Genomic DNA, 115,343 nt, shown 5'->3' on the forward strand with positions numbered 1-115,343 from the left:
TGGTGGACAGTCGGCAGGTGGCGTGTCATTACGCGGAGCAGTTTGTGGATGGGGCTGCCTAAAGCCCCCCCTGAATTGAAAGACAAACGGTAGGAGCTGGCTTGTCGGGCCGCCGCATCGCGACGATTCGACAGGCTCGCGCCAGTGGAGTGTGATGCCTATCGAGTTTGTGGTCGGTCATGACACGCGGGCCATCCGCAACAACCTCAGAAACTCGCCTTCACCGACACCATGAAGTTACGCGGATCGCCGTAGTAGTTACCGAAGGTCTCGGTGCCGATGGTCGAGTAGTAGCGCTTGTCGAACAGGTTGTTGCCGTTCAAGGCCAGCGACCAGGTGTCGTCGATCCGGTAGCCGATGCGACCATTCCATACCGCATAACCCGACTGGGTAATCTTCTCACCGCTCGATGGCGAGACCCGGAAGTTGTCGCTCTGCGCATTGACCCCGGCCCCCAGGGTGAAACGCTCCAGCGCACCGTCCAACTGGTAATCGCCCCACAGTCGCAGCATGTGTCGCGGCACGTAGGTGTTGAAGGCCGCGCCGTTGAGGCTGTCGTCGATGTCGTCGAGGGTCTTGGTCTGGGTGTAGGTGTAGCCGGCGAGCAGTTGCAGGCGTTCGATGACTTCACCGCTGACCTCAGCTTCAAAGCCCTGGGCGCGGACCTTGCCGGCGTTGACGTAGCAATAGCCGTCGGATGACGGGCAGGACGAGTTGTAGTCAGTCTGCGCCTGATCCTTCTGAATCGTGCGGAACAGATTGAACGAGCCATTCAGGCGCCCTTCGTACCAAGCGCCCTTGATCCCCAGTTCGTAACTCTGACCCACCAGCGGCTTGAGCGCCGAGCCGCCTTCGGAGCGGTAATTGCCCTGCGGGGTGAAGATGTCCGAGTAGCTGGCATAGGCCGTGAGGTTCTCGTTCAGGTCCAGCAGCACCCCGGCAAAGGGCGTGACCTGCCCGGTCTCTTTGGTGCTGGCGTGTTCCGAGGTGCCGCTGTTGATGAAGTCATAGTCGGTGTCCGAGCTGTACCAGCTCACGCGAGTACCGCCAACCAGGGTCAGCGGATCCGCCAGCTTCAAGCGCAGGATCGAGTACACACCCTTCTGTTTGGTCAACGAATTGACCGGTCCACCGCGCGACGAGTTATCGATGAAGTAGCTGTCGTCCGGCTCAGGAATATGTTTGTTCGGGTTGAACACATTCTGCCGCTGCGGCAGGAAGGCCACCGAGTAGAAGTCGTCTTTCTTGCCGCGACTGGCGTTGGCGCCCACCACCAGCTCGTGCTGGCGGCCAAAGGCATCGAACTTGCCATCGACGTAAGCATCGAGACCGTAATCGACCTGATCGTAGTCGTACATGCTGCCGAGCATGCCGGTGGTACCGACGCCCGGCGACACCGCACCGGAAGCGAAGGCATATTTGATGTCCTGGGTGTTCTTTGTGTAAACGCTGGCGACTTTCAGCGCCCAGTTGTCGTTGAGCTGATGGGCAAGATCACTGAACACCGTGGTGCGCTGGCTGCGCCAGGTGTTCCAGGACGGATCGAGACAGGTCGAGCGGCCGAGTTTCAAGTCGCTGCCATCCTTGTAGCGCGGCAGGCCGCCCCAGCACGGATTGGCATCCACGTCTTCATAGGCAACGCCCAGGCCGAGGGTGGTGTCGGCATTCAGGTCGAAGTCGAGGGCGCCGTAATACACCTGGTCCTTGCGGCTGGCGTCGTCGACAAAGTAATGCCGGCTCTGTTCGGCAACCACCGCCCGGCCGCGAATCGTCCCGGCGTCATTCAGCGGGCCGCCGGTGTCGACCTGGCCACGGTAGTTGTCCCAACTGCCACCGGACAAAGTGATCTCGGTACTCGGCGTCGCCTGCCCGCGTTTGCGCACAAAGTTGACGCCACCGGCCGTGCCGCCCGCGCCTTTCATCATGCCGGCGGCGCCGCGGAGGATTTCCACCCGGTCGTAATAAGCCATGTCGCCACTGAAGCTGTCGGCCTGAACGTAGAGGTTGCCCATGTCCAGGGGCACGCCGTCGTACTGATACTGGCCGGACATGCGGAAGCCACGGGAATAGAAGTATTTGCCGCCCATGGTCGAGTCGTAGACGGTGATGCCCGGGGTCTTCTCCATGACTTGATCGATGGTATTGAGGTTCTGGTCGTCGAGCATCTTGCGGGTCATCACCGTGACCGATTGCGGCGTCTCCTTGAGCGAGTGCTGCCCCTTGCCGATGGTCACCGCGCCTGTGGTGTAGGAACCGCTGTCCTCGGTGGTCGCCCCGAGCATCTGCCCATTAATGTTGGTGGCGCCCAGTTCCAGTGCCGAACCGAAAGTCGGCACCGCACGCAGTACATAGGTGCCATTGGCCTGGGGTTCGGCCTGCAGGCCGCTGCCAGCGAGAATCCGCGCAAAGCCTTCACTGACGCCGTAGCTGCCTTTGAGTCCGGCCGAGTTCATGCCGTCGGTTTGCCGCGCATCGAAGGAAATCGCCGCGCCAGCCGCGCTGGCGAAACGGCTGAGGACTTCCGTCAGACTGCCGGCGCCGATATTAAACGACTGCACCGCGCTTTGCTGTGGCGCGGCCACGGCTGCCGTTGCGCAAACACCACTGACCGCTAGTGCCAATACGCCGACCTTCACCGCCAATGCCAGACGCGCCGATTTGAACACCGATGACATGCTTACCCTCCCCCCAGAAACGCTGAATAAAAACTCATTGAGGGATGAGCCGGACGGCGTACATGAATAGTGCAAAACGCGGAAAGAAAATTTTGATCAGAGCACAGCGCTGCTGGCCGGCGCCGAGACAGTGACCCAATAACGGCTGAAGCGCCTGACCTGCAGCGAGAACCCGCTCTCCAGCGCCGACAGCGCCAGGTCGGTGTCATCGATGGGAAAGGCGCCAGAGACTTTCAACTGGGCAATCGCCGGATCACAGCGCACAACACCCGGACGATAGCGCGACAGCTCGGCGAGCAGTTCACCCAGCGGCCGATTGATCGCGATGATGCTGCCCTGTTGCCAGGCCCCGACCGAGGCATCGTTGCGGCGTACCGCACCCACAGCACCTTGACTGAAACCAAGGGAATGCCCGGCTTCCAGACGCACCGATGAGCCCCCACCAAAAGCGGTGACCTGCACCGCCTTTTCCAGCACCGCCACTTCACCCCCTGCCTCCCCGGCCCGGACGATAAAACGCGTGCCCAGCGCCAGCACTTCGGCGTGTCGGGTCAGGACCTTGAACGGCCGCTGCAACGAATCGCCCGCGGTGCTCACCAGAATCTCGCCGTGTAGCAGCTGCAGCAGCCGTTGCCGGCCATCAAAACGCAGGTTCACCGAGGTATCGGTGTTGAGCAGCAACGAGCTGCCATCGGCCAGACGAAACTGCCGGCGCTCGCCGACCCCGGTGCGATAATCCGCCAACAGTTGCTGCGACGCGTCGCTGCGCCACCCCAGCCAGCCCAGCGAACCGGCCGACCCCAGCAACAGCACACTGCGCAATACCTGCCGCCGCGAGCGCTCGACGCCGCGCAACGCCGGCGCCGCCAGGTTGCCCGGCACACTCGCCATTTGCTCACCCACCGCCGCCATCCGCTGCCAGGCCTGGCGATGCGCCGGATCCGCCTGCAGCCACTCATTCCAACCGGCACGGTCAGCGTCGCTGGCGATGCCGGATTGCAGGCGCGCATACCACTGGGCTGCTGCACTGATCGCCGTGCGTTCGACCGGCGACAGGCTCATGCCAGTTCCAGCTGGATCTGCATCAGGCAGCAATGTTCCATGGCCTTGGCCATGTAGTTGTTGACGCTGCGCACGCTGATATTCAGGCGCTCGGCGATCTGCGGGTAGGTCAACCCGTCGAACTGCGACAGGATAAACGTCTGTCTGACCTTCGCCCCCAAGCCTTGCAACATGCGGTCAATCTGCAGCAGCGCCTGCAACAGAATTGCCTGCTCTTCAAGGGACGGCTGCTCGATCTGCGGCACATTGGCCAATGCCTCGAGCCAGGCCTGCTCCAGCGAACGGCGACGGAACAGATCCACCAACAAGCCCTTGGCAACCCTCGACAGGTACGGCCGCGGCTCGCGGATCTCCAGCGCGTTACGCGCCTTGATCACCCGCACGAAAGTGTCCTGCGCCAGATCCGCCGCATCGCACGAATTGCCCAGACGCTTGCGCAGCCAACCCTTGAGCCAGCCGTGATGGTCGCAATACAGATCATTGACGGCGCTGTGCAGCGCTGAAGGGTTGGCAGACATGGGAATGGAAGGATTCGTGATTGATAATGACTCTTATTGTCATGCGCATAAGGATCGATTTGCAAGCGTCGAATCGCAGCCCCCCAGCAACGCGTAGAATGCCCCGCCTCTATCATCGATAAGGAAATCGCCATGCTTGCCGACAAGGCCTGCGCCGTCGTGCTGTCCTGCGAATCGCCGCCACGGATCCTCCTGTTCCGCCATCCCCAGGCCGGGGTGCAACTGGTGAAAGGCGGCATTGAAGCGGGGGAAACGGCGCAGCAAGCGGCGCTGCGTGAACTGTGGGAAGAGGCCGGCCTGCGCGCCGCCGCCATCAAGGACAATCTGGGCTGTTGGCAATCCGGGCACCACGGGCAGGTCTGGTCGTTTCACCTGTGTCAGGTCGATGCCCCACTGCCGGAGCACTGGGCGCATCAGACCCTCGATGACCATGGCCACCGGTTCGAGTTCTTCTGGGCGCCGCTTGACCCTTTGCCGGATGACGATTGCCACCCGGTGTTTTGCAGAGCGCTGGTGTTTTTGCGTGAAGAGCTGAAAGCACGAGGACACATCTGAGCCACCCCTTCGTGCTCACAACATCCACGATAAATCCAGATACCTGGCATCGCGCTTTACGATGCCTGATAGCGAAGGATGCGATTGGCGCGGCTGCCACCAGGGTCGTTAAGGTTATTGGCACTGCGCTGACGCCCGTACCTGCAGCGCACTCATAACAATAACGACGAGGTAGGCACAGATGATTGAGTCGGTAGGTTTGGGAGTCAAAGGCAAGCGCGTGGCGGTGATCGGTGCCGGCCCTGGCGGTATCGCGGCGGGTGTGGCGCTGCATCAGGCGGGTTTTTCGGTGAAGGTGTTCGAGCGTCACCCGCAACTGCGGCCGCTGGGTGGCGCAATCATCCTCAATGCCACCGGCATCGTCATCCTGCGCAGCCTCGGGGTGCAGGTCGACGATATTTTTGCCGCCGGCCTGCCGGAGTTTCGTCGCCACGATGGTCGGGTGAGGGTCAACTTTGACATCGACATGGAGCTGTTGAAACAGGCCGGCGTCACCGGTTGGCAGTCCGGCATGATGCGCAGCGAGCTCTACGAACGACTGCTGGCGGCAGCACCAGCCGATATGGTCGCGCCCAACCACAGCTTCAGTCATTACCAGGAACACGCCGACGGTGTGACCGTACACTTTGCCGAAGGCCAGGCCTATGAAGCCGACCTGCTGATCGGCGCTGACGGTGTGCAATCGAGCGTACGCGAGCAGTTGTGGGGCGCCTCGGAACTCAAGCACCTGGGCATCGCCGTCTGGCTCGGCTGGTGCGAACTGGACGGGCCCGAGCGCAAGAAAATCGTCATCCAGCACAATCACTCCTACCAGATGGGCTACGCCCCGCTGCGCTATCAGGACAAGGATTGCTTCGAATGGTGGTTCGTCGAAAAGTGCGATGAAAACCAGCCCGAACCCAAAGACCCGGCCGCCTACGTGCGCGAGCGGATCAAGGGCTTCTCCTACCCGGTGCCGCAGATCCTCGACGCCACCGACACCTCGCACAACCTGTTCCGCTGGGTGGTGAAATACCGCGACCCGCTCAAGCAATGGTCAAAAGGCCGCGTCACCATCATGGGCGACGCCGCCCACCCCACCTCACCCTACGCCGCCTACGGCGCCGGCATGGCCATCGAAGACGGCTACTTCCTGGCCAAATACCTGCGCGGACGCGACCTCAGCGATCCCCAGGCACTGGCAGCCGGCTTGCGGCGCTACGACCAGCAACGGGTCGACTACACCAACCAGACCACCGCCTTCGCGCGCTTCCTCGGGCGGCTGTATCACGGCGTGCCGGCACCCTTGAATCGACTGCGGGACTTCTTCCTCGATCACTCCCGCCTGCCGGAGAAGATGATCAGCAAGGGCGTGACCAAAGAGGCGCAGGCGCTGTTGCGGGCGGTGCTGAATCCGCTGGATTGAGCATGCCGGGGCAGTCCCACCACTGCCCCGTACTCCTGCGGCTCAGGGTGCAATCCGATAAGTCGACTGCACCAGGCCCGACGGGAAACTTCGGCTGGAGACCATTTGCAAATCAACATCCTGCGCCAGGCTGCCGAACAACGGCCGGCCCGACCCGAGCAGCAGGCACCTCTTACTCATGTTTTGCCCGAACACAAAATTTCTGACACCCCCACGCAGGAAGGGTCTGGGTATCGACGAACGCCTTCCAGGTTTTCACTCCAGAACACGATCCAGCCCCATTGGCACGATTGTTTAGTCCAGCAATAACCCAAGGTTCACAAATGCCGATTTAACCCACATTCGAGCGGTGGGAGTATCCGGAACCATGATTCCGCACCAGCGCTTGATCCGTCGCCCGCTCCAGCCTTCCTTCCCGAAGGTGCGAGCCCGTCCCTGCGTAAATCCCCTCTTCCCCATCATTCTGGCCTTCTGGGCGCTATGGCATTGCAGTCATGCGCGCCCACCCGATGTGGCTCTCGCATCGATCTGAATCCGTTGGCCCACTCACGGCCGACTTCAATCCGCTGACAACTTGTCTGCCGCTGCCGGCAGGCGGCTGATCCCTGGCGCAGCCGTGCAGGTCTGTCTGCACCCCACTTCAGGCAGTGCGCCGCCCCACGCCTGATCAGCATTCATAAAAGGAATCGATTACATGACTGTCGCCCTACACAGTGCCATCGGCACTGCCCAACGCAGCGCCTCCTATTACACGGCCAGTCTGAATGACCCCGTCCAGTACCCGACCTTACAAGGCCAGGTCAGCGTCGACGTGGTGATTATCGGTGGCGGCTTCACCGGTGTCGCCAGCGCCGTAGAGCTGGCCGAACGCGGGCTCAAGGTGGCGATTGTCGAAACCAACCGTATTGGCTGGGGTGCCAGCGGACGCAATGGCGGCCAGGTCACCGGCAGCCTTTCGGGCGACGAGGCCATGCGCCAACAGATGCGCAGCCGTCTGGGCGATGAGGTCGACGATTTCATCTGGCACCTGCGCTGGCGCGGCCATGAAATCATCGAGCAACGGGTGAAAAAGTACGCAATTGACTGCGACCTCAAGCGCGGTCATCTGCATACCGCGATGAAACCCTCGCACATGAACGAACTGCGAGCCTTTCACGATGAAGCACAACGACGTGGAATGGGCGATCAGGTCACTCTCCTTGATCAGGCCGGCGTGCGCCAGCATCTGGACAGCGAGCTGTATCAAGGCGCCCTGAAAAATACGCGCAACCTGCACCTGCATCCACTCAATCTCTGCCTGGGTGAGGCTCGCGCCGCCCATAGCCTGGGCGCATTGATCTTTGAGAACTCCGAGGTCCTGGAGATCGTCCATGGCGACCGACCTGCCGTTGTCACGGCCCAGGGCCGGATCGACGCGCGCCAGGTTCTGCTGGCCGGCGACGTCTACCACAAGCTCGAGCGCAAACAGCTCAAGGGCAAGATCTTCCCGGCCATGGGCGGAATTGTCACCACCGCGCCGCTGGGCGAATTGGCCCGCAAGATCAACCCGCACGACCTGGCCGTTTACGATTGTCGGTTTGTCCTCGATTACTACCGCCTGACCGGTGATGGTCGCTTGCTGTTTGGCGGCGGAGCCAACTATTCCGGACGCGACTCACGAGACATCGCCGCGGAACTGCGCCCGTGCATCGAACGTACTTTCCCGGCGCTGAAGGGCGTGGACATCGAGTTCCAATGGAGTTGCGCGATGGGCATTGTGATGAATCGCATTCCACAGTTGGGCAAGGTTTCGGACAACGTCTGGTATTGCCAGGGCTATTCGGGGCATGGCGTCGCGACCAGCCATATCATGGGCGAGATCATGGCTGAGGCGTTGACGGGCACCTTGGCGAAATTCGACACCTTTGCCGGCTGCAAGCACATCAAGGTGCCGCTGGGCGATGTGTTCGGCAATCCGATGCTGGCGGTGGGGATGTGGTACTACCAGATGCTGGAGAAGCTTCGCTAATGGCGATCCCTGATCGCCTCATTACCAGGCAAGACTTACTCCGCATAAAAGGTCACTGTATCCGAGTTTATTGTGGGATCTGTGTCTGCCAGTCGGCCCCGTCGCTCGCTAGCATGGACGCTATACCGATCAGCACCAAAAAGGGCTCGACATGCTCGACACTGCGGCGATGCTCACCGTTTTCTGGGTTTATCTGGCCGGCGTAGTGATTCCGGGGCCGAACTTCGTCGCCGTGGTTCACAAGGCAGTCGCCGCGACACGCACCGAGGCACTGGCCCTGGTGGCCGGTATCGTGACCGTCAATCTGCTCTGGTCTGCCTGTGCGATCGCGGGCCTGGGCCTGGTGTTTGCAGCCTTGCCATGGGCGGCACTGGTAGTGAAGATCATGGGCGCGGCGTACCTGATGTGGTTTGGCCTACGCCTGATCGTTAACGCCGGCAAGCAACCCGCCTTGCGCCCCTGCGAGGGTCCGGCGGGCAGCGTCCGGAAATCGTTCTTTCAGGGGATCGTCACCAATATTGGCAATCCCAAATCCATGGCCTTCTACGCCGCCGTCTTTTCAGCCGCCGCCCCCACCCACCCCTCGCTCAGCACCTTCGTCTCGATGCTGGCGGTGGTGGTGGTGGTTTCGCTGACCTGGTATGGACTGGTTGCGCTGGCGTTGTCGCAACCGAGGATTTCCTCGGCGTATCAAAAGGCGCGGAAAGCGATTGATCGCCTGTGTGGTGGGTTGATTCTGGGGTTGGGAGTGCGGCAATTGAGCTGAGTGGTGAGACGATTGCGGGAGGTGGGGAAATTGCGCTGTTGATTCTAAGCTGGCCTTCACGAAGGGCAGCAATCGGCCAGAAGCAGTCGTTCAACAATATGATGGTCAAGCTGAAATCCAACCGCCCAATGCAACTAATTCTACCCATATAAGCCGCGACAGTTTTTCTGTTACAGCAAGCGTCCTATCATTCGCCCAGAGCACAATTCCAAAGGCGCGCATAGTGCCCAATACGGTGTTGAGCGTCGAATCTCCCTTGTTCACCGTCTAGGGCTGTGTATGTCGTTGCATTTGCACTGGGCATTGAGCGATCGTCTAGATTTAATAATGTACCCCCCACACGAAGGAACGCTCCCATGCCCATTTTCCGCTCAATCACCGCCGGCATTACCTGCCTCGCCCTGATCTGTGGCTCTCTGCCTGCAATGGCTGATCCTGGCAATAGCAAGGGCCAGGGAAATGGCAAAGGGAACCAGTCGCATAACCAGGATCATGGCGGTAAAGGAAAAAAGTCAGGTGAGGGTGATTGGCACGGTGGCCCGAGTATCAATCATTCGAGCGTCCAGGGGATAGTCGATGGTTACCGAAATTACTGGAGTCCGGGGCCTGCGTTGCCGCCAGGGATTCAGAAGAACCTCGCTCGCGGCAAGCCGCTCCCGCCTGGTATCGCCAAGAAGCTCGATGGTCGTTTGGTCGGCAGGTTGCCGCACTATGACGGGTACGAGTGGCAGCAAGTTGGGACGGATTTGATTCTAGTGGCGCTGGCGACCGGGCTTATTTATGAAGTCCTGAATGGCGCATTTGATTAGCTGTAAAACGAATTGATTTCCAAATACGGGAAGCATGGCTTCCGCCCGTCGCCAGACCTGAACTCTCGGGCCGCAGGCGCGTCTTAAAGCCTGCGATATCAATCCCTTATGGAAGCAATCATGCTTTTAAAAAACAAGAGCCTCGTCGCTGTCATGTCCTGCGCCCTGATGCTGGCCGCAGCTCCACTTCTTCCTGCTGATCTCTCGCTCATCAGTTCTGCTGCCGCAAAAGAAGGTGGTGGTGGACACGGTGGCGGTAATGGCGGTGGAAACGGTGGGGGCAATGGTGCAGGTGTGGGTGGCGGTCGTGCAGGTTCGGACCACGCGGGCAATACCTCCAGCAGCGGCCATGGCAAGGGGCTGGCCAGCGATCATGCCGGCAAGGCGACCCGTAACCATGGGACCAGCGGAAACCACTTCGGCAGCGAGCGCAACGATGACAACGGTCACGGCGTCGCAACCTCGGGCGTAGCTCACTCCAAAGACACCCGCGGAATCGACAAGGCCCGGGCGATCTCGGATACCACGCCAGGCGATCACAACACCAAGGGACTGAGCAAAGTAGGATCGCACAAATCTCATTGAGCCCATCACCGAAGTGACAGGCTTGAGCCCTGATAAAAGCCGCAGTAATGCGGTTTTTTTCGTCTTAAGATCGGTCACTGGACTTTTGGCACTTCGAATCCACGAAGGCGGTGGGGCCATTCGCCGACGACATCGGGCTGCGCGGGTTTGTGGTTGAGTTGTGAGGGCCATTTCTGGCCTACCTGTAATGACCGCTTCTGGCCGTTTTCTGCCCATCGCGCGAGGCAGAAAACGCCGCACCCCCGCCCTTCACGCCTGCTGCATAAAAGCCAGCCGCACCGCAAACCCTATCAGCAACCCACCAAACAACCACTGCTGCACCCGCTGCGCCGTAGGATTGCGCCGCACCCACCGGCCGACCCAGGTTCCCGCGAGCGCGTAGCTGCTGTCGAACACTAACCCTACCGCCACCAAAATCACGCCGAGCAGCGCAAACTGCGTCATCACTGGCGCCGCGCCAGGGGTGATGAACTGCGGCAGAAGCACCGAGCAGAACAGCAACGCCTTGGGGTTGAGCAGGTTGGTCAACATGCCCCTTTGAATCGCCGATTTCCAGGGCGCTTTGTGCTGGGTCTGGACACCGTCCGCTGACAAGACGAACGTGTTGCTCTTGAATAAATGCAGGCCCATCCACAGCAAATAGCCCGCCCCCGCAATACGCACCACATCGAAGGTCCACGGCGCCACTTTGAACAAGGTCGCCAGGCCCATCGCGGCCAGCGCCACATGACAGCTACGAGCGATGGCAAGCCCCAGGGCCGTTGCCAATGCCACCGACCGCCCCTGTGAGGCGCCGGTTTGCAGGAGCAGAATCATGTCGGGGCCTGGCAGCAAGTAGATCATTGCCAGCGCCAGCAAATACAAGCCTGGGTTTTCCATTGTTCTGTACTCCATAGGGGTGAGTGACGAACAAAAGTCTAAGCCTGATACCCAGGGCAGGTGGTTGCGGATTCGACCCCGGGAAAGCCTGTAGTTGGTATATCCTGCCAATATTTGACAATGAGCAGCCCGACCATGCCAAAAACCAAACTTGACGCCTTTGACCGCCGCATTCTGGCCGCGCTTCAGCGCGACGGTCGTTTGACCAATGTGCAGTTGGCGGACGAAATCGGGCTGTCCGCTTCACCCTGTCTGCGCCGGGTGCGTCAACTGGAAGAGGCGGGGGTGATCAAGGGGTATCGGGCCAGTCTCGATCCTGATGAGGTCGGGCTTGGATTGACGGTGTTCGTCGGCATCAAGGTCGAGCGTCATCACGAAACAGAGGCCGAGCGTTTCCGCGAGGCGGTGTCGGCGCTACCGGAAGTCATCTCGGCCTTTCTGGTATCGGGCGAGTCGGATTTCCTGCTGCATGTGGTGGTGCCTGATTTGCGAGGCTATGAGCGTTTTCTTACCGGGACTTTGCTCAAGTTGCCTGGGGTGAGTGATATCCGGAGCAACTTCGCGATACAGACGGTCAAGGCGCAAAGCGCGTTGCCACTGGGTCATTTGCCGGATTGAGTCTCGGCGTGGGAGCAGCCCGGGCGGCGCTCCGCTGCTCGGGATGGGGGCGGCATATCCAGCATGTGCATTGCCTGACACGCCGTCTTCGCGAGCAGGCTCGCTCCTACAGTTTGGATTGGTGGCGGACGCAGATTATGCATCCACCGCCAATCCCCTGTAGGACCGAGCCTGCTCGGGATGGGGCCGGTACATCCGGCATATGCATTGCCTGACACGCCGTCTTCGCGAGCAGGCTCGCTCCTACAGTTTGGATTGGTGGCGGACGCAGATTATGCATCCACCGCCAATCCCCTGTAGGACCGAGCCTGCTCGGGAAGAGGCCGGTACATCCGGCATGTGTATCGCCTGACACACAGTATTCGCGAGCAGGCTCGCTCCCACAGTTTGGATTGGTGGCGGACGCAGATTATGCATCCACCGCCAATCCCCTATGGGCACAAGCCTCAACCACGCCCTTCCCCTCGCCCACAGTCATCTCTCCCCCCAACCCAACCCCATTCCTCACCGCCAGCACCTGCGCCATCACACTCACCGCAATCTCCGCCGGGGTCTTGCTGCCGATAAAAATCCCGATCGGCCCCCGCAGCCGCTGCAACGACTCCTGCGTCTCGCCAAAATGCTCGATCAACCGCTCCCGCCTTAGCTGGCTATTGCGCCGCGAGCCAATCGCGCCGATGTAGAACGCCGGCCCATGCAGCGCCTCGAGCAAGGCGAGGTCGTCGAGTTTGGGGTCGTGGCTCAGGGCGATGATGCAGGTGCGCTGGTCGACGGCGTAGTCGCGGACGACGTCGTCGGGCATGCCGATGAGGGGTTCGACGCCGTTGATGGCCCAGGCCTCGATGTACTCGGGGCGCGGGTCGCAGATCGAGACTTTGAAGCCGTTGAACAAGGCCATGGTGGCCAGGTATTCGGCCAGTGCGCCGGCGCCAATCAGCAGCATGCGATAGCCCGGGCCCAGGGTGTTGAGCATGCGCTGGCCGTCGAAGCTGAAGGCTTGGGGGGTTGTGGTGGGATTGAGGGTGACCTGGTTGTTGGTCAATGTCAGGCGGCGCTGCACCAGTTGGCCGGCGTCGAGGGCGTAGAGCAGTTGCTCCAGCGAGTGCCAGGACGGGTTGAATTCGAGGACCAGTTCCAGGGTGCCGCCGCAGGGCAAGCCGAAGCGATGAGCTTCGTCAGCGCTGACGCCGTAGCGCACCACTTCGGGCAAGCCGCCCTGCATCCCCAGCCCGCCATGGGCGCTGGTGTAGCGGTGGATCAGGTCGTCTTCGATGCAGCCGCCGGACACGCTGCCGACCACGCGCCCGTCGTTACGCAGGGCCATCATCGACCCCACCGGGCGCGGCGATGAGCCCCAGGTACGCGCCACGGTTGCCAGCAGCACGCGCTCGCCAGCGGCGAGCCAATCCCGCGCAGTGCGCAGGACCAGCAGGTCGATGCTTTCCATCAGGCTCTCCTCTGGCGCAAGGGCGCGCCGTGGCTGATCAGGTGAAGGTGTGGCGGCTCATGGGCAGGCTGCGGATGCGCTGACCGGTGAGTGCCGCCACCGCATTGGCCACCGCCGGGGCCACCGCCGGCAGCGGCGGTTCGCCGATGCCACCCATTTTTTCGCCGCTCTCGACCACCCGCACATGCACCCGTGCCATCCGCGCCGGCGGCAGAATCGGATAGCGGTCGAAGTTGCGCGCCCGCGGTTGGCCATCGACCCACACCGCCTCCTCCACAAGGGTCTGCGACAACCCCAGCGCCACGGCGCCGTTGACCTGCGCCTCGACAATCGCCGGGTTGACGATGCTGCCCGGGTCGATGGCCTGCCAGATGTCGTGCACCTTGACTTGGCCGTTCTCGATCGAAACTTCGGCGATCACCGCCGCCTGCGAGCCGAACGGCGACGCCATGGCCACGCCACGTGCACGCTTACTGCCGTCCTCGGCGGTGAACGGACCGCGCTTCCAGCCACCCGACAACTCCCCCACCGCCTGCAACAAGGTAGTCAGACGCGGGTTATCGCGCAGCAGGTGCAGGCGCAGCTCAAAGGGGTCCTTGCCGCCCTTGTCGGCCAGTTCGTCGAGGAACGACTCGTAGAAAAAGTCGTTGAGGGAGTTGCCCACCGAACGCCAGTAGCCAAGCATCGCCGGGCCTTTGACGTAGAGCTGAGCAATGCGCTTGTTGGCAATGGCGTATGACTTGCCCGACAAACCTTCAAGGGCCGAAGGATCGAGCTTTTCGCCCTGCTTGCCGGCAATGGCTTCAGTCGGCCCTTCAGTGGTGCTGATGGCTTCGATCGCCACCGGCCAACCGTCGTTGCCCAGCGCGCCGCGAAAATGCACGGCAGCCACAGGGCGCAGCACGTCGCGCAAAAACTCTTCCTCGCGACTCCAGATCAGCTTGACCGGACGCCCCACTGCCTTCGCCAGGGCGATCGCCTGGGGATAGGGACTGGCGCTGTCGTAGAGAAAATGCCGGCCGAAGAAGCCACCCAACAGCGGCGAATGCACGGTGATTTGCGCCGGATCAAGTCCGGTGCGCTTGGCGATATCGGCGCGGAACATATCGGGCGCCTGGTTCGGCAGCCAGACTTCCAGGCTGCCGTCCGGGTTGAAGCGTGCCAGCGCCGACGGCGGTTCCAACTGGGCGTGGTTGAGGTACTGATTGTGGTAAGTGGCTTCGACCCGGGCCTTGGCGCTGGCCAGGCTGGCAGCCACGTCACCTTCGTTTTCGTCATCGCGTGCCGAGCCTTTTGCGGCGGCCAATTGCGTCAGGTAAGCGTCACTGGAAAAATCCGCCGGCATCGGCCGCACTTTGCTGTCGGCGGTGGGCTCCTGCCAGTCGACCTGCATCGCCTCCACCGCGCGCCTCGCGTGCCACCAACGCTCGGCGACCACCGCCACCGCACCCGGAAGGCGGTGCACGGAATGCACGCCTTTCATGGCCTTCACTTGCTCTTCATTGCGCAGTTGACCCACGGTCATGCCCAGGCGGGGCGCATGTTGCACCGCAGCGTGGAGCATACCGTCGACCTTCTGATCGATACTGTAGAGCGCCTTGCCCGTGGACTTGTCGTAGGCATCGATGCGCTTGACCGGCTTGCCGATCCAACGGAACTGGCTGGGGTCGCGCAGTTGCACGCTGTCGACATCCGGTACCGGCAGGTCCATCGCTCGCTCGGCCAGTTCGCCGTAGGCCAATGAGCGACCCGACGCGGCGTGCAGCACCTTACCGGGCTCGGTGGTCAGCTCACTCAGCGGCACTTGCAGCTGTTGCGCGCCGGCCTGCAGCAGCATGGCCCGGGCCAGCGCGCCGAGGCGGCGCATCACCGGATAGCTCATGCGCACCGACATGCTGCCGCCAGTGATACGCATGCCGTTGGCCATGACCACGTAGGCTTCGCCGGGCGGTGCGGCTTCGACCAGGAAGCTCGCCGGGTCGACGTCCAGTTCTTCGCCGACAATCTGCGCCATCGCCGTGAAGATGCCCTGCCCGCCCTCCATGAACGGGCACAGCAGACGCACGCTGCTGTCCGGGCGAATTTCCAGAAACGCCGGGACCCGGGTGCCCCGTTCAACGCTGGCCGCCACTGCAGCCTGCACGCGGACCGAGCCCAGCGGCAGGCCGAAGCCGAGCACCAGGGCGCCGATGGCGGTGCCGGTGAGGAAACGCCGACGGGACAGATTGACCGGGTCGGTCAGCGACAACGCAACGTCTGCCAGAGCAGGATCGATTCGCACGCTCATCAGACAGTCCCCTTGCCGGCCAGCTCATGCACCGCGGCATGAATCGCGTTGTAGGTGCCGCAGCGGCACAGGTTGACCATTGCCGCCTCGATCTGCGCATCGCTGGGAGTGGGGTTCTGTTTGAGCAGCGCGGTGGCGGCCATGACTTGCCCGGACTGGCAGTAGCCGCACTGGGCGACCTGTTGCTCGACCCAGGTGGCGACCACTCGCTTGCCCACGGCATCGCTCTCGATCGCCTCAATGGTGGTCACCTCGCGGCCGACCACACCGGCCACCGGCATCATGCACGAGCGCACCACGGCGCCGTCCACCAGCACCGAACAGGCGCCACATTGCGCCAGACCGCAGCCGTACTTGGTGCCGGTCATGCCGAGGTCATCGCGGATCACCCACAGCAAAGGCGTGTCGGCGTCGGCATCGACCTGGTAGGTCTTCTGGTTGATTCGTAGTTCCATGGCTCACCCGCGTGATCATCGGTTGAAGGGCATTGTGATGGGCAGCGAGGCCAGTCACTGGTTGAAATTCAGGTGGTTCGCTCAGGCCTCGAGCGGTTGGCCGCGCAGTTGCGCCATGTCGCGACTGGGTGCCGTGCCGAACAGGCGACCGTATTCGCGGCTGAACTGCGACGGGCTCTCGTAGCCAACGGCAAACGCCGCCCGCGAAACGTCCAGATGGTCCACCAGCATCAGCCGCCGCGCCTCGTTCAGGCGCAACCATTTCTGATACTGCAGCGGGCTCATGGCGGTCAGTTGGCGGAAATGATGGTGAAAGGTCGGCGTACTCATCTGCACCCGGGCCGCCAGCTCATCGATACGCAAGCCCTCGGCGTAATTGATCTTGAGCCAGTCGATCGCCTTGGCGATGCGATAGCCCTGGCCATCGACCGCGGTGATCTGGCGCAGCCGCGGCCCCTGGTTGCTGTTGAGCAGCCGGTAGTGGATTTCCCGCAGGATCAGTGGTGCGAGAACCTCGATCGCTTCGGGTTCGTCGAGCAGGCTCAGCAGACGATCCAGTGCGCCTTCCAGCGACGGCGCCAACTGGCCGATGCCGACACTGGTGCCCGTGGGCCGAGCGCGCGTGGCCTGCAGCCTGCCCTTGGCAATCACCTCGGCGAGCATGCTGACATCCAGCTTCAGCACCAGGCCGACACAGGGCTGCTCGGGGCTGGCGACCAGCACTTCGGAGTTGGCCGGCAGGTCCAGCGAGGTCACCAGAAACCGCGAACAATCGTAGCTGTGGCCTTCGCCGCCGATCCACAGACGTTTCTCCCCACGCCCCACCAGTATCAGGCTCGGCTCGATCATGCACACCACGGGTGGCGCTGGCTGGTCGCGGCGAAACAGCGACAGCCCGGGGATCGCCGTGGCGAAGTCACCCGGCACGCTCACGCGCGGGTCGATGTTCAGTGCCAGGGGCGATTCCTGGCGACGTTGGCTGTGGATCATGGCGGCTTGCTCCTGTTGAACGGACTCTAGCTCGCGGTCGCGGCGTTTCCTATCCGCTGCCCTTTATGTCCATAGGAATAGGCAAGGATTCAAGCGGATTGCACTAGGACCGGCGCCACTTGACCCCGAGAATGTGTCGAACTGTTACAGGAGAGCCCCTATGCAAGTCTTCGCTTATGGCGCCCACGCGGCGGATAAACCCCTCGAACCCCTGCGCATCACCCGCCGTGCCCCCGGCGTCGACGATGTGCAGATCGAGATCGCTTACTGCGGTATCTGTCACTCCGACCTGCACCAGGTGCGCGCCGAGTGGGAGGGCACGCAGTTTCCCTGTGTACCCGGCCACGAAATCGTCGGCCGTGTGACCGCCACCGGCGCCCATGTCAGCGCTTTTGCACCGGGTGACTTGGTGGGTGTCGGCTGCATTGTCGACAGTTGCAAGCATTGCGAAGAGTGCGACGCCGGTCTGGAGAACTATTGCGACGGCATGATCGGCACCTACAACTTTCCGACGGCGGATGCACCCGGCTGGACCCTCGGCGGTTACTCGCAGTCGATCGTGGTCAATCAGCGCTACGTCCTGCGGATCCGCCATGCCGAGGATCAACTGGCGGCGGTGGCTCCGCTGCTGTGTGCCGGGATCACCACCTGGTCGCCGTTGCGCCACTGGAACGCCGGGCCCGGCAAGAAGGTCGGCGTGGTCGGTATCGGTGGTTTGGGTCACATGGGCATCAAGCTCGCCCACGCCTTGGGCGCCCATGTCGTGGCGTTCACCACCTCCGAGTCCAAGCGCGAGGCCGCGAAAAGCCTGGGGGCCGATGAGGTGGTGGTGTCCAGCGATGCGCAGCAGATGGCCGCGCACCTGAAGAGTTTCGACCTGATCATCAACTCCGTCGCCGCCCCACACGACCTCGACGCCTTTCTGGTGCTGCTCAAACGCGACGGCGCCATGACCCTGGTCGGCGCCCCGGCCACACCCCACGCCGCGCCCAACGTGTTCAACCTGATCATGAAGCGCCGCACCCTCGCCGGCTCGATGATCGGCGGCATCCCGCAAACCCAGGAAATGCTCGATTTCTGCGCAGAGCACGGCATCGTTTCGGACATCGAGCTGATCCGGGCGGAGCAGATCAATGAAGCGTATGAGCGGATGCTCAAGGGGGATGTGAAGTATCGGTTTGTGATTGATAACGGGACGTTGGGGGGGTAGCGGGTTTTATTAACGGGTGTGGTCGATCACAGAATCTGCTGCCACTGCAAAACCCTGTTGAATGTGTCGGCCCCATCGCTAGCGGGCTAGCTCCCACAGGTTTTGTGGTCGATCACAAGGTCTGCATCCGACGCAATCCCCTGTAGGAGCCAGCCTGCTGGCGATAGCAGTGTCTCAGTCAGCACAATGCTGGATGGGCCGACTACCGGGCATCGACGCGGATAGATAAACCAACGAAACCACCTAGGCTTACAGTGCGAACATCGCGATTCACCAAGAATTGTCAGCACCCTGGTCGGGAGATTCCCATGTTCAAGTCAGCGTATCTGAGTCCGCTCGCTGTACTCGCCGTCGCCATCTGTCTTGGCGGTGCTTCCTGCCAAGACCCCAAGGACCAGGACAACTCTGCGAACAATCCAGCGCTCAACGGTGGCCCCAATCGGACCGGGGCCGGGATGGTGCCGCGCGTGCAAATCCAGCCAAGGATGAACAGAGCTCAGTAACGCGCAAAACGCGCTTGATCGGTCACAGTGCCTCTTTGCCCTGGTTCTTGAGCGTCTGCGTGGCCTCTTCCTTCGCTGCCTGGGCTTGCATGATCAATTGGTAGGCGATGTAGTACTTGTAGATATTACTGACGTAAGTAACGGTCTCTGCACCGATCCTCTCGGCAGTAATGTATTCCACGTTGTGGAACCACACGTTCGGATCAAGCCCGCGGCTGGCGGCCTCCTTGCGAAGTCTGGAAATTCTGCCTGCCCCCGCGTTGTAGGAAGCGAAGGCGAACAAGGCCTTGTCCAGGCGGGTCATGGGTTCATTGCCGTAATACTGGTCGATCATCCAGCGCATGTACTTGATCCCGGCATTGATGTTCGGCTCAACTTCCGCGATGTTGCCGACATTGAGTTCCCTGCCGGTGGCGGGCATCACCTGCATGACCCCAATGGCCCCCACCTTGCTCCTGGCGGCCTGATTCAGTTGCGACTCCTGATAACCCTGAGCGGCCATCAATAACCAGTCGACATCATATTTATCGCCGTACTGCTGGAAGTACTGAACCAGTGCGCTGAATTTCTTGCGTTCGGCCTCGGAAACAGAAGCCTTCACATATTTTTCGTTCTTGAAATAACGCGTCAGAATCATGTTGCCCAAGGTGGTCCCTTGGCCGTGACCGGCAATGAAGACGTTGGCAGCGGCCTGCAACTGCGGACTGCCCTTGCGAATGGCCCAGGCAATCTCGCCGCCAGTGCGCACGGCGACGTCGTCATGCACCTTGATCTGCGGGAAGACCTTCTTCCAGAAATCCGCCTTGTGTTTATCCACGACAATCAGAGGAATCATCCCGGCGTTGAGCATCTCGATCAGGTCCTCGTCCTCCAGGGTCTCTGGTGCCTCCTTGAGAATGACCGCCGGTTTGTTCTCGCCGGCGAAACGCTGGTTGAGGGTCATCAGGCTCTGGTAGTAACTGGAGGATTTTCGAACGAACACCACCTGCCCCGCCAAGTCGTCCACGCTGGAAACGGTCGGCGAGCTGGGCCCGGAGACCACCACTTCACTGACGTTGCGATAGAGGGGTGAGGTAAAATCCACCAACTGCTGGCGTTGCTCCGTCACAGTCAGGTTGGACGCTGCAATGTCGCCTTTGCCGGCAGCCAGCGCCGGCAGCAGCTCATCGCGGGCGACGGGAATGAACACCACCCGCACCTTCAGCGCCTTGTGCTTGAGCTTCTTGTCCTTGGCCAGTTGCTTGTTCAGATCCTCCTCGAACACACGAAAAAAATCGTAGGTCGTGCCGCGCTGAACCCCTCGGTCAACAAAGTAAAAAGTCTTGCTGTAGACCGTCAGCACTCGAATGAGCTGCCGATCGATCATTGCGTCGAGATCGCCGGTCCACGGAATCATCGCACTGTCGATCGGAACGCTCAGTTGTTCACGCGGTGCGGCCTCAGTTGCGGCATGAGTCAAGCCAGCGCACAGACTGAGCACGAGCGCCGCAAGGGTGAGGATGATCGATGCAGGGCGTGCAGGTGAATGCAGCGGACGGTGTTCCGGCAGATCGCGCGCGCCCAACATGGTCAGTGCTCCACAGGTTGTTTTGGTCTGACTGGTTGCTCCCGCTTTTGGTACATCCGTGCCCGCACTCTGCATTCGCCAGTGCACCTGAAAGTTTAGTTCAGACTTGAGCTTTCGAGCGCGGCTGATGGGCTTTGCAAACCGCATGCGCGGCAAGGGAGGATGAGTTCTGTATGCTGCCGTTCTGTAATCTCGGCATTCATGGAGCGTTGTGACGATGGCACGGATAGGCTTGATACTGACCCCCGGTTTTGCGGACTGGGAATACGCATTCATCGCAGGAACCGCAGCGCCCTTCTACGGGATAGATCTCAGGTTTTTCACCCCCGAACCCGGGCAGCTGTGCTCGCAAGGTGGACTGACCGTCATCGTTCAAAGCAGTCTGCAGGACTGTCTTGATTGGCAACCGGAGGTGGTCGTGGTGGTTGGCGGATTTGCCTGGGAGGGTCCGGCAGCGCCGGATTTACGAGACTTCCTGCAAACCAGTCGTGCCGGTGGCGCGACCCTTGCCGGTATCTGCGGCGGGACCCTGGCATTGGCGCGGGCCGGGCTGCTCGATACCGTTTCCCATACCTCGAACAGCGCTGAGTTCCTGCAACAGCATGCCGAAGGGTATGCAGGCCACGGCCTTTATCAAAGCAGCGCGGTAGCCGTGTCAGCAGAGCGCATCATCACGGCGCCAGGTACTGCACCGGTCAGCTTCACCTGTGCGGTGTTCGAAGCGGCCGGGCTCGCTGCAGAGAGCGTTTCGCAGTTCAGATCGATGTTGGCGGCGGAGCATGGGATCGGCGCTTAGCACCGTCCCCTGAGGGAGCGAGCTTGCTGCGGGCGGCGCATCGCCGCAACAGATCGCAAGCTCCCATTCCCGGGTAACCTCCGTCAAAACTCCAACCGCACCTCTCTGGACGGCGAATTACCAAAATAAGCCGTGTAGCACTTGCTGAAATGGCTCGGCGAGACGAACCCGCACGCCACCGCGACCTGGACGATGGACAGCCGGGAATGCTGCAGCAACCGCCGCGCTTCGGTGACCCGAAGTTCGAGGTAATAACGCAACGGCGTAGTCCCCAATTGCGACCGGAACAGCCGCTCGATCTGCCGCCGGGACAGCTTGACCAGACTCGACATTTGTCCCAGATCCAGCGGCTCCTCCAGATTCGCCTCCATCAGTTTGACGATCTCGCGCAACGGCGCCGCCATCTTGACGTGCAGCGTCGGGTTCAGCCGTCGATACTTCGAGGCTTCAAACGCTAGGATATCGCTGATGCCTTCCACAAGGCCCGCGCCGTGGGCCTGGCCGATCCATTCCAGCACCATGTGAAACGCCCCGCCGGGGCTGGCCGCGGTGTAACGATCGCGATCGACCATGAAGCTTTCGCTGGTGACCTGGCTGTGTTGCGCAGCCTCCGCCAGCGCTGGCCGATGTTCCGGGTGAATGGCACAGCGGTAGGCGTCCAGCAGACCCGCTTCCCCGATGAACCAGGCACCGTTCCACAGGCCGGCGAGCGCCACGCCCTTGTCGGCCACTTTCTTCAACAAAGTGCGCAACTGCGCATCGGCGCGCAGTGGCGTGCGCAGGCCACCGCAGACGACCAACAACTTCAAATCCGCCAGCGGATAGGTCGCAAGATCGTGGTCCGGGCGGATGATGATACCCAGGTCGCTTATCACTTCCTGGCCATCGAGGGTAAAGGTACAGGTGCTGTAAAGATCCGCCCGCAACAGGTTGGCGGTCACCAGCGCATCGAGTGCGTTGGTGAAAGACGGCAGGGAGAAGTGATCGAGCAGGATAAAACCCACCGCCGCACGTGAAGCAGGCGCCGGATTGCCATCCTTGAGATAGCGGAGATTCTTGCCCTTGATGGTTCCGCAAAAATTGCGTTGTTCTATCACTGAAAACCCACTCCGCTCGAACCAGCACGAGGATCGCCCCAACCAATGAGGTTGAGGCGATCCTTGCATCACAACATTCAAATGTCTATCAGGATGCGTCGATCCAGATGGTCTTCAGCTCGGTGTATTGGTCGTGGGCCCAGATGGACTTGTCCCGACCACCGAAGCCGGATTCCTTGTACCCGCCGAACGGCGTGGACGCATCGCCCTCACCGAAACAGTTGACGGTGACGATGCCGGCGCGAATGCCGCGAGAGAGCTTCAAGGCGTTGCGCAGGTTGCCGGTGTAGGCCGACGCGGCGAGGCCGTAGGCGGTGTCGTTGGCCAGTTCGATCGCTTCGTCCAGGGTACTGAAGGTTGTCACGCTCAGCACCGGGCCGAAGATTTCTTCCTGGAACAAGCGGTTGTCGCGCCCTACTCCGTCGACGATGGTCGGCTGCACAAAGATCTCCCCGGCAGTGTTCCCACCGGCGAGCACCTCGAGTTTCTCCTGCTTGGCATGTTCGATGTAAGAGCGCACTTTTTCAAAGTGAGCCTTGCTGATCATCGACCCCAGACGGTTTTGCGGGTCGAGTGGATCACCCATTTGCCAATCGGCCAGGTGCACCTGAACGCGCTGCAACAACGCGTCCTTGATATCCTTGTGAACGATCAGGCGCGACGACGCCGAGCAGTTTTCGCCCATGTTCCAGAAGGCACCGTTGACCACGTGCTGGGCGACTTGATTGATGTCTTCGACATCATCCATCACCACTGCCGGATTCTTGCCGCCGCACTCCAGCACGATGCGCTTGAGGTTCGATTCACTGGAGTATTTGAGAAACAGCCGCCCGGTGTCGGTCGAGCCGGTGAAGCTGACCATCGACACATGCGCGTGCCGGCCCAATGGTTCGCCCGCCTCCTTGCCACCGCCAGGCACTACGTTGAACACGCCCGCCGGGACTCCCGCCTGATAGGCCAACTCGACCACGCGCAGCGTACTCAAGGTGGTTTCCTTGGCCGGTTTGACCACGATCGAACAACCGGCGGCCAGAGACGGGCCGATTTTCCAGGCGAGCATCAGCAGCGGGAAGTTCCATGGCAGGACCAGGCCGACTACGCCGATGGGCTCGCGCACGACCATGGTGACCGCGCCAGAGCCTGTCGGCGCAGTCGAATCATAAACCTTGTCGATCAGCTCGGCATGCCAGCGCAACGTATGGATGGTCTCCGGAACGTCGACGTTCTGGCATTCACGAATGGGTTTGCCGCTGTCCAGGCTTTCGAGCACCGCCAGTTCATGGGCGTTGTCTTCCAGCAGTTGCGCGAACCGTAGCAACACGGACTTGCGTGCAACAGGCGCCAGCCCATGCCAGCGCGCGTCGTCAAAAGCGGCCTTGGCTGCCGCGACGGCCACGTCGACATCCCGCGAATCGCAGGCAGCAATCTCGGCCAGCACATCACCGGTGGCCGGGTTGGTCGTGGTGAAGGTGTTGCCCGATTGCGCAGCGCGAAACTGGCCGTCGATAAAGGCCTGAGTGCGAAACTCGAGCTTGCCGGCCAGGTCGCGATAGGCCTCTTTGGTCAATAAATCTGCCATTTCAAACCTCCCCGACGATAGCGCCGACGTTCTGTTTCAGGGTCTGGATCACCTCTTTCAACGCCTGCTTCTCGGACGCTTCGAGCGGTTGCAAGGGCGCACGCACGCCACCGGTGCGCAGTCCGTTCAACTCACTGCCGTGTTTGATCGACTGGACGAACTTGCCGCTTTCGAGGAAGTCCATCAGCGGCAACATGGCCGACATGATGCGACGCCCCTTGGCGAAGTCTTTTTCAATCACGCAGGCTTCGTAGAGCGCCACGTGTTCACGCGGGATGAAGTTGGAACCGGCGCAAACCCAGCTGCGGGCGCCCCAGGCGAAGAACTCCAGGGCCTGATCGTCCCAACCGCAGGAGATCTGAATCTGGGGATGGGAATGCGCCAGCCGATGCAGACGGCTCATCTCCCCCGAGCTTTCCTTGATCGCGACGATGTTCTTGCACTGGGCCACCGCAGCGAAGAACTCGTCGCCCATGGCCACGCCCATGCGTGCCGGATAGTTGTAGAGCATGATCGGCAGCCCGGCGGCCTGATCCACGGCCAGCACATGAGAGGCGATTTCCTTCTGGGTCGGCAAGGCGTAAGGCGGCGATCCCACCAGCAGCGCATCGGCTTCGATCTCCTTGGCCTTTTCGGCGAAGTACACAGAGTCTTCGGTGCGGATACCGCCAGTACCGACGACCAGCGGCAGGCGCCCGTTGATCACATCCTTCGCGCGCTTGGCCAGCTCGACGCGCTCGGTCGCGGTCTGCGCGTAATACTCACCGGTAGAACCACCAATGACGATGCCGTGGACCCTGGACTCGATCAGGTACTCCAGCACCTCGGCGAAGGCCGGGTGATCGATCTGCCCATCCGCAGTCAGTGGCGTGATCGCAGGGGTAAAAATGCCGTCGAAGTTCATGAGGTTGTCTCCAGTGGTTTGCAGGTTGGTTGCCCTCGACTGTCATCAGTCGGGTTGGAAAAACGGTTAATTCAGCGATGCAGCCTGTTGCAGATTCAGCGACCGGGTTTCAGGCGCCAGGACCCAGGACAGCAGCAGCCCGACCAGGGTGACGCCCGCAGCGGCATACATCGTTTCGGCGATCCCCAAAGTGCTCAGGGAAATCGGCACCAGATACGTGCCGGCAGCAGCGCCGACGCGTGACAGCGAGGTGCCCATCCCCACGGCAAAGGCGCGAATTTCCGTGGGGAACAATTCGTTGGGGTACACCAGCGTCAGCACTTGGGCGCCGCCAATGAACAGCGCGTAGGCAATGAAGAAGAACAGCACCAGGCCACTTGGACCGGCGTGACCGATGGCCAGACCAAGCAGCGCTAGGCCGGAACACAGGAAGCTGTAGATCAGCAGATTGCGCCGCCCCACCCGATTGATGATTCGTGTAGAGATCACGCAGCCGATGACGAAGAACAGGGTAATGGCGATCGAGCCCAGCGATGCCCAGTCACCTTGCAGGTTCAGGGCGGCCAATACCCTTGGCGCAAAGGCGTAGACGGCGAACAACGGGACCACCGAACAGGTCCAGAACACCACCACGAACAGCATGCGTTTGCCGTAGCCGGAATGCAGCAGATGGGCGATGCTGACTTTCCCGCCGCTGGACTGTTCCGGCAGGTTCTGCAGGGAAAAGTCCGTACCGTAGACCTGCTTGATAATAGCGTCTGCCTCGGCGGGGCGGCCCTTGCTCAGCAACCAGCGGGGCGATTCCGGCGTACCAATACGCACGAGAAACAGCAGCGCACCGATGATCGAAGCGCTGGCCAATACCAGACGCCAGGCGTCCGCTCCGCAGAGCTTGAACATAAGTTCGCCGACGATATAGGCCATGGCAGCACCGGTGAACCACATGATGGTCAGCATCGCCAGGCGTGGGCCACGGTATTTGCGCGGCAGGAACTCCACCAACAGCGAGGTGGCCACCGGGTATTCAATGCCCACCGCCACGCCGAGCAAGAGCCGCAGGAAAAACAGGGCAATGGCCGAGTCGACCCAGTATTGGGCCAGGGAGGCGACGATGAAGATGCTGGGGCCAGCGAACAACAGGCGTTTGCGCCCCAGAATGTCGGTGAGCCAACCGCCGAGGAAGCCGCCGAAAAAGATCCCGATGAGCGCCGAAGCGGCAATCATGCCCTCCCAGAAATCATCCAGGGCCAGGGACTTGGACATGTGTATCAGCGCGACGCCGATGATGCTGAGGACGTAGCCATCGACAAAGGAACCACCCGCCGCGCGAACCGTCAGCAGACGATGAAAGCGGTTGAGCGGGACATCCTCAATTGAAACACCAACGTTGTTCATTTCTTATCCTTGTATTCGACATCGGAAAGCGCATCGCACTTGCAAGTGGGTGTCCGGATGAGGTGACTCAGCTTTCTCTGCCAGCGCGGAATTGCCCCCACTTGAGGTTCATGTTCACCCCCAGCGAAAGAAAAGGTTCGGGCGGATTACTGTTCGGCCCTGGTGCGTGCAACAGAAACTCGATCAGCCCGCTGCGGTCGCCCGCGAGCCAGTCGGCAAGCAGTTTCCCAGTCACTGTTCCGCGCGTTACACCCAGGCCATTGCAACCCAGGGCGCCGTAGACATTGGGCGCCAACTCACCGAAGAAACCGTTGTGGTTACGCGACATGGCCAGTGCTCCGCCCCAGGTGTATTCGAAATTCACACTAGGGAGCATCGGGAAGCGTTGATCGAACGAGGCTTTATGGCGACGGACAAAACGCTCGTTGTATTTGCTGTTGCTGCGCCCGTCCGGGTTGAAGCTGAAACTATTTCTGATCAGCAGGCGGTTATCCGGGGTGCGCCTGACGGTGGTACCGAACGGATCTGCCGGAATGGCGCCCCAGTACGGCTTACCCCCCAGACGTGCCTGTTCTTCTTCACTCAGCGGGCGAGTGATGCTGGCGTAGGTGTAGATGGGCAACATGCGCCCCTGGAGGAAGCCGAAGCGCATGCCGAACGAGTTATTGGCCAAAATCAGCTTGTCGGCACTGATACTGCCGTTGGCGTGCTTGAGCAGCGTTTTCGCGCCGTACTCCACTTGCAGAATCGGTGTGCGCTCATACAGCTTGACGTTGTCCGGCAGGCTGTCAGCCAGCCCTTTCACCAGCGCCGATGGCTGAATCAGAATCGCGCCAGGGGTGTACAACGCCTTGCGATAAAAGTGCGTGCCCAGATACCCGGGCAACTCTTCGGCGTCGATCATCTGATAAGGCTGTTCGAGTTTATCCAGCCCTCGTCGGTACGCCTCGAGCACCGCGATGCCGCGATCTTCCACGGCCGCCTGGTACTTGCCGCAGGCTTTCATCTGGCAATCAATGTCGAACTGACTGACCAGCTCACGCAAGATCGACTGCCCGGCCAGATTGAGCTTGAGGCTGGTGCGGGCGAGGTTGATATCGCCGATGTAGTCGTCGGCACCGATGTCATGGGGCAAATCGATGGCAAAGCCGGCGTTGCGCCCGGATGGACCCAGGCCCACTTCCTGTGCCTCGACCAATACCACTTCGTCATCAGGAAAATTAAGCGCCAGTTGGCGCGCAGCGGCCAGTCCGGTGAACCCCGCGCCAATAATCACCCAGCGCGCGCTGGTATGTCCCTGGTGCGCTGGCTGCGGTATGCGCGGGCGGCTCAGGTGAAACCAGCCACAACTTTTATCATCGGCGGGTAACGAAGTAACTTTCATAGTCTTGGACCGCTTATTATTGAATTGCTTTAATTGAAACCCACTGCCGATCGCCCACTCGACGCCCTGCCAGGCAACTTCATGCCCACCATTGATTACTTCCAAACAAGTCGTGGTGTCAGTACGTGTCGACGTCCGTCAACAGTTCGTGGCAATTGCATATCTCCCGGCACTGGCAGCGTCATCACAATAATAATTATCGCGATAGGTCATGGGCGGCAGGCCAAACAGATCCTTGAAGCGTTTATAGAAATGCGGGTAACTGACAAATCCGGTGGCCAATGCAACATCGGTCAACGAGCGATCGCTTTGCACAATAAGTTGTCGTGCCCGGGTCAGACGCAACTCCAGATAGTAGCGATTGGGCGCGGCATTCAAATAGCGTGCGAAGCGTCGTTCAAGTTGCCGCCGTGAGACACCGACCTGACTGGCGATCTCTTCGATTTCCATCGGCGCCTCGATATGGTTTTCCATCAGGTTCAGCGCGATGTTAAGCGGCCGCGGAATCGCCTTCGCCACCAGGGCGACCCCCGCCTCGCGGTGTTGCGCGGCCTTGGGTTGGTGCACGCGCCTGATTTCCCCGGTCAGCCCGGCATCGCCCCGAGCACCCAGCTCCTGCATGATCGCCAGGGTCATGTCGAGTGCCGAGGCTGCGCTGGAGCAGGTGCCACGGCGCTGTTCGAAGACAAAATCCGCAGCGGTGATTTTCACCTGAGGAAAATACTCGTACATCAACGCGCAACTATCGGCGTGGCACGCACTGTCCTGACGATCGAGCAAACCGGCGTCCGCCAGGTAGAACGCGGCATTCCAGACGCCGGCGACGATACCCTTGCCAGTGGCGGTCTTTTTCAATACCCGACGCAGTAAAGGATTGGCGAACAGCCTGACACGCTGCCCTCCTACGACAATCACCGCGTCGCAGTTAAACTGCTCCGGCACCAGCCGTTCCGAAGAAAGCGCGACGCCGATATCACTTTCAACCAGACCGCCTTGCAGCGAGTAAGTGGAAACCTTGTAAATCGTCTGGCTGCTGATCAAGTTGCCGGTGGCCAGGGCATCCATTGCCGTTGAAAGCGTGGTCAGTGAAAAGTGATCAAGCAGAATGAATGCAACCTGCACTACTTTTTCATGACCTATTGAATCTGTAGTTTGCCGAAATCCGCTGTTCTGGAACTTCAACGTGCTTTGGAAGGTACCCATTATTTTCCACCTGATCACAATCACTTGAAACGTTGGCAAGCCATATTTAGTTTTTGGCGGCAGCCCGCGCGTCAGCCAGCCATTTGTCATACTCGCTCTGGTGAGCCTTGATCCATTCGGCGGCATGTCGCTTGATGTCGGCGAGGGACTTTTCACCCTTCTGCATGCGCAGATTCTGCGCACTTTCGTCGTCGGTGGTGATCTGGTATTCGGAGAGGAACTTGACCGCTACCGGGTTCTTCTCGGCGAATTCCTTGTTCACCACGGCGTTGATGGTATCCACCGGAAAGCCGAGGTTTTTCCCTTGATAGAAGGTGTCCTTGCTTTCCTTGCCATCCGGCAATGAGGTGAAGGGCACCGGCAGCCAGACCACGTCACGCCCTTCAACCAGCACGCTGGCGATCCACTGCGGGACCCAGGTGAAATACAGAACCGGCTTGCCTTGCTGGAAACGGGCGATGGTGTCGGCCATCAGCGCAAAGTACGAACCGCGGTTGTCGACCACTGTCGGGCCGAGGCCATAGGCTTTCATGTGATGCTCGATCATCACCTCACACCCCCAGCCCGGATTGCAGCCGGTCAGATCGGCCTTGCCGTCGCCATTGCTGTCGAACAGCTTGGCAATCTCCGGTTTCTTCAGGTCGGCAAGATCCTTGATCTGATAAGCGTCAGCGGTTTTCTTGTCGATGACGTAACCCTGCAGGACGCCTTTCATGACCTGCCCGACCTTGGTCATCGAATCATCGCCACCGGCCTTGTCGTAGAAATCCTCATGCAGGTGCTCCCACTCGTGGACGGTGAAATCCGCGTCGCCGTAGGACAGCGCCAAAAACATCGCGGGATAGTCGGTTTCCTTGGGTTGTTTGACGTCATAACCCAGGTCTCTGAGGCCGGCCATGGCTATTTCGCCACGGAACCGCTCCTCGGCGATCGTCGGGAAGATCGGCGTGATGGAAACGCCGGCCCCTGGCTTGTTTGCATCAGCGGCATATACCGCCGAACAGGCAATTGCACCAAACACCGAAGCAACCAGACTCGCAACGAGCGTTTTCTTGAGATCTGCAAGTTTCATTTTTTCACCACGCTTTGGGTTGTAGTTTTAGTGGGCAGGAATAGTTGAACCGGCACCTTAATTAGTCACTGGGCGCGTCACGCTTTTCTTTTTCTTGAGTTTCAGGACAAGGCCCACAGGTCCGGTCTCGTACCAACGCTGTCCGGAGGCCAAATCACTGCTACGCTGCCCCATGGCCTGGGTCAGACGGTCGAGGAATACCGCGAGCAGTACCAGGCCTGCACCGCCGACACTGGCCAGCCCCATGTCGAGGCGACCGATGCCGCTCAATACCATCAGGCCGAGACCGCCGACTGAGATCATCGACGCGACCACCACCATCGACAGGGACAGCATCAGGGTCTGGTTCAAACCCGCCATCATGGTCGGCGCCGCCAGCGGCAACTGGACCTTCATAAGCATCTGCGTGGCCGTACAGCCAAAGGCCCGCGCCGCTTCGACCTTGTCGGCCGGCACCTGGCGGATGCCCAAATTGGTCAGGCGCACCAGCGGTGCCACGGAGAAAATGATGGTGACAATCACACCGGGCACGTTACCGATGCCGAACAACATCACCACCGGCACCAGGTACACGAAGGCCGGCAAGGTTTGCATCGCATCCAGCACCGGGCGGACGATCATTTCGGTGCGATCGTTGCGGGCACACAGGATGCCGAGGGGAATGCCGATAACCGCACAGAACAACAGCGAAGTCAGTACCAGCGCCAACGTGACCATGGCATCGTTCCACACGCCGATCAGTCCGATTCCGGTCAGGGTGGCCACGCTAAAGATAGCGATGCGTTTACCGCCGATCTGCCAACTGATCAAGCCGGCAATAATGATGAAGACCAGAGGCGGTACTGAGAGTAATCCCCACTGCACACCATCGAGCACCTGGTCTACCGGCCAACGAATCGACCGGAACACTTCCCGGAAGTTGTGAACCAGATATTTAAGAGCTGTTTCAACCCACGACCCCAATGGAATATTGAAAGTTTGAAAGGGGTCCAAAAAGTTAAAGTCCGACATGATTCTTCCTCGCCTCAGAACTAACAAGCCTTCTGATCATTGCAATTAATGGTTATTCAGACAGCTCAGAAGATGGCCTTGGGAAATACAGCCTTTGTACAGGCCAATTTCATCAACCACCGGAGTTGGAGTTGCCGAGGCAGCGACGATATGCAGTATTTCTCTCAAGGAAGCGTCCGCTTTGACAGGCGTCTGGCGGCCGGGTTGATAGGTGATCGTCGAGTCTTGCTGGGCGATATCCCCGGCCTTGAGAATTCGACTAGTATCGAAACCATTGAAGAAGTCGCGGACATAGTTATTGACCGGGTTACACAGCAGCTCGCGCGGTGTCCCGATCTGCACGACACGCCCGCCTTCCATGATTGCGATGCGGTGGCCAATGCGCACGGCCTCTTCGATGTCGTGGGAAATAAAGATGATCGTGCGGTTCTGCTCGGCCTGAAGTTTGATCAACTCACCCTGCATTTCGCTGCGGATCATCGGGTCCAGGGCCGAGAAGGCTTCGTCCATCAGCAGAATCGCCGGGTCGTTGGCCAGGGCGCGCGCCAGGCCTACACGTTGCTGCATGCCACCGGACAACTGATGGGGGAAACTGTATTCCTGGCCGGAAAGCCCGACTTGTTGAAGAGCACCCATGGCCCGGCAATAGCGTTCTTTTTCACTGACGCCACTGATTTCAAGACCAAAGCTGACGTTATCGATAACGCTCATGTGGGGCATCAGCGCGAAGGATTGAAAGACCATGCCCATGTCTTTGCGACGCACTTGCAACAGGTCTTTGTCGCCCAGCCCGGTGATTTCCTTGCCATTCAGAAAGATCGATCCGGACGTAGGTTCGATCAAGCGGTTGAACAATCTGACCATGGTTGATTTGCCAGAGCCCGACAAGCCCATTATGACAAAAATCTCACCACGGCGAACGGCGAAATTCGCGTCAAACACGCCGATGGCCTGGCCGGTTTTCTGGAAGACTTCAGCTTTGGTGGCGCCTTCCCCGATCATCTTCATGGCCAGTTGGGGTTGCGCACCAAATACTTTAAAAACGTTTTTGACGGAAATAATCTCGTCGATGTCATTCATATTCATACCTTGCCTCCTTGGTGTTCAGCAGGATCCGCCTCAAGCGAACTGCTAAACAGCGGATTTATTTTTGAACGGCAGCGGTAGTCATTACGTAGTTTCACGACGATCTTCCTTTTATTATTTTTAAAGCCCAGGAAAGAGGGATGTTTCAAATTTATTAGCATCGCCTTTTCAAATCCAACTACATTTACAGGGATATTTTGATAACGTCGGGTTATAGATCGGCGCCGCCTGATCGCACCCCTTGCCCCACCGCTCACGTGCGACCGACCATGGTCCGACAGCGACGTCAACGTAGCCGCAGCATCAGGGTTCCGTTACCCTCCCCGCGCTTCGCTGGGGAGCCGTGCCGTTAGGAGAACGTAGTAAATGTCCAAGCATGTCGATCCCGACACGATCCTGCTGAAGATGCCTTCGTTGAGGGCTGTGAAGGCTTTTGTGGCGGCCGCCAAGTACGAAAGCTTCACCCGTGCGGCCGAGGCCTTGTGCGTTTCCCAGGCCGCGATCAGTCGGCAGATCCGCGAGCTGGAGGGTTATCTGGGCGCCCAGTTGTTTACCCGGGTTGGCCGCGCCGTGGAACTGACGCCGGCCGGCGCGCTGTTTTTCGATGCCGCCCAGTTGTCCTTCGTCAACATTGCGCAAGCGGCTGAACGTATCCGCAGCAGCCAGTCGCAGAAGAAGGTTTTGACCATCTGCTGCTCCCCGGCCTTTTCCGCACTCTGGCTGTCGAGCCACCTGCCCGAATTTGTCGCGCAGAGTCAGGACATCGAACTCAACCTGATCACCACCCAGAACTTCCTGACCATGGAGCCCGGGGTTCAGCCGGATATCTTCATTACCAAGATTTCGCGCATACGCGACGGTTATAGAAGCTACCCGCTGTGCCAGGACGTCATTTACCCGGTCTGTTCACCGGAGTACCTCAAGCAGCACCCGGAAATCTCGACCATCGAAGGCGTGCGCGATTCAGCGCTGTTGAACCTCAGCCCCTATGGCCGCTCCCAGGTCGCCGAGCATGTGGATTGGGGCGTCTGGCTGGCGTTCCAGGCCATCGACATCGACGACCGCCCCGCCAGCAGCCCGCAGATTTTCAATGCCAACGACTACAACCTGCTGATCAGTATGGTGCTGACTCACCAAGGAATAGCGCTGGGCTGGAATCACCTGGTGGCGCGGCTGTTGGAGCAAGGTTTGCTGGTGCGGCCGATTGAACAGGAGGTGCAGTTACGTAACAGCTGGCATTACTTGAACTGTCGGGAGAATGCCGACAATGAAGACGAACTGCGCCGATTCCGGGAATGGATCCTCTCAAAATTTCCACGCCGGTAATGGCGATACATGATACCTGTGGGAGCGATCTTTCCATCCGTTTTGGTTATCAATTGCTCTACCAAAAAGTTGCTAGAACCATCCCCTCCTGTGGCCCATTGTTAAGCGGGCCCAACCACAGGAAGGACTGCTTTAATGTCACTTTTCCACTTCTGCCACGACTTTGATTTCCTCGACGCCCCGCCCAAGACCCGACAAATCCTCAAGAACAGCCTGCTCGATATCGTCGGGGTCATGGCCGGCGCGGCGGGCAATGACACCAGCCAACTGATGCGGCGCTTCGCCACGCTGCACTACCCGGCCGGGGCCTATACCAGCCGGATGGTGTTCGATGGCCGGCGGGTCAATGTGCTGGGCGCGGCGTGGGCCGGTGGCTTTTCCGCCGACAGCCTGGACGCCCATGAAGGCCACTTCCTGTCCAAGGGCCATGCCGGCGCCACCGTCGTACCCGCCCTGCTGGCACTTGCCGACGCCCTGCACGCCCAAGGCAAAGCCATCAGCGGCCATGAGTTTCTCAGCGCACTGTGCATCGGCTACGAGACTGGCCTGCGCGCTGGCGTCGCGTTGATGGCCACGTCTGCGACCTATCACGCCTCGGGTGGCTTCTCTGCAATCGGTGTGGTCTGCGCCGGCTCGCGCTTGCTGGGTTTCGATGAACAAACATTCCGCCACGCCCTGGGCATCGCCGAATACTTCAGCGCTCGTTGCCCGATGATGCGAGTGGTTCAGGCCCCGACCATGCTGCGCGATGCCCACGGCGCCGGCGCCTTCGTCGGTCTGAATGCGCTGCTGATGGCCCGGGAAGGCCTGACCGGTGCGCCCGCCGAAACCGTGGAAGACCCGAGCGTCGCCGAGCATTGGCGCGACATCGGCCAGCGCTGGGAGATCGATAGCCAGTACTTCAAACCCTGGCCCGTCTGCCGCTGGGCGCAGCCGGCGCTGACCGCCATGCTGGCGCTGCAGCACGAGCACCCTGAAGTTGACGCGCAGTCGATCGAAACCCTGCGTGTAGAGACTTTCTACGAGTCGATGTGCTTGCAAGGCCACACCCCGTCCAACGCCGATCAAGCCCAATACGCACTGGCTTTCCCGCTCGCGGCACTGATCGTCAGGGGCAAGCTCGGCCCGGAAGAAGTCACCGGCGCAGCCATTACCGCGCCCGACATTCTGTCCATGAGCGCACGAATCGAGATCGTCGAAGCCGCCGATATCTCGGCGCGATTCCCGGACGAAATCCTCTCGCGCCTGACCCTGACACTGAAGAACGGCACGGTGCTCATCAGCCCAACTACCGCCGCCAAAGGCGACCCGCATACCGCGTTGAGCGCCGAAGAGTTGGATCAGAAATTTGACCTGTTCTCTGTCGGTCTCGGGCAGAAAAGAAGCCTGGCGGTGAAACAGGCGATCACTCAGCTCGATCATGCAGCGTCAGCTATTACCGCCCTGGCTCCGCTGTTTGATGCAGTGGATTGATTTAGGGTCCAACCGATAACTACACATCATGGATTGCCTCCCCTAAATGTCGTTTGTGGCGCCCGGCGCGGCCGATATAGGCTGCGCCCATCGTGACCGGTAGCCGATCGAGCCAGGCGGCAACTTGATGAGTCAGTTGAAAACAATATAAGTCACCTTCAAAGGTGACCGCTCAAGGTATATATCCTGGGAGGATAAGATGGATAACAAAGAAACCGTTTATAAGCTGATTTCCCAACGCAAAGCCTGGCATTCCCTCCCGGGCGCGCTGTACAGCAGTGAGGACGTCTATCGCCAGGACCTTGAGCACATCTGGCATCGTGACTGGATTTTCGCCGGGCACACCTTTGAACTCGAAAAACCCGGCCAGTACTTCACCCTGCAAGTCGGCGATTACCCGGTCGTCGTTGTACGCAGCAAGGATGGCCAGGTACGCGCCTTCCACAACGCTTGCCGCCACCGTGGCGCCAAGGTCTGCGAGGCCGATCACGGCAAAGTCGCGAAGATGGTTTGCCCCTACCACAAGTGGACCTACGAGCTGGATGGCAACCTGCTGTTTGCCGGCAACATGGGCCAGGATTTCGACAAGAGCCAATACAACCTGAAAAGCGTGCACTGCGAAATCGTCCACACCTTTATTTACGTCTGTGTGGCGACCAAGGCACCGGACTTCGAACCCTTCCGCAGCGCCGTCGCCCCCTTCGTTGCCCCGCACAATCTGGATGACTGCAAAGTCGCATTCGAGTCGAGCATCATCGAACGTGGTAACTGGAAGCTGGTGTTCGAGAACAACCGTGAGTGCTACCACTGCGACGGCTCGCATCCCGAACTGCTGCAATCGTTCGTTGACAACCTCTCAGTGGGCGGCACCAGCGGCGATGATGATCCGGAACTCTCCGCCTACTGGAACAAGTGCGAAAAAGCCGGCCTGCCGAGCCGCCTGGTGATGGACATCAATGGCCAATACCGGATGACCCGCATTCCGCTGTCCAAAGGCGCGGTGAGCTACACCATGGACGGCAAGCCTGCGGTCACCAGCCGCCTGGACAAAAGCGGCGAAGCCGATATCGGCGCCCTGCTCTACTTCAACTATCCGTCGACCTGGAATCACTTCCTCGGCGACCACGCATTGAGCTTCCGGGTGTTGCCGATCAGCGCCACGCAGACCATGGTCACCACCAAATGGCTGGTGCACAAGGATGCGGTGGAAGGTGTCGACTATGATATCGATCGGCTGACCAAAGTCTGGATCGCCACCAACGATCAGGACCGCACCCTGGTCGAAGGCACCCAGCGTGGCGTGACCTCGCCGTCCTACGAGCCAGGCCCTTATTCCGAAACGGCGGAAACCGGCGTATGCCAGTTCGATGACTGGTACTGCGCAACCATGCTGAATCGCCTGCAAGGGCCAATTCCGTTGAAGTCAGTTGGCTGACACCCTGCAGCAGTGGACGCTGATCTTGTGATCGACCAACCCTATGGGAGCGCCGCCCGAGCTGTTCCCACAAGGTGTATGTGGTTGATCACACTTGTAGGCGCCAGCTTGCTGGCGAAGGCGGCGGCACAGCCGACATCATCGGTGGCTGACACCCCCTCTTCGCTTCAAGCCAGCTCCCACAGGGGTTTGGAGCGATCACAAGAATCGCGTTCAGCGCGGCGCAAACACCACGCCCACCTCCTGCGCATACTTCATCCACTCGGCCTTGAGCCGCTCCACCGTGTCCGGCTGCGCGGCCGCCAGATCCGTGGTCTCGCCGCGATCGCGTGCCAGATCAAACAGCTGCCATTGCAACGGCTGGGCGTTATCGCCGAACCCCGCCTGCGGACGCATGCCTACCAGCTTCAGATTGCCTTCGCGGTAATAGGCGTTACCGAATAGCTCCCCGGCCAGACGCCCGTCACTGTGCGGACTGCCTTTGCCAGCCAGCAGCGGCAGCATCGATTTACCGGTGATCGGGTGTTTGCCTGCAACCTGTGGCTGGGCAATCCCCGCTACCTCAAGAAAGGTCGGCGCCAAATCGTCAACCCTTGCGATGCCGCGTTCGATACCTTGCCGACTCATAGCCTTGGGCAACTGGACAATAGCCGGCACGCTGATGCCACCCTCGGCAGTAGTGCCTTTGAACAGGTGGAACGGCGCGGCGCTGACTTCGGCCCAGCGCAGGCCGTAGTCGATTTGCGAACCCTTCTTCCCAAGGTTGGCGAGGCTGTTGTCGGTATGAGCGCCAAGCGGATAGAACTGGCTGTGGTTCTCGCCTGCCGCGCCGTTGTCCGACATGAACACGATCAGGGTGTTGTCGTACTGTCCGCTCTGACGCAGATAGTCCACCAGGCGACCGATGTTGTGGTCGAGGTTGTCGACCATGGCGGCGTAGATTTCCATTTTCCGCGCTTCGAGCTTCTGCTGTTCCGGAGTCAGTTGATCCCAGCCCGGCAGTTTCGGATTGACCGGCAAAGGCTTGGCGGGCTGGGCATCACTGGCGAGGACGCCGAGGTTTTTCATCCGCTCGATACGCGCCAGGCGCACGCTGTCATAACCCTGATCGAAGCGGCCCTGGTACTTGTCGAGGTATTCCTTGGGCGCTTGCAACGGCCAGTGCGGCGCGGTGAACGCGGCGTAGGCGAAGAAGGGTTTGCCGTCCTTTTTGCTGTTCTGCAGGTAGCTGATCAGCTTGTCGGTGTAGAAGTCCGAGGAATAGAAATTCTCCGGCAACGCCACGGTCTGGCCGTTTTCGCGGTAGTGCACCTGTTCGATTTTGGCCGGGTCGACAGTCGCTGGTTTGAAGTGCGGCGCTCCGCCTTCAAGCAAGGTGAAAGATTGTTGGAAACCCCGTTTATCCGGACCCTGATCGGCTTCCAGACCCAGGTGCCATTTGCCGACCATCGACGTACTGTAGCCGCCCTGCTGCAGCAGCTCGGCAATCGAGTAGGCCTGAGGATTCAGATAGCCCTCGTAACCCGGCTTGCCACGCTGGAAAGGCTGCAGCGCCTCAGCCATGGTGCCAAGGCCGACCAGGTGGTTGTCGGTGCCGGACATCAGCATCGAACGGGTAATCGAACAGGTCGGCGCGGCGTACATATTGGTGAATTGCAGCCCGTCCCTGGCCAGTTTATCCAGGGTCGGGGTGTTGATATCGCCGCCGTAGCTGCCGAGGTCCGAGTAACCCAGGTCATCGGCGACGATCAGCAGGATGTTCGGTGGTGCCGAGGCCGCCAGGGCCAGGCTGCTGGTCAACGCCAGCGCGGCGGTCAGCAAGGTGTGAGGCAGAGGCAAACGAGCCATGGGTTCTCTCTTCTTATACTTTTGATCAAAGGCTGATGCGCGCCCTACTCTTCGAAAATCGCCACCGCCCGGACAAACCCGGCTGACGCATGCTTGATCTTGTAGGGGAAGCACGAGACCTGGAAACCACTGGCCGGCAAGGCCTCAAGGTTAGCCAGTTTTTCCATCTGCCCGTAACCGATATCGCGCCCGGCCTTGTGTCCTTCCCAGATGATCGAGGCGTCGCCGTTGGCGGCGAAACGCTCGCGGGTGTACTTGAACGGCGCGTCCCAACTCCAGGCGTCGGTGCCGACCACCCGTACCCCACGTTCCAGCAGGTACATCGTCGCTTCACGACCAATACCCACGCCAGCATCGAGGTAGCCCGGCTGGCCGAACAGCGCGCCGGCGCGGGTGTTGACCAGCACGATGTCCAGCGGCTGCAGCTCATGGCCGATGCGCGCCAGCTCGGCTTCGATTTCGACGGCGGTGACCACATGCCCATCTTCCATATGCCGGAAGTCCAGCTTAACTCCCGGTTGCAGGCACCAGTCCAGCGGCAACTCGTCGATACCGAAGGCCGGTTGGCCGCCGTCGGTGGTCGACGCGTAATGCCAGGGTGCGTCCATGTGCGTGCCGCTGTGGGTGGTGATCTGCAGGCGCTCGGCAGCCCAGGATTCGTTGCCCGGCATCTGTTCCAATTGCAGGCCCGGGAACATCGCGGCCATTTCCGGCCAGCCCTGCTGGTGATCCATGTAGTCGATCTTCGGCAGCAGCGGCGGCGGATCGGTGTAGGGGTTGTTGTCGAGGGTCACCGACAGGTCAACGAGGCGGCGTTTACGCGTGTTTGGCAGTGACATCAAGGGTCTCTCCGGTCAGCGGCAAGTGTTTGGGGGCCGCGGGATTAAGGGCGTTGCGTACCAGGGCGGTGGCGTTGCGGTCGTGCTGGAAGCCGGCGGCGCGGGCGTGCGGGGTTTTCAAAGCGGGCATCTTGCCGAACAAGGCTTCAAGCCCGGCGTCAGGGCCGAAACTGATCCGTGTGCGGCGTTCCTCGCCGTAGCGTTCGGCCAGGGCGTCGATCACTTGGGCGATGGACAACTGCAACACCGGCAGCTGCCACACCCGCTGTGGGCCCAACACCGCGCCGTCCAACTCGGCGGCGTGGATCAGGTTGTTTACGCAGCAGCGCGCCGACATCCACCAGGCGGTGGCTTGCGGCGACACCGGGCAGCAATAAGCCTCGCCCTCGGCAAAAGCCCACATCAGGTCGCTCATGAACGCCGAGCGCAGGCCATTGGGCTCGCGGGGCCGGGCGACGATGCCCGGCAGGCGCAACGCTCGGCCATCGACCTCGCCGCGCCGGGCCAGGTCATTGATCGCGCATTCGACCATGGCCTTGTGGGCGCCATAGGACAGTTCCGGTCGCAGTTCGGCGCTCTCGCTCATCCGCGCCGGCAACTGCCCGCCATACACCGCGACGCTGCTGGCGTACACCAGCACCGGCGGCCGACGCTTGTTGCGCAGTTGGTTGAGCAGTTCCAGGCTGGCCAACAGATTGACCTGATAGCCGAGGTCGTATTGCTCTTCCGCCGCGCCGCCGGGGATGCTCACCAGATGGAACACGACGTCTATGCCATCGGCCAGCACCCGGCGCATCAACGCCGGATCGGTGACGCTGCCGAAATGCCGGCGCACTCGGGTGTCATCCGGCAGGCCGTGGAGGTCGCGATCCAGCACCAGCAAGGCGTCAATCGGCTGTCCACGCAGGCTGCCACGCGCCAACAGGCAGCGCACCAGTTCGCGACCGACAAAACCATTGGCGCCGGTAATCAACACTCGCATAAGCGGCTCCTCAGCCCCGGGCCTGGACGACGCATTGATCGATGGCGCCGAACAACGACTGGCCGTCGCTGCCCAGCACATCCATATGCACCCGGTCACCAAAGCGCATGAAACCGGTGCGTGGGCTGCCGTGTTCGATCATCTCGATTGCCCGGCGCTCGGCAATGCACGCCGAGCCGGCGCTGCGTTCGGCATTCGACACCGTGCCGGAGCCGATCAAGGTGCCCGCGCCGAGGCGACGAGTCAGCGCCGCATGGGCGATCAGTTGGCCGAAATCGAAGTTCATTTGCCCGCCGTGGGGATGGCCGAACCACTCACCGTTCCAGTGCACCTGCAATGGCAGGTGCACCCGGCCGTCGTACCAGGCTTCGCCCAGTTCGTCCGGGGTAATCGCCAGCGGCGCGAAACTGGATGACGGCTTGGCCTGGAGGAAACCGAAGCCGGTGCGCATTTCCCGGGGGGCCAGGGCACGCAGGCTGACGTCGTTGATCTGCAGCACCAGCTTGATGTGCTGCAACGCGGTTTGCGCATCGCAGCCCAGCGGCACGTCATCCACCAGCACCACGAACTCGCCTTCGAAATCGATGCCCTGGCTTTCGCTCGGCAGCGCGATCTCGTCACGCGGGCCGATGAAGTCGTCACCGGCGCCCTGGTACATCAGCGGCGTACTTTCGGCGCCATCGATGGGGTCGAGGTTGAAGGCTTTTTGCATCAGTGCGCCATGGCTGAGGAAGGCCGAGCCGTCGCACCACTGGTAGGCGCGTGGCAAGGGCGCCATGGCCTGCGCCGGATCGAAGGCGAAGGCATCTGGTGCTGCGCCATCGTTCAACTGGCGAGACAAGGCCTGCAGGCGCGGCTCGCAGTCGCTCCAGTGTTCGATGGCGTATTGCAGGGTCGGCGCGACGCTACTGGCGTCCAAAGCCCAGGCGTGATCCCGGGAAACCACCACCAGACGTCCATCACGGGTGGCATTTTTCAAGGTAGCGAGTTTCATGCCGAGGCTCCCAGGCGGTCGTTCAATTCGGCGGCATAGCGGCCGTCGAGCAGGATGAACACCATGCGCGCCATGGCGTCGGTGCGGTTGCTCCAGGCGTGGTTGGTGCCGCGTTGCACCACCACGTCACCGCGCTTGAGGTGCACCTCTTCCTCGTCGAGCACCAGCCACACTTCACCCTCGGTGACGATGCCGTAGTCGAGGGTCTCGGTGCGGTGCATCAATTTGTGCCGTGAATTGGCCTGGCCGGTGCCGGCGTGGGACTGGCCGATTTCGGCGAAGACGGCGGCGGCCTCCTCGGCGCTGACCTGGTTCTGCACGCTGTCCGGCGGAATATCCACCACGCGGATCACGCTGCCCTGGGGCCCAGGGCTGAGTTGCAGGGGTTTGCTGGTGGGGTCGCTGGCGTTGTCCAGCGGCACCGGGCTGGCGCTGCTGTTCCACAGTTCATGAAACACCGTGCCGGGCACCGCCGACAGCGGGAATACGTTGGGCGTCGGGCCGGTGCTGGCGACGATGGCCAGGCCCTGCTGGTTGTGACCGGTGACCACGCGTTTGAATTCGGGAAGCGCTTGCATGGAAAATCCTCGTTCAATTTCCGTTGCCGATGGTCGAGCCACCGACATCAACATTCGTGCGCTGCGCCAGGCCCGCGAGTCGCGGCAGCGCCAGGCAAACCAGCGCCACCAGCAGTTGCAGCCCGCCGATGATGGCCAAGGCAAAAGGCAGCACCGCAGCCTCGCCATGGGTGATGCCGAGCACCACCAGCGGGCTGATGAATTCGCCGGCGAAGATCGCCGCAGTGAAGCAACCAGCCGCCCGACCGCGCTGGTGGAAGCTCACCTGGGCCATGATCCAGGTGATCAAGGTCGGCAACATCAGGCCGATGCCCAGGCCGTTGATGGTCACGGCGACCACCACCTGCACGTGGCTCTGGGCGTTGGCCATGAGCAAGCCGCCGAGGCCTGCCAGCACATAGGCAATCAGCAGCAGGTACTGGCCACGCAGGCCGCTGAGCAGACGGAAACTCAGGGCGCCGATCAGCACCCCCAGTTGGTTGGCACCCATGGTCATGCCGATCTGCTCCGGCGCATCGACGTGCAGCAGGTTTAGCAGGTAGCCGGCCTGCACCGGAACGATGAACAGGCTCAGGCCGGCCAGTAGCGACAGCCCGTACAAGGGTGCAAGTGCACGCCATGGAAACCGAGCTGCCACCGGCATCGTTTGCGCTGACTGCACACGAGCCTGCGGCTCCCACAGCAGCCAGGCCATCAGCGGCAGGAACACCAGGCCGACGGCGTACAAGGCAAACGGTGTGCGCCAATCGTTTTGCCCGAGGAATCCGCCGAGGGCGATAAACACCGCCGCCGACAGCGAGGTGGCGACCATTTGCAGGGCAAACAAACGCTCACGTCGAGCGCCGCTGTAGTAGTCGCCCATCAGCGTGGTGCAACAGGTCATGATCCCCGCCTCGGCCAGGCCGATGCCGGCGCGGCTGAGGACGATTGCCGGCAGCGACTCGAGCCACAGCGGCAGTACGCCGCAGAGCACGTACAGCAGCATGCTCGCCAACAGCAGCGGCTTGCGCCCGAGGCGGTCGGCGATGATCCCGGCAAATGGCGCCAGCAAGGCAATCACCAGCGCCGGCAAGGTCAACACCACCGGCACCAGCACCGCACTGCCCGGCACTTCGGCAAAATGCGCTTGCATCCTTGGCAACACCGGGGCCAGCAACACTGCGCCCAGCACCGGCAGACAGCTGCCCAGCAGCAACAGCAGCGACTGCGGCCAGCCGGCCTGGCGGCTCGGGCTTTCTATAACGGCATTAGCGGGCATGGCACGGCTCCGAGATACGCGAGTGATGGACAGGGGCGACGGTTGCCGCTTCAGAAACGCTGGGGTTGTCTACCGTGACGGTTGCCTCACGGCGCACCGGCAACAGGAAGTAGGCCAGCGCCGGCAGCAACAGCAGCGCGCCGACCATGTTCCAGACGAACATGAACGCCAGCAGCACGCCCATGTCGGCCTGGAATTTGATGGGTGAGAAGATCCAGGTGGCGACGCCGATTGCCAGGGTGATACCGGTCAGCATCACCACTTTGCCGGTGGACACCAGTGCCCGGTAATAGGCCTCGGACAGGCTCGCGCCCTGGCGCAGATGGCTGAGCAGGATGCTCATCACGTACAGCGCATAGTCGACGCCAATGCCCACGCCCAGGGCGATGACCGGCAGCGTGGCGACCTTGACCCCGATGTTCAGCCAGACCATCAGCGCCTCGCAGAGGATCGAGGTGAGCATCAGCGGAATCACCGCACACAGGGTCGCGCGCCAGGAGCGGAAGGTGATCAGGCACAGCACGATCACCGCGCCGTAGACCCACACCAGCATCTCGCGGTTGGCCTGCTTGACCACAATATTGGTCGCGGCTTCGATCCCGGCGTTACCGGCGGCGAGAAGGAACTGCACCTCGGCGGTGTTGTTCGCCGCGGCAAATTTTTCCACATGTTCGACCAGCCGGGTCAGGGTTTCGGCCTTGTGGTCGGTGAGGTAGGCGTACTGGGTCAGCAGGCTGCAGTCTTCGTTGTACAGGCCGCGTGGCGCACTGGCGGTGATCATGTTGAGCATCGCCTGGTTGTTCTGCAGCTCGTACCACTTGGGGTTACCTTCGCTGAGGCCGACCAGCATGCGCCGGTTGAGCAGCGCCAGCGAGTTGGTCGAATCGACACCCGGCAACGCGCGCAGCTGCCAATCCAGGGCATCGACCTTGGCGAGGATGTCGTAGCGGGCACAGCTGCCGGCCGGGGTCTTGACCATCACCGCGAACAGGTCGCTGCTGGCGCCGTAGTGCCGGGTCAGGTAGGCGTCATCCTGGTTGTAGCGCGAGTCGGCGCGCAGCTCCGGGGCGCCGGCGTCGAGGTCACCGATTTTCAGTTGCAGGCTGACAATGAAACCCAGGGCGGCCAGCGCCAGGCTGATGGCGATGCACAGGCTGGCCCAGCGACGCTGGGTGAACAGGTCGAGAAAGCGCCAGAACGCATGGCGTACCTGGCCGCCCTGCTCGGCCTGTTCGCTCTTCAGGCTCAGCTGCGCCGCGCGGGGTGAAACGCCGACATAGGAGAGCAACACCGGTAGCAGGATCAGGTTGGTGAAGATCAGCACCGCGACGCCGATGCTGGCGATCACCGCCAGGTCCTGGATCACCTGGATCTTGATCAGCATCAGCACCGCAAAGCCCACCGCGTCACACAGCAGCGCGGTCAGCCCGGCGAGGAACAACCGGCGGAAGGTAAAGCGCGCCGCCACCACCCGGTGCATGCCGCGCCCGATGTCCTGCATGATGCCGTTCATTTTCTGCGCGCCGTGGCTCATGCCGATGGCGAACACCAGGAACGGCACCAGCACCGAATACGGGTCCAGCTGGTAGTCGAGCAAGGGCAACAAACCGAGCTGCCAGACCACCGCCACCAGCGAGCAGAGCACCACCAGCAGGGTGCTGCGCAGGCAGCGGGTGTACCAGTAGAGCACGGCCGTGGTGATCAGGATCGCCACGGCGAAGAACAGCAGGATCTGCTTCAAGCCATCGATCAGGTCGCCGACTTTCTTCGCGAAGCCGGTGATATGGATGTCGATATTGGCGTTTTGATAAGTGCTGCGCAGGCTCTCCAGTTGCCCTGACAACACCGCGTAATCCAGCGGCTTACCGTCAGCGGTTGTGGCCAGCAGCGGCACGTAGATGATGCTTGAGGTCTGGTCGAAAGCCACCAGTTGCCCGAGCTCATTGGAGCGCTGCACGTTGCGCTTCAAGGCTTCGAGGTTGGCGGCGCTGCCGCTGTAGTCGTCGGGGATCACCGGGCCGCCATCGAGGCCGTCCTCGGTGACCGCGACCCAGCGGGTGGCCGGGGTCCACAGCGATTTCATGTAGGCACGATCGACGCCCGGCAGCAGGTACAGCTTGTCGCTCAGGGCCTGCAGGGTCTTCAGGTATTCGGCGTCGTAGATCGAGCCCTGACGGTTGGCGACCACGATGCGCAGCGCATTACCGAGGCCAGTGAGCTGCTTCTGATGCTCAAGGTAGTTGGCAATGTAGGGTTGCTGGGTCGGGATCATTTTCTCGAAGCTGGCGTTGAGCTCGATCCGGGTCGCTTGATAACCCAGCACCAGGGTGGTCAGCACACACACCAGCAACACCCACAGGCGGTGGTTGAACAGCGTGCGCTCGACCACCGAGCCGGAGCGTGGATCGAAATTCGCCAGGCTGGCCGTGGCGTTGTCGAAAGACTTCATGACTCACTCCGAAGCGGTGGTGACGGACGGCGGCAGGCGCGTCAGTCCAGTGAAACCAGCCAGGGTCAGGCTGCCGTCGGCGGCCTCGATCACGCTGGCGACGGGCTTGCCCAAAGGCTTGCCGTAAGGCTGGAGCAAGGCGCCAGGTTGACCGCTGGTGCGAAACAGCGCGCCGCTCTGATTGACCAGCAGCAGTTGGCCGTCGGCGCTGCGGATGGCATCGCTGAACGACACCGGCATGTTCACCGGCACAGGCTGGAAGCTCTGGCCAAGGTCGCTGGAAGCAAAGGCATTGCCCTTGAGGCCGGCCACCAGCAGCACACCGTCATCGCGCAGTTGCAGGGTGAAGAAACTCCCCGGGTACGGGCTTTGCAACTGGCTGAACGAGTGCCCGCCATCACCGGAACGGGCCAGAAAACCCTGTTCGCCAGCGAGGAACCAGTGCTCGCCTTGCTGGGCGATGGCCGACAGGTGCGCGCCCATGGGGTTGTCGATCTGGCCCATCAGCGAGTGCCAGCTGTTGCCGCCATCCTCGGTGCGCAGGGCCAGGCCGTAGGCGCCGACAATCAGGCCGTGTTGGGCGTCAATGAATTGCAGGGCGAGAAACGGTTTGTCAGCGCCTTCGGCCACCAGCCGCTCGGCGGTTTGCAGGCGGGCGCTGGCAGCGTCCTGGTCGCTGGCCTTGGGCAGTTCCTCGGTGGCGGCGGCCAGTTCGAGTTGCGCTGCACGCACCCCGTCCAACTGCACCCGCCAGTGTTCACCGCCATCGCGGGTGGCGAGCACCACACCGCCGTGCCCCACCGCCCAACCTTGCTCGGCGTCGACAAACTGCACCGCCGTCAGGCTGACCGACACCGGCACCGCCGCCTGGCGCCAACTCAGGCCGTTGTCATCGGACAGCAGGACGATGCCCCGCTCCCCCACCGCCACCAGCCGCGCGCCGGCACGGGCCAGGTCCAGCAGCACCGCGGACGTCGCCTGCGGTGCCTGCATCGCCGGGGTGGCGAGCGCGTCGCCCACCGCCGCGGCCTGCGCCAGGCCCATTGGCAAGATCAAAGGCAGCGCCACACGCCAGAGCAGCCGCCCCACGCGCCGACAAATTCTGTTCATACCCACCTCGAAAAACCGATTGAAAGCGGATCGCGCCGTACCCGCCGCGATCCGCCCGGACACTCATCGAACCCCGGCACCCGCCATCGCCGCTGGCGAGAACTCGGAAGCGCGGTAGCGATCGACCAGGCCGTACTGCTCTGGCAGGCCGGTGTAGACGTTCTGGATAAACCAGGCGCCGGAGGTCAGGTCGTAGAAGCCCGAGGACAATTGCGCCTGGGCTGGCAGGTCAGGCAGGACCGCCGGCAAGGACCACAGGGTCTTGGCCAGTTGGCCGTTGGCGTCCCAGCGGTCGCCGAGCATGGCTTGCCAGGTGTCTTCGTCGAGGTAGTAGCGGCCCTTCGGCAACTGGTGACGCTTGCCCGGCGCCAGATCGGCTTCAACCACCCACACGCGGTGCAGTTCCCAGCGCACGTAATCCGGGTTCAGGTGGTGGGCGAGGAACAGGTCTTCGGGTTTCGCCGCTGCCTGCACCTTGTTGGTGTTGTAGGGGATGTACATCTCCTGCTTGCCCACCAGCTTCCAGTTGAAGCGGTCCATACGGCCCTGGAACACGCTCAATTCATCGAACGACATGACCCCGGCAGTCGCCGGCGTCGGCGTGTCGCAGCAGGCATTCGGCAGCTTGCGCACGCGGCGTTGCCCGGTCAGATAGACGTGGGCCTGGGACAGGTCGCCATTGATATTGGTGCGGCCCATGATCTGCTCGCCGGCACGCAACGGCGGGCCGACGTTGAGCAGGCGGAACAACCAGTAGTCACCGGCGAAGGATTCCGGCGTGCCGTCCTGGTAGTAGTAGGGCATTTCCTGGATGGCCTGGCCGTCGGTGGTCATCACCTGCTTGCCATCGGCGGTCATCAGGTAGTGACGGAAGTGCATCGAAATCGAAGTGCCGCGCCAGTTGAGGACGTGGTTCCACATGGCTTCGGCGCCGTTCTGCGGGATCGGGAACGGGATGCCGCCATAGGCCCCTTCGGGCACCGGCCCGGCGCTGCTCTCCACCAGTTTGGCGCGGGTCGCGTTTTTCAGTGTGTTGTCGTAGACCCACTGCGGCGCGGCGGCGGTGCGCCGGGTCTGATAGACGTCGATGCGGTAGGTGTCAGGGAAACGCTTGAACATTTCCAGGGTGCCGGCGCTGAGCTTGCCGGCGTACTGCGCGAGGTTTTTCGAGGTGATGCTGAACAGCGGTTTGTCGGCAGCGAACGGGTCGGAACGCTTGCCGCCCTCTTTGAAAGACGGGTCGACCTTGGTGTAGCCGCCGTCCCAGGCCGGGATCGAGCCATCGGCGTTGCCGGCGCGTTCGGCGCCGAACGGGGTCAGGTTTTTCGACAGTTTGGCTGCGTCTTCAGCCGTCGCCGCCAGGGTCATCTGGCTGCACAGGGTCAGGCTGCCGAGCAAGGCAAAGCACAGGGTCCTGAGCTTGAACGCCCCGAATTTATTGTTATGGGTCATGCGCAAGTCCTCTTAAAACGTGGTCTTGATGGAGAAGGCCAGGTAGTCCCGGTCTTTCAGCGCTTGCTTGAAATTGAACTGGCTGACGCCGTTGAGGTTGGTGTCCTCAGGGCCGTAGTAGTGGGTGTAAGTGAGGCCGGCGGTGACCCGGTCGAGGTAGGTGGCGGTGATGCCGATGTTCATGTCGCCGCCGCGATCGGCGCCGAAGGTGCTAACCACCGCCGACTTGCCCAGGGGGAAGTAGCTGAGGCCGACCGGCAGACTGATGTCGACGCCGGAGAAAAACTGCCGGTAGGTCGGGGTGTAGACCACCTTGAAACCGAGGCCGTCATCGGTGGCGCCGGGGTCCAGTGCCTCACGGTTTTTGGTGACGCTGAGCAGGCGGTTCCAGGCGATTTCGCCGACCAGGCCGGACTCCCTGGCGATGAAGTTGGGACCGAACGACGCCAGCACGTTGAGGTTGACGTGGGCGGTGCGGCCGACGGCGTACAGCGGGTGATCGTCGTTGTCGGCTTCGACCCCGGGCAGCACGGTCTGGCCGTTGGACACCAGCGGCATGTTCCAGCGCATCGAGGCTTCACCGGCGAAGCTGTACTCCTCGACCGTGGTGGAAAAGCTGGCGCCGAAGGCTCGGATGTCTTCCGGATAGACCCAGTAATACTCGCCGATCTGCCCGGTGCTGAAGTTCGGCGCACCGGTAGAGGGTCGCAGGTACAGTTTGGGCGTCTTGTCGTGGTACTGGATCGCGTACAGGCCGTACTCCACCGTCTCGGCGTTGTACTTCAACTGCAGGCCGCCCTGCCCCGAGCTGCGCGCTTCCTTGTCGTTGCCGTGGAAGAACGCCGCCGGGCTGCCTGGATTGCCGCCGAGGAATGCCGGGAATGGCGCGCCGACGATCAGCCGTTCGTTGCCTTCGCCAATGGTGTCGCTGGTGGAGAAGTAGCTGCCGGCACCCGGCAGGCGGGTCTGCTCCCATTCGAGCTGGTAGTAGGCGCCAAGTGACACGTCGTCAGTGAGCTGGAAAGTACCCGAGAGTTGATTGACTGGGCGGGTGATTTCCTTGAACTGGGTGTTGGGCACCGACTGCGCCTTGACCACGTCCACCGGGCTCATGCCACCGGCAATGCCGTTGGCACCGAAGAACAGGCTTTCGCCCCAGACCAGTCCGTGGCGACCAGCGCGGAACGAGGTGGCGTGCTCGGCCAGTTCGCCGTTCCAGTAGACGAAGGCATCCAGCAATTCGCCGTCGCCGCCATGCAGGTGACGGGTGTCGTCGGTGAACTGGTCGTAACCCACCGAGCGGGCGTTGGCCCGCGCCGGATTGTCGTTGTCGTTATCGTCCTGATAGACGGTGTCGTACCAGGCGGCGCCACTGAGGCGCGCGCCGACGTTTTTAAACGACATGTCCAGCTCGGAGAGGATGTCGGTACGGTTGGAGATCAGGCCTTTTTCGAAAGCCCGATCGCCGTCGTCCTGGTTCAGCGCCACCTGCCCTTCAGTCAGTTTGTGGCTGGGATTCTGGGTGCGCCAGGCCGCGCTGTACTTAACCGTGTTATCCCAGCGCAGCTTGAAATCCGGATTGCCGGTGTCGACCTGGAAGGCCTGTGCGGCCTGGCTGCACAGCACCAGGGCGGCGGCCAGACTGAAAGCAAAGGGTGCAGACGTGCAGACCGGGCGGCGCGCAAGCGTCGCAGTCGGGGAACTAACCATCGCGTTAACCTCTTGTTTTTATAGTGGTAACTGCTGTGGGTGGAGGGCTGTGCCGAATCAGATCGGCTCCGCCGTCCGGGCGAGCATCTGCTTGACCAGGCCGATGCGGTCGAACTCGCGGTCGTGTTGCATTTCCTTGTCGCCGGCGAGGATCGAGCTTTCGCTGATGTACTTGCAGCGCTCGAAACGCCGCGCCATAAAGCGCTGCAGCTGCTGCTCGACGTCGCCGCCGGCGGTCAGCTCTTCGCTGAGGACGATGGCGTCTTCGATGGCCATGCCGGCGCCCTGGCCGAGGTGCGGGGTGGTGGCGTGGGCGGCGTCACCGATCAGCAGCACCCGCCCGCGGTACCAGGGCTCGTTGACGAACACCACTTCCATCGGCTTGTAGACCACCTGGCTGCTGTCGCTGATTTGCTCGCGCAATTCGCCGATCAGGCCGCTGAAGCCCTGCAGGCGCTGGCGCATCTGCTCGGCCAGGGTGGCTGGGTCCATCCATGGGTTGGTCGGTTCGTGGGAGGTCAGGAACAGGTACATCAGGTCACCGGCCAAGGGCACCAGACCGGCATTGCCTTCGGCGCTCTGGTAGTTGGCCAGGTGATCGATCTGCGGCGCACGCGGGAAGTTGTAGCGCCACACCGATTGGCCGGTGAAGCGCGGCTTGTAGGTGTCGCCAAAGATCAGGCCGCGAACTTTCGAGAACAGGCCATCGGCGCCGACCACCAGGTCGTACTCCGCGCGGCTGCCATCGGTGAACAGGACGTCGACCTTGTCGCCACGTTCGTCGAGGGTTTCAACGCTAAGACCCAGACGCACCTGGGCGCCGAGTTGCAGGGTGGTTTCGCAGAGCACGTTGTGCAGTGCCAGGCGTGAGATGCCAACGTTGGCCGGGTACTCCGGGCCTGCCAGGCGCTGCCCCGGGATGCGCGCCAGTTGTTGGCCGGCCGGGCCGTAGATGGCGACGTCTTCGAAGGCGTAGGCGGCGTCGAGATAGCCGTCGAGCACGCCGAGCTTGGCCATCTCGCGGACCACGTTGCTCTGCTGGATGATGCCGACGCCGTACACCGTCCACTCCGACTTAAGCTCGACCAGATCGACCTCAATGCCCTTGCGCCGCAAGGCGATGGCCGCACACAGGCCGCCAATGCCACCGCCGACAATCAGAACTTTGCTCACTGCATTCATGGGGTTCTCACTTTTTATTCTTGTGGTTCGCTGCAGCGTCGGGCACTGCGTCGTTGGGTCCAGCTTCCCGGCAAAGCAGGGATTTGACTAATCGCGAGTAGGGATGTGATGTATCTGCAAACGCGATACCTCAAACGGCGGCGGATTTGTCTCCACGACCGGCATCCGCACCACCAGCCAGCCCTCCTCCACCCGCCACGGCAACGCCTCCAGTTGTTGCCCGAGACAAGGGCCGTAGACGCATTCCCCGGTCCCCGGCAGGAACTGCGCACCGTGGGCGTAACAGACGATCAACTGGCCGTCTGCGGATAAAAACCGGTCCTTGCGGTACTCCAGGCGCACGTCCAGATGGGGGCAGCTGTTGCGGTAAATCCTTGGCTGTCCTTGGTGAATCAGGGCAAAGACACTGTCCTTGCCGCGCTGCAACGGATCGAATCCGCGGGCCTGGCCTTCGTGCAAATCGTCCAGCAGGCACAGTGGAAAATCGGCATGACTCATAATTAACCTCCACACACATACCCTGTAGGAACGAGCCTGCTCGCGATGGTCGTCAACGATGACGCGTTCAATCTGGAGGAGCGCGGTGCCCTCAGGCTCATCGCGAGCAGGCTCGCTCCTACAGGGGGTGGGTGGTGGCTGATCGCAAAACCCGTGGTCACACCCCCTTCGGCGGCGGCCCACCCGGTGCCCATTTGGCTTTCGAATTGAACAGGAACAGCTGCGAGTTATCCGCCGACAGCGGCGCGCGACGGGCCTCCCAGGCGTCGTCATGCTTGTCCATGTCGGCGTCGTATTCGATGTGGCAACCCAACGGGCTGTTGAAGTACCAGAACCAGTTGGAGCCAAACAGGTGACGGCCCGGGCCCCAGAAACTGGTCCAGCCTTTCTGCTCGAAGCGGGTGCCGGCCAGCAGCACTTCGGTGCCGCTGCCCATGTGGAAGGTGAAGTGTTCGCAGCCTTTCATGTGCGGTGGGGTCTGGATCATGAACAGGCAATGGTGATCGTCCGAGCCTGCCGGGCGCATGAACGGGCCGGCGCCGACAAAGGTGTCGGTGGTGCGGAAACCCAGGCGTTCGGCATAGAAGGCTTCGGCCTTGGCCGCGTCGGGCACGAAATACACCACATGGGACAAGGTGCGCGGTAGCGCCTGCATGTCGAGGGTGATCCCGGGCTGGTTCAGCGGCCTTTGCGGCGCGTGGCCGGCGGCGTTGCTCAGGTCGTCCGGGGCGCTGTACGGCCGGCGCACAGTGACCTGGAAGGCAATGGCAAAACCCATGTCGTCGACACTGTGCAGCACGCCGTTGTCGCGGCTGACCTGGCGATCGCGGGCCAGTTCGTCTTCGATGGCGTCGAGGTCGGCGGCGCTGGCAACGCCGTACACCGTCTCGCGAATCGATGGGCCTGGGCCGATGGCCGCTGGCAAGCTCGGGTCATCCGCCCGGCGAATGATCACGGCCGTGCCGTCCAGTGCTTCAAAGCGCCCGCCGTTGCTGTCGACGTCGACCGGCGCCAGGCCATAGTCGCTCAGGCAAGTGCTACAGGCTTGGACGTCATCGACGCCAAAGATCAGGGCATCAAGACCAATGATGTTCATGGCTACCACTCCGTTGAAATTATTATCCGCAGACGGCGGCCGAACGCTCGAATCGGGCGTTGGGCGGCGCATGGAATCCGCGGGTGGTGTCGGCCACAGGTCCGACTGCGGCGAAGATTGACGTGGCGCAGGGCAGCTGACTAATCGCGAGTGGGGATGTGACCTATCGGCAAACGCGATACTTGCAGGCGGGGTTGACGGCACAATGAAATCACCGGAATGTATCGCGAAAATAAATACAAAAGCGGACATGCCTGATGCGTTTCAACCACCTGGACCTCAATCTGCTGGTGGCACTCGATGTCCTGCTCGAAGAGCAGAACATCACCCGTGCCGCCGAACGCCTGCACATGACCCAATCGGCCACCAGCGGCGTGCTCGGTCGGCTGCGCAACTACTTCGAAGACGAATTGCTGGTGCAGGTGGGGCGCAAGATGCAGCCCACGCCCTATGCGCAGGAGCTGGCCAAGCCGATCCGCGAAGTGCTGCTGACGATTCAGTCGTCAATCACCGCCAAGCCGGTGTTCGACCCCACCACCAGCAAACGCCACTTCCGCCTGGTGACCTCGGATTACCTGATCAGCGTGCTGTTCGCCCAGGTGATCCAGAAGATCCACCAGGAAGCGCCGAACATCACCTTCGAAATGCTCGGCCCCGGCGACAACTCCGGCGAGCTGCTGGTGCGCGGCGAGGTGGACCTGATGATCGTGCCCGAGCGCTACATCATCGACGGCCACCCGCACCAGTTGCTGTTCGAGGAAGAACACGTGTGCGTGGTGTGGAACGGCAATACCCTGGTCGGCGACAGCCTGAGCCTGGAGCAGTACATGGACATGGGCCATGTCTCGGTCGGATTTGGCCGTACCCGGCACCTGAGCATCGAGGAGTGGTTCATGAATCAGTACGGCTTCAATCGCCGTATCGAGGTGATCACCAATGACTTCAATACCTTGCCGCAACTGGTGGTCGGCACCCAGCGCATTGCTACCATGCACCAGCGTTTGGCGCGGCTGTACGCCGAGCATTTGCCGCTGCGCATCCTCAATCCGCCGGTGAAAATCCCGGTGATGCGCGAGTGCATGCTCTGGCACCGCAGTGTCGACGGCGACCCGATGCACCGCTGGCTGCGCGAGCGCATCAGCGAGTTTGTCCAGCACCTGGAACAGGCTCCTATCGCCGCCGGTGATACCTCGCATCCCGAGTCACGATTGGTCAACTAGCCGGGGCGTCCTTAACGTGCCTTGAGAACGCCAAGGCAACCATAAGGACAACAACATCATGTTCCGCTACTTCCCAACCAATTACGTGTGGAATCTCTCCGTCAACCTGGCCATTGAAATGGGCGCGCGCATGGGCGAAATCGAAGAGATGTGCGCACCGCTGCAGGAAGCCGCCCTGCAACCCGATGCCGCGGGCACCAAGGCCTTTCGCGAGACTTGGGCGAAGATGGCCGACAAACTCTGCGGCCTGGCCGAGGAAGACGAAGGCCAGGGCCGTTTGCTCTCTGCCGGTGAAAAATACAACCGCGCCGCCACCTATTACCTCACCTGCGAGCGCCTGCAAGCCCATGGCGCGCCGGGCCGCAGCGAGCTGTACCAGCGTTTTCTGCAGACCTTCAAGCGTGGCATCGAGTTGTCGCGGGAGAACTGCGAGCGCGTTGAAATCCCATACGAGGGCAAACACATTTCCGGCTTGTTGGTGCGCGCCGAAGGCGTGAACGGCCCGGCGCCGATCCTGGTCCAGGTCAACGGCCTGGATTCCACCAAGGAAATGAAATACCGCGTCGGCCTGCCGGCCTGGTTGGCCAAGCGCGGCGTGTCGTCGCTGATCATCGACCAGCCCGGCACCGGTGAAGCGCTGCGCCTGCACAACCTGATCGCCCGCTACGACAGCGAGCACTGGGCCAGCCGCGTGGTCGACTGGCTGGAAACCCGCAGCGACGTAGATGCCAAACGCATCGGCCTGGAAGGTGTATCGCTGGGCGGCTACTACTGCCCGCGCGCGGTGGCCTTCGAACCGCGCTTTGCCTGCGGCGTGGTCTGGGGCGCCAACCATGACTGGCGCGACGTGCAGAAGCGCCGCCTGGAAAAAGAAGGCAGCTTCCCGGTGCCGCACTACTGGGCGCACGTGCAATGGGTGTGGGGCGCCAAGGACATGGAAGCATTCATGGCGATCGCCGAGAACGTCCACCTCGACGGCGTGCTGGACCGGATCAAGGTGCCGTTCCTGGTCACCCACGGCGAAAAGGATTCGCAGATCCCGTTGAAATGGGCGCAGCGTACCTACGAGCAACTGGTCAACAGCCCCAAGCGCGAACTGAAAATCTTCACCGAACGCGAGGGCGGCGTGCAGCATTCGAGCTTTGACAACAGCATCAATGCCGGGCAGTACATTGCGGATTGGGTAGCGGAGAATCTGGGTGGTCACACCGCCTGACCGCCCTTTGTAGGAGCGAGCCTGCTCGCGATGAGGCCAGCAGCCAAACCGCATCAACTTCATCGCCAGCAGGCTGGCTCCTACAGATTCTGTGCAAGCTCCACAGAATCTGTGATCAGCAGCAAACCTGGGAGATCACTCCTACCAATGATGGGTCACATCGCCCGCGTCCCCTGAAACGAACTGATCTGCCAGCCCGCCTCCCCCAACGTCCACACCTGCGTGGCAAAGCCATCCCCGCGAATCGACTGCTCGCCGCCGCGTTTGCGCAGGGTATTGCATTGGCTGCCGGTCATCACCGCCAGGCGCTCGCCATAGAACCGAATCAGCAACTCGCCCCGCTCGATCTCCAGATACTCGACAGCACTTTTCGCGTACTCCAGGTACTGCGCCTTGTCTTGCACCAACCCGGTAGTGTGCACATACACCAGGTCATCGGCGAACAGCTCGGCGACCCGTGGATGGTCTTCTTCGATCAGCGCCCGACGGCGCTCCTGTTCAAGGGCCAGGAGTTGGTTTTTCAGCGTTTCGGTGGTCATGTCAGGGGTTCTCTGCGTGGATTGAGCGCGCACCATAGTCGGCAGCTCCGATCGACAAAAAATCGCCGATCACGATGCCAGCCATCGTCACTCGCGATACCCGCCCCGCAACATCGCCAAGGCCCACGGTGCCTGACCCACAGCCACTATCGACCCCATCAATACCCAAGCATTGACGCAAGTTGCTGGTGCCCTCCCCTTCCGCGCCCTAGCCTCGCCCGGCATAACCAAAAACAACGTGAGAACGCCATGAACGCCCTGCACCTGAAATGCCAGACCCTGTTCGACGGGACGGGCCTGCACACCCGCCAACAGCAAACCCTGGTGGTGGAAAACGGCCTGCTGAGCTACGTCGGCCCCACCGCCATGGCCCCGCAGCCACAAGCGGGCGACCGCGTGGTGGATGCCGGCGACAACTTCGTCATGCCGGGCCTGGTGGACGTGCACACCCACCTGGCGTTCGGCAACGCCCAGAGCGAGGAAGACATCGATATCTGGACCAGCGACGAATTCCGTGCGCTGCGCGGGATGTTCTTCGCCCAACACGTGCTGGCTGCCGGCGTGACCAGCATGGTCTGCCCCGGCGACAGCGGCCAACTCAGCATTGCCGTGCGCAATGCGGTCGCGGCTGGCCTGTTCGAAGGCCCGCGGATTGCCGCCAGCAGCCGGGTGATCACCAATCGCCAGAGCCTCAACGACTGGTTCCCCAGCCGCGTCGGCGCCCCGGAATATTTCACCGCCCGCCTGGTCACCAGCCGCAGCGAAGCCCTGGCGGAAATCCGCAAGCAGGCCAAGGATGGCGTGGACCTGATCAAGATCGCCATGGATGGCACCCACCGCCGGCCCAATGGCGAAATCATCGCCGCATTCACCGCCGACGAAACCCGCGAGATGGTCGAAGAGGCCCATCGCCTCGGCTGCAAGGTGGCGACCCACGCCTACGGCCGCGAGGCGGTGATGTACGCCGCCCGCGCCGGGGTCGACCTGGTGTTCCACGCCTTCTATATGGACGACGCCTGCATCGAAGCCTTGCTCGAAGCCGGCAGCATCCTGGCGCCGACCATGACCTTCCCGCAGAACACCGTGGACTTCTGCCAGGCCCACGACCCGGCGATCAGCACCGGTTATGCCGGCTATTGCGCACGCACCCTGGAAGTCGGTTCAGCGGTGCTCAAGCGCGCCAAGGCCGCCGGCGTGCCTTTCGCCTGTGGCAGCGACAGCGGCTTTGCCGTGACCCCCTATGGCGAATGGCACGCCCGGGAACTGGAACTGCTGGTCAGCCGCCTCGGCTTCACCCCCGCCGAAGCCCTGTATGCCGCGACCGCCGTCGGCGCGCGCTGCATGCCCCGTGGCGAGACCCTCGGTTCGCTGGAAGTGGGCAAGCAGGCCGATTTCCTGCTGCTCGACGGCTCGCCGCTGCAGGATATCCGCATCCTCCAGGACCGCTCGCGCCTCAAGGCGGTGTACAAGGCCGGCCAGCCGGTGCGCCTGGAACGCAGCCCCTACAACCCCAAGCAGGTGTCGGATTTCAACTCGCTGAAATGGACCGACCTGTACACCCGCGACCGCGTCGCCCAACTGGGCAAGTGGGCAATATGAGGAAGGACAGCATGCGCACTCTGGATTTACACACCGCCGTCGAGATCGCCAGCAGCGCGATCCGCATCGCCCGGGACATCGGGGTCAAACCCTTGGCCGCCGTGGTACTGGATGCCGCCGCTCATCCACTGGCAATGTTGCGCGATGAACAGGCGAGCTTCCTGCGTCCGCAGATCGCCAACGGCAAAGCCCGTGGCTGCCTGGGCATGGGCTTTGGCGGGCGTGAGCTGGCCAGGCGGGCGCAGGCGATGCCGGCGTTTTTCGACGCGATCAACAGCCTGACCGCCGGCGAAGTGATTCCGGTGGCCGGCGGGGTGCTGATCCGCAATGCCGAGGGCATGATAGTTGGTGCCATCGGCATCAGCGGCGACACCTCGGACAACGACGAACGCTGCGCGGTGCAGGCCATCGAGCTGGCCGGGCTGGTGGCTGATACCGGCGATCAGTCGTCGGGTTGATCGAGCAACGCGGCCTGCTCCAGCAACAGGCCGCGAAACCACATCAGCGCCGGATCGCGCTCTTGATACGGATGCCATTGCAACACCTGCACGGCCTGCGGAAACGCCAACGGTGCGGGATGAATGCGCAGCCCATAGCGCTGGGCAAACCCCTCAGCCTGACGCCGGAACAGGGTGGCGATGCGCGCCGTACCGACGACGAATTCCGGCATCAGCGCAAAGCTTTCCAACGCCACTGCCACCCGCCGATCAATACCCAGCTCCTGCAAATGCAAGGCATCCATCGCCAGGTTGCGGCCGTCGGCGAACTCGCGGACCACATGTTCGGCGGCGCAGAAGTCCGCCAGGCTCAAGCCCTCGGCATACTGCGGCGCCTGCGCGCAGACCATGCAGCACAGCACGTCACTGATCAGCGGCACCTGGGGGTAGGCCGGGTTCAAACGACGTTGGGGCACGATCACACAATCGCTGCGCCGATAGTCGAGGGCTTCACTGACCACATCGCCGTCACGCGGCACCGGCAGATCGCGCAGACTCAAACGCACTCCCGGCGCCACCCGTGCGAGCTCGCGACTGATCGCCGGCAACAGCACCCCGGCCACATAGTCGGAGGCCACCAGGGTGAATTGCCGCGTGCAATTGACCGGGTCGAAATCCAGCGGCGCATCGACAATTTCACGGGTCAGCGCCAAGGCTTGCTGGACCTTGGGCGCCAACGCCAGGCCCATCGCCGTCGGCTCAAGACGCCGACCCACCTGCACCAGCAACGGATCATTGAAATGCTCGCGCAAACGCCCGAGCGCCGAACTGGTCGCTGACTGCCCCAGGCACAAACGCTCGGCAGCGCGGCTGACGCTGCATTCGCTGAGCAAGGCGTCCAGGGCTACCAGCAGGTTCAGGTCAAGACGTCGGTAACGCATGGTGCGGCGGGCCTTTATTCGTCGAAGGCGCTAGGGTGACGTGGGGCGAAGGGGGCCGACCAATCGTGTGTCGGGATGGCAGGTAGTGGGGATTGTGATACCTGGAGCTGCGCCCGCTGCGGCCGACTGGAAAACGCTGTGGGCGCTGGCTTGCCAGCGATGGCCGCCACTCGATAAGCCTGGCACACCGCACGCGGCTATCAGCCCCGCCCCCAAATGATGCACACTCCCTCTTCGCCCCATCGCCCCTTCGCCCGGAGCCACCAATGGACCTCGCCACCCTGACCCTGTTCCTCCCCGCCTGCTTCGCCCTGAACATGGCACCTGGCCCAAACAATCTGTTGTCGGTCAGCAATGCCACGCGCTACGGCTATCGCACCGCGTGCCTGGCCGGCGGTGGTCGGTTGCTCGCATTCGCCGCGATGATCGCCCTCGCCTCCGCCGGCCTGGCGGTGGTGTTGCAGACCTCGGAGTGGCTGTTCTACGGGATCAAGATCGCTGGCGCCGCTTACCTGCTGTACCTGGCCTGGCAGCTGTGGACCGCCGACGTGCAGGTCGAGGCCCAGACCAAGCGCAGCGAGGTTGGCTTGCTCGGGTTGGCGCGCCAAGAGTTTCTGGTGGCGGCGGGGAATCCAAAAGCCATCCTGATCTTCACTGCCTTCCTGCCGCAGTTCGTCGATCCAAGCCAGGCGGTCGCGCCGCAATTCGCCGTGCTTGGCGCATTGTTCCTGGCCCTGGAGTGGATCGCCATCGCGGCCTACGCCTACATGGGCCTGCACATGCGCCGCTGGTTCAGCCAGCCACGGGGCAAGCGCCTTTTCAATCGCTGCTGCGCCGGCCTGCTGTCGGCGGCGGCCAGTGTGTTGTTGCTGGCGCGTCGGGCCTGAGTTGTCGTCATGAATGAACAGTTCGCCGAGCGTGTGCTCGGTCCGCTGCTTTTATTGCAGGGTCTTTATACCCGCTGGGTCACGCCCCGACTGCCGGAGGCGAGCGGTGAACGCCAGGGTCAGGCCGGCAGCGGCTCGCCCTTGCGACTGCTGATTGGCGGCGACTCGGCAGCCGCCGGGGTTGGCGCACAGACCCAGGATGAAGCGCTCTGCGGTCGGCTGGTGGCGCAGTTGGCGGGCGACTATCAAGTCGACTGGATGCTGTGGGCGCAATCGGGCCTGAATTCCCTGGCGCTGTTGACGCTGCTGGAGGCACAAGACGCGCAACCTTTCGATGTGGCGCTGCTGTCGATTGGCGTCAACGACGTCACCAGTCGGATCCGTCTGGAGCCATGGCTGATGCTGCAAGAACGCCTGCTGCAGCTGTTGCGTGACAAGTTCGGCGTGAACCAGATTATCGTCTCGCCGCTGCCACCGATGCATCTGTTCCCGGCCTTGCCGCGTCCGCTGCGAGGTTACCTGGGCAGCCGCAGCAGACGCTTCAACCAGCATCTGGCGACGCTGGTGGAGCAGACCGCCGGCTGCACCTTGCTCGACATCAACCTGTCGCCAACGGCCGGGCAAATGGCGCGCGACGGGTTCCATCCCGGCCCGATGATCTACAGCCAATGGGCCGAACGAGCTGCCCGGACGATCATCCAATCCTCGCCGATCGAATTTGAACGCAAGACGGCGGGTGCGACGCAGCGCGCAGACGACTAACCTGCCCAAGTCATCCCGACGTTCGCGAACCCCACCATGCCCTACTCCACCGCCAGCCAGTTCCTCGCCGCCCTCGATCCGGACTGGGCGCGCCATGTCGCGGCCATCGGCCCTTGCCTGCATGAGCCAAAACCCGCCCGCGAACCCTACGAGGCGCTGGTGCGGGCCATCGCCTACCAGCAACTGCACGCCCGTGCCGGCGATGCGATTGTCGCGCGCCTGTTGGCACTGTTTCCCGAGCAGGTATTCCCCAGCCCTGAGCAGTTGCTCGTCAGCGACATCAGCGTGCTGCGCGGTTGCGGTTTTTCCGCGAGCAAGATCGCCACCTTGCACGGCATCGCCGCCGCGACCCTCGACGGCACGGTGCCGGCCTACCGGGAAGCACAGGCCATGGACGATCAAATGCTGATCGAACGCCTGACCCGCTTGCGCGGTATCGGTCGCTGGACTGTGGAGATGTTGCTCATTTATACCCTCGAACGAGCGGACATCCTGCCCGCCGACGACTTTGGTGTGCGCGATGGCTATCGCCGCCTCAAAGGCCTGAGCGACACGCCGAAGCCACGGGCAATGAGCGAACTCGGCGCAGCCTGGAGCCCCCATCGCACGGCAGCCGCCTGGTACTTGTGGCGAGTGCCCAAGGGTTGAAAATCTATTGGCTGCTCGACGCCGACGGTCAACCCGTCGCCAGTGAACACCCCGGCCTGCTCGGCGGCCATCGACGCTCGAAAATCTACGGCCGCCTGGATTGCCCCGGCGCCCTGCGCGCCATTGCCCGTGGCGGCTATGTCAGGCATCGGGTGTTCTTTGCCGACGAGGACGGCGCAATCGCCGCCGGGTATCGGCCGTGTGCGGTGTGCCGGCGCGAGGCTTATGGGCGGTGGAAAAACGAATTGACCATTCGAGACTAATAAGTCCATTATGGACAAATAACCTCACTCAACTCCTCGAAAAAAACAACAGGGGCTCAGCCCCGGGGGTCTCCCATGAAAAAAGCGTTGTGGCTGGGCTGTGTACTGAGTCTTTGCACCCTGGGTGTGCAGGCCGAGGATAAAACCCTGCGCCTGGGCATTGAGGCCGGTTATCCGCCCTTCGCCTTCAAGAATGCCGACGGCAGCCTCGGCGGTTTCGACTACGAGATTGGCAACGCGTTGTGCGCACAGATGCAGGTGCGTTGCGTGTGGATCGAGCAGGAATTCGATGGGCTGATCCCGTCGCTGAAAGTGCGCAAGATCGACGCAGCGATTTCCTCGATGCTGATCACCGACGACCGCAAGCGCTCGGTGACCTTCACCGACAAGTACTACGCCACCCCGGCGCGCCTGGTGATGCGCGAGGGTGTTGCGGTCAGTGATGATCTGGGCGAACTCAAGGGCAAGCGCATCGGCGTGCAGCGTGGCACCACCCAGGATCGCTACGCCAGCGACAAGATCGAGCCGCTGGGGGCGCAAGTGGTGCGCTATGGCGCGCAGTCGGAAATCTACCTGGACATGGTCCCCAACCGCCTCGACGGCACCATCGCCAACGCCGCGCCGCTGGACGAAGGTTTCCTCAAGACCCCGCAGGGCAAGGGTTTTGCCTTTGTCGGCCCGGAGCTGCGCAACTCGCTGTACTTCGGCGAAGGTGCCGGGATTGCCGTGGCCAAGGGCAATGACGAACTGGCGCAACGCTTCAACCGCGCGATTGCCTCGGTTCGCGCCAATGGCACCTATGCCCAGGTGCAGGGCAAATACTTCAGCTACGACATCTACGGCAACTGAACCTGACCTGCTGGAGTCCACGCATGCACGCGATTGACACCCTGATCCGCAACGCCACCCTGATCGACGGCACCGGGGCGGCGCCGTTTCGCGGCGATGTCGCGCTGCATGAGGGGCGAATCCAGGCGCTTGGCGATTTGTCCGGGCTGCAGGCCCGGGTAGAGATCGATGCCGAAGGCAAGGTCCTCAGCCCCGGCTTTATCGACGTCCACACCCACGACGACCTGGCCCTGCTCACCAGCCCGGCGATGCTGCCGAAGATCTGCCAGGGCGTGACCACGGTGATCGTCGGCAACTGCGGCATCAGCGCCGCCGGCGTGCGCCTGCGCGGCGAGCCGCCGGATCCGATGAACCTGCTGGGCACCGCCGAGGATTTCCGTTACCCGAGTTTCGCCGCCTATGCCGAGGCCATCGAAGCGGTGCGGCCGGCGGTGAACGTGGCGGCGTTGGTCGGGCATACCGCCTTGCGCGCCAACCACATGGCGCATTTCGATCGCCCGGCCAGCGCTGAAGAACGCGCGGCCATGGCGGACGACCTGCACGCGGCGCTGCAGCAAGGTGCGCTGGGCCTGAGTACCGGCCTGGCCTACCGCAACGCGGCGCAGGCGCCGACCGCCGAGGTCGATGAGCTGGCCGCGACCCTGCAGGCCGTCGGCGGGATTTACGTCAGCCACATTCGCTCGGAAGACGACGGGATCGTCGAAGCCATCGACGAAGCCATCGGCATTGGGCGCGACGCCGGGGTGCCGGTGATCATCTCCCACCTCAAATGCGCCGGGCGGCAGAATTGGGGACGCAGCGCGGCGATCCTCGCTCGGCTCGATGCCGCACGCGAGCAACAGCCGCTGGGCTGTGACTGTTATCCCTATGCGGCGAGCTCGACCACCATCGATCCGGCGATTGTCGACGAGGGCTTCAAGATCCAGATCACCTGGTCCGCGGCCCATCCAGAGATGGCCGGGAAAACCCTCAAGGACATCGCCGACCTGTGGCAGGTGCCGCAGGTCGAAGCGGCGCGGCGCCTGGAGCCAGGGGGGGCGATTTATCACGAAATGGAGGAGCACGACGTGCAGCGCATCCTCGCCCACCCGCAGACCATGATCGGCTCCGACGGCCTGCCCAACGACCCGCGCCCGCACCCACGGCTGTGGGGGACTTTCCCCCGGGTCCTCGGCCACTACAGCCGCGACCAGGGCCTGTTCAGCCTGGAGCAAGCGGTGCACAAGATGACCGGCCTGCCCGCCGAACGTTTCGGCTTGCGCGAGCGTGGCGTGCTCAAGGTCGGCGCCTGGGCCGACCTGGTGCTGTTCGATGCCGGGCAAATCCGCGACTGCGCCACGTTCGATGCGCCGACCCAGCCGCCGCAAGGCATCGAGGCAGTGTGGGTCAATGGCGCGCTGTCATTCAGTCAGGGCGCCAGCACCGAGGCGCGCAACGGCCGGTTCATTCGCCGTTGAGCACCCTATGGCGGCGCGAGGCTCAGGCCTTGGCCGCCATCGCCGTCACTTCCACCCGCATGCCTTCGACCGCCAGGCTGGCCACGCCGACGGCGGCGCGCACGGGCCAAGGCTTGGCGAAGAAGCGTTTGTAGACTTCGTTGAAGGCGGCGCGATCGGCCATGTCGGTGAGGTAAATGGTCAGGTGCATAACCCGGTCCATCGAGCTGCCGGCGCGCTCCAGGGCCACTTTCAGTGCCTGCAGGGTGCATTCGCTTTGCAGGGTGATGTCGCCCAGTTCGAGGCTGCCGTCGGCGCGGGTCGGGATCTGGGTGGAGACCAGCACGCCGTTGAAGCCGGCGACGTCGGAGGAAATCGAATCGGCATCCGGATCGGGGGTGAAGGAGATGTCTTGGTTGGCCATCGGGGTCTCTGCGTTGAGAAGGAAAAAGGCCGGCCAGTCTACCGCGCCCCACCCCGCAGGCAAAAAAAAACGCCAGGCTGAAAGGCCTTGGCGTTTTTTGTCTGCTCTGTCTCGTTTTACCGGGAAGAGCAGGAAGAATATGGCAGGGGCGGCTGGATTCGAACCAACGCATGGCAGGATCAAAACCTGCTGCCTTACCGCTTGGCGACGCCCCTGTAGCACTTCGATCATTGGCCTTTGGCTGGCCTCTGTGCGAGTGGGCGGCAATTTACCAACATTTCTTGTGTCTGTGAACCCCCCGAGCAAACAAATTGTTTTGAAAACAGCTACTTATTCCCTTGAACCATGAATTGAGCGGTTTGCCAGCCCGCTAAAGCGCCCCGCCCGACTCAAGGTGTGACCTGATAGCCCTTGCCCTGCAGGCAACTGGTGTAGGCGCTGGAGCTGGCAGAACTACCGGCCTTGGCGTCCGCCCGACGCTCCTGGCGTTGCCGCGAGCCGCCGACCACGGCACCGGCAGCAGCGGTCTGCTTGGCGCGATCCTGGCGGTATTCCTGTTTGACGTCGTCATCGACGCGGTCGTACACCTCGTCTCGCTGATTACCCCGGACCTGCGCGCCCACCGCACCCGCCGCCGCGCCGACGGCCGCCCCACGCAGGCGACCACCGGAAGTACCGGTGGTCGAAGTGCCCTGGCTGGCGGCGATGCTGTGGCATTCGTTGATATCGAGTTGGACCTGCTGCGAGTTCTGGCCCTTCATCGGCACCACCGTTTCAGCCCATCCCTGGGTGGCGGCGACCGACAACGCGACGCACAGGCTAATGGACGACAACCTGTTCATGATGACCTCCGAGCGGTGATTGCATTGGGTCAATGCAGTGTAGATCACCTGTTCTGGAGGGTTGTGCCGGGGTGCAGTTCACAGCCCTGTGGGAGCTGGCTTGTCGAGACGCCGCATCGCAGCGATTCAAACACCTCGGTGTGCCAGACAAGCCGGCACATCCAACACCTGCAGCGCCTGATAAGCAGTCATCAGTCTGCCTGCACCGTCACCTGGCGTTGCTCACCCAACCCGGCGATGCCCAGGCGCATGGTCTGGCCGGGGCGCAGGTAGACCGGGTTGGGCTTGATGCCGAGGCCGACGCCCGGTGGGGTGCCGGTGGAGATGATGTCGCCGGGTTGCAGGCTCATGCAGCGGCTGAGGTAGGCGATCAGTTGCGGCACGTTGAAGATCAGCGTGCGAGTGTTGCCTTGCTGGTAGCGATGGCCGTCGACTTCCAGCCACAGGTCAAGGGCGTGAGGGTCGGCGATTTCGTCGCGGGTCACCAGCCACGGGCCAATCGGGCCGAAGGTGTCGAAGCCCTTGCCCTTGTCCCAGGTACCGCCGCGCTCCAGTTGCCACTGGCGCTCGGAGACGTCGTTGATCACGCAGTAGCCGGCCACGTGCTCCATGGCGTTGGCCTCATCGATGTTGCGCCCGGCCTTGCCGATCACTACACCCAACTCGACTTCCCAGTCGGTCTTGACCGACCCGCGCGGAATCTCAATGTCGTCGTTGGGGCCGCAGATGGCGCTGGTCCACTTGTTGAAGATGATCGGCTCCTTCGGCACTTCCATGTTCGACTCGGCGGCATGGTCGGCGTAGTTCAGGCCGATGCAGATGAACTTGCCGACCTGACCGACGCAGGCACCGATCCGTGGCTGGCCCGACACGAGAGGCAGGCTCTGCGGATCGATGGCCGCTAATCTGGCCAGGCTGTCGGCGCCCAGCGCCAGGCCGGCGATGTCCGGGACGTGTGCCGAGAGGTCGCGAATCTGCCCGTGGACATCCAGCAGTCCGGGTTTTTCCGCACCCTTTTCGCCATAACGCAATAATTTCATGGGATCTCCTGCTACTAGATAAAGAGGCTTCAGATACTCATGCCGCCATCGATGACGTGCACGCCACCGGTGGTGTAGGCCGAGGCATCGCTGCCCAAGTACAAAGCCAGTTGGGCGATTTCTTCGGCGCTGCCGATGCGGCCCATGGGCTGACGTGCGAGAAACTGTTGGTACACCTGCTCCTCGGCGACGCCCTGCTGTGCCGCCTGTTCGGCGATGCGCTGGCGCAGCGACGGTGACTCGACGGTGCCCGGGCAAATCGCGTTGCAGCGAATGCCCTGGCCGATGAAGTCGGCGGCGACCGCCTTGGTCAGGCCGACCACCGCCGCCTTGCTCGCGGCGTAGGCAAAGCGATTGGGCACACCCTTGACGCTGGAGACCACCGACGACATGTTAATGATCGAGCCGCCGCCACGTTCCAGCATGCCTGGCAGCACCGCACGAATCAGCCGGTACATGGCCGTGACATTGATCTCCATGGAGCGCGCCCAGGCCGCTTCGTCGCAGTCGAGGATATTGCCACTGTGCACATAGCCGGCACAGTTGAACAGCACATCGAGGCCGCCAATTCGCTGGCAGGTTGCGTTGATCGCCTCGGGCGACGTCACGTCGAGGGTGATCGCCTCGACCCCGGCGATACCTTGCAGCCCCGTCACATCAATGTCGCTGGCGAATACCTGCGCGCCCGCCTCGGCAAAGGCGATGGCGCTCGCCCGGCCGATGCCCTGCCCGGCTGCCGTCACCAGCACCCGCTTGTTGTGCATGTTCATTGTTTCTCCATTTTTGTGCTTTTCGCCGCCTTGCCGAGCATGCCGGCAGGAATCGCCAGGATCAGCCCGCCGCTGACGAACAGGCACAGAGCGAGGACGTAGGTGCCGTTGTTGATATTGCCGGTGAGGTTCTCGGCGACGGCGGTGATCATCGAACCGGTGAAGCCCGACAGGTTGCCGATGGCGTTGATCATGCCGATCCCGGCTGCGGCGGCCACACCCGAGAGCAAGGTGCCCGGCAGGGTCCAGAAGATTGGCATGAGGCTGAGGATCCCCGAGGCCGCGACGCTGAGGAACAGCACCGAGAGCACCAGATTGTCAGCGAAGAACGCGCTGAGGATCAGCCCCAGGCCGCCGATGAACGCCGGGATCGCCGCATGCAGACGACGCTCGCCGGTGCGGTTGGAATGCCGCGCATTCAGCAGCATTACCACGGTCGCCACGCCGTAGGGAATCGCGGTCAGCAGGCCGATGTGCAGGCTGTTGGTGATGCCGGTGCTCTTGATGATCGACGGCATCCAGAACGCCAGGCCGTAGAAACCGGTGTTGAAGGTCAGCAGGATCAGCACCAGCAGCCATACGCGCGGGTTGAAGAACACTTCGCTCAGGCGCGACACCTTGCCCTGGTTGTCGGTCTGCAGATTGGCCTTGAGCAAGGCTTTTTCCGCGGCGTTGAGCCACTTGGCCTTATCGATGTTGTCGCACAGGCAGACGATGATCACGAAGGCCATGATGATCGACGGAATGCCCTCGATGATCAGCATCCACTGCCAACCGGACAGGCCGTGCACGCCCTGCATGCTGGTCATCAGCCAGCCGGAGAGGATGCCGCCGAGGGTCAGGCTGATCGGCATGGCCATCAGGAACCCGGACATCACGCGACTTTGGCGGTGGGTCGGGAACCAGTAGTTGAGGTAGAGGATGACGCCTGGGAAGAACCCGGCTTCACAGATCCCCAGCAGGAAGCGCAGCACGTAAAACATGGTGCTTGATTCGATACCGAAGAACGCGGCCAGTGGCACGGTGTAGGCCACCGCCATGGAAATCACTGCCCAGCTGAGCATGATCCGGGCGATCCAGAAGCGCGCGCCGAAGCGATGCAGCAACAGGTTGCTCGGCACTTCGAACAGGAAGTAGCCCCAGAAGAACATGCTGGCGCCGAGGGCATAAACGGTGTTGCTGAATTGCAGTTCGGCCAGCATGTCGAGCTTGGCGAAGCCGATGTTGACGCGGTCCAGGTAGGCCGCCATGTAGCACAGCAACAGGACTGGCAGGATGCGCCAGATGACCTTGCGGTAAGTGCGGTCCTCGAAATCGAGTTCGCTGGCGTGCGCCTGAGCGGGCAGATGCTCGGATACGGTTTGCATGTAGGTAACCCCTGGGCATGTGGACATGCCTGATTGTTTTTATCGAATGGGTCACGCCGGGCGGGTATCGCACCCGGCGTTGAAGTGCCGTCGGACTAGAGTGCCTGGGTGGTTTTTTCTCCGTTGACCAGGCGCATCAGCCCCAGTGGATTGCGGTTTTGCAGGGCCTCGGGGAGCAAGGCGTCGGGGAAATTCTGGTAGCACACCGGGCGCAGGAAGCGGTCGATGGCCAGGGTGCCCACCGAAGTGCCACGGGCATCCGAGGTGGCCGGCCAGGGGCCGCCGTGGACCATGGCATCACAGACTTCGACACCGGTCGGGTAGCCATTGACCAGCACGCGACCGACCTTTTGCTCGAGCAGCGCCACCAGATCGCCGGCCTGTGCCAGTTCGTCCGGCTCACCCAGCAGGGTCGCGGTCAACTGACCGCGCAGGCCTTGCAGGGCCGCCAGCAGTTGCGCGCGGTCAGCCACTTCGACGACTACGGTGGCCGGACCGAAGACTTCTTCCTGAAGCAGTTCGTCGCCGCTGAGCAGCAGCTCGACATCGCCCTGGAACAGTTGCGCATGGGCCTGATTGCCCTGCTCCGGCTGCCCGGCCAGATGAGTGATCTGTGGATGCTCGAGCAAGCCCTGGCAACCCTGCACATAGCTGCGCAGGCCGCCGGCATTGAGCATGGTCTGCCCCGGTTGCTCGGCGATCAGCCCGCCGAGGGACTGCAGGAACGAGCTGAATTCAGGCGAACGAATGCCGATCACCAGCCCGGGATTGGTGCAGAACTGGCCCGCGCCCATCACCACCGAGGCTGCCAGTTCGCTGGCGATACGCTCGCCGCGTACCTGCAGCGCCTGGGGCAACACCAACACCGGGTTGATGCTGCTCATCTCGGCAAACACCGGAATCGGTTGAGGACGGGCGGCGGCCATGTCGCACAGTGCCCGGCCGCCCTTGAGCGAGCCGGTAAAACCGACGGCCTGGATCAGCGGGTGCTTGACCAGCGCTTCACCGACCCCGGCGCCGAAGATCATGTTGAACACACCGGCGGGCATGCCGGTCTTTTCGGCGGCGCGAATGATCGCCTCGGCCACTTGCTCGGCGGTCGCCATGTGGCCGCTGTGGGCCTTGAACACCACCGGGCAACCGGCGGCCAGCGCGGCGGTGGTGTCACCGCCAGCGGTGGAAAAAGCCAGGGGGAAGTTGCTCGCACCGAACACTGCCACCGGGCCAACGCCCAGGCGGCACTGGCGCAGGTCGACCCGCGGCAAGGGCTGGCGTTGCGGCAAAGCGAGGTCGATGCGGGCGCCGAGGAAATCGCCACGGCGCAGGGTCTGGGCGAACAGGCGCATCTGGCCGCTGGTTCGCGCCCGCTCACCTTTAATGCGCATTGTCGGCAAGGCGGTTTCGCGGCAGACCAGGGCGACGAAGGTGTCGTCAAGGGCGTCCAGCTCATCGGCAATGGCGTCGAGGAATTCAGCGCGACGCGTGGCTGGCAGGTTTCGGTAGACGGAGTAGGCCTGATGGGCCGCCTGGGCGGCGCCATTCACTTCTTCTGCGGTGGCCTGAATAAAGCCGGTGGGCAATGACTGCCCGGTAGTCGCATCAACGCTGTGCAGGACCACGGAGCCAGCCGCGCTGCGGGCGCCGCCGATGAAGTTGTGACCAGACAGTTCGGGCATGACAGTCTCCTGACCCAGAGTGAAATCTGGTCGGTACTCTACTGCCGCGAATCGATTCATTCCCAATGGCATTTTTGGATTAAGTGATAACGGTTGGTTATCGAATTTTGCCTGAATTGGCGCAGTACCTGTAGGAGCGAGCCTGCTCGCGATGGCGGCGTCAGATCCAATATGAATGTGGGCTGATATACCGCCTTCGCGAGCAGGCTCGCTCCTACAGGGGACTGTCGAGTTACTCCCCTATCACCCAACCGCATTCCCCGCCAACCGCGCGTTTTCCTTGAGAATCTCGGCAAACTCCAGCGCCGCTCCCACCAACGGCTCACCCTTGCGCGTCAGGATCCCGTAATCCTGGGGCGCCAGGTGCAGGGGCGTGTCGAGGGTTTTCAGCTGGCCGCTTTCCAGCAGCGAGTCGACCATCGCATCGGGCAGCATGCCGATCATCGGGCCACGACGCAGCACCTGGAGGAAGGTCTGCATGGAAATGGTGTCGACGGTGTTTTTCGGCATCGCCACCCCGGCTTCGGCAAACGCCCGCTCCATGCGCGCTCGAATCGGCGTGCCCACCGGGTAGAGAATCCACGGCAGGTCCACCAGTTGCTGCAACGAGGTCGGCCCCGCCTCCGCCAGCGGATGCTGACTGTTGACCACGATGCAGAACGGCTCCGGGGCCAGCGGCTGGAAGTCGTAGCGCTGCTGCTGGCCCTGCTCGGTGAAGCGCGCCACGGCGAGGTCGAGTTTTTTCTCTTCGAGCATTTCCATCAGGTGGTTGCTGGTCTGCTCCACCACCTCGATCGACAACAGCGGCCAGCGCTGCTTGATCTGCAGGATCGCCTCGGGCAAGGCAATGGCGGTGGCGGCGAAGATCCCGCCGACCTTGAGATGGCCATGCCCGCCTTCGCGCAGGCTGCCGATCTGCTCGACGAACGAGCGCGCATCGTTCAAGGCAATCTGCGCGTAACGCAACACGTGCTCGCCCAGCGCCGTCGGCGGCATGCTGCGTGGCTGGCGTTCGAACAGGGCGAAGCCCAGCAAGCTTTCGATTTCCTTGAGCATCTTGCTGATTGCCGGCTGGCTGAGGTTCATCTGCTGCGCCGCCAGGTGCATGTTGCGCGTGCGCCCCAGGGTGTCGATCAGTAGCAGGTGCCTGAATTTGAGCCAGCCGCAGAAGCTGGAGAAGGACAGTTCCGACATGGGGGTTCCTCGGCGAACAATAACCATACGTTATCGATTACTGAAAAGATCTCATTGGAGTTTATCGACTGCCAGTCATAGCGTGAAGCCTTCACCCACCAGGAAGTTTCGCCATGTCGCTACTGCTCACCCCCGAAAACACCCTGCCGATCGACGGCGTATCCGGCACCCTGATTGGTCGCGCCTGGGTGCCAGGGGCGATTGCCGGGCCGTCGCTGATCGTGCTGCGCGGCGATGGTGTGTTCGACCTCTCAGCGCATTTCCCGACCCTCAGCGACCTGCTGGAAACCGAAGAACCCGTGGCGGCCGTGCGCCGAAGCCCGGGTACGTTCATCGGCAGCGTCGAGGCGTTGCTGGCCAACACCGGCCCCCATGCCGACCCGAACCAGGCCCACCTGCTGCCGCCGCTGGACCTGCAAGTGATCAAGGCCGCCGGGGTGACCTTCGCCGCGAGCATGATCGAGCGAGTAATCGAGGAACAGGCCGGTGGCGACGCAGCCAAGGCTGAAGAAGTTCGCGAGATCGTCCAGGGGGTGATCGGCGACAATCTGCGCTCGATCGTCCCGGGTTCAACCCAGGCTCTGCAGTTGAAAGCACTGCTGATCGAACAGGGCATGTGGTCGCAATACCTGGAAGTCGGCATCGGCCCGGACGCCGAGATCTTCACCAAGTCTCCGCTGCTGGCCGCCGTCGGCACGGGTAGCCAGATCGGCGTTCACCCCGGCTCGCAATGGAACAACCCCGAGCCGGAAGTGGTGCTGGCGGTCAACAGCCGTGGGCAGATCCACGGCGCGACCCTGGGCAACGACGTCAACTTGCGTGACGTCGAAGGCCGCAGCGCGCTGTTGCTGGGCAAGGCCAAGGACAACAACGCCTCCTGCGCCATCGGCCCGTTTATTCGCCTGTTCGACGAGCAGTTCAGCCTCGACGATGTGCGGGCCTGTGTGGTCGATCTGCAGGTCGAGGGCGAGGACGGTTATCGCTTGCACGGCTCCAGTTCGATGAACCAGATCAGCCGCGATCCGGCGGACCTGGCCGGGCAGACGCTCAACGCCAACCATCAATATCCCGACGGCTTCCTGCTGTTTCTCGGTACCCTGTTCGCCCCGACCGAGGATCGTGATCACGTCGGCAGCGGCTTTACCCATAAGCTCGGCGACCAGGTACGCATCAGCAGCCCGTTGCTCGGCAGCCTGCACAACCGCGTGACTCATAGCAGCACCGCAGCACCCTGGACCTTTGGCGTCAGCGCGCTGATGCGCAACCTGGCAGCCCGCGGCCTGCTTGCCCGATAACGTCCAGACAGCTTGTCGATTCGCCCATTACAAGAGAAAAAACAACATGACCGACATTCCAAAACGCCCGCTGCGCAGCGAGCAATGGTTCAACGACCCTGCCCATGCCGACATGACCGCGCTCTACGTCGAGCGCTACATGAACTACGGCATGACCCGTGAAGAGCTGCAGTCGGGCCGGCCAATCATCGGCATCGCCCAGACCGGCAGCGACCTGACTCCGTGCAACCGCCACCACCTGGAACTGGCGCAACGGATCAAGGCCGGGATCCGCGACGCCGGCGGCATTCCCATGGAATTTCCGGTGCACCCGATCGCCGAACAGACTCGCCGCCCCACCGCCGCCCTGGACCGCAACCTGGCCTACCTGGGGCTGGTGGAAATCCTCCATGGCTATCCGCTGGACGGCGTGGTGCTCACCACCGGCTGCGACAAGACCACCCCGGCCTGCCTGATGGCCGCCGCCACCACCGACTTGCCGGCCATCGTGCTCTCGGGCGGGCCGATGCTCGACGGTCACCACAAGGGTGAGCTGATCGGTTCCGGCACCGTGCTCTGGCATGCACGCAACCTGATGGCCGCCGGTGAAATCGACTACGAAGGCTTCATGGAAATGACCACCGCCGCCTCGCCGTCGGTGGGACACTGCAACACCATGGGCACGGCGTTGTCGATGAACGCCCTGGCCGAAGCCTTGGGCATGTCGCTACCCGGTTGCGCGAGCATTCCGGCGCCGTACCGCGAGCGCGGACAAATGGCCTATGCCACCGGCAAGCGTATTTGCGAGCTGGTGCGCCAGGACGTGCGGCCGTCTCAGATCATGACCCGCGAAGCCTTCGAGAACGCGATTGCCGTGGCCTCGGCCCTCGGCGCCTCGAGCAACTGCCCGCCGCACCTGATCGCCATCGCCCGGCACATGGGCGTCGAACTGAGCCTTGACGATTGGCAGCGGATCGGCGAAGACGTGCCGCTGCTGGTCAACTGCATGCCGGCCGGCAAATACCTGGGCGAAGGTTTCCACCGCGCCGGCGGCGTTCCGGCGGTGATGCACGAACTGCAAAAGGCCGGGCGTCTGCATGAAGATTGCGCGTCGGTCAGCGGCCAGACCATCGGCCAGATCGTCCGCGATTCCCTGACCAGCAACGCCGATGTGATTCACCCCTTCGAAGCCCCGCTGAAACACCGCGCCGGCTTTATCGTGCTCAGCGGCAACTTCTTCGACAGCGCGATCATGAAAATGTCGGTGGTCGGCGAGGCCTTCCGCAAGACCTACCTGTCCGAACCTGGCGCGGAGAACACATTCGAGGCGCGGGCTATCGTGTTCGAGGGTCCGGAGGATTATCACGCCCGAATCAACGACCCGGCGCTGGACATCGACGAGCGCTGCATCCTGGTGATCCGTGGCGCCGGCACCGTCGGCTACCCGGGCAGCGCCGAGGTGGTGAACATGGCGCCGCCGGCAGCGTTGATCAAGCAAGGCATCGACTCCCTGCCCTGCCTCGGCGACGGTCGCCAGAGCGGCACCTCGGCCAGCCCGTCGATCCTCAACATGTCACCGGAAGCAGCGGTCGGCGGTGGCCTGGCGTTGCTGGAAACCAACGACCGACTGGTGGTCGACCTCAACGCCCGCAGCGTCAACCTGCTGGTGGACGAAGCCGAAATGGCCCGCCGCCGGGCGCTGTGGAAACCGAACATCCCGGCCTCGCAAACCCCGTGGCAGGAGCTCTACCGGCAACTGGTCGGCCAACTCTCCACCGGCGGCTGTCTGGAACCGGCGACCCTGCACCTGCGCATCATCGCCCGCAGCGGTGAGCCGCGGCATTCGCATTGATGGTGGATCGCCCCCGGATGTGAATTGAGGGGGCGCCCCGATCCTTGTAGGAGCTGGCTTGCCAGCGAAGGGGCCCGACAAGCCAGCTCCTACACAGGAATCGAGAAACGAGCTAGTACATTCCTTCATACCTGCCATTAGCATTACTCGTTAGTTTCATGCCATGGATATCTCTACTCTCGGGGCAAACTAGAAAAAGCCCGGTGAGACCCCATGAGTATCGAACCCTGCATCTGGAACCAGTGGTATCCACTGGCGGTTGTCGAGGACCTGGTGGCTAGCCAGATTTATCGCACCCGCCTCTTGGGAGTAGAACTGAGTTATCAGTGCGATGCCGATGGCCATTTCAGCGTATGGCAGGCCGATGACAGCGGCCACCCATACACCAGCAAGACCCTTTATCACACCCACTGGGTGTGCCTCGGTGAAGCCTGCGACGCCTTCTTCCTGATCCCCGAGTTCGCCGAAGCGGATCGTCGGGTGCTCGGTGCTGGGTCGATGAAAGTGCATGCCTCGGGCCTGCGGGTGGTGGAGAATTTTCTCGACATGGCCCACTTCCCCTACGTGCATGCCGGTTTTCTCGGCGCCGAACCCTACACCGATATCAGCGCCTATCAGGTCGACGTCGATCCGTTGCTGGATGAAATCCTCGCCACCGATTGCCGGATCTTCCAGCCCATGGCGGCCGCCGCGTCCACCGAAGCGATCGAGGCGCACTACGTCTATCGCGTCACCCGCCCTTACGTCGCAATCCTCTACAAAACCAGCCCCGAACAACCGGAGCGCCGCGATGCGATCTGCCTGTTTGTGCAGCCGCTGGACGAGCAATGGTGCATCGCCCACGTGGTGCTGGCGTACATCGACAGCACCAGCAGCGACCGCGACCTGCGGCTGTTCCAGCAGACCATTTTCAGCCAGGACCTGATGATCCTTTCCAATCACCTGCCGCGCACCCTGCCACTGGACCCCAAGTTCGAAATCCCGACCCGCGCCGACGCCATGTCCAGCGCCTACCGCCGCTGGCTGCGCGACAAGGGCGTGCGCTACGGCACCTATCAACCGGTCGAACAGGCAGGAGTCCAGGCATGAATCAGCAGCAGAACCCGTGGTTCCCGGTGGCCCAGAGCACCGATCTGGTGCCGCGCCACGTCTTCCACGGCCAGTTGCAAGGTGTCGAACTGGCGCTGTGGCGCGACGACCAGCAGCAGGTCAACGCCTGGGAGAACCGTTGCCCGCACCGCAGCGTGCGCTTCACCCTGGGGGTCAACATGGGCTCGCGGCTGCGCTGCCAATACCACGGCTGGCAGTATCAGGCGGGCGATGGCCGCTGTACGCTGATCCCGGCCGCGTCCAACAGCACGCCGCCGGCCAGTCTGTGCGCACAGCCTTACGCGGTGCGCGAACAGGACGGTTTCATCTGGATCAAGCTGCAACCGGCAGTCCCCGGCGACCTGCCGGCGCCCAGCTTCGCCCCGTTTGCACAGCGCCTGCGCAGTCTGCCCTTCCATGCCCCGCTGGCCGAGGTGCGCCAAGCCCTGGCCGGCTACGCCTTGCTGGACCCGCAATGCGTGGTGGACTCGCTGCATCTGCAACAGACCGAGCACGAACTGCAATTGACCTGGCGCAGTGGCGAGCAGCTGTGCCAGGTGCGTTTCTACCTGCAACCGGCGAGCGCCCGGCGCACCATCGTCCACAGCAGCACCGCCGACCTGCGCCTGGGCATCGACGAGGTGCGCTGGCACAACCGCCTGCTGACCGATGCTCGACGTCGCCTGGAAAACAGCAACGGCGTGATCGCCCGCTCGCACACTGAAGACAGCAGGCCCGCAGCCACCAGCCCCGGCCAACGCCGCGACCCCCAGCACCTGGAAGCTACGGTGGTCGAACGCTGGAACACCGCCAGTGAAATCCTCGGGCTGAAACTCGCGCTACCCGCCGACAGCGCCCTAAACTTCGAGGCCGGCGCGCACATCGACCTGCACACCCCCAGCGGCCATGTGCGTCAGTACTCGCTGGTCAACGCCCCGGATGAACGCGAACAGTTGGTGCTCGGGATCAAACTCGAAGAAGCGTCGCGCGGCGGCTCGCGTTCACTGCATGAACAATTGAAAGCCGGCGATCGCCTGCGTATATCCCAACCGAAAAACCATTTCCGCCTGGTCCCCGAACGCGCCGCGATCCTGATTGCCGGCGGCATCGGCATCACCCCCTTGCTGGCCATGGGCGCCGCCGCGCAAGCCTGCGGCCAGGCCTACGAGCTGCATTACTTCGTGCGCAGCGAGGCCCACGTTGCCTTCCCCGAGCGCCTGCATCGCCTGCGCCACAACTGCATCCACACCGGCCTCAGCCCCGAGCAGACCGGCGAGCGACTGCGCATCGTCCTGCAGCAGGCGGACCCGCAGACTCAGCTCTACGTCTGTGGCCCCAAGGTGTTGATCGACGTGGTCAGCAGCCTGGCCCGCGAGGCCGGCTGGAACGATGCGGACATCCACTTCGAACTGTTTGCCAACACCGTCAGCCACGCGCAGGACCGCCCGTTCGACGTACGCCTGCAACGCAGCGGCGCACAGTTCACCGTGCCCGCCGGGGTCAGCCTGGCGGACTGCCTCAAGGCCCACGGGATCGCAGTCGATACCTCGTGCGAGCAAGGGGTATGTGGCACTTGCCGCACCGAGGTCATCGATGGCGAACCGGATCACCGCGACGTCTGCCTGAGTCGCGGCGAACAGCAATCCAACCGCTGCCTGATGCCCTGCGTGTCGCGCAGCAAATCCGAGTTGCTGGTACTCGATCTTTAAAGGAGCAGCGACGTGATCACCCTCTACAACTACGAACTGTCCGGCAACTGCTACAAACTGCGCCTGCTGATGAACCTGCTGGGTCTGAGCTACCGCACCGTGGACCTGGAGTTCTACCCGGGCAAGGAACACAAGGGCGAAGCCTTCCTCGCCATCAACCCGCTGGGCCAGTTGCCGGCGCTCGACGACGATGGCTACGTACTGCGCGATGCCCAGGCGATCCTCACCTACCTGGCCGCCCGTTACGATGCCAGCGGCCACTGGTACCCGGTGCAAGATCCGAAGCGCCTGGGTGAAGTGAACATGTGGCTGGCGTTCGCCGACAGCCTCACCGGCACCGCATCGGCCGCACGCCTGGCGGATGTTTTCAACTATGATCTCGACGCCGAAAAAGCCCGCGCTGGCGCCCATGCCCTGCTGCGAGTACTGGAAGAACAACTGTGGTTCAACGAGCGCGAGCACTCGGGTTGGGTCTGCAGCGGCGAGCGGCCGACCGTGGCCGACATCGCCTGCTTTCCCTACGTGATGCTCTCGGACGAAGGCGGCATCAGCCTGATCGACTACCCGGCGATCAGACGCTGGACCGACCGGATCAAACGCTTGCCCGGATTTATCGTGATGTCCGGGATATTTGCCACGGCAGCGTGAAGCAGGACCGTTTCAACACCCTAAAAAAATAAGCCTGATAACCGCCAATCGAATGTGCAACAAGAGAACCACGTAGGAGCTGGCTTGCCAGCGAAAGCCCCGAATGCGCAAGCGTTGCTCATCGCGGCCAAGCCCGCTCCCACAGGTGTTGCAGGTTGACTGGTGGACATTGGGCACCCATGCCTGGCGGATGTGAGGAGATAAACATGAACCAACCGGTCAGTTTGCGCGATACGCCCATCGGCTTTATCGCAAAACTCAGGTTCTGGCTGGAAAACTACTTCGGCATCGAAGGTCAGGGCTCGACGCTCAGGCGAGAAATCATCGCCGGCGCCACCACCTTCCTCGCCGCGGCGTACGTCATCGTAGTCAACCCGGACATCAACTCGGCGGCCGGCATCCCGTTCTCCGCCGGGGTCACGGCCACGGTGCTGGTGAGCTTCCTCGGCACCCTGGCGATGGCGCTGTACGCGAAAAACCCGATCCTGATCGCGCCGGGAATGGGCATCAACATCCTGTTCGCCTACACCATGGTGGTCGGCGCCAAGATCCCCCTGCAAATCGCACTAGGCTGCGTGTTGTGGGGCAGCGTGATCTTCACCGTGCTGGCCTTCTTCAACGTCCGCCAGGCCGTGATCGACGGCATCCCGGCCAGTCTGCGCAATGCGATCTCCTGCGGCATGGGCCTGTTCATCGCACTGATCGGCCTGGTCAACGCCAAGTTCATCAGCGCCGACCCGTTTACCGTGGTCCATGCCGCGCCCTTCAACCCGATCATCCTGACCTTCCTCGCCGGCCTGATGGTGACCATCGCCCTGGTCGCACGCAAAGTCCCCGGCGCGCTGATCCTCGGGATCATCGCCACGACCCTGATGGCGATCCCGATCGGCCGCCTGTGGGGCGACGCCACTGCCTACTGGCCGGAAGGCGCGGCCAGCGTGACCCTGGTCAACTGGAGCGGCCTGTTCGCCGCACCGGACTTCAGCTTCCTCGGCCAGGTCGACCTGCTCGGCTCGCTGCGCCTGGAATACCTGCCGTACATCTTCGTGCTGGTGTTCACCAACTTCTTCGAATCGCTGTCGACCTTCCTCGGCATCTCCGAAGCCGGCAACCTCAAGGACGCCGACGGCAACCCGCGCAACATCAAACAATCGATGCACGTCGACGCCCTCGCCGCCCTCGCCTCCGCCCCCCTGGGCACCAGCCCCGCCACCGCCTACATCGAATCCGCCGCCGGCATCTCCCAAGGCGGCCGCACCGGCCTGGTCGCCCTGGTCGCGGCACTGCTGTTCCTGCCGTTTCTGTTCCTGTCGCCGCTGCTGTCCCTGGTGCCATCCATCGCCACCGCCCCGGTACTGATCATGATCGGCGTGTTCATGATGGACACCATCACCAAAATCGACTGGCACTCCTATGAGGAAGCGATACCGGCGTTTTTGGTGATCCTGCTGATCCCGCTGACGTACTCCATTACCCTGGGCATCGCCCTCGGTTTCATCGTCTTCGTGCTGCTCAAACTGCTGATTGGCAAGGCCAATACAGTGAAGCCGATCATGTGGTGGGTGGCGGCGCTGTCGGTGTTTTTGGTAATGCGAGTGCAGTACTAAAAAAAAGATAACCACACCAATCACCGTACAAACCCAACCACTCAACAGGCCGAGGGTGAGCTCGCCTGCCGCTCTTGATCTGGCTTGTGATCTGGCTTGTGATCTTGATCCACAGGCCCCATCGGAAGGCTGAGTGGAGGTATTCATCCGGGGGGAGCGCGTAGCGCGGTGCGGCGAAGCCGCAGTCATCGAGAGGAGGTGCCAGCGAAGCCAACCGGAGGCGATGACCCACGGATGGATGCCGGAGCGAAGGTACCCCGAGCCTAAGCGAGGGGCCGGACGCTGGGGCAAAGCCTTTTGGTTCCTTTTCGGCGTTTGGAAAAGGGACTCGCTGTAAAAGCGAAACCATAAGTAGCCGTTACCGCAGGAATGGATATGTACACCGTCAGTACGCCATCGCTAGCAGGCTAGCTCCTACAGTTCAACGCGCGTTTCTGCAGGAAGGGATATGTACACCGTTAAGCAGCCATCGCTGGCAAGCCAGCTCCCACAGTGGTCGATCAACCCCCATTAAAACAAGGCCCCAGCCATGACCTACACCGTGATCCGCAACGCAATCATCTTCACCATCAACCCCCAGGACCAAGTCCTCGCCAACGGCCACGTGGTCATCCGCGACGGCCGCATCGAAGCCATCGGCCAGGGCGACCACATGCCCCTGCCCGCCGACGCCACCCTCATCGACTGCAAAGGCCAAATGGCCCTGCTGCCCGGCCTGGTCGACGCCCACTCCCACTCCAGCCTGATGCGCGGCATCACCGAAAACATGCCACTGATGCAATGGCTGCCCTACTACCAACTCGAACACCGCGCCATGAACGCCGAGGACGCCTACCACGCCGCACGCCTGTGCTACCTCGAAGCGCTGAAAAGCGGCACCACCTGCGTCATGGACATGTACCGCTTCATGCACCGCTGCGCCGACGCCGCCGGGGAAATCGGCATCCGCGTTCACCTCGCGCCCTACGCCGCCGATCTGCCGGGCAAAGACTTCTTCGAAAGCCCCGAAGCCAACCGCACACTCATCGAAACCCACCACATGGCCCACGACGGCCGCGTGCGGGTGTGGATGGGCCTGGAACACCTGTTCTACTGCTCACCGAAATCCTATGCCCACGCCCGCGACTGCGCGCGCGACTACGGGATCGGCATCCACACCCACGCTTGCGAGCAGAAGGAAGAAGAAGCCGCCGTACTCGCACACTTTGGCAAACGCTCGATCCCCATGCTCGACCAAATGGGCATCCTCGGTGAAAAGACCCTGATCGCCCACTGCGTATGGCTCAACGATGAAGAAATCCGCCGCCTCGCCGACACCGGCACCGCCATCGCCCACTGCCCGAGCAGCAACGCCAAGCTGGCCAGCGGCATCGCCCGGGTCCCGGACATGCTCGCCGCCGGCATCCGCGTCGGCCTCGGCACCGACGGCAACGTGTGCAACAACAGCCTCGACCTGTTCGAAGAAATGAAATTCGCCTCGCTGCTGCAAAAGGCCCACCGCCTGGACGCCGCCGCGCTGCCAGCCAACGTCGCACTGCGCATGGCGACCATCGAAGGTGCTCGAGTGCTGGGCATGGACCAGGAAATCGGCTCGATCGAAGTCGGCAAGCGCGCCGACCTGCTGCTGCTCGACCTCGCCCAGCCGAACATGTGCCCGGTGGTCTGGGAAGGCACCAACACCAACGTGCTGTGGAACCTGGTGTACTCGGCCCGTGGCTCGAATGTGAAGACCGTAATGGTCGACGGCAAGATCCTCCTGGAAAACGGCCGCAGCACCCAGGTCGACGAAGCCGCCGTGCTCGCAGCTGCCCAGGCGCAGACCCTGCTGCTGATGGAACGACGCAAGGATTTTGCGCATACGCTGGTGCCGATGGTTTGAGGCAGGCGGCGCACCGAGCTGACCTGATCTAAAACGGTAGGAGCGAGCCTGCTCGCGATGGGGCCAGCACATTCAACATTAATGTCGACTGACACGACGCCTTCGCTAGCACGCTAGCGCCTACAGGGGTTTGTGGTGGATCACAAAATCGGCGCACGCCTGCATTTATGAGCAATCCCCGGTACAGTGACCGCCGCCCTCCCTCAGGCCCGGCCCATGCAAAACGTCGATATGAAAGCGCTGCAGGTATTTTTCTGCCTGCTCAACGAATGCAACGTCACCCGCACCGCGCAGCAACTGAACATGACCCAGTCGGCGGTCAGTCATACCCTGGCGCGCTTGCGGTTGTTGTTCAATGACCCGCTGTTCGTCTCGATGGGCCGCGGCATGCTGCCCACCAGTCGTGCCCTGGCGTTGGTGGAGCCGCTGCAGCAAAGCCTGGATGCACTGCACAAGCTGATCGAGCCGATCAAAACCTTCGACCCGCTGAGCTTCGAGGGCAGTTTTGAAATCGCCACCACCGACTACATCGGCTTCATCCTCCTGCCCCGGCTGATGCAACGCCTGGCGCAGAACGCGCCCGGCGCCGAATTGAACATCCAGCCGCTGCGCCCGAAAGAAGACCTGAACCTGCTCAAGGACGGCAAGCTCGACCTGATCATCTGGAACGAAAAAAGCGCCCCGGCGAACTTTCATGTGCGCGATTTGTTCAGCGACCGCCTGAAGTCGGTGGTACGCGTCGGCCACCCACAGATCAACGGCAGCCTCTCCCTGGAACAGTTCCGCAACGGTCAGCACCTGCGCATCAGCAGCAATCACGGGGCAGTGCGCGAGGCCATCGACAGCCTCTACGAACAACACGAGATCCGCTGCAAGACCTCGCTGACGGTGCCGCACTTCCTGCTGGCGCATATCCTGATATCGCAGACCGACATGATCGGCATGATCGCCGAGCTGACCGCCCTGCGCATCGCCCGGGAGATTCCCCTGCAAGTGTTTGAACCGCCGGTGGCCGTGGCCGGTTTCACCGTGTCCCAAGTCTGGCACGAACGCCTGCACGCCGCCCCCGCACACAAGTGGCTGCGGGGCGAAATCAACGCGGTGGCTCAGGAAATCACCGAGGAACTGCAACAGTTTCGCGCCACACAAAGCGCCTCGACAGTCTGAGCCAAAAGCTTGCCGTTGGGCACCTGTCAACTTTGACAGTGGACGAACCCGGCACGGCCACCTATACCTTGAATTCGGCGCCGGCGAGCCATGCCAAGGTGCACGCTTTTCAGGGACGGCTTGAAGCATGCGCCTCTACGATTACACCGCCTATCCACGTAAACGAACCGACCACGCCATCTACGGTGAAGTGCTCGCCGACTCTGATCGCCACGCCAAGGCCAAGGTCCGAGCCTTGTGCCCGCGCTGCAAACGCATTGAATTGTCTGTTCTCAGTGAATACGAGCCTGCCCCGCCGCCCCTTGGCACACCGCCCTCAAGCGAACGGCAAGTCGATTACAGCGACGATTGACGCGCCTCCCCATCACGCCCACCGCTGCGAACCGTTCGGGCCTCGCTTTGACCCGATGCCCACCGACATATTTCTAAATGTTATTTAAATATTACCAGTTAGTATTTTTAGAAATATCAAAAATCCTTTATCACTGTCCGCGTACCAACATTCATTGAAGTGCCCGCAGGGCAACAGCGGATCAGCAGAACAGCTTCGACAGCAACAATCGTGACTGTTGAATCATAACGATAACCTATTGATTAATAAGTAATTATCAAGCAGGCACAACATTTGCTCTGTGTTCTGTACTCCTCGCAACAGACAACAGGACTACCTGAAATGAGCACACCGTTGAATGTCGTCGCCGTCTCTGGCGGCACCGGCCGCCCGTCGCGCACCCTGGCACTGACCGAGTCGATCCTGGCCGAACTGAGTCAGCACCTGCCGGTGAAAATCCACCTCATCGAACTGGGCGAGATTGCCCGTCCGCTCGGGGCTGCGCTATGGCGCTCGGAGCTGCCGGCCGAGGTCGAGCAGCAACTGCGCCTGATCGAAAACGCTGACCTGCTGCTGGTGACCTCGCCGGTTTATCGCGGCAGCTTTCCCGGGCACTTCAAGCATCTGTTCGACCTGATCGAACAGGACGCGCTGGTCGATACCCCGGTGCTGCTGGCCGCCACCGGTGGCAGCGATCGCCATGCGCTGGTGCTCGATCACCAGTTGCGGCCGCTGTTCAGCTTCCTCCAGGCGCTGACCCTGCCGATTGGCGTGTACGCCAGCCAGGGCGATTTCCTCGACTACCGCATCAACAGCGAAGCCCTGGCCACACGCATTCGCCTGGCCGCCGAGCGTGCCGCCGCGCTGTTCGCCGACTCCGCCCGCGCCCTGCGCAAGACTGCCTGATCAGCAAGGAAGCCGACATGAGTGTTCATCTTCACCCTGCGCAGTCGACTCCGCTGCAGACCGCGCGCTTGCTGGCCGCGCAATTTGCCGAGACCGCAGTCGAGCGCGATGCCCGCGGCGGCACGCCCAAGATCGAGCGCGATGCCCTGCGCACCAGTGGCCTGCTGGCCCTGAGCATCCCCCGCCAATACGGCGGCCTGGGCGCCAGCTGGAGCGAAACACTGGCAGTGACCCGCGAGTTCGCCCGGGTCGACAGTTCCCTGGCCCACGTGTTCGGGTTTCACCACCTGATGCTGGCCACCGTGCGCCTGTTCTCGCGCCCCGAGCAATGGCAACCCTGGTTCGAGCAGACCGCGCGCAAAAACTGGTTCTGGGGCAACGCCCTGAACCCCCTGGACACCCGCACGGTGATGCGCACCTTCGACGGCTGGTACGAGTTCTCCGGGCAGAAAAGCTTCTGCTCCGGCGCCAGTGATTCGCAGATGCTGATCGCCTCGGCCATCGACGAACGGGCCGGTGGCAAGCTGCTGATCGCGGCGATTCCCAGCGCTCGCTCCGGGATCACCCTGCACGGCGACTGGGACAACATTGGCCAGCGCCAGACCGACAGCGGCAGCGCGACCTTCGAACGGGTGCGCGTCGAGCACGGCGAACTGCTGCTCGATCCCGGTCCGCTGAGCACGCCCTTCGCCGGTCTGCGGCCGCTGATCGCACAGCTGCATTTCTCCAACCTGTTTCTCGGCATCGCCGAAGGGGCCTTCGAGGAAGCGCGCAATTACACGCTCAAGGAAAGTCGCCCGTGGTTCCGTTCCAGCGCCGCCCATAGCAGCGAAGACCCTTACGTGCTGCGCCATTACGGCGAGTTCTGGGTCGGCCTGGAAAGCGTCAGATTGCTGATCGAACGGGCCGCCGCCCAGCTCGATGCGGCCTGGGCCAAGGGTGAGGAATTGAGCGCCGAGGAGCGTGCACAACTGGCGTTGTCTATCGGCACCGCCAAGGTCGCCGCCACCCGCAACGGCCTGGACATCTGCAACCGCCTGTTCGAAGTCACCGGCGCCCGAGCCACCCACGCATCCCTGCGCTTCGACCGCCACTGGCGCAACCTGCGCACCCAGACCCTGCACGACCCGGTGGATTACCGCGTGCACGAATTGGGTGAATGGGCGCTGAGCGGCAAACGCCCAATTCCGTCTTTCTATTCCTGAGGCACGCTTATGCAACTGTTGACCCTGCCCCCGTCCCCGACCCTGGCCACTTCGATCAGGGCCACCGCCCAGGTCTTCGAAGACCCGCGCTCACAAGCGTTGCTGGCCCATGTGCAGCAGGTCGCGCCAAGTGAAGCCAGTGTGCTGATCATCGGCGAGACCGGCACGGGCAAGGAGCTGGTCGCGCGCCACATCCACAACCTCAGTGGCCGGCGCAACGGGCCATTCATGGCGGTCAACTGCGGCGCCTTCTCGGAAAATCTGGTGGAAGCTGAACTCTTCGGCCATGAAAAAGGCGCCTTCACCGGCGCCCTGGCGGCCAAGGCCGGCTGGTTCGAGGAGGCCAATGGCGGCACGCTGTTTCTCGATGAAATTGGCGATCTGCCGATGCCGATCCAGGTCAAGCTGCTGCGTGTCCTGCAGGAGCGCGAAGTGGTGCGCCTGGGTTCGCGCAAGAGCATTCCGATCAATGTACGGGTGCTGGCGGCGACCAACGTCCACCTGGAGAAAGCGATCAACGCCGGGCACTTTCGCGAAGACCTCTACTATCGCCTGAATGTTGTCAGCCTGCAGTTGCACCCCTTGCGTGATCGCCCGGGGGACATCCTGCCGCTGGCCCGCCATTTCATCGCCGAATACAGCCGCCGTCTCGGCTATCAGGATGTCAGCCTCGCCGACGATGCCGTGCAGCGCCTGGCGAGCTACGACTGGCCGGGCAACATCCGCGAGCTGGAGAACGTCATTCATCACACCCTGCTGATCTGCCGCGACCGGCTGATTCGCGCGGATAACCTGCACCTGTCGAACCTGCGGATCGCCCGTGAAAACGACGACCGTCCGCGCGAGGAAAGCGCCGAAGAACTGCTGCAACGGGCCTTCAACAAACTCTTCGAGGAACAAAGCGGCGCGCTGCACGAGAAGGTCGAGGATGCGTTGTTGCGCACCGCCTACCGCTTCTGCCACCACAACCAGGTTCACACCGCCAGCCTGCTCGGGCTGTCGCGCAACATCACCCGCGCACACCTGATCCGCATTGGCGAACTGATGGTCAACAAGCGGCGCCCGGGGCAAAGTGCACAGGGCAACCGGGTGATCAATCTGTCGATTTGAAGGGCTGCGATTCCTGTAGGAGCTGGCTTGCCAGCGATGCGGCGACCCGACAAGCCAGCGCCTACAGGGATTTGCGTATCACCACCGGCCGCAGGTGTTACACCGGTTCCAGCGCCTCGGCGCGGGCCTGCTCCAGTTCGCGCACCAGCGGCAACACGTGTTTGCCGAAGTACTCGACCTCTTCCTGGAAATGCAGGAAGGCCGAGAGGATCAGGTCGACGCCAATGGCTTTCAACTCGACGATACGCTCGGCAATCTGCCGGGGGGTGCCGATCAGGTTGGTTTTGAAACCGTCGTTGTACTGCACCAAGTCTTCAAAGCTCGACTTCGCCCAATTGCCCTCGCCTTCCGGGCTGGCCGCACCGGCGTTTTTTGCTTCGCCGGCAAAACCTTGCACGGCTTGCGGGTCAGCCTTGTCGATGATTTCGGCGAGCACTGCCCGCGCTTCGGCTTCGGTTTCACGGGCGATGATAAAGGCGTTGACCCCAACCTTGACCGAATGGCCGTTAAGCGCCGCCTTGGCCCGCAAATCGTCGACCTGTGCCTTGATTCCCTCCACGGTATTGCCGTTGGTGAAGTACCAGTCGGAGACCCGCGCAGCCATGTCCCGGGCAGCTCGCGAACTGCCCCCCTGGAAGATTTCCGGATGCGGACGCTGCAGCGGTTTGGGCTTGAGGCTGTAGTTGTGGAAGCGATAAAAATCGCCGGAGAAGCTGAAATTGTCCTGGGTCCAGATGCCTTTGAGGGCGCGGATGAATTCCTCCGAACGACGATAGCGCTCGTCATGGTCCAGCCACGGCTCGCCAATGGCGCGGAACTCACCCTTGAACCAACCGGAGACAATGTTCACCGCCACCCGTCCTTGAGTGAACTGGTCGATGGTCGCCAATTGCTTGGCCGCCAGCGACGGCGTCCACGGGCCCGGCAGGATCGCGGCGATCACCTTGAGCTTCTCGGTGGCGGCCAGCAACGCGTGGCTGATGACCACTGAATCGTGCTGATTATCCGCGCCGTAGCCGGCGGTGAAACGAATCTGCGACAGCGCGTAGTCAAACCCCGAGCGCTCGGCTATCCGTGCCAGTTCGCGGTTGTAGTCGATGTCCCAGCGGGTGCGCTGTTCGATCTTGCTGACCACCAGGCCACCGCTGACGTTGGGCACCCAGTAGGCGAATTTGATCGGTTGTTGGCTCATGGCAAGTACTCCAGTGATGACTCGGTTTCTCATAACGGGAGCAGCAACTGTGCCAGGTATAAATTGTGTTTTATTTCAATAAGATAGGCCAAATACGTAGCCCCGCAGCTGTTGCTCCATCAACAGTGCATCAACAAGCTGTCCGAGGATTCAACAGTCCGCATGCCCACCTCGCCGAGCAATCCCCTGTAAACACGGACTTCCCGGTAACGGCACGGCCTGTGCAATGACTCAGGTCCAGATTGCCGTCCCAGGAGAGTTCACATGACTGCCCAAGCCCAACACCTGCCGTCGCTCGCCAGCAGCGTCGACTACAACACCCTCGCCGCACGATTCCGCCCGATATTTGCGCGGATTGCCGCCGGTACGGTGGCCCGCGAGCGCGAGCGCAGCTTGCCCCACGAGCCGATCCAGTGGCTCAAGGAAGCCGGCTTCGGCGCCGTGCGCGTACCGCTTGAATTCGGTGGCGGCGGCGCGACCCTGCCGCAATTGTTCCAACTGCTGATCGAACTGGCCGAAGCCGATTCCAATATTGCCCAGGCCCTGCGCGGCCACTTCGCCTTTGTCGAGGACCGGCTCAACGCCCAGGCCAGCGGCTCGCAGGCGGTGTGGTTGCAGCGCTTCGTCGAGGGTGATCTGGTGGGCTGTGCCTGGACCGAAATCGGCGCGGTGAAGATCGGTGAGGTCATCACCCGAGTGTCGCGCCAGGGCGATCAATGGCGGGTCAACGGCACCAAGTACTACAGCACCGGCAGCCTCTATTCCGACTGGATCGATCTGTTCGCCCGCCGCGACGACACTGGCGCCGACGTCATTGCGGCCATCCGCACCCAACAACCGGGCGTCCAACAAAGCGACGACTGGGACGGTTTCGGCCAGCGCACCACCGGCAGCGGCACCTCGGTATTTGTCAACGCCGTGGTCGAGGAAGAAAACCTCATCGACTTCAGCACTCGCTTCAAATACCAGACCGCCTTCTATCAACTGGTCTTGCTCGCGGTACTGGTGGGCTCCGGCCGCGCCGCCCTGCGCGACTTCTCGCACGAGGTGGGCAAGCGCACCCGGGTGTTCAGTCATGGCGCTGCCGCGTCCACCGCCGAGGACCCGCAGATCCAGCAAGTGATCGGCAAGGCTTCCGGCCAGGTCTATGCCAGCGAGGCCGCCACCCTGCGCGCCGCCCAGGCGGCACAGGAGGCCTACCTCGCGCACTTCGCCGGCGACGCTGAGGCCGAACGCCAGGCCAATATCGCCGCTGAATTGGAGTCAGCCCAAGCCCAAGTGGCGGCGGTCGAGCTGATCCTGCGCGCCACCAGCGACCTGTTCAACACACTCGGCGCGTCGGGGACCAGCACCGCCAAGCAGCTTGACCGGCACTGGCGCAACGCGCGCACCGCGGCCTCCCACAACCCGGTGATCTATAAGGAACGGATCATCGGCGACTGGCACGTCAACGGTACCGAACCGCCTTATGTGTGGCAGATCGGTGGTGGCGCCAAGCAAGGCTGAAACCCAAGGCGCCCCGCACTCGACGGGGCGCCTCGGATTAACTCGGTCAGTCCAGCGCCGCCCCATTGAGGTAGTGGTCACCCAGGCGGCGACGCAAATGGGCCGGCGGTACACCTTGCCCTTCGGCACTCGGCTTGTGCAGTGCCCGGCCACTCCATTCCAGATGCAGTTCGCTGCCCCGTTGCGCCGCTTCAGCGGCGGCCAGACGCGCCTCGATGGCCGCGGCTGGCGAGTGCTCGGCCCAGTCCAGCAGGGCCTGGGCGGCGGCGACCCGCACCTCGAGATCACCGACAGCGGCGATCGCCAGGCTGTCGTTTTTCAATGGCCCTGCTTGCAGGTGCTCGACCAGCGCCCGTAGGGTGTTTTCGGCAAATTGCAAATCGGCGCGGCGAGTTGAATTAGGCATGGGAGGCTCCTTAGTTCCAGGAATGGCGAGAAGGTTTGACGCCGTTGAGGCGCTGATTACCGATCAGGTGAAACTTCCAGCGCACCGGGTCGTGCAGGGTGTGGGTGCGGGCATTGCGCCAGAAACGATCCAGACCCTGGCTGGCGGTCACCGTGCGCGTGCCGCCCAGTTCCAGCAGGCGTGTGGACGCCAGCAAGGCGATTTCGGTGGACAGCACCTTGGCCTGGCCAACGATCACCGAGGCGTGGGCGACGCTGTCTTCACTGGGCTCGGCGAGGGCCAGATCGACCGCTTGCGCCGAGCGCTGGAGAATGGCTTCGGCGGCGCGCAGGCGCCAGGCCAGGTCACCGATGGCGGCCTGACTCAAGGGGTCCTGGCGACCTTGCTCGAGGCCGCTGTCGGCCCAGGGTCGGGCCAGGCGAGCGACGCGCAGGGTCTCGGCAAAGGCGCCACGGGCAATGCCGGTGTCTACGGCGGCCTGGATAATCTGCGACACCGGGCCGTCGGCGGTCGGTTGATCGTAGGCTTTCCAGGCCGGTATGACAGCGCTGGCGGGAACGCGCACGCCATCGAGCAGAACCTTGCCGCTGGCGGTGATGCGTTGACCGAAACCGTCCCAGCTGTCAATCACTTGCAGGCCCGGTGTCTGGCGCGGGACAAAGGCTACGAACGGCCGGTTCAGTTCGTCGACACCGGCCACCGGCACGATATGGGCGAACAACGCGCCGGTGCAGTAGGCCTTCTCGCCGTCGAGCACGGCACTGCCGCCGTCGAAGTGGATCCGCGTTTCAAAGGCGGTGACGGTCTTGCTCTTGGCCTCGGAAAAAGCATTGCCAAAGCGATACCCCGCCAGCACCTTGGCCAGGTATTCGGTTTTCTGTGCCTCGCTGCCGGTGAGCAGCAGGTTGTTGAGCACGCCGAAGTGGTTCTGCGGCAATTGCCCCAGCGACGAGTCGACAGCGGAAATAATCGCCACCACTTCGGTCAGGGTGCGGTAGGAAACCCCGGCGCCGCCATGGCTTTGCGGCACGGTAATAGCCCACAGGCCACTTTCGGAAAAACGCTCCAGCTCGGCCCACGGCAGGCGCCGGTCACGGTCGCGCTCCAGGGCTTCACGGGCAAAATCCTCGGCAAGCCGCTGCGCCACCTCGATGGCTTCGGCGTCACTGCGGATGATATGGGCCGGGCGCCTGGGGGCCGATGTGGCCTGCTCGGGCAGGTGGGATGGGGATGTGGCACTCATGGGTTGACTCCATTCGATGGCGGTTCTGGAAGCACGAGCACGCGCCCATGCAAAGTGTTGAAGCGGTGTGGCTGGGTGAACAGCGTGATGTCTGCATTTACCGCAGTGGTCCGGCTTGGTCAGGGCACTTCAGCCCGCCTTACCCCCCAGATAAAAACGCTGAATATCCTCCCGCGCCGCCAACTCGCGCGCCGCGCCCTCGCCCACAACCCGGCCGTTTTCCAGGATGTAGGCATGGCTGGCATGGCGCAGGGCGACGTTGATGTTTTGTTCGGCGATCAGGAAGCTCATGCCTTCGCGGGCGTTGAGTTGGGCGACGATCTCGAATATCTCCTCGACAATGATCGGCGCCAGGCCCATGGACGGCTCGTCGAGCAGCACCAGGCGTGGCCGGGTCATCAGGGCGCGGCCGATGGCGAGCATCTGCTGTTCGCCGCCAGAGGTCAGGCCGGCCTGGGTCTTGCGCTTGGTCTTGAGCCGCGGGAACCAGGCGTAGATCCGCTCCAGGTCCTGCTCCAGTTCAAGTCGTGACGGCTTGCGCAGGAAGCCGCCGCTGCGCAGGTTTTCCTCGATGGTCAGGTGGGCGAAAACATGTCGCCCCTCCAGCACATGGACGATGCCCTGGCGCGCCAGCTGATTGGCCGCGACCCCGGCGGTATCCGCCCCGGCAAAACGAATCTGTCCGCGACTGACCTTGGCGCGATCCGCCTGGACCAGCCCGGAAATCGCCTTGAGGGTGGTGCTCTTGCCGGCGCCGTTGGCTCCCAGCAGCGCGACGATGCCGCCCTGCTCGACCTTCAGCGACACCCCGGCGACGGCCAGAATGGCGCCGTCGTAAATCACTTCGATGTCGTCCACCGCCAACAATTCGCTGGCGCTGATGACGGGCTGAACACGCGGGTTCATCACGGTATACCTCCCGGGCACAGCAAGCGCCCGCTGATCAGTGGGTGCTCGGTGTTACTGCTCAACGCTGCAATCGCGAGCCGTCACGCCCTTCTCTTTGGCGTACTCGGCCGCCTTGGCATCGATCAACGGGCGCAAGGTCGCGCGATCCGCCTGAATCCAGTCGGTCACCAGCGTCCACTGCGCACCATCCCACTGCTGGACCTTGGCCGCGCCGCCGCCCTCATGGTCGCTGCAGGACAGCTTGAGCGGCTGCATCAGGCCGAGAAAACCGATCTCCTTGAGCCGCGCATCGCCCAGGTCAAGGTGCTCCAGGCCCCAGCGTCCTTCCTCGCCATTGAGCGGTCGGTTGCCAAACTTTTTCTGTCCGGCTCGAATCGCTTCCACGGCAATCGCTGCGTTCACCAGCCCGGAGTTGTAGTACACGCTGCCGAAGCTTTTCGGGTCCTTGAGGTCGCTCTTGCCCTTGTCGAGGATGTGTTCCTTGATGCGCTGGTGGATGTCGAAATTGCTCCCGCCCGGGTACGGCGTCAGCGCCAGATAACCTTTGCCGGCTTCAGCGGCGGGCAACACGTCTTCGTTGGAACTGGCCCAGATGTCACCGACGATACGCTCCACCGGGAAGCCGAAACGTGCAGCGGTCTTGATCGCCACCGGGGTCGACACCCCCCAGGTGCGCAGGAACACCCAGTCCGGTTTCAACTGGCGGATCTGCCGCCACTGCCCGGCCTGCTCATTGCCCGGATCGGCCACCGGGATCTGGATATTTTCGAAGCCATATTTCTCCGCCAGCAGCGCCAGCGGGCCCTGGGTTTCACGACCATAGGCCGAGTCGTGGTAGACCGTGGCGATCTTCTTGCCACGCAGTTTGTCCAGCCCGCCTTCACGCTGGGCCACGTAATTGATGAAGGCCGAAGCCTCGCTGTAGAAGGTCAGCATCACCGGAAAGTTGTAGGGGAAAATGCTGCCATCGGTGGCTTCGGTGCGTCCGTAGCCGAGGGTGATCAGCGGGATCTTGTCGGCCTCGGCTTTGCTCGCCAGGGCATAGGCCGCCGGCGCACCGTTGGGTTGATAGACCGCCACCGGCGCACCATTGAGGCCGTTCTTGAAGCGCTCGTAGCACTCGATGCCCTTCTCCGCCGTCCATTCAGTCTCGCACTCCTGCCAGACCAGCTTGACCCCGTTGATCCCGCCTTCGACTTCGTTGATGTAGCGCAGGTAATCGATCATCCCGGCCCACACCGGAATCCCGCTGGAGGCGTAGGCACCGACGCGGTAGGTGGCCATGGGGATGAATTGTTCGTCGCTGGCCGCCTGGACCAGGGTCGGCAGCAGGGCCTGCAGGCCGAGGCCGAGCACCGCTGCGATAAGGGTACGTTGCAAGGGTTTGCGCATGAGGGATCACTTCTATTGCATGAGGTGTGAGGTATCCCCTCCCGTCGTCGGGTCAAGGCGTGGAAGATGAAATGTCTAGAAGCGCAGCGGCCAGGTCTTGAGCCGTTCGCGCAGGTCGCCAAGCAGGCGGATCAGGCCTTCCGGCTCCTTGATCAGGAACCAGATGATCAGCGTGCCGAAGATGATTTTCTGCAGGTTCTGCAACTGTCCGGCGTCGACGCTGCCGCCGAACAGCCATTGCCCGCCATGGTTGAGCAGGATCGGCAGCAGGCTGATAAAGGCCGCGCCGATGAAGTTGCCGGCGATGCTGCCCATGCCACCGATAATGATGATGAACAGGATCTGGAACGAGCGGTTGATGTCGAAACTGCCGGCGCTCGCGGTGCCCAGGTAGGCGAAAGCCCAGAGCGCACCGGCGATGCCCAGGTAGAACGAACTCACGGCAAAGGCCAGTCGTTTGTAGCGATCCACCGGGATGCCGACCACCGAGGCGGCGGTGTCCATGTCGCGGATCGCCATCCAGTTGCGCCCAATCTGGCTGCGCACCAGGTTGACCGCGACCCAGGTCAGCAGCACCACGCAGCTCAAGGTCAGCAGGTAGCGCCCCACCGGCGAGGCCAGGCTGTAGCCGAACAGTTCCAGGCGCGGCGCGCTGATGGTGCCGGACGAGGCGAAGTTGTAGAACCAGGGAAACTTGGCAAACACCCACTCGAGGAAAAACTGCGCCGCGAGGGTGGTGACCATCAGATAGAAGCCCTTGATCCGCGCGCTGGGAATGCCAAACAGCAGGCCGACAAACGCCGCGATCAAACCGCCGCCCAGCAGCGCCAAAGGCAGTGGAATGCCCGGCACCCGCAGCAGCAAACCGTAGGTGGCGAAGGCGCCGACGGCCATGAAACCGGCAGCACCCACCGAGGTCTGCCCGGTGTAGCCGGTCAGCAGGTTGAGGCCGAGGCCGGCCAGTGACAGCACCAGGAACGGGATCAGGATCGCGTTCAGCCAATAGTCATTACCCAGCAGCGGCAGGCCGACAAAGGCCACCAGCAGCAACAGGCCAAGGCTCAGCGGCCAGCGGCGGCGCAGCAGGGTCAGGGGCGCATCGTCGAAACTCGCGGGAATGCCCGTGGTCGTCGTCGTCATGGGGTCACACTCGCTCGATGGCACGGTCGCCGAACAGGCCGGCCGGGCGGATATAGAGAAACGCCAGGGCAAGGAAATAGGCGAACCAGGGGGTGATGCCGCCGCCGATCAGCGGACCGATATAGGCTTCTGCGAGGTTCTCCGCGGCGCCGACAATCAGCCCGCCGACAATCGCCCCGCCAATCGAGGTAAAGCCGCCGATGATCAACACCGGCAACGCCTTGAGCACCACCAGCGACAGCGAGAACTGCACGCCCTGGCGCGCGCCCCAGAGCAGCCCGGCCACCAGCCCGACCATCCCGGCCACGGCCCAGACGATCTGCCAGATGCGGTTGAGGTTGATCCCCAGGGACAGCGCGGCCCGGGTGTCATCGGCCACGGCGCGCAGGGCGATGCCGATCCGGGTTTTGTTGAACAGCAGCGCCAGCACCGTCACCAGCCCCGCACAGACCCCGGCGGCAACCAGGTCAAACTGACTGATCATGATCTCGCCGAGAAACACCGGCACATCGTCGATGCCCAGGTCCAGCGCACGCACCTGGGCGCCCATCAGGCCCTGGGCCAGGCCTTCGATGATGAACGACAGGCCGAGGGTGGCCATGAACAGAGTGATCTGCGAGCGATTGACCAGCGGGCGCAGCACCAGGCGCTCGATCAGCAGCGCGCCGATGATCATCACCAGCAGGGTCAGGGCAAGCGCCAGGGCGAACGGTACGCCCTGCTCGTGCAGGCTGACAAAGGTCAGTGCGGCGAACAGCAGCATCGAGCCCTGGGCAAAGTTGAACACACCGCTGGCTTTGTAGATCAGCACGAAGCCGATGGCGACCAACGAGTACATGGTGCCGGCGAGCAGGCCGCCGATCAGGGTTTCAAGAAACAGATTCATCAGTGCACCGTCCCCAGATAAGCCGCGATCACCTCGGGGTTGGCCTGGACTTCGGCGGGCGTACCGTCACCGACCTTGCGCCCGTAGTCGAGCACCACCACGTGGGCCGAGAGGTCCATGACCACCTGGATGTCGTGTTCGATCAGAATCACCGTGGTGCCCAGGTCGCGATTGATGTCGGCGATAAACCGACTCATCTCCTGTTTCTCCTGGGCGTTCATCCCGGCCATGGGCTCGTCGAGCAACAGCAGGGTCGGCTGGGCGATCAGCGCCCGCCCCAACTCCACACGCTTTTGCAGGCCGTAGGCGAGGCTGCCCACTGCCACGTCGCGCCAGGGTTGCAGGGCGAGAAAATCCAGCACCTGCTCGGCCCGCGCATTGAACTCCCGCGCCTCACGCCGCGCCCGTGGCAGACCCAGCGCCTGTTCGATGAACAGCGTGCGTTGCAGGCGCGACAGGCCGGTGAGCAGGTTATCGAGCACGCTCATCTTCTTGAACAGCGCGTTGTTCTGGAAGGTCCGACCGATGCCGCGACGCGCAGCAGTCAGGGGATGGGGCCGGCGTAACGGCTCGGCGTCGAACAGCAGTTCGCCGGCATCGGCGCGGTAGACGCCATTGAGGATATTCAGCAACGAACTCTTACCGGCACCGTTGGGGCCGATCAAGGCGCAGATCTCGCCGCGCTGTACGGCGAACGATAAATCGTTGATCGCCTTCACGCCCTTGAACGACAGGGAAATATTGCGCACCTCCAACAATGCGCTCATGCCGCACGCTCCAGCACGTCGTGCAGCCAGCCCAGGCGCGCCGGCGCACTGGCCGGCGTGTCGATACGGCTGACCCGGCGCAAGCCCAGCAAGTGCCGCACCCGAGCCTTGAGCCAGCGGCGCAGACCACGACGCGGATCGGCCAGCGCCCACTCACACAGACGCCGGCGCCAGGTGCCCTGGGGCGCCAGCCGTGCCTCGATCTCATCGGCCACCTGACGGGCGCGCTCGCTGGACATCAACAGCGCGGTCGGGGCGATGTCCTGGCGGTCGCGACTGGCGGACTCGAGGGTTTCGGGGAACGCCAGACCTTCGCCACTTTGCAACCAGCGGCTGAGTACATGCTGCAGGCCGAGCGGCCAGTGGGTGTCTTCGTCGACCCATACCACCGGGTCCCTGGCGACCTGGGACCAGCCCTGCTGCGCCTGCTCCAGCGGACCGCTGAACAACACACTCAAGGGCGCCGCGTGCAGCCCGCCCTCGCCGGCCTTGCTGGCCTGGGCGCTGAACACCTGCAACGGAGCGAAGCGCTGCAACTGGGCCTCACGCCACAGCGCCACGGTTTCGCGACGCTGGACGAAAGCGAAATCGGGACGTAGCAGCCGCACCTGGCGTTGCAGGGTTTCGCCACGGGCCTGTGGGCTGATCACCTGGCTGATCCCGCCGAGGCTATGGGCCGCCAGAGCGAGGATCAGCAACGACGGTTCGTAGGCTCCACTCAAGGCCAGGCGCGACGTGTCGGTAAAACCCTGCTGACGCAAACCGGCCGCCGCGCGCTCCACTTCCCGCAGCACGTCGATCCAGCGCCAGGCCTTCCACACGCCCTGGCGACGGTGACGCAACGCGATCTGCAGCGGCTTTTCGGTGGCCCAGCGGCGCAAGGCGCTCAAGGCGAAATCCGGCACGTCATCGACCTGCCGCGGACTGAGTTCATGCACGCTCATGGGCTGGCTCCCGCTTGATGGCACTGGTGCTGTGGCCCTTGCCAAGGTTGCGATAACTGGCGGCAGGATGGTTGTCGGCCAGGCGCGGGCCGTCACCGAACAGCTTGTCGCGCAGGGTGCCGGCGGCGTATTCGGTTTTGTACACCCCGCGTTTTTGCAGCTCGGGCACCAGCAGTTCGACCACGTCGCGGAAGGTTTCGTGGGCCAGGACGTAGGCGAAGTTGAAACCGTCGACGTCGGTTTCCTCGACCCAGGCCTGCAACTCATCGGCCACGGTCTGCGCGCTGCCGACGATCAACGGCCCGAAGCCGCCGATACCGACCCAGTCGGCCAACTCACGCACGGTCCATTGCTTGTTCGGGTCGGCCGTGGAAAAGGCTTCGACCGCCGACTGGATCGCGTTGGTATGGATGTGTTTGAGCACCTGGTCGGGCTGGTACTGGCCGAAGTCGATCCCGGTCCAGCCGGACAACAGCGCCAACGCGCCTTCGTAGCTGGTGTAGGACTTGAGTTCCTGCCACTTGGCCTGGGCCTTGGCGTCGGTCTCGTCGACAATCACTGTCTGCAGGTTGAAAATCAGAATCTTGCGCGGATCACGCCCGGCCTCGGCGGCGCGGCGGCGGATATCGGCCACGGTTTTTTTCAAGATCACTTTCGACGGTGCGGCGACGAACACGCACTCGGCGTGCCCGGCCGCGAAGCTCTTGCCACGGCTGGAAGCGCCTGCCTGGTACAGCACCGGCGTGCGCTGCGGCGAGGGTTCGCAGAGGTGGATGCCGGGCACCTGGAAGTATTTGCCCTGATGGCGGATCTCGTGAATCTTGCTCGGATCGCTGAACACTCGATGCTCACGATCACGCAGCACCGCGTCGTCTTCCCAACTGCCTTCGAAGAGTTTGTACAGCACCTCAAGGTATTCGTCGGCGTAGTCGTAGCGGGCATCGTGATCGCTCAACGCTTTCTGCCCGAGGTTGCGCGCGCCACTGTCCAGATACGAAGTGACGATGTTCCAGCCAATGCGGCCCTTGGTCAGGTGATCGAGGGTCGACAGGCGCCGGGCGAAGGGATACGGATGCTCGAAGCTCAGCGAGGCGGTCAGGCCGAAGCCGAGGTGTTGGGTGACCGCCGCCATCGGCGTAATCAGCGCCAGCGGATCGTTGACCGGCACCTGGGTGGCCTGGCGGATGGCAGCCTCGCCATTGCCATTGAGCACGTCATAGATGCCGATCACATCGGCGATGAACAGCCCGTCGAACTTGCCGCGCTCCAGCAACTTTGCCAGATCGGTCCAGTACTCCAGGTCCTTGTATTGCCAGGAGCGATCCTTGGGGTGCGCCCACAGGCCAGGTGACTGGTGGCCGACACAGTTCATCTCGAAGGCATTCAAACGGATTTCACGGGGCACGGTGCAGCTCCTTTTCGCTGAACTTGATGGCATCTTGCGACGCGTCTTGATTCAGCTAAACAGGATTCATGCCAATAAATTTAATTGTTTATATTCAATAGGTTATGTAGTTATTAACTGCCAGAAGCAATGCCTGCACGACAACAGCCTGTTGAACGACTGTTGCTGCACGGACAGTAGGTTTATGCGTCGTTTTTGTATTTCTGTGGGACAGATCGCAGTTGTGGGACTGCCGTACTTATCTTCGTGGTGTTAGCTTGGAAATGTCCTGTTTCATTTGCACGACACTTCCTACTCAATACTCCGCAAAGGAATGCCCCCCACGATGGACTTTTCACTCAAGCACCTGGCCGCCACCACCCTGATGCTCGCCAGCCTCGCGGCGGTCACCACGCCGGCCCAGGCCAACATCACCCCACAACAGAGTGCGGCCATTCTCAAGACCTTCAACGACCCATCAGTGAAGGACTTCCGCGAGTTCCTCGGCAGCCTGGCGAAAAGCGATCTGTCCAAGACTGACGACCTCCGCCCGGCCATCAATGCTTTCCTCGACAACAAGAGCCTGAGCGCCGAACAGCAGAATGAAATCTATCGCCTGCTGGGCCTGTACGCCCGAGTGAAATACGGCAGCGCCGCCACCGTGACCCTGCGCGAACTGGTGGCCATCCCCACCTTTCAGGTCGAGGGCGTGGCCCAGCACGACAACCCCGAATTCATCAAGATCGCCGACAAGATCAAGAGCCTGGCCGAGTCCTTCAACCTGAGCTTTCGCAACGTCGACAACCGCGTCTACGAAATCTCCCTGCCCGGCAGCGGCGACGAGGTGGTGGGCATTCACGCCCACGCCGACGTGGTGCCGGTGACGCCGGAAAACTGGGTGCTGGAAGACGGCACCAAGCTCGATCCGTTCAAGGTCACGCTGATCGGCGACCGCATGTACGGGCGCGGCACCGAAGACGACAAGAACGGCATCGTCGTGACCCTGTACGCAATGAAGATCATCAAGGAAGAAAAACTGCCGCTGGCGCGCAACTTCAAACTGCTGGTGGACACCACCGAGGAAACCACCGGCGACGCCATCCCCTACTACTTCGAGCACAACCCGACGCCCAACTACAACCTGGCGCTGGACGGTGGCTACCCGGTGGTGATTGCCGAGAAAGGCTACGGCACGGTCATGGCCAACTTCCCTTTGCGCAAGGCCGAGGGCAAAGGCGCCGAGATCACTTCGATGACCGGCGGCCTGGCGACCAACCAGATCCCCTCGACCTCGGTGGTGACCCTGGTCACTGAGCAGCCCGCCGAATTGGCGGCAAGCCTGCAACAGGCCGGTAGTGACTACGCCAAACGCAATGGCGGCGACTTCAAGGTCAGCGCCAAGGTGGTCGGCAAGGATGTGCAGTTGGTCGTCACCGGCGTGTCCGCCCACTCCTCCGAGCCCGAGTCAGGGGTCAACCCGGTGGCGCGGATGCTCGACTTGCTCAACAGCCTCGACGGCAAGGTCGCCCTCAAGCACAACGCCTACACCGACGCCGCACGCTACGCCGCCGACAACTGGGGCCTGGACTACCTGGGCAACAAACTCGGGGTCGGTTTCGCCGACGATTTCATGGGCCCGCTGACCACCTCGCTAACCTACGTCGGCAATGACAACAAGGCCTTCAAACTGGCGGTGAACCTGCGCGTACCGAAAGGCAAATCGCCGGAAACCCTCAAGACCGAGATCGCCGACAAACTCAGCGCCTGGAGCAAGAGCACCCACACCGCCGTGACCTTCGACTACTCCATCGCCGAACCGATGTACCGCAACCCCGAAGGCGAATGGGTCAAGGCGCTGCTCGCCGTGGCCACGGAAAACCTCGGCATGCCGCACAAATTCGGCACCTCCGCCGGCGCCACCTCGGTCCACGAACTGCCCAACGGCGTGCAATTCGGCCTGGCCATGCCCGACGTCAAATACACCGGGCACAACGACAACGAGTTCAAGACGGTTGAACAGTTCATGCTGGATCTGCAGATTGTGACCGAGATGATGGGGCGGATTGGGCAGTTGCCGAAGCTTTGATGGATGGGTGCGGGCTTGCTGTTGGGGTGGGTCCGCCGCGTACACTGGGCCATCTCATAAATCCAAGGGCACGGCATGCTAATCGTCTTCAGCGGACTTCCCGGCACAGGAAAAACCACCATCGCCAAGGCGCTCGCCGCTGCAACGGCTGCCGTTTACCTGAGGGTCGATACGATCGAGCAAGCGATTCGCAATTCGGAGGTACTTGCGCGAGACGTTGGATGCAGTGGCTACCGAGTCGCCAATGAGCTGGCGCTGAGCAACCTTCTGCTTGGCCAAACCGTTGTCGTGGATTGCGTCAACCCCGTCGCAGAAAGCCGAAGCGCATGGAGCGATATCGCCGCCAACGCGGGGGTGGAATTGGCCAATGTGCAGGTGATTTGCTCCGATGCAGATGAACACCGGCGCCGTGTCGAAACCAGGATTTCTGACATACCGGGCCTGATGCCACCGACCTGGGAGTCAGTGCTGGGCCACGAATATGAACAGTGGAATGAGGCGGTGTTTTGCCTGGACACTGCTCAAGCATCTGCAGCGCAAGCCGTTGCGGTTATTGTCGAGCGGTTGCGGCTCGAGCGATAGCGTCGCGAAAAGTTCTAGTAGCACCATTTTGTAGGAGCGAGCCTGCTCGCGATGAACCTGAGGCCGCCGCGTGCATACAGACAGCACGCGTTATCGTTGACGTCCATCGCTACGGTGCGACGATTCGACAGATTCGCTCCTACAGGGATTTGATGCCGGAGACAGGACTCAACCCCCGGCCCAACCACCACGCCCACAAAGCGCAGCAGTCGGCCGGAAACCGTCGTTCAATAACCTTGTCTGCTATCAGGCAAAGTTCAGCGCGCGGTCCGAGGTTTCGTCCTTGATACGGGTCGGCAGGCCCATGACTTCCAGTGCCGCGAGGAACGGCTCGGCGGGGAGCTCTTCGACGTTGACCATGCGGCTGACGTCCCAATCGCCACGGGCGACCAGCAGTGCGGCGGCGACAGGAGGCACGCCGGCGGTGTAGGAGATGCCCTGGCTGTCGGTTTCGGCGAAGGCTTCTTCGTGGTCGGCGACGTTGTAAATGAACACTTCGCGCGGCTGGCCATCCTTGGTGCCTTTGACCAGGTTACCGATGCAGGTCTTGCCGGTGTAGCCCGGGGCCAGGGAGCCTGGATCCGGCAGCACGGCCTTGACCACTTTCAACGGCACGACTTCCAGGCCTTCGGCGGTCTTGACCGGTTGCTCGGAGAGCAGGCCGAGGTTTTTCAGGACGCTGAAGACGTTGATGTAGTGCTCGCCGAAGCTCATCCAGAAGCGCACGTTGGCGATGCCGAGGTTCTTCGAGATCGAGTGCACTTCGTCGTGACCGGTCAGGTACAGGTTCTGTACGCCAACCACAGGCAGGTCGTCGGTGCGCTTGACTTCGAACATGGTGTTGCTGGTCCACTGGCTGTTCTGCCAGCTCCACACCTGTCCGGTGAATTCGCGGAAGTTGATTTCAGGATCGAAGTTGGTCGAGAAATACTTGCCGTGGGAACCGGCATTGACGTCGAGAATGTCGATCGAATCAATGCTGTCGAAATACTGTTGTTGCGCGAGTGCCGCGTAGGCATTGACCACGCCCGGATCGAAGCCCACGCCAAGAATGGCGGTGACGTTCTTCTGCTGGCATTCCTCGAGGTGTTTCCACTCGTAGTTGCCGTACCAGGGTGGGGTCTCGCAGATCTTGCCTGGCTCTTCGTGGATCGCGGTATCCAGGTAAGCCACGCCGGTATCGATGCAGGCACGCAGCACCGACATGTTGATGAAAGGTGAGCCGACGTTGATCACGATCTGTGATTCGGTGTCGCGGATCAGTGCCTTGGTCGCTTCGATATCCAGCGCGTCGAGCGAATAGGCTTTGATCTCGGCAGGCACTTTAAGGCTGCCTTTGAGGTTGACGCTGTCGATGATGGCCTGGCATTTGGAGATGTTGCGCGACGCGATAGCAATACGACCGAGTTCGTCGTTGTGCTGCGCGCACTTGTGGGCCACCACCTTGGCGACACCTCCTGCACCAATGATAAGTACGTTCTTCTTCAATTTCTCTCTCTCTCCTTCTTGCGCCAGCTTACGAAAGGCTGGACAGGTAGTCGTTGTAACCAAACTCACGAACCACTTCGACTGTACCGTCGAGTTGTTTCACTACGATGGACGGCATTTTCAGGCCGTTGAACCAGTTCTTCTTGACCATGGTGTAGCCCGCGGTGTCGATGAACGACAGGCGGTCGCCGATGGCCAATGGGCGGTCGAATTGATACTCGCCAAAAATATCGCCAGCCAGGCAGGATTTGCCGCAGACCATGTAGGTGTGCTCGCCGTCGCTCGGCGCCAGCTTGGCGTTCAGGCGGTAGATCAGCAGGTCCAGCAGGTGGGCTTCTATGGAGCTGTCGACCACGGCCAGGTGCTTGCCGTTGTACAGGGTGTCGAGCACGGTGACTTCCAGCGAGGCACTGTTGGTGATCGCCGCTTCGCCCGGTTCCAGGTAAACCTGTACGCCGTACTTCTCGGAAAACGCCTTCAAGCGCGCGCAGAATGCGTCCAGGGCATAGCCTTCACCGGTGAAGTGAATGCCGCCGCCGAGGCTGACCCACTTGACCTTGTGCAGCAGCTCGCCGAAGCGTTCTTCGATGGTGCACAGCATCTTGTCGAACAGGCTGAAGTCGCCGTTCTCACAGTTGTTGTGGAACATGAAGCCGGAGATCTGCTCGATCACGCCTTCGATCTTCACCGGATCCCATTCGCCCAGGCGACTGAACGGACGCGCCGGGTCGGCCAGCAGGTAGTCGGAGCTGCTCACCTGCGGGTTGACGCGCAGGCCACGCACCTTGCCTTCGCTGCGTTCGGCAAAACGCTGCAGCTGGCTGATGGAGTTGAAGATGATCTTGTCGCTGTTGTCGAGCATCTCCTCGATCTCGTCATCGGCCCAGGCCACGCTGTAGGCGTGAGTCTCGCCGGCAAACTTCTGGCGGCCAAGCTTGAGCTCGTAGAGCGACGACGAGGTGGTACCGTCCATGTACTCCTGCATCAGATCGAACACCGACCAGGTCGCAAAGCACTTGAGCGCCAGCAGAGCCTTGGCCCCAGATTGCTCGCGTACGTAGGCGATTTTCTGCAGATTGGTCAGCAGTTTGGTTTTATCGATGAGGTAGTAAGGGGTCTTGATCATTCCAGCCTCCGGCTAGGCCAGCCAAAAAAGAGCGGTATTGTGCCTACAACGGACGGATATCGAAAGGCATTCGGTTGCAAGCGGTCTGCGGGGCGCTGATCTGGAGCACGCTGTAGCTGAAAAGCGGTGGCTTTCCTTTTCCCTGACGCTTGCGATTAATCAACTTCGATGCGGCAATCTCGGCCGTGGTGACATTGGCGCAGTTGAGCACCACGCATTAGTTACGTTCTTCGCTAAACGCTGCGGCGGCGACACCCACAACCTTATTTATGGTTTTCTTTGATTGACGCTCTTCCAGCAGCGTTCGCGGCAACACAAACCCTTCAAAACTGCGCTGGGTGATCGGGTTGTTGGCTTTCTCCGCACCAATCCGATAACGCATCAACCCATCGGCAACGGAAAAGGTCAGGTCCACGCTGGTGTCGGTTCTTCCATTGAGATGCCCGCGACTGAGCAAGCGGAACAGTGACCACGGCCCGCGATAACTCAAACTCGCGGTATTGCCGGTGCTGTGCACCAGGGTCAGTTGGCTGCCATTGGTGTTGCCCAGGCTGTTGGGCCACACCAGTCCCGTGCGTTGCGGCGCGCCGTGCTGGTAAGGGATCAGTTGGCCGTCAACGCTGAGCATGCTGCTCAGGCGGGTTGCGCTCAGGGCCAGGGGTTCGATGGTGAGTTGCACCGCCAGGTGACCGCGATGATTGAAGAAGGTGTCGCGGATGCGCTCGGCCTTCTTAAGCTGCTCCAGTACATCGCTGCGCACCAGGTATCCGCCGAGGCTGTCGGAATACAGGGCGTCGAGGTTGTCCTTGAGGAACACGTTCAGGTATTGATCGTGGAACTGCTGCAAGCGCCCCTGCGGGCCGAAGAAGGCTTCGAAGTCCTCCAGTGAGGCGTCCTCGCCGCTGGCCTTGAAGGGATAGCGGCCAGCCAGGCGGTCACGGTAGAAGCTGTAGATTTCACTGTCCCAGCGTTTTTCCAGTTCGCGCAAGGCGCCAATAACCAATACCTGCGAAGTCTGGTCGGCAAGTTTTTTGACGTGTTGGTTCAGTGGCTCCGGCAGGCCCACGGCGACGCGTTGCAGGTTGGCGATGGGGTCGGCACCGCCCAGAGAGAAGCGGTTGAGTACGGTTTTCAGCGCCGCCTTGCCGGGGTCTGGATTGTCGTGCACGGCTTTGGCGTAGTCGTAGACGGCGCTGACCGAGCGCAAGGTTTCTTCGTAGTAAGACGGCTGCTCGCCTCGCGCAGTGATCAGTTCCGCCAGGCTTGAGAACGCGCGCCGAATCCCTGCCGCTTGTTGTTGACCGTCCGACACCTTATCTATCGTGAGTGGAGCTTGCCCTTCGGACAAGGGCACCAACGGGTAGATGACGCTGTTGTCGCGCAAGGTTTCCAGCAAACGCTGCAATGGTGCGGCCGGGCCGGTGACTTGTTCCAATACCGCCACGCCGTGGCTGAGATCGTCGAAGTCAGTGACCGAAAACTGATTCAGCGCACGCCGCCAACTGTCGACGTAATCGGCGCTGTACAAGGCGCGGACACGTTGGGTCAGCACTTTACGGTCTTCGTCGGAGTAGTCCAGGCGTTGGCGTTCGCCGAGCACCCACTGGTCAATCATCGCCAGTTCGATGATGTCCTCAGTACCGGGCTCAAAGTAGTCCTTGAATCCCTTGGCAGTGAGCAGCGGCGCCAGTAGCAAACCGCTGCCTTCCTGATCGGTGTTCAGCGGACGGAAGACGATATCGAACGCCGGACCCACTTCGTTGCGAAGATCCAGCGGACGATGTAGACGCTCCAGTGCATCCTGTTTGAGGCTCATGTAGACCCGTTCAGCCATCGGCAACTGGCGCAATTGCTGTTGCACCTTGGCGATGCGCTCCCGGTACTGCGGCAGATCGGCGTCGGCGTATTTCAGTGCGTAGCTCAGGTGCCCCATCAAATCAGCCTGTAACTGGCCTTGGCCCGGATAGGCTCGCTGCCACTGTTTGGCGACCCACTCTTCGACGATGGCCGGGCGGCGGTTCTGCCTTTCTTCGAGCATGCGATAGACGCGCAGTGCAGCCAGTTGCTGATTGCTACCGGCGGACGCGGCGTTGATGGTGTCCACTACACCACTGGCAATCGCCGGCAGAAAGCGTTTGGACAGCAGATTCAGATAGGCCTCATCCACCGTCGGGCCAATCGCCCTCCCCTGGTACAGCCCCATATCCGACAGCAATGGCCACGCCTCACGGTAGTCGCCATACACCAGCACCGCATCGCGGATCTGGTCCAGGGGCACCAGCAAGTTGCGACCCGTAGTATCGACCCTGGCGTCGATGTCCCGGCCACTGAAGTCCTGGCTCTTGGCCAAGACGCTGGCTGCTTTGTCGCGGTTGATGTTGATGTTGAAGTAAAACTGCCAGGTTCCGATGACCACCAGACAGCCCAAGGATGCAACGCTGAAGCCGGCGATCAGCAATCGCCGCTTGTTGCGGGCCACCTTGATGTTGTCACCCGCCAGGCCTGCTTCGGGGTAAATCACCCGCTGGAACAACTGCTGGGCAAAGTAGATCGCCGTGCCACCGACAGGCTTGACCTCGGGGGGCGGTGGCGGCAGTTGATACGCTTGTCCCGCTTCCTTGACGAAGGCATTACTCAGCGTGCCCTGTTGAAGCACCGAGGAGAAATACAACCCGCGAACCAGCGCCGGGGTGGTGAAACGATCGCTGCCGAGCATTTCGCTCAGGAAGCCAAACAGCGCGGGGCGTAGCCCCGCGATCTGATGCAGCAGCGCCTGCAAGCGATCGCGCTCGGTCAGACCAGATGACGTCCTGACGCCGTCGAAAATCTGCTCACTCAGGCAGGCGACAAAGGTTTGGTATTGTCGGGTCAGTTCCGCCAACCAGGCGTCGAAATCATCCACCGCGTCCAGGCTGAATGTGAATCCCAACAGGTCTTCGCGCCCACTGCGCGACAACCGGGCGAAGAACTCTTCAAAGCCTTCCAACAGGTCGAACTTACTCAGCGTCACGTACACCGGCAAACGCGTGCCCAGGTGCCGCGTCAGCTCAAACAACCGGGTGCGTAGCAGGTTGGCGTGGGCTTTGCGTTGTTCGGGACGTTGCGCCAACAAGGCCTGCACATCGATCACCAACACAACGCCGTTAAGTGCCCGGCGGCTGCGGTTGCGCGCCAGCCAGTCGAGCAGGTGCAGCCATAGGCGCGGGTGGGTGTCGGCGGGCAGTATCGGCTTGACCTTACCCTGCTGCTCGACGTTTTCAGCGGTTGGCTCCGGGTGACGGAGAAACTCACCCGGAGGATCGATCAACACAGCCTCGTCACCAATCCACCAGTCCACTGGATAGGCCAATTGCTCTTCCTGGTGCGCTCTAACCCCCGCCTTGGTTACATGAGACAGGGCAAAACTCTGATTGGAACGGGTGATCAGGCTGGTCTTCCCGGCATTTTCCTCACCCAGCACCAGGTACCACGGCAGTTGATAGAGCGAACGGCGGCGCTCCATATTGTTCAGCAAATTGCCCAGGCTACGGTCCAGCGCCCGTTCCTGCGCCTCGACGTATGGCAGGCAGGGGTCGGCCTGCACCGCGGCCTCATGTTGGCGTTCAAGCTGCAGGCGCTGATAACGATTGCGCACCCGCCATGCCCAGATCAGCAATGGCACCACCAGCACCACGACACTGGCCGAGACGCGCATCGCCAAGTCACCCAGCGGCTGACGCTCACGCCAAGTCCACTGTGGACCCAGCCACCAGATGGCGATCAATAAAAACACCACGCCCAGCAGCACCAGTACTGGCACCGCCTGGTTGAACTGACGCAGCACCGGCAGGCCCCAGCGTTTGAGGTAAACCCAGACCATCCCCATGAATTGCTCCTACTCCTTAACCGCTTTGATCAAATGACTGTCGTCGATGGTTTGTGCCACTTTCCGGTACAACTCCGGCTCCCAGCCCTGTGCCGTGGTATCGCGCATCAACCGTGCAACGCTGCCGTACAGATCATCCGCCAGCCATGACAGGCCACGCGATGCCAGCAGGTCAGCGGCAATCACTGTGGCGTAGCTACGCTGGCGCGGGGCGTCATGGGTGGCGTGCAGCTCCTGCAGGCGCAGCAGCACCACTTCGACGCCTTCGGTATTGAGTTGGGTACTCAGCTCATCCCGCAAGCTGGCGTATTCCTGCACCGGGCTGCCGGTGGTTTGCGCCTGATCAGCACCGGTGATCCAGGCCTGGGTTTGTGCATCCACGAACGGTGTGCCGTCGCTGAAACACAGTTCCAACAGCGCGGGCAAGCGGCAGACGAACCGTTCGCAGGTCTGGCGGATGGCGGCGGCTACTTCCTCCATCGCCAGGCGCGCAGCGACGTTGGCCGCCAGGTAGCTGCCACGCAGCCAGTACGGCGAGGCGCAGACGCTTTTTTCGAGACGTGCCAGCAGGTTCGGGTCCAGGGTGTTGTGGTTCAGCGCATCCTGATAGCCGTCGACGATATCCTTGGGCACGGCGGTCAATTCAGTACGACGGTCGCGGGTGATGGGAGGTGCGGTGCGCAAGTGCGACCACAGGCCGAAGCGGCGCAATTGGTAGCCCGTGGGGTCGTAGGGGTCCTGCAGGTTGATCTGCTCAGCCATGCTCAACAGGGCGCGACGTTGTTCGCGCTCGGTGCTCGGCGCCTGCGGCTTGGGGCTGGTGAAGAACGCTGAATCCAGAACACTCGTGGAAGTAGTTGCTCGCGTGGGCTCAATGGCTGCAACGGGCTCGCTGTATTTGCTCAATTGCCGTTGCAGCGCGTCCAGCGGAGCGGAGTCGAGCTTGGCGCTTTCGACACACCGCCGCAGGTTTGCCAGAGCCAATTGCGCCGCCGCCTGATAAGCCGGGGCAAAGCTGCTGCGATCCAGGGACGGCAACACTTGCCCCAGGTCCTCCAGCAGGCGCTGCACCTGCTTACGCTTGTTCAGATAGCCAGTCGGGCCAGGCTTTGGGTAAGCACTGTCCCAGTACAGTTCAACCATGCCGGCCAGCAAGCCGAAGGCATCGGCCCAGCGTGCCCATTGCCGCGTGCGCAGCCATACCACCTGCAGGTGACCGAGGATTCGCCAGTGCTTGCATTGAGTCGCTAAGTACTGGCGGGAGGCTTCATCGATATACGGCCAGTCGATATCACTCTCGCGCAGGCCGCCGAGTTTGACCATTTCCTGGTCGATGGCCTGGTAGGTCTCATCCTCGACATCGAAATGTCCTGCGGGCTGCTCGGGATCGATGGGGGCCAGCAGCAAGGTGACGATGTCCACCGGGACATCAATCACCAGCGACATGCTTGGCGCTCCTGCTCGATCAACTCACCCAAACCTTCAGCGTCGAATACCAGGCCGTGCAGCCGGGGATAGTCACTTTCCAGTCGCAAGCGCTGGCCGCCGCCCATGTTGCGCAGCAGCGAAATAGCCTGCAGCCCGCGTCCAGCATCAACCACCAAGCCGGCGTCGTCCAACACCTGCCATTGATAGGCCTCGGAAACCGGGCGCTCATCCTTGAACAGTTGTATTCGTATCTTGTTGGGCTTGGCCGGTTCATCCAGCACCAGCTGCAGGCGAGAGATTCTCGATTCGCAGCTGATGGCCAGGTAAGGCCGAGGCGGTAGCGCGCCCAACGCTGGGGCTGAGATCACCAGACGGTGTTGCTGGTCGTTGTCCGGCTCCGGGAATGACGACAACAAAAAACGCTGGTCCTCGGGGGGACGCTTGGCCTCATTGCGCTGAACCAGATCCACAATCGGCAGTACCCGGCTAATGGCGCGAGGTGCTACGGGGGCGTGATGGATAGGCGTACCGGCGGCCAAATCAAAACACTCCAGGCGTTTCAAGGGAGAGACGATGGAAGGGCAGTCTTGTGTCGCTGCCTGCACATCTATTACAGCCACTACCATTAGACAAAGCCCCCATTTCCACCCTCGGCATCCGTCGCGCATCAACACCTCCTGATATACCTCGTCAAAATACGAACCGGGCATTCTTATTAAGTCTTCGAACTAACGCTTTGAGCTTTAGAGTTCAACGGTTAACCCTAAAAGCATCACCTGAGTTCATCGGTTAGGCAAGTAAAAGACGAAAATCACACCACTAAATCCGAATGAGAAGAGGCGACCATAAGATATTTCTACAGTCCACGTAGGAAAATGTTTAGACGCGCACATTTTCCCACATATACGTCCTACGAATCACGTCCACATCGTCCGACATGACAAATCTTGCAATAGCCGGTTCTAATACCCGGCCTTACGAAAAGGATTCTTCTCATGTCTAAAACCCAAGGCTCTGTCGCGCCAAAAGAACGCGTCAACATCAAGTACGTCCCGGCCACGGGCGATCAACAGGCTGAAGTAGAGCTCCCCCTGAAACTATTGATCACGGGAGACTTTAAAGGACACGGCGAACTTTCCGCCCTTGAAGATCGGCAATCCACTCGGATCGACAAAGACACCTTTAACGAAGTGTTGGCCAAAGCCGAAGTTGCTCTAGACATGGCGGTTCCGTCTGTTCTGAACAACAACCACGACACCGACTTTAACGTGCAACTTCAATTCAAAAACATCAATGACTTCGGCCCCGATGCCGTCGCCCGCCAAGTGCCCGAACTTAACAAGTTGCTGGAGCTTCGCGAAGCTCTGGTTGCACTCAAAGGCCCTATGGGCAACGTCCCGGCCTTTCGCAAGCACCTGCAGAGCCTGCTGACCGATGAAACCGCCCGTCAGCGACTTGCCAGCGAACTGAACCTGGTGCTCGACGCGCCCGATAACTGATTTGAACGCCCTTCACAACGGAGTACTCCCCATGCCTACGGAAAGCGCCGCCGCCCAAGTACTGGTAGTTGACGAACCGCTATCGTTGCTCGACCAACTGCTGGCCAACACCACCATTCGCCCCTCCCAGGAAGGCTATGCCGTGGCCCGCCAAGGCGTGGCCGCGTTCATCAGCGAGATCCTGCAAAGCGGCGACCACCAGCAACCGGTCAACAAGCACCGGGTTGACCAGATGATTGCCGAAATCGACCGGGCGTTGAGCAAGCAGATGGACGTAATCCTGCATCAGCCGCAGTTCCAGCAACTGGAATCGGCCTGGCGTGGGTTGAAGCTGCTGGTGGATCGCACGGATTTCCGCGAAAACATCAAGCTGGAAATGCTGCACGTCACCAAAGAAGAGCTGCTGGACGACTTCGACAACGCCGGCGACATCACCCGCAGCGGCCTGTACAAGCACGCTTACACCGCCGGTTACGGCCAGTTCGGTGGCGAGCCTATCGCAGCGATGATCGGCAACTACACTTTCGGCCCTTCGTCCCCGGACATGAAGCTGCTGAGCTATGTCGCCTCCGTGGGTGCTATGGCCCATGCGCCGTTCGTGATGGCTGCCGGCCCTGAATTCTTCAACCTCAAGAGCTTTCAGGATCTGCCGTCGCTCAAGGAAGTCAGCGATATCTTTGAAGGCCCCGGCCACACCAAATGGCGCAGCCTGCGTGAGATGGAGGACTCCAAGTACATCGCCGCGACGCTACCGCGCTTTTTGCTGCGCTCGCCTTACGATGGGCTGGAGAACCCGATCAGCAGCTTCGGCTACGACGAAACTGTCGACGGATCCCACGACAACTACCTCTGGGGCAACACCGCGTTCCTGATGGCTTCGCGCATCACCGACAGCTTCGCCCGCTACCGCTGGTGCCCTAACATCATCGGCCCGCAATCCGGCGGCGCGGTGGACGATCTGCCGGTGCACTTGTACGAATCCCTGGGCCAGTTGCAGGCCAAGATCCCCACCGAAGTGCTGATCTCCGACCGCAAGGAATTCGAGCTGGCCGAAGCCGGTTTTATCCCGCTGACCATGCGCAAGGACAGCGACAACGCAGCGTTCTTCTCCGCCAACTCGGTGCAGAAACCGAAGAACTTCCCCAAGACCCGCGAAGGCCAGGAAGCCCAGACCAACTACAAGCTCGGCACCCAGTTACCGTACCTGTTTATCGTCAACCGCCTGGCCCACTACATCAAAGTGCTGCAACGCGAACAGATCGGCAGCTGGAAGGAACGCCAGGACCTGGAGCGCGAACTGAACACCTGGCTCAAGCAATACATCGCCGACCAGGAAAACCCTTCCTCCGATGTACGCAGCCGTCGTCCATTGCGCGCCGCGCAAATTGTCGTACAAGACGTCGCTGGCGATCCGGGCTGGTACCAGGTGTCGTTGGCGGTGCGCCCACACTTCAAGTACATGGGCGCCAACTTCGAGATCTCACTGGTCGGTCGGCTGGACACCCAATAAGTGGGCGGCAGCCTGTTTGAGCGCCTGGAACACGACGCACCGCGCTACCGCCCAGGCAGCGCGGATGAGCAGGCGCGACAGCGCGTCGAGGCGATTAAACGCCACCTGGAACAAGTCCTTAACTCACGCCAGGGCTGCTCGCAAAGCAGCCCTGAGCTGGGCTTGCGCGACTTCAACGGGGTCACCCAGGCCAGCAGTGATCTGGTGGTCGCCATCAGCGCCGATATCCGCCGCTCGGTTGAGGCGTTTGAACCGCGAATCACGGTGACGGGCGTGCGCTATCAGCCCGACCCGGATTTGCCGCTGGAGCTGAACTTCCGCCTGGATTGCCAGGTGCGGGTCAACCACAAGGAAGAACAGGTGCAGATCGAAGTGGCCATGCATGGCCGCGACGGCTACACCCGCGTGAGATAAGAATGTCATGGACTTGAAACAACGCTTTGCCGAGGAGTTGCGCTACCTGCGCGAACTCGGCCGCGAGTTTGCCGAGGACAACCCGCAACTGGCGCAGTTTCTCGGCGATCAGGCCGGCGACCCGGACGTGGAGCGGCTGCTGGAGGGCTTTGCCTTCCTCACCGCCAAGCTCGGGATGAAGATCGACGACGATTTGCCGGAGCTGACCCATCCGCTGTTGCAGATGCTCTGGCCCAATTACCTGCGGCCTCTGCCCAGTGCAACCATCATTCGCTTTACACCGTTGCCCGATGCGATCAGCCAGTGCCAGGTGATTCCCAAGGGCACACCGTTGTTCGCCAAACCGGTGGATGGCATCTCCTGCCAGTTTCGCACCTGCACCGACGTCAATCTGTACCCATTGGCCTTGCAAGAAGTCAGCGATGCCCACAGCCGTGAGGCCTCGGTGATGCGCATCGACCTCAAGGTGTTGACGGAGCAGCCGCTGACCAGCATGGCCTGCGACCAGCTGGATTTCCACCTGGGCGGCGATAGCGCCAGCGCGCTGACTTTGTACCTGTGGCTCGCCCATTATCTGGACAGCGTCACTCTGCACATCAACGGCCAGAACTATCGCCTGTCGGCCAAGGATATCGGCTTTCCCGGCTTCACTGCCGACGAGGCATTGTTGCCCTACCCGCGCAATGTGTTCGATGGCTACCGGATCCTGCAGGAGTACTTTGTATTCCCGCAACGCTTCCATTTTTTCAGCCTGACCCGCCTGGCTAACATCTGGCCGGATGTCAGCGCCACCACCCTGCGTTTCGAATTTCAGTTCAGCCGGCCCATGCCGCCCGATATCCGCCTGCGCACCAGCGACCTGCACCTGTATTGCGCGCCAGCGGTCAACCTGTTCCGTCACGATGCCAGCCCAATCGGACTGGACGGGCGCAGCCTGCAACAGCGGATAAGCCCCAGCGGAAACCGCCCCGAGGCCTATGAGATTTTCAGTGTCGACCAGGTGACCGGCTGGGACGCTGCCGATAAAGATCGCAAGGGCGATCCGTTGCGGCGCTTCACCCCATTCGAATCGTTCCAGCATGAGATCGAACATGCGCAGGGTCGCACCGCACTGTATTTCCGCACGCACATCGAACAATCCCACGGGCGTGAGGGCTTGCGCCATCGCATCGCCTTCGTGCGCGGCGATGAGAGCCGGTACATCGGCGAGCATGAAGCCGCGTCCATCGAGTTGACTTGCACCAATCGCGACCTGCCGCAGTTGCTGGGCGTGGGAGATGTGTCGCTGTCCACCGAGGTCACGCCGTCGTTTGCCACCTACACCAACCTGACTGCACCGACTCGAAGCTACCGGCCAGTGCTGGACAGTAGCCTTCACTGGACGCTGATTTCCAACCTGTCGCTGAACTACTTGTCGCTGTTGTCGGCCGAGCCGCTCAAGGCGGTGATCCGCGCCTATGACTTCGCCGCGCTGCACGACCTGCAACAGGCACGCGCCACCCGCAAGCGCCTCAACGGGATCCATGAGGCCGTGACCACTCCCATCGACTGGCTGATGAAGGGCCAGCCGGTGCGCGGCTTGCAGACCCGCTTGCAACTGGATCAGAACGCTTTCCTTTGCGAGGGCGAGTTGTACCTGTTCGCCAGCGTGCTTTCGCACTTCTTCGCCCTGTACGCAAGCATCAACTCCTTCCATCGCCTGGAAGTGATCAATACCACCAACAACGAGCGTTATGAATGGCCACTGTTGACCGGCAGACAACCCGTGATCTAGCCGATGTGCTGCTGGCCGACGCGCGGAACTACTCGTTTCACCGTCTGCTGGAGCATTTGCACGCCTTGCATGGCGACGACCTGGAAGCGCAGCCCTTGAGTGCGGCGGCGCGCCGCCGTGTACGCCTGCAAAGCCATGCGGGGTTGGGCTTTCCAGCCTCCGACGTGGTCGAGGCGGCACGCCTGGAGGAGGATCACGACGAAGTGCGCTATCGCTTGCAGACCAGCTTCTTTGGCTTGCACGGCACTGACTCGCCGCTGCCCGGCTACTACCTGGACCGTCTGGCATACGAACAGGCCCAGGAGCGCGGTATTCGCCCTGCGTTCATGGACTTTTTCAATCATCGCTTGCTGACCCTGCTGCACCACAGTTGGCGCAAGTACCGCTACTACATCCGATTTCAGGCCGAGGCCAGCGACCGTTTTTCGCGCTATGTGTTTTCCCTGATCGGGTTGAACGACAACGACCTGCGCGGCGCGACGCCGTTACCGTGGGGTCGGCTGTTGAGTTTTGCCGGGTTGATCGCCAGCCGCAGTCGCTCGCCCTCGGTGGTGTCCGGGATTGTCGAGCATTGCTTCGATCTGCACGGCGTGCACATTCGTGAATTCGAGGCACGTTCGGTGAGCTTGCCGCAGCGTCAACGCATGGCGCTGGGCAAGGTAAACGGCACCTTGGGCAGCGATTTTGTGGTGGGCGACCGCAGCAAGACCCGCGCCAGCAAGTTCACTTTGGTGATTCCCAACCTGACCCAGGCGCGCTTTCGGCAGTTCTTGCCCAGTGGTGAGCAGTTTGGGAGGTTGCGCCAATTGATGGACTTTTTGCTGCGCGACGTCACCGCTTACGATCTGGAATTGGGGCTGCGCGACGAGGACGTGCCGCCGTTCAACCTGCAGCGCGACAGCGGCACCCACCTGGGTTGGACCAGCTTTATCGAACACCAGGAACAACGTCACCCCGCCGTGGTGCGGATTCGGGGGCGCGCATGAAGCTGACCTTGGTGATCAATAATCCTGCACAGTTGCTGCACGGGTATCTGCCCCTTCACCGGTTCGGCCCACAGGGTGGCAGCATTGGCAGTGCCGCGGCTGAATGGCGCCTGGAGGATCGTCACAACAGCGTGCGGCCCAACCACTGTGAAATCAGGGTCGTGGAAGGGCGTTTCTGCGTGATCGACCGCAGCGGCAGCACCTACGCCAATGGTCATGGCTTGCCATTGGGTCGCAATGTGGCGGTGAGCCTCAATGATGGCGACCTGTTGCAGATCGGTGCATATCAGGTCGCGGTGCAGCTCGGAGAGCACGCCCCTGGGCAACGCTCCCTGGATGAACTATTTACCGGCGAGCCGGAAGGCATGCAAGCCTGGCATTTGGACGACTCACCGGGACGGCCTCTGCCCGACCCACAACCTGCCACATGCCCGGAATTCGAGCGCCTTTGCCAGCCCGTGGACTTGGCGAACCAAGGTGATCCGCTGCAAGCGATGAAGGCGGCAGAACCGCCAAGGCCGCTGCCTGACAGTGGCGCGCCTGCACCCAAGAAGCCCGCCAGCCTGTTCAGCAGCCTGCGGCTTGGCACCTTGTTGTTCGCCTGCCTGACCCTCGGCGGCTGCACCATGCTCGGCAAAATCGGCCAGGTGGTCTGGACGCCCTCGATCCCGGTAGGCGGCCCCGACGATCAGCCCAGCCGCTACTCCCTGAGCCTGCACGCCAGCGACCACGTCAACCCACGCCTGATCAGCACCGGCACTGCACCGGATGAAGACGCCAGCCGCTCGCCTTACAACCTCAACGTTCAGGCGAGCAGTCCACAGGCACTGACCGACAAAGTGCAAACCCTGCTCAACCACCTCTATGAAAACGTACCGGCCCAGTCGCCACTGACCATCGAGCCAGCGCCCGTAGCGCCAATGTCGCCTTTCGAAGGCGCACTGCTAGGCGACTACGACGCCCAGGGTGTCAGCCTGACCACGCCCTGGGGCAGCCCGGCGGTGAAGCACGTCGCCACGCCAATCGCCTTCAAGGTCTTGCAACTGACCGACGACTCGCTGCTGACCAACGCCAGCCCCCAAGCCCTGACCGAAGACCTGAAAAAGACCTTGGGCAGCACCTACATCCGCGCCGACGACTACCTGCTCCAGCCCGGCCAATTCAAGTTCGTCGACCTGCGCGCCCTGGATGAAGACACCCGCTTTATCGCGGTGATCGCCAACTACCACAACGACGAAGTCGGCCAGTGGAAACAGCGCCTGCGCGTCGAGCCCAAAGGCCGGCAGTACGCCGTGCTGGTGCAGTTGGACGCCACCCAGGTCAGCCTCAAAGGAGAAACCCGATGACGCCCTTTTCAGCCGCTTTTGCCCCGAGTAATCACCGATGAGTTCACGCAACCCCGTCATCTGGCATGAAGGTTTGTTCGTCAAACCCCAGCACTTCCAGCAACAGGCCCGCGCCGCCGAAGCCGCCATGCACCAGCGCCTGCACAGCCTGAGCGACGCCCTCTACGGCTTCAGCGAGCTGGCGTTGAACAGCGAATACCTGAGCTTCGGCAAAATCGCCATTACCCAGGCGCGCGGGATCATGCCCGATGGCAGTGTCTTCGATATCCCCCACGACCTGGCGCCACCCGCCCCGCTGGAAATCGCCGATAGTAGTGCGGTGAACCAGATCGTCTACCTGGCCCTGCCGCTGCGCTCCAACGGCGCCCTCGAAGTACGCTGGCCCGATCAGTACGGCAACAGCCGCTACATCGCCCGGCGTGAAGAAATCCGTGACACTCACAGCGATGATGGCGACGTGGTTGGCATGGATCTGGCGGTGCCTAAC

General features: G+C 62.1%; 99 protein-coding genes, 1 tRNA gene and 1 pseudogene (1 of these 101 running past the window's edge). 44 read left to right on the top strand and 57 right to left on the bottom strand.

Annotation, left to right across the window (positions count from 1 at the left end):
* Window positions 1-206: 206 nt before the first annotated feature.
* From NR126_RS22100 to NR126_RS22110, 3 genes are all read right to left on the bottom strand, one after another.
* The gene (locus tag NR126_RS22100) at window positions 207-2,675 is read right to left on the bottom strand and encodes a TonB-dependent receptor (protein ID WP_256831457.1); all 2,469 of its coding nucleotides are present in this window, start codon (window positions 2,673-2,675) and stop codon (window positions 207-209) included.
* A 96-nt stretch (window positions 2,676-2,771) separates the two neighbouring features.
* Window positions 2,772-3,737 carry a FecR domain-containing protein gene (locus NR126_RS22105; RefSeq protein ID WP_256831460.1) on the bottom strand — a complete coding sequence of 322 codons (966 nt, stop codon included), beginning with the start codon at window positions 3,735-3,737 and terminating at the stop codon, window positions 2,772-2,774.
* Complete coding sequence (locus tag NR126_RS22110; protein ID WP_105755597.1) at window positions 3,734-4,255, bottom strand: sigma-70 family RNA polymerase sigma factor; 522 nt, start codon at window positions 4,253-4,255, stop codon at window positions 3,734-3,736. The genes NR126_RS22105 and NR126_RS22110 overlap by 4 nt, the downstream gene beginning before the upstream one ends.
* Before the next feature lie 132 nt (window positions 4,256-4,387).
* Between NR126_RS22110 and NR126_RS22115 the strand changes: the two genes are divergently transcribed.
* Together NR126_RS22115 and NR126_RS22120 are read left to right on the top strand one after the other, a co-directional pair.
* The gene (locus tag NR126_RS22115; protein WP_256831464.1) at window positions 4,388-4,810 is read left to right on the top strand and encodes an NUDIX domain-containing protein; all 423 of its coding nucleotides are present in this window, start codon (window positions 4,388-4,390) and stop codon (window positions 4,808-4,810) included.
* A gap of 181 nt (window positions 4,811-4,991) precedes the next feature.
* Complete coding sequence (locus tag NR126_RS22120; RefSeq protein WP_256831467.1) at window positions 4,992-6,215, top strand: NAD(P)/FAD-dependent oxidoreductase; 1,224 nt, start codon at window positions 4,992-4,994, stop codon at window positions 6,213-6,215.
* A 42-nt stretch (window positions 6,216-6,257) separates the two neighbouring features.
* Here the strand turns inward: NR126_RS22120 and NR126_RS29060 are convergent.
* Window positions 6,258-6,380 (bottom strand): annotated as a pseudogene (locus NR126_RS29060) (dihydrofolate reductase); the annotation flags it as partial.
* 529 nt (window positions 6,381-6,909) lie between these two features.
* Here NR126_RS29060 and NR126_RS22125 point away from each other — a divergent pair.
* From NR126_RS22125 to NR126_RS22140, 4 genes are all read left to right on the top strand, one after another.
* On the top strand, window positions 6,910-8,223 hold the full coding sequence (locus NR126_RS22125) for an FAD-binding oxidoreductase (protein WP_256831469.1): 1,314 nt from the start codon (window positions 6,910-6,912) through the stop codon (window positions 8,221-8,223).
* A 151-nt stretch (window positions 8,224-8,374) separates the two neighbouring features.
* Window positions 8,375-8,989 (top strand): LysE family translocator, encoded by a 615-nt coding sequence (locus NR126_RS22130; protein WP_256831471.1) that lies wholly within the window; start codon window positions 8,375-8,377, stop codon window positions 8,987-8,989.
* A 356-nt stretch (window positions 8,990-9,345) separates the two neighbouring features.
* Entirely contained in the window at window positions 9,346-9,798 is a 453-nt protein-coding gene (locus NR126_RS22135; RefSeq protein WP_256831474.1) for an anti-virulence regulator CigR family protein, read from the top strand.
* Window positions 9,799-9,918: 120 nt separating this feature from the next.
* Window positions 9,919-10,383 carry a hypothetical protein gene (locus NR126_RS22140; protein WP_256831475.1) on the top strand — a complete coding sequence of 155 codons (465 nt, stop codon included), beginning with the start codon at window positions 9,919-9,921 and terminating at the stop codon, window positions 10,381-10,383.
* A gap of 249 nt (window positions 10,384-10,632) precedes the next feature.
* On the opposite strand, the gene NR126_RS22145 is transcribed toward NR126_RS22140, so the two are convergent.
* Window positions 10,633-11,262, bottom strand: a complete 630-nt coding sequence (locus NR126_RS22145) for a LysE family translocator (protein WP_027619456.1) — start codon at window positions 11,260-11,262, stop codon at window positions 10,633-10,635.
* A gap of 135 nt (window positions 11,263-11,397) precedes the next feature.
* On the opposite strand from NR126_RS22145, the gene NR126_RS22150 reads away from it, so the two are divergent.
* Window positions 11,398-11,880: an Lrp/AsnC family transcriptional regulator gene (locus tag NR126_RS22150; RefSeq protein ID WP_027619455.1), complete on the top strand. Its 483-nt coding sequence runs from the start codon at window positions 11,398-11,400 to the stop codon at window positions 11,878-11,880.
* A 409-nt stretch (window positions 11,881-12,289) separates the two neighbouring features.
* Here the strand turns inward: NR126_RS22150 and NR126_RS22155 are convergent, their stop codons facing one another.
* The 4 genes from NR126_RS22155 to NR126_RS22170 form a co-directional block, all read right to left on the bottom strand.
* Window positions 12,290-13,327, bottom strand: coding sequence for an XdhC family protein (locus tag NR126_RS22155; RefSeq protein WP_256831477.1), 1,038 nt, complete (start codon window positions 13,325-13,327; stop codon window positions 12,290-12,292).
* Between the two features lie 37 nt (window positions 13,328-13,364).
* Window positions 13,365-15,614 carry a xanthine dehydrogenase family protein molybdopterin-binding subunit gene (locus tag NR126_RS22160; RefSeq protein ID WP_256831479.1) on the bottom strand — a complete coding sequence of 750 codons (2,250 nt, stop codon included), beginning with the start codon at window positions 15,612-15,614 and terminating at the stop codon, window positions 13,365-13,367.
* The gene (locus tag NR126_RS22165; RefSeq protein ID WP_027620248.1) at window positions 15,614-16,069 is read right to left on the bottom strand and encodes a (2Fe-2S)-binding protein; all 456 of its coding nucleotides are present in this window, start codon (window positions 16,067-16,069) and stop codon (window positions 15,614-15,616) included. Before NR126_RS22165 ends, NR126_RS22160 begins: the two co-directional genes overlap by 1 nt.
* An 81-nt stretch (window positions 16,070-16,150) precedes the next feature.
* Complete coding sequence (locus tag NR126_RS22170) at window positions 16,151-17,059, bottom strand: AraC family transcriptional regulator (RefSeq protein ID WP_256831481.1); 909 nt, start codon at window positions 17,057-17,059, stop codon at window positions 16,151-16,153.
* 160 nt (window positions 17,060-17,219) lie between these two features.
* Between NR126_RS22170 and NR126_RS22175 the strand changes: the two genes are divergently transcribed.
* Window positions 17,220-18,269: an NAD(P)-dependent alcohol dehydrogenase gene (locus NR126_RS22175; protein WP_256831482.1), complete on the top strand. Its 1,050-nt coding sequence runs from the start codon at window positions 17,220-17,222 to the stop codon at window positions 18,267-18,269.
* A gap of 525 nt (window positions 18,270-18,794) precedes the next feature.
* On the opposite strand, the gene NR126_RS22180 is transcribed toward NR126_RS22175, so the two are convergent.
* Window positions 18,795-20,339, bottom strand: coding sequence for a lytic transglycosylase F (locus NR126_RS22180; protein WP_256831483.1), 1,545 nt, complete (start codon window positions 20,337-20,339; stop codon window positions 18,795-18,797).
* Window positions 20,340-20,556: 217 nt separating this feature from the next.
* On the opposite strand from NR126_RS22180, the gene NR126_RS22185 reads away from it, so the two are divergent.
* Window positions 20,557-21,135: a DJ-1/PfpI family protein gene (locus NR126_RS22185; RefSeq protein WP_256831485.1), complete on the top strand. Its 579-nt coding sequence runs from the start codon at window positions 20,557-20,559 to the stop codon at window positions 21,133-21,135.
* An 83-nt stretch (window positions 21,136-21,218) separates the two neighbouring features.
* On the opposite strand, the gene NR126_RS22190 is transcribed toward NR126_RS22185, so the two are convergent.
* The 9 genes from NR126_RS22190 to NR126_RS22230 form a co-directional block, all read right to left on the bottom strand.
* Window positions 21,219-22,232 (bottom strand): GlxA family transcriptional regulator, encoded by a 1,014-nt coding sequence (locus tag NR126_RS22190; protein ID WP_256831487.1) that lies wholly within the window; start codon window positions 22,230-22,232, stop codon window positions 21,219-21,221.
* An 88-nt stretch (window positions 22,233-22,320) separates the two neighbouring features.
* Window positions 22,321-23,811, bottom strand: coding sequence for an aldehyde dehydrogenase (locus NR126_RS22195; protein WP_027620253.1), 1,491 nt, complete (start codon window positions 23,809-23,811; stop codon window positions 22,321-22,323).
* Between the two features lies 1 nt (window position 23,812).
* Window positions 23,813-24,715: a dihydrodipicolinate synthase family protein gene (locus tag NR126_RS22200; RefSeq protein WP_027620254.1), complete on the bottom strand. Its 903-nt coding sequence runs from the start codon at window positions 24,713-24,715 to the stop codon at window positions 23,813-23,815.
* Window positions 24,716-24,781: 66 nt separating this feature from the next.
* Window positions 24,782-26,110: an MFS transporter gene (locus tag NR126_RS22205; RefSeq protein WP_105755586.1), complete on the bottom strand. Its 1,329-nt coding sequence runs from the start codon at window positions 26,108-26,110 to the stop codon at window positions 24,782-24,784.
* A gap of 67 nt (window positions 26,111-26,177) precedes the next feature.
* Complete coding sequence (locus tag NR126_RS22210; protein ID WP_256831489.1) at window positions 26,178-27,494, bottom strand: FAD-binding oxidoreductase; 1,317 nt, start codon at window positions 27,492-27,494, stop codon at window positions 26,178-26,180.
* A gap of 138 nt (window positions 27,495-27,632) precedes the next feature.
* Complete coding sequence (locus tag NR126_RS22215) at window positions 27,633-28,787, bottom strand: GlxA family transcriptional regulator (RefSeq protein WP_256351003.1); 1,155 nt, start codon at window positions 28,785-28,787, stop codon at window positions 27,633-27,635.
* Window positions 28,744-29,769, bottom strand: a complete 1,026-nt coding sequence (gene proX / locus NR126_RS22220) for a glycine betaine/L-proline ABC transporter substrate-binding protein ProX (RefSeq protein ID WP_256831493.1) — start codon at window positions 29,767-29,769, stop codon at window positions 28,744-28,746. Before proX ends, NR126_RS22215 begins: the two co-directional genes overlap by 44 nt.
* Before the next feature lie 57 nt (window positions 29,770-29,826).
* The gene (gene proW, locus NR126_RS22225) at window positions 29,827-30,780 is read right to left on the bottom strand and encodes a glycine betaine/L-proline ABC transporter permease ProW (RefSeq protein ID WP_027620259.1); all 954 of its coding nucleotides are present in this window, start codon (window positions 30,778-30,780) and stop codon (window positions 29,827-29,829) included.
* Between the two features lie 45 nt (window positions 30,781-30,825).
* Window positions 30,826-31,860, bottom strand: a complete 1,035-nt coding sequence (locus NR126_RS22230) for a glycine betaine/L-proline ABC transporter ATP-binding protein (RefSeq protein WP_105755601.1) — start codon at window positions 31,858-31,860, stop codon at window positions 30,826-30,828.
* A gap of 372 nt (window positions 31,861-32,232) precedes the next feature.
* Between NR126_RS22230 and NR126_RS22235 the strand changes: the two genes are divergently transcribed.
* From NR126_RS22235 to NR126_RS22245, 3 genes are all read left to right on the top strand, one after another.
* Window positions 32,233-33,192 (top strand): LysR family transcriptional regulator, encoded by a 960-nt coding sequence (locus NR126_RS22235; RefSeq protein WP_027620261.1) that lies wholly within the window; start codon window positions 32,233-32,235, stop codon window positions 33,190-33,192.
* 135 nt (window positions 33,193-33,327) lie between these two features.
* Window positions 33,328-34,665, top strand: coding sequence for an MmgE/PrpD family protein (locus NR126_RS22240; protein WP_105755584.1), 1,338 nt, complete (start codon window positions 33,328-33,330; stop codon window positions 34,663-34,665).
* A 199-nt stretch (window positions 34,666-34,864) separates the two neighbouring features.
* Complete coding sequence (locus NR126_RS22245) at window positions 34,865-36,100, top strand: aromatic ring-hydroxylating dioxygenase subunit alpha (RefSeq protein WP_027620263.1); 1,236 nt, start codon at window positions 34,865-34,867, stop codon at window positions 36,098-36,100.
* A 213-nt stretch (window positions 36,101-36,313) separates the two neighbouring features.
* Here the strand turns inward: NR126_RS22245 and NR126_RS22250 are convergent, their stop codons facing one another.
* The 13 genes from NR126_RS22250 to NR126_RS22310 all read right to left on the bottom strand — a co-directional run bounded on the left by NR126_RS22250 (window position 36,314) and on the right by NR126_RS22310 (window position 52,096).
* Entirely contained in the window at window positions 36,314-37,948 is a 1,635-nt protein-coding gene (locus NR126_RS22250) for an arylsulfatase (protein WP_256831503.1), read from the bottom strand.
* 44 nt (window positions 37,949-37,992) lie between these two features.
* The gene (locus tag NR126_RS22255; protein ID WP_027620265.1) at window positions 37,993-38,787 is read right to left on the bottom strand and encodes a cyclase family protein; all 795 of its coding nucleotides are present in this window, start codon (window positions 38,785-38,787) and stop codon (window positions 37,993-37,995) included.
* On the bottom strand, window positions 38,765-39,769 hold the full coding sequence (locus tag NR126_RS22260; protein ID WP_105755582.1) for an NAD-dependent epimerase/dehydratase family protein: 1,005 nt from the start codon (window positions 39,767-39,769) through the stop codon (window positions 38,765-38,767). Before NR126_RS22260 ends, NR126_RS22255 begins: the two co-directional genes overlap by 23 nt.
* Window positions 39,770-39,779: 10 nt before the next feature.
* Window positions 39,780-40,763 carry a fumarylacetoacetate hydrolase family protein gene (locus NR126_RS22265; protein ID WP_256831505.1) on the bottom strand — a complete coding sequence of 328 codons (984 nt, stop codon included), beginning with the start codon at window positions 40,761-40,763 and terminating at the stop codon, window positions 39,780-39,782.
* Window positions 40,760-41,341 carry a cupin domain-containing protein gene (locus tag NR126_RS22270; protein ID WP_105755580.1) on the bottom strand — a complete coding sequence of 194 codons (582 nt, stop codon included), beginning with the start codon at window positions 41,339-41,341 and terminating at the stop codon, window positions 40,760-40,762. The genes NR126_RS22265 and NR126_RS22270 overlap by 4 nt, the downstream gene beginning before the upstream one ends.
* A 13-nt stretch (window positions 41,342-41,354) precedes the next feature.
* Window positions 41,355-42,599 carry an MFS transporter gene (locus NR126_RS22275; protein WP_256831511.1) on the bottom strand — a complete coding sequence of 415 codons (1,245 nt, stop codon included), beginning with the start codon at window positions 42,597-42,599 and terminating at the stop codon, window positions 41,355-41,357.
* Window positions 42,589-45,048, bottom strand: a complete 2,460-nt coding sequence (locus NR126_RS22280; protein ID WP_256831514.1) for an RND family transporter — start codon at window positions 45,046-45,048, stop codon at window positions 42,589-42,591. Before NR126_RS22280 ends, NR126_RS22275 begins: the two co-directional genes overlap by 11 nt.
* A gap of 3 nt (window positions 45,049-45,051) precedes the next feature.
* Window positions 45,052-46,158 (bottom strand): YCF48-related protein, encoded by a 1,107-nt coding sequence (locus NR126_RS22285; protein WP_256831518.1) that lies wholly within the window; start codon window positions 46,156-46,158, stop codon window positions 45,052-45,054.
* Between the two features lie 63 nt (window positions 46,159-46,221).
* The gene (locus NR126_RS22290) at window positions 46,222-47,610 is read right to left on the bottom strand and encodes a DUF1329 domain-containing protein (RefSeq protein ID WP_256831519.1); all 1,389 of its coding nucleotides are present in this window, start codon (window positions 47,608-47,610) and stop codon (window positions 46,222-46,224) included.
* 12 nt (window positions 47,611-47,622) lie between these two features.
* Window positions 47,623-49,320: a DUF1302 domain-containing protein gene (locus NR126_RS22295; protein WP_027620273.1), complete on the bottom strand. Its 1,698-nt coding sequence runs from the start codon at window positions 49,318-49,320 to the stop codon at window positions 47,623-47,625.
* Window positions 49,321-49,377: 57 nt separating this feature from the next.
* Window positions 49,378-50,502, bottom strand: a complete 1,125-nt coding sequence (locus NR126_RS22300; RefSeq protein ID WP_105755575.1) for an FAD-dependent oxidoreductase — start codon at window positions 50,500-50,502, stop codon at window positions 49,378-49,380.
* A gap of 87 nt (window positions 50,503-50,589) precedes the next feature.
* Complete coding sequence (locus NR126_RS22305) at window positions 50,590-51,000, bottom strand: Rieske 2Fe-2S domain-containing protein (protein ID WP_105755574.1); 411 nt, start codon at window positions 50,998-51,000, stop codon at window positions 50,590-50,592.
* A 157-nt stretch (window positions 51,001-51,157) separates the two neighbouring features.
* Complete coding sequence (locus tag NR126_RS22310) at window positions 51,158-52,096, bottom strand: VOC family protein (RefSeq protein WP_256831520.1); 939 nt, start codon at window positions 52,094-52,096, stop codon at window positions 51,158-51,160.
* A gap of 257 nt (window positions 52,097-52,353) precedes the next feature.
* Between NR126_RS22310 and NR126_RS22315 the strand changes: the two genes are divergently transcribed.
* On the top strand, window positions 52,354-53,316 hold the full coding sequence (locus NR126_RS22315) for a LysR family transcriptional regulator (RefSeq protein ID WP_027620277.1): 963 nt from the start codon (window positions 52,354-52,356) through the stop codon (window positions 53,314-53,316).
* A 58-nt stretch (window positions 53,317-53,374) separates the two neighbouring features.
* Window positions 53,375-54,532 carry a S9 family peptidase gene (locus NR126_RS22320; protein ID WP_105755573.1) on the top strand — a complete coding sequence of 386 codons (1,158 nt, stop codon included), beginning with the start codon at window positions 53,375-53,377 and terminating at the stop codon, window positions 54,530-54,532.
* 155 nt (window positions 54,533-54,687) lie between these two features.
* Here NR126_RS22320 and NR126_RS22325 read toward each other — a convergent pair whose 3' ends face one another.
* Window positions 54,688-55,071, bottom strand: coding sequence for a nuclear transport factor 2 family protein (locus tag NR126_RS22325; protein WP_027620279.1), 384 nt, complete (start codon window positions 55,069-55,071; stop codon window positions 54,688-54,690).
* 249 nt (window positions 55,072-55,320) lie between these two features.
* Here NR126_RS22325 and NR126_RS22330 point away from each other — a divergent pair, with 249 nt between their 5' ends.
* Together NR126_RS22330 and NR126_RS22335 are read left to right on the top strand one after the other, a co-directional pair.
* The gene (locus tag NR126_RS22330; protein ID WP_105755572.1) at window positions 55,321-56,670 is read left to right on the top strand and encodes an amidohydrolase family protein; all 1,350 of its coding nucleotides are present in this window, start codon (window positions 55,321-55,323) and stop codon (window positions 56,668-56,670) included.
* Between the two features lie 11 nt (window positions 56,671-56,681).
* On the top strand, window positions 56,682-57,128 hold the full coding sequence (locus NR126_RS22335; protein WP_105755571.1) for a heme-binding protein: 447 nt from the start codon (window positions 56,682-56,684) through the stop codon (window positions 57,126-57,128).
* Here NR126_RS22335 and NR126_RS22340 read toward each other — a convergent pair.
* Complete coding sequence (locus tag NR126_RS22340; protein WP_256831521.1) at window positions 57,113-58,048, bottom strand: LysR family transcriptional regulator; 936 nt, start codon at window positions 58,046-58,048, stop codon at window positions 57,113-57,115. The two genes, NR126_RS22335 and NR126_RS22340, sit on opposite strands and share 16 nt — an antisense overlap.
* A gap of 266 nt (window positions 58,049-58,314) precedes the next feature.
* On the opposite strand from NR126_RS22340, the gene NR126_RS22345 reads away from it, so the two are divergent.
* The 6 genes from NR126_RS22345 to NR126_RS22370 all read left to right on the top strand — a co-directional run bounded on the left by NR126_RS22345 (window position 58,315) and on the right by NR126_RS22370 (window position 62,914).
* Window positions 58,315-58,935, top strand: coding sequence for a LysE family translocator (locus tag NR126_RS22345; protein ID WP_256831523.1), 621 nt, complete (start codon window positions 58,315-58,317; stop codon window positions 58,933-58,935).
* Window positions 58,936-58,944: 9 nt separating this feature from the next.
* Window positions 58,945-59,697, top strand: coding sequence for an SGNH/GDSL hydrolase family protein (locus tag NR126_RS22350; RefSeq protein ID WP_256831526.1), 753 nt, complete (start codon window positions 58,945-58,947; stop codon window positions 59,695-59,697).
* 36 nt (window positions 59,698-59,733) lie between these two features.
* Window positions 59,734-60,345 carry a DNA-3-methyladenine glycosylase gene (locus NR126_RS22355; protein ID WP_256831529.1) on the top strand — a complete coding sequence of 204 codons (612 nt, stop codon included), beginning with the start codon at window positions 59,734-59,736 and terminating at the stop codon, window positions 60,343-60,345.
* Window positions 60,342-60,608 carry an Ada metal-binding domain-containing protein gene (locus NR126_RS22360; protein WP_256831530.1) on the top strand — a complete coding sequence of 89 codons (267 nt, stop codon included), beginning with the start codon at window positions 60,342-60,344 and terminating at the stop codon, window positions 60,606-60,608. Before NR126_RS22355 ends, NR126_RS22360 begins: the two co-directional genes overlap by 4 nt.
* Window positions 60,609-60,683: 75 nt before the next feature.
* Window positions 60,684-61,457 (top strand): ABC transporter substrate-binding protein, encoded by a 774-nt coding sequence (locus tag NR126_RS22365; protein WP_256831531.1) that lies wholly within the window; start codon window positions 60,684-60,686, stop codon window positions 61,455-61,457.
* 23 nt (window positions 61,458-61,480) lie between these two features.
* Window positions 61,481-62,914 (top strand): amidohydrolase family protein, encoded by a 1,434-nt coding sequence (locus tag NR126_RS22370; RefSeq protein WP_256831532.1) that lies wholly within the window; start codon window positions 61,481-61,483, stop codon window positions 62,912-62,914.
* 22 nt (window positions 62,915-62,936) lie between these two features.
* On the opposite strand, the gene NR126_RS22375 is transcribed toward NR126_RS22370, so the two are convergent.
* The 8 genes from NR126_RS22375 to NR126_RS22410 all read right to left on the bottom strand — a co-directional run bounded on the left by NR126_RS22375 (window position 62,937) and on the right by NR126_RS22410 (window position 70,206).
* Window positions 62,937-63,317 carry a RidA family protein gene (locus NR126_RS22375; protein WP_256831533.1) on the bottom strand — a complete coding sequence of 127 codons (381 nt, stop codon included), beginning with the start codon at window positions 63,315-63,317 and terminating at the stop codon, window positions 62,937-62,939.
* 140 nt (window positions 63,318-63,457) lie between these two features.
* Window positions 63,458-63,532 (bottom strand) — tRNA-Gln (locus tag NR126_RS22380).
* A gap of 174 nt (window positions 63,533-63,706) precedes the next feature.
* Complete coding sequence (locus NR126_RS22385) at window positions 63,707-64,159, bottom strand: YMGG-like glycine zipper-containing protein (protein ID WP_027620290.1); 453 nt, start codon at window positions 64,157-64,159, stop codon at window positions 63,707-63,709.
* A gap of 191 nt (window positions 64,160-64,350) precedes the next feature.
* Entirely contained in the window at window positions 64,351-65,199 is an 849-nt protein-coding gene (locus NR126_RS22390; RefSeq protein WP_256831536.1) for an ureidoglycolate lyase, read from the bottom strand.
* Window positions 65,200-65,228: 29 nt separating this feature from the next.
* Window positions 65,229-65,969: an SDR family oxidoreductase gene (locus NR126_RS22395; protein ID WP_256831539.1), complete on the bottom strand. Its 741-nt coding sequence runs from the start codon at window positions 65,967-65,969 to the stop codon at window positions 65,229-65,231.
* Window positions 65,966-67,336 carry an MFS transporter gene (locus NR126_RS22400; protein ID WP_027620293.1) on the bottom strand — a complete coding sequence of 457 codons (1,371 nt, stop codon included), beginning with the start codon at window positions 67,334-67,336 and terminating at the stop codon, window positions 65,966-65,968. The genes NR126_RS22395 and NR126_RS22400 overlap by 4 nt, the downstream gene beginning before the upstream one ends.
* A gap of 95 nt (window positions 67,337-67,431) precedes the next feature.
* Entirely contained in the window at window positions 67,432-69,012 is a 1,581-nt protein-coding gene (locus NR126_RS22405; protein ID WP_256831541.1) for an aldehyde dehydrogenase (NADP(+)), read from the bottom strand.
* 243 nt (window positions 69,013-69,255) lie between these two features.
* Complete coding sequence (locus tag NR126_RS22410; protein WP_105755561.1) at window positions 69,256-70,206, bottom strand: LysR family transcriptional regulator; 951 nt, start codon at window positions 70,204-70,206, stop codon at window positions 69,256-69,258.
* Window positions 70,207-70,319: 113 nt separating this feature from the next.
* Here NR126_RS22410 and NR126_RS22415 point away from each other — a divergent pair, with 113 nt between their 5' ends.
* From NR126_RS22415 to NR126_RS22470, 12 genes are all read left to right on the top strand, one after another.
* Window positions 70,320-71,501: a fumarylacetoacetate hydrolase family protein gene (locus NR126_RS22415; RefSeq protein WP_256831542.1), complete on the top strand. Its 1,182-nt coding sequence runs from the start codon at window positions 70,320-70,322 to the stop codon at window positions 71,499-71,501.
* Between the two features lie 46 nt (window positions 71,502-71,547).
* A complete protein-coding gene (locus tag NR126_RS22420; protein ID WP_256831543.1) occupies window positions 71,548-73,332 on the top strand; it encodes an IlvD/Edd family dehydratase in 1,785 nt (594 codons plus the stop codon).
* 213 nt (window positions 73,333-73,545) lie between these two features.
* Window positions 73,546-74,421 (top strand): (2Fe-2S)-binding protein, encoded by an 876-nt coding sequence (locus tag NR126_RS22425; RefSeq protein WP_105755559.1) that lies wholly within the window; start codon window positions 73,546-73,548, stop codon window positions 74,419-74,421.
* Window positions 74,418-76,130, top strand: coding sequence for a Rieske 2Fe-2S domain-containing protein (locus NR126_RS22430; protein ID WP_256831544.1), 1,713 nt, complete (start codon window positions 74,418-74,420; stop codon window positions 76,128-76,130). The genes NR126_RS22425 and NR126_RS22430 overlap by 4 nt, the downstream gene beginning before the upstream one ends.
* 12 nt (window positions 76,131-76,142) lie before the next feature.
* The gene (locus NR126_RS29065) at window positions 76,143-76,778 is read left to right on the top strand and encodes a glutathione S-transferase N-terminal domain-containing protein (RefSeq protein WP_027620300.1); all 636 of its coding nucleotides are present in this window, start codon (window positions 76,143-76,145) and stop codon (window positions 76,776-76,778) included.
* 206 nt (window positions 76,779-76,984) lie between these two features.
* On the top strand, window positions 76,985-78,385 hold the full coding sequence (locus NR126_RS22440; RefSeq protein ID WP_081786402.1) for an NCS2 family permease: 1,401 nt from the start codon (window positions 76,985-76,987) through the stop codon (window positions 78,383-78,385).
* A 529-nt stretch (window positions 78,386-78,914) separates the two neighbouring features.
* The gene (locus NR126_RS22445) at window positions 78,915-80,264 is read left to right on the top strand and encodes an amidohydrolase family protein (RefSeq protein WP_027620302.1); all 1,350 of its coding nucleotides are present in this window, start codon (window positions 78,915-78,917) and stop codon (window positions 80,262-80,264) included.
* A 216-nt stretch (window positions 80,265-80,480) separates the two neighbouring features.
* Window positions 80,481-81,431, top strand: coding sequence for a LysR family transcriptional regulator (locus NR126_RS22450; RefSeq protein ID WP_105755745.1), 951 nt, complete (start codon window positions 80,481-80,483; stop codon window positions 81,429-81,431).
* Window positions 81,432-81,558: 127 nt separating this feature from the next.
* Window positions 81,559-81,783, top strand: a complete 225-nt coding sequence (locus tag NR126_RS22455) for a hypothetical protein (protein ID WP_105755744.1) — start codon at window positions 81,559-81,561, stop codon at window positions 81,781-81,783.
* Window positions 81,784-82,104: 321 nt separating this feature from the next.
* Window positions 82,105-82,668 carry an FMN reductase gene (gene msuE, locus NR126_RS22460; protein WP_027620305.1) on the top strand — a complete coding sequence of 188 codons (564 nt, stop codon included), beginning with the start codon at window positions 82,105-82,107 and terminating at the stop codon, window positions 82,666-82,668.
* A 17-nt stretch (window positions 82,669-82,685) separates the two neighbouring features.
* Window positions 82,686-83,873: an acyl-CoA dehydrogenase family protein gene (locus NR126_RS22465; RefSeq protein ID WP_027620306.1), complete on the top strand. Its 1,188-nt coding sequence runs from the start codon at window positions 82,686-82,688 to the stop codon at window positions 83,871-83,873.
* A 9-nt stretch (window positions 83,874-83,882) separates the two neighbouring features.
* The gene (locus NR126_RS22470; RefSeq protein ID WP_027620307.1) at window positions 83,883-84,983 is read left to right on the top strand and encodes a sigma-54-dependent Fis family transcriptional regulator; all 1,101 of its coding nucleotides are present in this window, start codon (window positions 83,883-83,885) and stop codon (window positions 84,981-84,983) included.
* Window positions 84,984-85,080: 97 nt separating this feature from the next.
* Here the strand turns inward: NR126_RS22470 and sfnG are convergent, their stop codons facing one another.
* Window positions 85,081-86,175, bottom strand: a complete 1,095-nt coding sequence (gene sfnG / locus NR126_RS22475; protein WP_105755743.1) for a dimethylsulfone monooxygenase SfnG — start codon at window positions 86,173-86,175, stop codon at window positions 85,081-85,083.
* 264 nt (window positions 86,176-86,439) lie between these two features.
* On the opposite strand from sfnG, the gene NR126_RS22480 reads away from it, so the two are divergent.
* Window positions 86,440-87,681: an acyl-CoA dehydrogenase family protein gene (locus NR126_RS22480; RefSeq protein WP_105755742.1), complete on the top strand. Its 1,242-nt coding sequence runs from the start codon at window positions 86,440-86,442 to the stop codon at window positions 87,679-87,681.
* A gap of 46 nt (window positions 87,682-87,727) precedes the next feature.
* Here NR126_RS22480 and NR126_RS22485 read toward each other — a convergent pair whose 3' ends face one another.
* The 9 genes from NR126_RS22485 to NR126_RS22525 form a co-directional block, all read right to left on the bottom strand.
* The gene (locus NR126_RS22485; RefSeq protein WP_256831546.1) at window positions 87,728-88,087 is read right to left on the bottom strand and encodes a hypothetical protein; all 360 of its coding nucleotides are present in this window, start codon (window positions 88,085-88,087) and stop codon (window positions 87,728-87,730) included.
* A gap of 10 nt (window positions 88,088-88,097) precedes the next feature.
* Window positions 88,098-89,330, bottom strand: coding sequence for an SfnB family sulfur acquisition oxidoreductase (locus NR126_RS22490; protein ID WP_256831547.1), 1,233 nt, complete (start codon window positions 89,328-89,330; stop codon window positions 88,098-88,100).
* A gap of 129 nt (window positions 89,331-89,459) precedes the next feature.
* Window positions 89,460-90,236 (bottom strand): ABC transporter ATP-binding protein, encoded by a 777-nt coding sequence (locus NR126_RS22495; protein ID WP_256831548.1) that lies wholly within the window; start codon window positions 90,234-90,236, stop codon window positions 89,460-89,462.
* Between the two features lie 54 nt (window positions 90,237-90,290).
* A complete protein-coding gene (locus NR126_RS22500; RefSeq protein ID WP_027620313.1) occupies window positions 90,291-91,631 on the bottom strand; it encodes an ABC transporter substrate-binding protein in 1,341 nt (446 codons plus the stop codon).
* Between the two features lie 75 nt (window positions 91,632-91,706).
* Window positions 91,707-92,771, bottom strand: coding sequence for a branched-chain amino acid ABC transporter permease (locus tag NR126_RS22505; protein ID WP_027620314.1), 1,065 nt, complete (start codon window positions 92,769-92,771; stop codon window positions 91,707-91,709).
* Between the two features lie 4 nt (window positions 92,772-92,775).
* Window positions 92,776-93,657, bottom strand: a complete 882-nt coding sequence (locus tag NR126_RS22510) for a branched-chain amino acid ABC transporter permease (RefSeq protein WP_027620315.1) — start codon at window positions 93,655-93,657, stop codon at window positions 92,776-92,778.
* Complete coding sequence (locus tag NR126_RS22515) at window positions 93,657-94,424, bottom strand: ABC transporter ATP-binding protein (protein ID WP_105755739.1); 768 nt, start codon at window positions 94,422-94,424, stop codon at window positions 93,657-93,659. Before NR126_RS22515 ends, NR126_RS22510 begins: the two co-directional genes overlap by 1 nt.
* A complete protein-coding gene (locus NR126_RS22520; RefSeq protein ID WP_256831549.1) occupies window positions 94,421-95,368 on the bottom strand; it encodes an AMP-binding protein in 948 nt (315 codons plus the stop codon). Before NR126_RS22520 ends, NR126_RS22515 begins: the two co-directional genes overlap by 4 nt.
* Window positions 95,355-96,773, bottom strand: a complete 1,419-nt coding sequence (locus NR126_RS22525; protein WP_256831550.1) for an LLM class flavin-dependent oxidoreductase — start codon at window positions 96,771-96,773, stop codon at window positions 95,355-95,357. Before NR126_RS22525 ends, NR126_RS22520 begins: the two co-directional genes overlap by 14 nt.
* A gap of 325 nt (window positions 96,774-97,098) precedes the next feature.
* Here NR126_RS22525 and NR126_RS22530 point away from each other — a divergent pair, with 325 nt between their 5' ends.
* Complete coding sequence (locus NR126_RS22530; protein ID WP_256831551.1) at window positions 97,099-98,838, top strand: dipeptidase; 1,740 nt, start codon at window positions 97,099-97,101, stop codon at window positions 98,836-98,838.
* A gap of 75 nt (window positions 98,839-98,913) precedes the next feature.
* Entirely contained in the window at window positions 98,914-99,420 is a 507-nt protein-coding gene (locus NR126_RS22535) for an AAA family ATPase (RefSeq protein WP_105755735.1), read from the top strand.
* A gap of 246 nt (window positions 99,421-99,666) precedes the next feature.
* Here NR126_RS22535 and NR126_RS22540 read toward each other — a convergent pair whose 3' ends face one another.
* The 5 genes from NR126_RS22540 to NR126_RS22560 form a co-directional block, all read right to left on the bottom strand.
* Window positions 99,667-100,908 (bottom strand): saccharopine dehydrogenase family protein, encoded by a 1,242-nt coding sequence (locus tag NR126_RS22540; RefSeq protein ID WP_027620321.1) that lies wholly within the window; start codon window positions 100,906-100,908, stop codon window positions 99,667-99,669.
* Between the two features lie 28 nt (window positions 100,909-100,936).
* Window positions 100,937-102,034: a carboxynorspermidine decarboxylase gene (locus NR126_RS22545; protein WP_027620322.1), complete on the bottom strand. Its 1,098-nt coding sequence runs from the start codon at window positions 102,032-102,034 to the stop codon at window positions 100,937-100,939.
* A gap of 217 nt (window positions 102,035-102,251) precedes the next feature.
* Window positions 102,252-105,899, bottom strand: coding sequence for a type VI secretion system membrane subunit TssM (gene tssM / locus NR126_RS22550; protein ID WP_256831552.1), 3,648 nt, complete (start codon window positions 105,897-105,899; stop codon window positions 102,252-102,254).
* 9 nt (window positions 105,900-105,908) lie between these two features.
* Entirely contained in the window at window positions 105,909-107,345 is a 1,437-nt protein-coding gene (tssA, locus tag NR126_RS22555; protein ID WP_256831553.1) for a type VI secretion system protein TssA, read from the bottom strand.
* Window positions 107,333-107,866 (bottom strand): type VI secretion system-associated protein TagO, encoded by a 534-nt coding sequence (locus NR126_RS22560; RefSeq protein WP_256831555.1) that lies wholly within the window; start codon window positions 107,864-107,866, stop codon window positions 107,333-107,335. Before NR126_RS22560 ends, tssA begins: the two co-directional genes overlap by 13 nt.
* Window positions 107,867-108,322: 456 nt before the next feature.
* Here NR126_RS22560 and tssB point away from each other — a divergent pair, with 456 nt between their 5' ends.
* The 7 genes from tssB to tssK form a co-directional block, all read left to right on the top strand.
* Window positions 108,323-108,826 carry a type VI secretion system contractile sheath small subunit gene (gene tssB, locus NR126_RS22565; protein ID WP_256831556.1) on the top strand — a complete coding sequence of 168 codons (504 nt, stop codon included), beginning with the start codon at window positions 108,323-108,325 and terminating at the stop codon, window positions 108,824-108,826.
* 31 nt (window positions 108,827-108,857) lie between these two features.
* On the top strand, window positions 108,858-110,336 hold the full coding sequence (tssC, locus tag NR126_RS22570; protein ID WP_256831558.1) for a type VI secretion system contractile sheath large subunit: 1,479 nt from the start codon (window positions 108,858-108,860) through the stop codon (window positions 110,334-110,336).
* Window positions 110,337-110,750: a type VI secretion system baseplate subunit TssE gene (gene tssE / locus NR126_RS22575; protein WP_256831561.1), complete on the top strand. Its 414-nt coding sequence runs from the start codon at window positions 110,337-110,339 to the stop codon at window positions 110,748-110,750.
* A 7-nt stretch (window positions 110,751-110,757) separates the two neighbouring features.
* Window positions 110,758-112,524, top strand: coding sequence for a type VI secretion system baseplate subunit TssF (tssF, locus tag NR126_RS22580; RefSeq protein ID WP_256831563.1), 1,767 nt, complete (start codon window positions 110,758-110,760; stop codon window positions 112,522-112,524).
* A complete protein-coding gene (gene tssG, locus NR126_RS22585) occupies window positions 112,488-113,510 on the top strand; it encodes a type VI secretion system baseplate subunit TssG (protein ID WP_256831564.1) in 1,023 nt (340 codons plus the stop codon). Before tssF ends, tssG begins: the two co-directional genes overlap by 37 nt.
* Entirely contained in the window at window positions 113,507-114,856 is a 1,350-nt protein-coding gene (tssJ, locus tag NR126_RS22590) for a type VI secretion system lipoprotein TssJ (RefSeq protein WP_256831566.1), read from the top strand. Before tssG ends, tssJ begins: the two co-directional genes overlap by 4 nt.
* Window positions 114,857-114,893: 37 nt before the next feature.
* Window positions 114,894-115,343, top strand: part of the annotated coding region (gene tssK / locus NR126_RS22595; RefSeq protein ID WP_256831567.1) for a type VI secretion system baseplate subunit TssK (this coding region is incomplete at its 3' end). Its footprint extends 605 nt past the window's final position; 450 of its 1,055 annotated nt are in view.

The sequence above is a fragment of the Pseudomonas sp. Pse1 genome (assembly GCF_024519635.1).
Taxonomy (GTDB): domain Bacteria; phylum Pseudomonadota; class Gammaproteobacteria; order Pseudomonadales; family Pseudomonadaceae; genus Aquipseudomonas.

Excerpts from the sequence above, each read along its gene's own strand:
- NR126_RS22300 (WP_105755575.1), bottom strand. The coding sequence starts at position 50,502 with ATGAATGCAGTGAGCAAAGTTCTGATTGTCGGCGGTGGCATTGGCGGC.
- NR126_RS22290 (WP_256831519.1), bottom strand. The coding sequence starts at position 47,610 with ATGACCCATAACAATAAATTCGGGGCGTTCAAGCTCAGGACCCTGTGC.
- NR126_RS22440 (WP_081786402.1), top strand. The coding sequence starts at position 76,985 with ATGAACCAACCGGTCAGTTTGCGCGATACGCCCATCGGCTTTATCGCA.
- NR126_RS22480 (WP_105755742.1), top strand. The coding sequence starts at position 86,440 with ATGACTGCCCAAGCCCAACACCTGCCGTCGCTCGCCAGCAGCGTCGAC.
- NR126_RS22410 (WP_105755561.1), bottom strand. The coding sequence starts at position 70,206 with ATGTCGGAACTGTCCTTCTCCAGCTTCTGCGGCTGGCTCAAATTCAGG.
- NR126_RS22495 (WP_256831548.1), bottom strand. The coding sequence starts at position 90,236 with ATGAACCCGCGTGTTCAGCCCGTCATCAGCGCCAGCGAATTGTTGGCG.
- NR126_RS22415 (WP_256831542.1), top strand. The coding sequence starts at position 70,320 with ATGTCGCTACTGCTCACCCCCGAAAACACCCTGCCGATCGACGGCGTA.
- NR126_RS22165 (WP_027620248.1), bottom strand. The coding sequence starts at position 16,069 with ATGGAACTACGAATCAACCAGAAGACCTACCAGGTCGATGCCGACGCC.
- NR126_RS22450 (WP_105755745.1), top strand. The coding sequence starts at position 80,481 with ATGCAAAACGTCGATATGAAAGCGCTGCAGGTATTTTTCTGCCTGCTC.
- tssB (WP_256831556.1), top strand. The coding sequence starts at position 108,323 with ATGTCTAAAACCCAAGGCTCTGTCGCGCCAAAAGAACGCGTCAACATC.
- NR126_RS22145 (WP_027619456.1), bottom strand. The coding sequence starts at position 11,262 with ATGGAAAACCCAGGCTTGTATTTGCTGGCGCTGGCAATGATCTACTTG.
- NR126_RS22365 (WP_256831531.1), top strand. The coding sequence starts at position 60,684 with ATGAAAAAAGCGTTGTGGCTGGGCTGTGTACTGAGTCTTTGCACCCTG.
- tssJ (WP_256831566.1), top strand. The coding sequence starts at position 113,507 with ATGAAGCTGACCTTGGTGATCAATAATCCTGCACAGTTGCTGCACGGG.
- NR126_RS22295 (WP_027620273.1), bottom strand. The coding sequence starts at position 49,320 with ATGGTTAGTTCCCCGACTGCGACGCTTGCGCGCCGCCCGGTCTGCACG.
- NR126_RS22340 (WP_256831521.1), bottom strand. The coding sequence starts at position 58,048 with ATGCGTTACCGACGTCTTGACCTGAACCTGCTGGTAGCCCTGGACGCC.
- NR126_RS22390 (WP_256831536.1), bottom strand. The coding sequence starts at position 65,199 with ATGAAATTATTGCGTTATGGCGAAAAGGGTGCGGAAAAACCCGGACTG.
- NR126_RS22405 (WP_256831541.1), bottom strand. The coding sequence starts at position 69,012 with ATGCCCGAACTGTCTGGTCACAACTTCATCGGCGGCGCCCGCAGCGCG.
- NR126_RS22280 (WP_256831514.1), bottom strand. The coding sequence starts at position 45,048 with ATGAAGTCTTTCGACAACGCCACGGCCAGCCTGGCGAATTTCGATCCA.
- NR126_RS22455 (WP_105755744.1), top strand. The coding sequence starts at position 81,559 with ATGCGCCTCTACGATTACACCGCCTATCCACGTAAACGAACCGACCAC.
- tssM (WP_256831552.1), bottom strand. The coding sequence starts at position 105,899 with ATGGGGATGGTCTGGGTTTACCTCAAACGCTGGGGCCTGCCGGTGCTG.
- NR126_RS22265 (WP_256831505.1), bottom strand. The coding sequence starts at position 40,763 with ATGAAACTCGCTACCTTGAAAAATGCCACCCGTGATGGACGTCTGGTG.
- NR126_RS22335 (WP_105755571.1), top strand. The coding sequence starts at position 56,682 with ATGCGCACTCTGGATTTACACACCGCCGTCGAGATCGCCAGCAGCGCG.
- NR126_RS22285 (WP_256831518.1), bottom strand. The coding sequence starts at position 46,158 with ATGAACAGAATTTGTCGGCGCGTGGGGCGGCTGCTCTGGCGTGTGGCG.
- NR126_RS22395 (WP_256831539.1), bottom strand. The coding sequence starts at position 65,969 with ATGAACATGCACAACAAGCGGGTGCTGGTGACGGCAGCCGGGCAGGGC.
- NR126_RS22315 (WP_027620277.1), top strand. The coding sequence starts at position 52,354 with ATGCGTTTCAACCACCTGGACCTCAATCTGCTGGTGGCACTCGATGTC.
- NR126_RS22180 (WP_256831483.1), bottom strand. The coding sequence starts at position 20,339 with ATGTTGGGCGCGCGCGATCTGCCGGAACACCGTCCGCTGCATTCACCT.
- NR126_RS22355 (WP_256831529.1), top strand. The coding sequence starts at position 59,734 with ATGCCCTACTCCACCGCCAGCCAGTTCCTCGCCGCCCTCGATCCGGAC.
- NR126_RS22210 (WP_256831489.1), bottom strand. The coding sequence starts at position 27,494 with ATGAAAGTTACTTCGTTACCCGCCGATGATAAAAGTTGTGGCTGGTTT.
- NR126_RS22255 (WP_027620265.1), bottom strand. The coding sequence starts at position 38,787 with ATGTCACTGCCAAACACGCGTAAACGCCGCCTCGTTGACCTGTCGGTG.
- NR126_RS22370 (WP_256831532.1), top strand. The coding sequence starts at position 61,481 with ATGCACGCGATTGACACCCTGATCCGCAACGCCACCCTGATCGACGGC.
- NR126_RS22100 (WP_256831457.1), bottom strand. The coding sequence starts at position 2,675 with ATGTCATCGGTGTTCAAATCGGCGCGTCTGGCATTGGCGGTGAAGGTC.
- proW (WP_027620259.1), bottom strand. The coding sequence starts at position 30,780 with ATGTCGGACTTTAACTTTTTGGACCCCTTTCAAACTTTCAATATTCCA.
- NR126_RS22120 (WP_256831467.1), top strand. The coding sequence starts at position 4,992 with ATGATTGAGTCGGTAGGTTTGGGAGTCAAAGGCAAGCGCGTGGCGGTG.
- NR126_RS22490 (WP_256831547.1), bottom strand. The coding sequence starts at position 89,330 with ATGAGTGCCACATCCCCATCCCACCTGCCCGAGCAGGCCACATCGGCC.
- proX (WP_256831493.1), bottom strand. The coding sequence starts at position 29,769 with ATGAAACTTGCAGATCTCAAGAAAACGCTCGTTGCGAGTCTGGTTGCT.
- NR126_RS22305 (WP_105755574.1), bottom strand. The coding sequence starts at position 51,000 with ATGAGTCATGCCGATTTTCCACTGTGCCTGCTGGACGATTTGCACGAA.
- NR126_RS22175 (WP_256831482.1), top strand. The coding sequence starts at position 17,220 with ATGCAAGTCTTCGCTTATGGCGCCCACGCGGCGGATAAACCCCTCGAA.
- NR126_RS22545 (WP_027620322.1), bottom strand. The coding sequence starts at position 102,034 with ATGATCAAGACCCCTTACTACCTCATCGATAAAACCAAACTGCTGACC.
- NR126_RS22400 (WP_027620293.1), bottom strand. The coding sequence starts at position 67,336 with ATGCAAACCGTATCCGAGCATCTGCCCGCTCAGGCGCACGCCAGCGAA.
- NR126_RS22160 (WP_256831479.1), bottom strand. The coding sequence starts at position 15,614 with ATGAGCGTGCGAATCGATCCTGCTCTGGCAGACGTTGCGTTGTCGCTG.
- NR126_RS22510 (WP_027620315.1), bottom strand. The coding sequence starts at position 93,657 with ATGAATCTGTTTCTTGAAACCCTGATCGGCGGCCTGCTCGCCGGCACC.
- NR126_RS22215 (WP_256351003.1), bottom strand. The coding sequence starts at position 28,787 with ATGACAAATGGCTGGCTGACGCGCGGGCTGCCGCCAAAAACTAAATAT.
- NR126_RS22465 (WP_027620306.1), top strand. The coding sequence starts at position 82,686 with ATGAGTGTTCATCTTCACCCTGCGCAGTCGACTCCGCTGCAGACCGCG.
- NR126_RS22135 (WP_256831474.1), top strand. The coding sequence starts at position 9,346 with ATGCCCATTTTCCGCTCAATCACCGCCGGCATTACCTGCCTCGCCCTG.
- NR126_RS22240 (WP_105755584.1), top strand. The coding sequence starts at position 33,328 with ATGTCACTTTTCCACTTCTGCCACGACTTTGATTTCCTCGACGCCCCG.
- tssA (WP_256831553.1), bottom strand. The coding sequence starts at position 107,345 with ATGTCGCTGGTGATTGATGTCCCGGTGGACATCGTCACCTTGCTGCTG.
- NR126_RS22345 (WP_256831523.1), top strand. The coding sequence starts at position 58,315 with ATGGACCTCGCCACCCTGACCCTGTTCCTCCCCGCCTGCTTCGCCCTG.
- NR126_RS22205 (WP_105755586.1), bottom strand. The coding sequence starts at position 26,110 with ATGAACAACGTTGGTGTTTCAATTGAGGATGTCCCGCTCAACCGCTTT.
- NR126_RS22520 (WP_256831549.1), bottom strand. The coding sequence starts at position 95,368 with ATGAGCGTGCATGAACTCAGTCCGCGGCAGGTCGATGACGTGCCGGAT.
- NR126_RS22425 (WP_105755559.1), top strand. The coding sequence starts at position 73,546 with ATGAGTATCGAACCCTGCATCTGGAACCAGTGGTATCCACTGGCGGTT.
- NR126_RS22125 (WP_256831469.1), top strand. The coding sequence starts at position 6,910 with ATGACTGTCGCCCTACACAGTGCCATCGGCACTGCCCAACGCAGCGCC.
- NR126_RS22470 (WP_027620307.1), top strand. The coding sequence starts at position 83,883 with ATGCAACTGTTGACCCTGCCCCCGTCCCCGACCCTGGCCACTTCGATC.
- NR126_RS22105 (WP_256831460.1), bottom strand. The coding sequence starts at position 3,737 with ATGAGCCTGTCGCCGGTCGAACGCACGGCGATCAGTGCAGCAGCCCAG.
- NR126_RS22515 (WP_105755739.1), bottom strand. The coding sequence starts at position 94,424 with ATGAGCGCATTGTTGGAGGTGCGCAATATTTCCCTGTCGTTCAAGGGC.
- NR126_RS22230 (WP_105755601.1), bottom strand. The coding sequence starts at position 31,860 with ATGAATGACATCGACGAGATTATTTCCGTCAAAAACGTTTTTAAAGTA.
- NR126_RS22530 (WP_256831551.1), top strand. The coding sequence starts at position 97,099 with ATGGACTTTTCACTCAAGCACCTGGCCGCCACCACCCTGATGCTCGCC.
- NR126_RS22500 (WP_027620313.1), bottom strand. The coding sequence starts at position 91,631 with ATGCGCAAACCCTTGCAACGTACCCTTATCGCAGCGGTGCTCGGCCTC.
- NR126_RS22110 (WP_105755597.1), bottom strand. The coding sequence starts at position 4,255 with ATGTCTGCCAACCCTTCAGCGCTGCACAGCGCCGTCAATGATCTGTAT.
- NR126_RS22260 (WP_105755582.1), bottom strand. The coding sequence starts at position 39,769 with ATGCGAGTGTTGATTACCGGCGCCAATGGTTTTGTCGGTCGCGAACTG.
- msuE (WP_027620305.1), top strand. The coding sequence starts at position 82,105 with ATGAGCACACCGTTGAATGTCGTCGCCGTCTCTGGCGGCACCGGCCGC.
- NR126_RS22485 (WP_256831546.1), bottom strand. The coding sequence starts at position 88,087 with ATGCCTAATTCAACTCGCCGCGCCGATTTGCAATTTGCCGAAAACACC.
- NR126_RS22155 (WP_256831477.1), bottom strand. The coding sequence starts at position 13,327 with ATGGAAAGCATCGACCTGCTGGTCCTGCGCACTGCGCGGGATTGGCTC.
- NR126_RS22420 (WP_256831543.1), top strand. The coding sequence starts at position 71,548 with ATGACCGACATTCCAAAACGCCCGCTGCGCAGCGAGCAATGGTTCAAC.
- NR126_RS22115 (WP_256831464.1), top strand. The coding sequence starts at position 4,388 with ATGCTTGCCGACAAGGCCTGCGCCGTCGTGCTGTCCTGCGAATCGCCG.
- NR126_RS22385 (WP_027620290.1), bottom strand. The coding sequence starts at position 64,159 with ATGAACAGGTTGTCGTCCATTAGCCTGTGCGTCGCGTTGTCGGTCGCC.
- NR126_RS22535 (WP_105755735.1), top strand. The coding sequence starts at position 98,914 with ATGCTAATCGTCTTCAGCGGACTTCCCGGCACAGGAAAAACCACCATC.
- NR126_RS22430 (WP_256831544.1), top strand. The coding sequence starts at position 74,418 with ATGAATCAGCAGCAGAACCCGTGGTTCCCGGTGGCCCAGAGCACCGAT.
- tssF (WP_256831563.1), top strand. The coding sequence starts at position 110,758 with ATGGACTTGAAACAACGCTTTGCCGAGGAGTTGCGCTACCTGCGCGAA.
- NR126_RS22275 (WP_256831511.1), bottom strand. The coding sequence starts at position 42,599 with ATGCCCGCTAATGCCGTTATAGAAAGCCCGAGCCGCCAGGCCGGCTGG.
- tssC (WP_256831558.1), top strand. The coding sequence starts at position 108,858 with ATGCCTACGGAAAGCGCCGCCGCCCAAGTACTGGTAGTTGACGAACCG.
- tssG (WP_256831564.1), top strand. The coding sequence starts at position 112,488 with ATGGCCACTGTTGACCGGCAGACAACCCGTGATCTAGCCGATGTGCTG.
- NR126_RS22350 (WP_256831526.1), top strand. The coding sequence starts at position 58,945 with ATGAATGAACAGTTCGCCGAGCGTGTGCTCGGTCCGCTGCTTTTATTG.
- NR126_RS22150 (WP_027619455.1), top strand. The coding sequence starts at position 11,398 with ATGCCAAAAACCAAACTTGACGCCTTTGACCGCCGCATTCTGGCCGCG.
- NR126_RS22185 (WP_256831485.1), top strand. The coding sequence starts at position 20,557 with ATGGCACGGATAGGCTTGATACTGACCCCCGGTTTTGCGGACTGGGAA.
- NR126_RS22375 (WP_256831533.1), bottom strand. The coding sequence starts at position 63,317 with ATGGCCAACCAAGACATCTCCTTCACCCCCGATCCGGATGCCGATTCG.
- NR126_RS22140 (WP_256831475.1), top strand. The coding sequence starts at position 9,919 with ATGCTTTTAAAAAACAAGAGCCTCGTCGCTGTCATGTCCTGCGCCCTG.
- NR126_RS22330 (WP_105755572.1), top strand. The coding sequence starts at position 55,321 with ATGAACGCCCTGCACCTGAAATGCCAGACCCTGTTCGACGGGACGGGC.
- NR126_RS22195 (WP_027620253.1), bottom strand. The coding sequence starts at position 23,811 with ATGGCAGATTTATTGACCAAAGAGGCCTATCGCGACCTGGCCGGCAAG.
- NR126_RS22170 (WP_256831481.1), bottom strand. The coding sequence starts at position 17,059 with ATGATCCACAGCCAACGTCGCCAGGAATCGCCCCTGGCACTGAACATC.
- sfnG (WP_105755743.1), bottom strand. The coding sequence starts at position 86,175 with ATGAGCCAACAACCGATCAAATTCGCCTACTGGGTGCCCAACGTCAGC.
- NR126_RS22200 (WP_027620254.1), bottom strand. The coding sequence starts at position 24,715 with ATGAACTTCGACGGCATTTTTACCCCTGCGATCACGCCACTGACTGCG.
- NR126_RS22270 (WP_105755580.1), bottom strand. The coding sequence starts at position 41,341 with ATGCAAGCGCTTCCCGAATTCAAACGCGTGGTCACCGGTCACAACCAG.
- NR126_RS22245 (WP_027620263.1), top strand. The coding sequence starts at position 34,865 with ATGGATAACAAAGAAACCGTTTATAAGCTGATTTCCCAACGCAAAGCC.
- NR126_RS22320 (WP_105755573.1), top strand. The coding sequence starts at position 53,375 with ATGTTCCGCTACTTCCCAACCAATTACGTGTGGAATCTCTCCGTCAAC.
- NR126_RS22310 (WP_256831520.1), bottom strand. The coding sequence starts at position 52,096 with ATGAACATCATTGGTCTTGATGCCCTGATCTTTGGCGTCGATGACGTC.
- NR126_RS22325 (WP_027620279.1), bottom strand. The coding sequence starts at position 55,071 with ATGACCACCGAAACGCTGAAAAACCAACTCCTGGCCCTTGAACAGGAG.
- NR126_RS22445 (WP_027620302.1), top strand. The coding sequence starts at position 78,915 with ATGACCTACACCGTGATCCGCAACGCAATCATCTTCACCATCAACCCC.
- NR126_RS22130 (WP_256831471.1), top strand. The coding sequence starts at position 8,375 with ATGCTCGACACTGCGGCGATGCTCACCGTTTTCTGGGTTTATCTGGCC.
- NR126_RS22250 (WP_256831503.1), bottom strand. The coding sequence starts at position 37,948 with ATGGCTCGTTTGCCTCTGCCTCACACCTTGCTGACCGCCGCGCTGGCG.
- NR126_RS22505 (WP_027620314.1), bottom strand. The coding sequence starts at position 92,771 with ATGACGACGACGACCACGGGCATTCCCGCGAGTTTCGACGATGCGCCC.
- NR126_RS22235 (WP_027620261.1), top strand. The coding sequence starts at position 32,233 with ATGTCCAAGCATGTCGATCCCGACACGATCCTGCTGAAGATGCCTTCG.